We start from the raw sequence: 113,222 nt of genomic DNA, 5'->3' as shown, positions 1-113,222 counted from the left end.
GGAGACGTGCAGGTCGAAGGCGGTGACCGGGTAGCGGGCCAGCCGGATGATCCGGTCGATGTTGCCGCCGGCAGAGGCGATGGTGCGTGTCACGGACGCCAGCGCGGCCGCCTTCAGCGGCAGCCCGAGCACGGTGACCCGGGCGCGGTCGGCGGGCTCGCGCGGGGTGTCGCCGACGCCCTCCTCGATCTCGACGGTCATGTCGAGGGCGTGGGCGGTCTCCTCGATCGCGTGCTTGAGCGCGTCGATGCTCGCCGCGTCGGCCGGTGCGGTCACCAGCAGCCCGAGCACGAGCCGCGCCCGCAGCACGATCTGCTCGAGGTCGACGACGTCGACCCCAGCCAGCGCGAGCGTCGCCAAGGTGGCCGAGGTCAGGCCGGGACGGTCGTTTCCGGCGAGGGTGATCAGCAGGGTGTCGGGACGCCGCTCCAGCGCGTCGAATTCCTCGGTCATCGCTGCAAAGGATAGTGGAGCCGGTGCCGGTGTCTCAGTCCGGCGGCCACACCTCGGGCGATCCGGCCGCGGTGAGCGCCCTCCGGGCCGCGCGGTCGAGCCCAACGAGCGCCTCGCGCCGCCGAAGCATCTCCGCGGCCGACACGGCGCCGCCGTCGTCCTCCAGCGCCACCGCGACGATCTCCCGAGCCTGTACGCCGCGGGCGGCAAGCTCCACGCACCGCATCGGCACCCCAGGCGCTCCTGCCAGCGCGGGCCGGTGACGCAGGTTCATCAACCGGTCGGCGACCTCGGGCCGCCAGCGGGCGACGTCGAGCTCGGCGAGCGCCGTCGCGGACTCGCTGAGCTCGAGCCGGAGAGCCCGGTCGGCCTCGCCGACGTCGGGGAGCTGACGACGCTGGGCGGCGTACGCCTGCCACTCGAGGACCGCGCCGACCCGGACCGGCACGAGTCCGGCGCCGGCATCGCTCACCACGGCCTCGCCGGCCTCGAGGGCGGCATCGTTGAAGGCCTTCGGCCCACCCAGCCCTACCGGGTCACCCTCGGCCGGGAACGCCACTCCGAGGGCGGTCGCCCCCTCCGTACGCAGCCGGCCCAGCCCGCTCACCAAGGTGTCCGCGACCCCCTCGGTCCCGCCGAGCCCGAGCGCCGCGAGCCCGCTGACCGTGTGGGTCGCGTCGGGCCCGATCACCGCGTCCAGCACCAGGTCGGTGACCGCCTCGCCCCGCAGCCAGGCCGTCACCCACCACGCCAGACGCAGCCCCTCCGGGGTCGTCACGACGGGCTCAGAATCCTCGACACTCACAGCCGCCCACCCTAAGGGGCCCTATCCCCAAGGCCGACGACCCCTGCCGATAGATTTGCCGCCATGGCAGCCGTGCTGGAGTTCACCGACGTCACCGTACGCCGCGGGGGCAACGCCCTTCTCGACTCTGTGAGCTGGGTGGTCGAAGAGGATGAGCGCTGGGTGGTCCTGGGCCACAACGGCGCCGGCAAGACCACGCTGCTCCAGGCCGCCGCGGCCCAGCTCCACCCGACGTCGGGCGTCGTGAAGATCCTCGGCGAGCAGATCGGCCGCATCGACGTCTTCGAGCTGCGCCCGCGCATCGGCCTCACCTCCGCCGCGCTCGCCGACCGGATCCCGCGCCGCGAGCTGGTCCGCGACGTCGTGGTGAGTGCCTCCTACGGCGTGGTGGGACGCTGGCGCGAGCACTACGACGACCTCGACCACGACCGTGCCCAGGAGCTGCTGATCGAGGTCGGTATCAAGCACCTCGGGGAGCGGCGGTTCGGCACCCTCTCCGAGGGCGAGCGCAAGCGCGTCCAGCTCGCCCGGGCCCTGATGGTCGACCCCGAGATGCTGCTCCTCGACGAGCCCGCGGCCGGTCTCGACCTGGGCGGACGCGAGGATCTCGTCTCCACGCTGTCCACGCTCGCCTACGACCCCGACAGCCCGGCCACCGTGCTTGTCTCGCACCACGTCGAGGAGATCCCGCCCGGCTTCAGCCACGTCCTGATGATGCGGGCCGGCCGGATCACCGCCCAGGGGCTCCTCCAGGACACCCTGACCGCGGCCAACCTCTCCAAGACCTTCGGCATGCCGCTCGAGCTCGAGGAGAACGAGGGCCGCTACTGGGCCAAGCGCCGCGCCCGCCACACCCGGTAGGCCGAACGTTAAGAAGTCGGTACCCAAACCTCCCCACAGGGTGTGGCCCGTGTGGGTAGGGTGACGCCATGGACTGGCAGGACTGGGATTGGGCTCTTTGGACGGGACTCGGAGCGCTGCTCGTCGTCGGCGAGCTCTTCAGCCTGGACCTGATCCTGCTGATGCTCGCCACCGGTGCCTTCGCGGGCGCACTGACCGGTGCGTTCACCGACAGCTTCGTGCTCCAGGCGATCGTCGCGCTGGCGGTCTCGGTCTCCATGCTCGCGGTCGTACGACCCGGGCTGGCCAAACGGCTCCACAACGGCCCGGAGATCCAGATCGGCGCGGAGAAGATGATCGGCGCCCAGGCCGTCTCGACCGTCGAGATCAGCGCCCACAAACCTGGGCAGCTCAAGTTCGGCGGCGAGATCTGGACGGCCCAGCCCTACGACGAGACCCTCGTGATCGCGCCCGGCACGCCGGTCGAGGTCCTCGAGATCAGAGGAGCGACCGCGTACGTCCATCCTCTCCCGGAGCTCGGGACCCTGTAGCTCTCGGGCAATTGACGCAACTGAACTAGACAAGGACTGAATGGCAATGGGTGGCATCATCCTGGCCCTACTGGTCATCTTGGCGGTGCTGGTTATCACCACACTGGCCAAGACGATCAAGATCATCCCGCAGGCGCGGGTCGGCATCGTGGAGCGCTTCGGCAAGTTCCAGTCGAAGCGAGACCCCGGTCTGAACGCGGTGATCCCGTTCGTCGACAAGGTGCGCTACATGATCGACATGCGTGAGCAGGTCGTCGCGTTCGCGCCGCAGCCGGTGATCACCGAGGACAACCTGACCGTCTCGATCGACACGGTCATCTACTTCCAGGTCAACGACCCGGTCGCCGCGACGTACGAGATCGCCAACTACATCCAGGCCGTCGAGCAGCTCACCATGACCACCCTGCGCAACATCGTCGGTGGCATGACCCTCGAGGAGACGCTGACCAGCCGCGAGCAGATCAACACCGGCCTCTCGATCGTGCTCGACGAGGCCACCGGCCGCTGGGGCATCAAGGTCAAGCGCGTCGAGATCAAGTCGATCGACCCGCCCATGTCCATCAAGGACGCGATGGAGAAGCAGATGCGCGCCGACCGTGACAAGCGCGCGGCGATCCTCACCGCCGAGGGTCAGCGCCAGTCCGCGATCCTCTCGGCGGAGGGAAACAAGCAGTCCGCCATCCTCAACGCCGAGGGTCAGCGTGAGTCGCAGATCCTCTCGGCGCAGGGCGACCGTGAGGCCGCGATCCTGCGGGCCCAGGGTGAGGGCCAGGCCATCCAGACCGTCTTCCAGGCGATCCACGACGGCCGTCCCGACCAGTCGCTCCTGGCCTACCAGTACCTCCAGATGATGCCGAAGATCGCCGAGGGCGACGCCAACAAGGTGTGGATCGTCCCGAGCGAGATCGGCAAGGCGCTCGAGGGCCTCGGCTCGACGATGAACAGCCTCAAGGGCATCCCCGACGAGGTCGAGGGCCCGGTCAAGCGCGTCGACATGGGCTCGGCCGAGCCGACGATCGACCTCGAGCAGTCCTCCGCGGCCGCCGCCGTCAAGGAGGCGCTCGCCGAGGCCAAGGAGGCGCAGGCCCCCAACCGGCCGAAGCCTCCCGTCGAGCCGACGGAATAGTGTCCGGAGACTGAGTGGATCTTCTCCAAGCCGCCCTCATCCTGCTCGCCGGGGTGGGGGCGGGCACCATCAATGCAGCCGTCGGGTCGGGGACGCTGATCACGTTCCCGACCCTGCTGGCGTTCGGCGTACCTCCGGTGGTCGCCAACGTGTCCAACACGATCGGCTTGGTGCCGGGCTCGTTGGCCGGCGCCTGGGGCTACCGTCGTGAGCTCTCCGGTCAGCGCGCACGGATCCTGCGGTTCGGGGTCGCGGCGCTGATCGGCGGCGCGGTCGGCGGCATCCTGCTGCTGGTGCTGCCGCCGGGAGCGTTCGAGGCGATCGTCCCGGTCCTGATCGGGCTCGGGGTGGTCCTGGTGATCACCGGGCCGCGCATCTCCCGCTGGGTCGCCAAGCGGCACGGCGAGGTGCCCGACGACGGCAGCGAGCGCTGGTGGGTCTGGCCGGCGATCGCCCTGCTCGGCGTCTACGGCGGCTACTTCGGTGCCGCTCAGGGCGTGCTGATGATCGCGATCATCGGGATCGGGGTCGCCGAGTCGCTGCAACGGCTCAACGGGCTCAAGAACGTCCTGGTCGCGATCACCAACGGGATCTCGGGGCTCCTCTTCGCCCTCGTGGCCGACGTCGACTGGACGATCGCGGCGCTGATCGCAGTGGGCGCGACGATCGGAGGCCTGCTCGGCGCGAGGATCGGCCGTCGGCTGCCGCCCAACGTGCTCCGCGGCGTGATCGTCGTCGTCGGCATCACGGCTCTGGTCGCCTTCCTGCTGGGCTGAGCCCGCTGGGGCGGCCCGCGGCTGGGCCGGTCTGATGGGATAGGCCCCATGGAGCTCTACGAGGCGATGCGGACCACCCATGCCGTACGCGACTTCACCGACGACCCGCTGAGCGACGAGGTCCTCGCCAGGATCCTCGACAACGCCCGCTTCGCGCCCTCCGGCGGCAACCGGCAGGGCGCCCACGTCGTGGTCGTACGCAGCCAGGAGACCCGCGAACGGCTGGTCGAGCTGAGCGCGACGGGTGCTCGCAGATACCTCGCGCAGCAGGCGGCGGGGGAGATGCCGTGGAACACCATCCACCCGAGTGCGGTCACCGACGAGCAGATCGCCGCGACCCGGGTCCCGCGCGCGATGACCGAGCCGCTGCTCACCGCGGCGGCGGTGCTCGTCTTCCTCGTCGACCTCGGTGTGGTCGCCTCCATCGACTCCGAGCTCGACCGCGTCGGGGTCGTCTCGGGCGCCTCCGTCTACCCGCTGGTGTGGAACACCCTCCTGGCCGCGCGCGAGGAGGGCTTCGGTGGGGTCATCACCACGATGGCCGTCGCGGAGGAGCCGGCGCTCCTCGATCTTCTCGGCGCCCCCGAGGGCTACGCCGTCGCGGCGGTCGTCCCGCTGGGGAAGCCGGTCAGGCAGCTCACCAGGCTCAGCCGGCAGCCGGTCGAGGAGTTCGTCACCCTGGAGACGTACGCAGGGACGCCACTGACAGACGACTGATGGCGGGGTCCCGAGGGACCCCGCCATCAGTTTCAGACCTCGAGGATCAGCCCTTGTCGGCCGGACCCTCACCAGGCTCGGACACCGAGGTGGACCCGGTGTCGTTGCTGTGGTCGTCCTCGACGACCGCGAACGCGAAGTCGTCGCCGTGCTCGGTGACACCGGTGATGACGGCCTGCTCGACCGCGTCCGCGGCGTACTGTCCACGGACGATCAACGGATCGGTCTGCAGGTCCTTCTGCAGCGAGACCGCGAGTCCGACCATGATCACCGTGAACGGCAGCGCCGCCACGATCGTGATCGTCTGCAGGCCGGAGAGCGCGTCCGCGCCACCGGCGATCAGCCCCAGGATGGCCACGACACCGGTGGCGACACCCCAGAAGATGACGGTGGCCCGCTTGGGCTCCTCCACGCCACGCTCGGAGAGCGTGCCCATCACGATCGAGGCCGCGTCGGCACCGGAGACGAAGAAGATCGCCACCAGGACCATGACCAGGACGCTCATCACCGTCGCCAGCGGGAACTGGTCGAGGGTGGTGAACAGCTGAGACTCCACCCCGCCGAGACCGGCGATGTCGACCGCACCGTCACGCTGCAGGTCGATGGCGGTGCCACCCAGGATGGCGAACCAGATGACGCTGACCGCACTGGGGACCAGGAGCACGCCGGCGACGAACTGCCGGATGGTGCGACCACGCGAGATCCGCGCGATGAACATGCCGACGAACGGCGTCCACGAGATCCACCAGGCCCAGTAGAAGATGGTCCAGGAACCGAGCCACGCGGAGGTCTCCGCGCCGCCGACACCGGTGCGGGCCGACATCTGGGCGAGGTCACCGATGTAGGTGCCGAGCGAGGTCGGGATCAGGTCGAGGATGAAGACCGTCGGGCCGACCACGAACAGGAACACCGCAAGGAACAGGGCCAGCACCATGTTGATGTTGGAGAGCCACTGGATGCCCTTGGCCACACCCGAGACCGCGGAGATCACGAAGCAGATCGTCAGGACGACGATGATGCCGATCAGGACGTTGTTGCCGACCTCGCCGAGCCCGGCCACGATCTGCAGGCCGCTCTCGATCTGGATCGCGCCCGTGCCGAGCGAGGTGGCGGAACCGAACAGTGTCGCGAAGATGGCGAAGATGTCGATCGCCTTGCCCGCCGGTCCTTCGACGGTCTTCTTGCCGAGCAGCGGCGTGAAGGCCGAGGAGATCAGGCTGACGCGACCCTTGCGGTAGGCGCCGTAGCCGATCGCAAGACCCACGACCGCGTAGATCGCCCACGGGTGCAACGTCCAGTGGAACATGGTGGTCGCCATGGCCGTCTGGATGGCCTCCGGGTTGCCCGCTTCGCCGGTGCCCGGTGGTGGGGTGACGAAGTGCGAGATCGGCTCGCTGACGCCGTAGAACATCAGTCCGATGCCCATACCGGCGCTGAACATCATCGCGATCCAGGAAGCCGTCTTGAATTCCGGCTTCTCGTCGTCGCGGCCCAAGGGTATGTTGCCGTACTTGCTGACGGCGAGCCAGATGATGTAGATGACGAAACCGCTGGCAGTCAGGACAAAGAACCAGCCGGCCTTGTCCAGCACCCAGCCAAGGGCGTTGTTGGCTACCGAGCTCAATCCGTCGGTATTGATGAAGCCCCAAGCCATGAACGCGATGGCGATGGCGGCGGCAATACCGAAGACGACCCAGTCGATGCCTTTGCGGCGGTCCTGTTCGCTCGAGATCGGCAGGTCCAGCGCGGGGTGGGGGACCACGTCGCCTGTGGGGGACTTGATGAGGCCGGTGGGATTGCGATGTTCGGAATGTTTCGGACTGTCTGTCTTCTTATCAGAAGTCACACTGTTGTCCTTCCGGTTGGGATCGGGACCACAGCACCCTAACGCCCACCGGCTTTGTCTTTCGTCCACCGGGGGTCAACGGCCAGGCGATTGACAACATCAAATGGCCTGACTGTGTCGGGCCATTTGATGAGTTGTTCTGGGTTTGGGCGGGAAGAATATCTAGACGCCGTACGCCGCCAGCCAGCGCTCGATCTCCGCGTATGCCTGTTTGCGGACATCGGGGCGAGACAGGATCACATCGTGTTTCGCGCCGGGGACCGCGACGTAGGTGACGTGCCTGCCGATGGCGGTCGACCAGCGGCGGATCTGGCGTACGTCGAGGACGATGTCGGTGGAGTGGACGATGTCGCCCATCGCCTTGGGCTTGCTGGAACGGTCGGAGGAAAGCACCAGCACGGGCGCCTTCACGTCCAGGCCCCGGTGGAGCCTGGCGTGGCCGTCGCGGATCGCCTTGAGCCAGCCGAGCCGGATCGGGTAGGAACCGACCGGCTTGAGCCCGAGGTCGAACTCCCACTCGCCGTCGTGGTCGACGTGGAGCGACATCGTGTAGTAGCCGCTCACGTCACGACCCAGCTCACGCATCGGGACCCGGTGGCCGATCCGGCGCACCACCGGCGTCGCCAGCTCCCGCAGCAGGAACGAGCCCTGCAGGTCGAGCCACGGGGAGTTGAGCACCATCCCGGCCAGGGCGTCGGGCTGGCGGTCATGAGCCCACAGCGAGACCGTCAGCCCGCCGGTGGAGTGAGCGCTGAGCATGATGTGGGAGTGGCCGTCGCGCTCGGTGATGCGCTCCCAGGCGGCGTCGATCTCGTCGAAGTACTCGGAGAGATCACCGATGTACGTCCCCGACTGGTGCTCGAGGAGCGAGCGACCGTACTTGCGCAGGTCCAGGGCGTAGAAGTCGTAGCCGCGTGCGGTCCACCACTCGGCGTACTCCTTCTGGAAGAAGTAGTCGGAGAAGCCGTGGACGTAGAGGACCGCGCCCTTCGCGTCGCCGTCGGCGTCCCGCTTGACCAGCGTGGCCACGACCGTGCCCTCGAAGTCGTCCGAGAGTTCGATGGTCTCCACGGTGTAGGGCTCACCGAGTACGTCGATCGTCATGACCGCATCTTCTCACCAGAACCCAGGCGTGCGCTCGCGACGTCCGTCGACGCCCGAAGTGTGGGGAGTCCCACGTCTGGGATGGTCGAGGTCCGGGCGTGCGAGCGGGCACAATGGTTGGTGACACGAGACGACATCTGCTGCCGTCATCGGCGGGTCGTCTTCTCGGGCTACGGCGTTCTTGAGGTTCGTTCAAGTCCCGGAGATGGCGCCTGCCACCATGAGCCCACCTCAGAGAGGACCTCCACGCTCCGATGGAGTACACCGAGCTGTCCGCGTACGACGTACCCCCGGGCGAGGTGACCGCGTGGATCCCCACCGCGGAGCCGAGCGCCTGGGTCGACGACGACCGCCGACTGTCCCACAACCACGAGCTGCACCTCGACACGGCTGAGGCGGGCTCTTGGATCGGGTCTATCATGCGGCTGGCAGGGCCGCTCGACCACACGGCGCTGACGCTCGCGCTGCGGGCCTGGCTCGGACGCCACGAGGCGCTGCGTGGGACGGTCGAGGAGACCCCCACCGGCCGCCGGCGCCGTGCGGTCGCACCTGCGGACGTGTCGATGAGCGCCACCTCCCTGGGCTGGTTCGACGCCGCGGGCGCCAGGTCCTGCGTCGCGGACCTCCTCGCCGACCACATCGACCCGTCGGCCTGGCCCCACGTCGTGTTCGCGACGGTGGCCGACACCAACGGCTTCACCCTCGTCTTCGGTGCCGACCACGGGGTCATGGACGCCTACTCCCAGCTGCTCTGGTTCGAGGAGATCGCCACGCTCTACGAGCGGGCACGGGCCGGTGAGCCGTTCGCCGAGCTGGCTGTGGCCACGACCGGCAGCCACATCGACCACTCCGCCGCCGAGCGGGTCACGGGCGAGGCGATGTCGCTGGAGAGCGAGTCGGTGCGGGTCTGGCGCGACTGGCTGACGACTCCGGACGGCACGCTGCGGTTCGCCGACTTCCCGGTCGAGGGCATCACCGACGTACCCGCCTCGGCGGCGCCGCTGCCACAGGCCGGCCTGTCGCAGTGGCTCGGCGACCCCCGTCAGGCACGGGTCCTGGGCGAGCTGTGCAAGAGCGCTGGGGTCTCGTTCCAGGCCGGGATGATGGGCGCGATGGCGTACGTCCTGCGGGCTCAGCACGGCGTCGAGCGGATGCGTTTCGTGGCGCCCATGCACACCCGCTACACCACGGAGCACGCCGCCGCCGTCGGCTGGTACGTCGGCCTGGTCCCGGTCACCCTCGACATCACCGGCGCCGAGACGCTGCCCGAGGTAGCAGGCCGTGTCCAGGCCGCGCTCGCGGAGACGAAGCCGCTGGTCCGCCAACCGTTCGCGCGGGTTGCGGACCTGCTCGGGGTCGAGGACGCCCCGCACTTCGTCGTCACCTTCGTCGACACCCGCTTCACCGCCGGCGCCGAGCGTTGGCACGACTGGGACGCCCGTACGCTGCGGGCCCCCGCCCGCGCCGACGACGAGGTCTACCTGTGGCTCGTGCGTGACCCGGACGGTCTCAACGTCGCGACGCGCTACCCGGCGGCCGTCGCCGCGGAGCGGGCAGTGCGTGGCCTCATCAGCGGGATGAGCGCGCTCATCGACGAGATCGCGCAGGTCGAGACGTCCGAGCTAGAGGGGACGGCATGAGGGCCGGCCGAGGTCAGCGCGAGTAGAGCTGCCGGATGACGTCCTCGATGTCAGGCTCGTGGATGGAGAGGTCGGCGACGTCGTACGCAGCGGTGATCTGGGCGACCAGCGGCGCCGCGGAGGCGCCGGCGGGGAAGGCCAGCCATTGGCGGGGGCCCTCGATCTTCACGACCCGGGCGCCCTCGATGGCGATGGGGGAGGCCTCGTCGACGAGGTCGACGACGAGGGTGCGGGACGACCCGCCGGTCGCGCGTAGCGACGAGAGCGGGCCGTCGAAGACGGCGGTACCGTGGTCGATCACGATCACCCGGTCGCACAGCGCCTCGATGTCCTGGAGGTCATGGGTGGTGAGCATCAAGGTCGTGCGCCGCTCGTGGTTGAGGGCCCGCAGGAACTCCCGCAGGCGCCCCTTGGAGACCACGTCGAGGCCGATCGTCGGCTCGTCGAGGTAGAGGATCTCGGGGTCGTGGAGCAGCGCCGCGGCGATGTCGCCGCGCATCCGCTGGCCGAGGCTCAGCTGTCGCACGGGAGTGTCCATCAGGTCGCCGAGGTCGAGCAGCGCGACGTGGTCCTCCAGGTTGCGGCGGAAGGTCTGGTCCGGGATCCGGTAGATCCGTCGCAGCAGCTCGAAGGAGTCGTGCAGCGGCAGGTCCCACCACAGCGACGTACGCTGCCCGAAGACCACCCCGATCCGCCGGGCCAGCTCGCGGCGCTGGCGAGAGGGCTCCAGGCCGGCGACGAGCGCAGACCCGCCGGAGGGCACCAGGATCCCGGTGAGCATCTTGATGGTGGTCGACTTTCCCGCCCCGTTGGGGCCGATGTAGCCGACCATCTCGCCCGCCTCGATGTCGAACGAGAGGTCGTGCACGGCGTGCTTCACCACTGACGTACGTCTGAAAGCACCCGCACGCTTGCGGATCGTGAACTCGCGAGAAAGGTCCCGCACCTCGATCAGAGACACATCAGCTCCCGGTGGATCGGTAACGACGGAGCCCCTGACGCCACACGAGCGTGGTGACACCGACCAGCACCAGCGCGGCCAGGGGCGAGGCGAAGCGGAACCAGTCCGGGGAGCCGAACGGATCGGTGCGGCCGAGCAGGAACAGGCACGGGTACCAGTTCACGAACGCCAGCGGCAGCAGGTAGGTCAAGGACCTGACGACCTCACGCGGGAAGATCGTCATCGGATACTGCATGATCGTGTTGCCACCGTAGGTGAAGGCGCTGGCGACCTCCGAGGCGTCCGTGGTCCAGAACTGGATCGTCGAGAAGATCACGAACACGCAGAAGTAGATGACCACGCCCGAGACGAGCGCGAGCACGAGCACGGCCAGCCGCTGCGGGCTCCACTCCACGATCGGTGCCGCCCACGCGAACACTGCGAGACCCTGCGCGATCTGGCCGAGCCGGCGCAGCTCGAACCGGTCGGCGCACAGCTGCACCAGCACCGGGACCGGCTTGGTCATCATCGCGTCGAGGTCTCCGCTGCGTACGTATCGACCGATCTTCTCCACGCTTCCGACCAGCATGTCGGCGATGCGGAACGCGATCGAGGTGAGCCCGTAGAGCAGCGCGATCTCGCGCAGCGTGAAGCCGCCGTAGGTGTCGACGTGGGTGAACATCAGCCAGATCGCCACGAAGTCGAGGAACGTGATGAGCACGCCGCCGACCAGCATCGTCCAGAACGAGACCGGATAGGCCATCGCCGCTCGGATCCACAGCAGCGCGATGAGCCAGTAGGAGCGAACCGCATGAGCGACGTACGCCGCAGGCGTGTCGGCATCAACCACCCTGGACCACCACCTTGCGCGTCGCCGCGCGCAGCACGAGCGCGCACGTCGCCAGGAGCACGACCGCCCACAGCACCTGCAGCCCGATCGCGGCGATCATGTCGAGCCCGGTGTGACGGCCCAGCCAGATGTCGGCCGGGGTCTGGATGTAGGAGGCGAACGGCAGCGCGAGCGCGACCTGGCGCAGACCGTCGGGGAAGAGGTTGAGGGGAAGGGTCAGCCCGCTGAAGAAGGTGGCCAGCACGCTCAGCAGCACCCGCGGCCCGGTCGCGTCCAGGAGCCAGAAGGCGCTGGCGGCGAAGAGGAACCGGACGGCGAAGCTGACCACCACGGCGAGGACGACGCTGACCAGGAACCCGGCCGCGCCGACGACCGAGGGCGTGACGAGCCCGAACAGCAGCGCGCCGACGATCGCCGGCGCCACCCCTCGGGTCGCGAAGTGGTAGAGCCCGCGGCCGAGGTCGGCGGCGAGATACCAGCCGAGGACGCTGACGGGGCGGTAGAGGTCGACGGCGATGTCACCGGTGCGGATCCGCTCGGCGAGGTCGTCGGTCGAGCCACCGCTCCACAGTGCGACGGTCATCAGCAGCGCCTGCCCGATCCAGACGAAGGTGACCGCCTGGTCGGCCTCGTAGCCGCCGGCCGAAGGGTTCTGCTCCCACAGCGCCAGATAGGCGAAGCTGAGGATGATCCCGAAGACCGAGTTGGTGAAGATCCCGGCGAGCGTGGCTGCGGTGTAGGTGGAGTAGCGGCGGAAGGACCGGGTCGCGATCGCGGCGTACAGGCTGATCTGTGGATGCAGCGGCCCGGACACCTGACGTACGTTGGCACACGGGGTCCCGCGTACGCCAAGGGGTTTCCTGGAATAACGTTGATTGAGCAACTGTTTGCCGAGTAGTTCGGATTTCAACTACCGTGGACCGGGACAGTCTCGGGTCACGAAAGGGGCAGGGGAACATGGGTATGCAGTTCGGCATCTTCACCGTCGGCGACGTGACGACGGACCCGACGACCGGCAGGACCCCGACGGAGCACGAGCGGATCAAGGCGACCGTCGCGATCGCCAAGCACGCCGAGGAGGTGGGCCTGGACGTCTTCGCGACCGGTGAGCACCACAACCCGCCGTTCATCGCCTCCAACCCGACCGCGACGCTGGCCTACATCGGCGCGCAGACCGAGCGCATCATCCTGAGCACGGCGACCACGCTGATCACCACCACCGACCCGGTACTGATCGCGGAGGACTACGCCAAGATCCAGCACCTGACCGACGGCCGCGTCGACCTGATGATGGGCCGCGGCAACACCGGCCCGGTCTATCCCTGGTTCGGCAAGGACATCCGCCAGGGCATCAACCTGGCGATCGAGAACTATGCCCTGCTGCGTCGGCTGTGGAGCGAGGACGTCGTCGACTGGTCGGGCCGTTTCCGTACGCCGCTGCAGGGCTACACCTCGACGCCGCGGCCCCTGGACGGCGTGGCGCCGTTCGTCTGGCACGGTTCGATCCGCTCGCCGGAGATCGCCGAGCAGGCTGCGTACTATGGCGACGGCTTCTTCCACAACCACATCTTCTGGCCGGCATCGCACACCAAGCAGATGGTGCAGCTCTACCGCCAGCGCTTCGAGCACTACGGCCACGGCACCGCCGACCAGGCGATCGTGGGTCTGGGCGGGCAGTTCTTCATGCGGCCCAGCTCCCAGGACGCGGTCAACGAGTTCCGGCCCTACTTCGACAACGCGCCGGTCTACGGTCACGGCCCTTCGCTGGAGGACTTCTCCGAGGCCACGCCGCTGACCGTCGGTTCGCCGCAGCAGGTCATCGAGCGGACGCTCTCGTTCCGTGAGTACGTCGGTGACTACCAGCGTCAGCTCTTCCTGCTGGACCACGCCGGGCTGCCGCTGAAGACGGTGCTGGAGCAGCTCGACCTCTACGGCGAGATCCTGCCGACCCTGCGCGCGGAGTTCGAGAAGCTGCGTAAGCCCGGTGTCCCGGACGCCCCGACCCACGCCTCCCTGGTGGAGAAGGCCGGCGGCTCGAAGGACTCTACCGTGTACGCCGAGGGCGACTCCGCCACCGGCTCGTCCGACCGCACCGACCTTGGTCTCGGGGCGGACGACCCCGAGGTCGCCAAGGTTCTCGAGGGGGAGCTGTGACCCGGATCGTGGTGGTCTCCGCGGGGCTCTCGGTCCCGTCCTCGACCAAGCTGCTCGCCGACATGCTCGGCGAGGCGACGACCCGGGCCGTGCAGGCCCGTGGCGCCGAGGTCGAGGTCGAGCACGTCGAGCTGCGAGGCCTGGCGCACGAGCTGACCGACAACCTGCTGACAGGGTTCGCCAAGCCGGCGCTCCAGGCGGCCATCGACCAAGTGCGCCGCGCCGACGGCGTCATCGCGGTGACCCCGGTCTTCTCCGCGTCGTATTCGGGCCTGTTCAAGACGTTCTTCGACGTGCTCGAGCAGGGCGTTCTCGACGGCAAGCCGGTGCTGGTCGCCGCGACGGCTGGCACGGTCCGGCACTCGCTGGTGCTCGAGCATGCGCTGCGGCCGCTTTTCGCCTACCTGCACGCTGTGGTCGTGCCGACCGGCGTGTTCGCCGCGACGGAGGACTTCGCCGGGGGCCCGGAGCTCGCGAAGCGGGTCGACCGCGCTGCCGCCGAGCTGGCCGCTCTGCTCGCAGTGTCGGATGGCGCGCCCGCTCCGGCGCCCCACCGGACGCTGGTGGAGGACGAGTTCGCCAGTCCGACCTCGTTCGAGACGCTGCTCAAGCGCGCCTCGGAGGGGCCGCCGCAGTTCTGACGGGGTTCTGCCGGGAATCTGACGGGCTTCTGACGGGCTTCTGGGGGCCGCCGATGCGAACACGGCCGCTAGATCCCGGGGGTTTGCGGTGGCATGCGACAGAATGCGTCTCGACCGCTACCCCGAACCGCGAGCGGAGCCGTTGTGCACAGCTATGAGCCGAGCGTCGTCGTTGCCGACGAGTCGCCTCTCCTTCGTGCTGGACTCACGGCCCTGCTTGCGCGCGGTGGTTACCAGGTGGTCGCCGACGCCGCGGACGCAGAGGGGCTCATCCAGGCGGCGACCGACACGCTGCCGACTCTGGTGGTGACCGACGCGCGGCTGGGCGCGGGTCTGGCCGACGAGGGCATCCGCGCCGCGCTCCGGCTGCACGAGAAGGTGCCGGAGATGGGCATCGTCGTGCTCGGGGACTCGGTCGACACGGCCTACGCCGCCTCGGTCTTCGCCAGCATCGGCACCGGCGGTCTCGGCTACCTGCGCAAGTCGCGCGTACGCACCGTCCCGCACTTCTTCGACGTCGTCGGCCGGGTGGCGTCGGGCGAGGTCGTCGTCGACCCCGAGGTCATCTCGCGGATGGTCGAGGCGTCGCCCGACGCCGATGCCGAGGCGATGGCGAGGCTGACGATGCGGCAGAGCGAGGTGCTGGGCCTGATCCACGCCGGGTTCCCCGAGCGGTCGATCATCAGCAGGCTCTTCAGCGGACGACGGCAGTTCGAGCAGTGTCTGAGCGAGATGTTCCTCGCCTTCGGGCTCTCTCTCGACGTCGAGCATCGACGTACGCCGACGCCGCTGACCCATCTCGCCTGAGAGGTGCTGAGTGGGGTGGGGCCCGGGGTGACCCGGGCCCCACGCGCGTCTCAGTGCTGGTAGGTGCCGACCAGGACGGCGCGGGCCAGCGCCTTGAAGGCCAGGTTGAAGGAGACGACCGCCGGGGTGACCTCGTCGTTCACGCCCAGCGTCTCCTCGCCGACGGCGTGGACCACGAAGTAGTAGCGGTGGACCTGGTCGCCGGCGGGAGGTGCGGCGCCGCCGAACTCCTTGGTGCCGAAGTCGGAGGCGACGTGGAACGCCTTGCCCGGAAGCTCGGCGCTGCCGGCACCGGCGCCGGCGGGGAGCTCGGTCACGTCGGCGGGGACGTCGACCAGCGCCCAGTGCCAGAACCCGCTGGGCGTGGGCGCATCGGGGTCGAAGCAGGTGATGACGTACGACTTCGTCCCCTCCGGCGCTCCGCTCCAGCTGAGCTGTGGAGAGGTGTTGCCGCCGTCGTGGACCTGGTCCTGCTTCAGCGGCTGTCCATCCGTCACGTCACCGCTGGTCAGCGTGAAGGAGGGGAGGGCGGGCATGAGCGAGTAGGGATCCGGCTTCACCGGGCGATCGAGTGCCATGCCCACCAACGTAGTCCGCGAATCGACCCGTTGTCAGGCCGCACCCCGGTGTTGGGCGAGGATGTACCCATGAGTTCAGAGCACGTCGTTCCCTACCCCGCCGGCCTCATCCTCGAGGGGCGGAGGGTGGTCGTCGTCGGTGGCGGCCGGGTCGCACAGCGACGGGTGCCTGCCCTGATCGCCGCGGGGGCGCGGGTCGAGGTCGTCTCGCCGTCACTGACGCCCGCGCTGGAAGGCCTGCTCGGGTCAGGGGAGATCACCTGGCACCAGGCCCGGTTCTCGGCCGAGGTGCTCGACGACGCGTGGTACGTCATCGCCGCGGCCCAGCATGCCGACGTCAACGAGGCGGTCTCGGCCGCGGCCGAGGAGCGTCGGATCTTCTGCGTACGCTCCGACGACGGCACGCAGGCCACCGCCTGGACCCCGGCGACCGGCCACGACGGCGACCTGACCGTCGCCGTGCTCGCCAACCGTGACCCGCGGCGCTCCGCGGGCGTACGCGACCGGATCCTCGACGGGCTGCGCTCCGGTGACCTGATCGCTCCGCACGAGCGCCAGCGCGTGCCCGGAGTGACCCTGATCGGTGGCGGCCCGGGTGACCCCGGGCTGATCTCGGTCGCCGGCCGCAAAGCCCTGATGGAGGCCGACATCGTCGTCGCCGACCGGCTGGCGCCGCGGGAGCTGCTCTCCGAGCTGCCCGCCGACGTCGAGCTGGTCGACGTCGCCAAGCTCCCCCGCGGCCGCTCGGCCCAGCAGGAGGAGATCAACCGGATCATCGTCGAGGCAGCCAGGGCGGGGAAGGCGGTCGCGCGCTTCAAGGGCGGCGACAACTTCATCTTCGGCCGTGGCTTCGAGGAGGTCCTCGCCTGCCGTGAGGCCGGTGTCCCGGTGCACGTCATCCCCGGCCTGACCTCGCCGGTGACGGTGCCCGGCGTCGCCGGGATCCCGGTGACCCACCGCGGCGTCGCGCACGAGTTCACCGTCATCTCCGGCCACGTCCCGCCCAACGACCCCACCTCGCTGACCAACTGGCCTGCCGTCGCCGGCCTGGGTGGCACCCTCGTCCTCCTCATGGCCGTCCAGAACGCCCCTGCGATCGCGACCGCCCTGCTCGACGGCGGCCGCGACCCAGGCACCCCCGTCGCGGTCATCTGCGACGGCACGATGCCCACGGAGCGTACGGTCCTGGCGACCCTCGAGACCCTCGAGAAGGTCCTGGTCGACGAGAACGTCCAGCCCCCGGCGATCATCGTCATCGGTGAAGTGGTCCGCGTCGCCCACCCGGACTCGTTCTAGGCGCCTGATGGTTGAGCTGATCGAGATCTCCGACCCCGCCGATCCGCGGCTCGCCGACTACCGCGACCTGCGCGACGTCGAGCTGCGCAAGTCCCTCGAGACCTCGGAGGGGCTGTTCCTGGCCGAGGGGGAGAAGGTCGTACGTCGCGCGGTGGCCGGCGGCTTCGAGCCGCGGTCGTTTCTGATGGCGCCGAAGTGGCTCGACGGTCTCTCCGACGTGCTCGCCACGACCGATGCGCCGTGCTACGTGATGAGCGAGAAGGCCGCCGAGGAGGTGACTGGGTTCCATGTTCATCGGGGCGCGCTGGCGTCGCTGAAGCGGCGGCCGCTGCCGTCGGTCGAATCGGTGCTCGAGGGCGCCCGCTCGGTCCTGGTGCTCGAGGACATCGTCGACCACACCAACGTCGGCGCGATCTTCCGATCGGGCGCGGCGCTCGGGTTCGACGCGGTGCTGCTCGCTCCCCGCTGCGCCGACCCGCTCTACCGGCGCTCGATCAAGGTCGCGATGGGCGCCGTCTTCGCGCTGCCGTGGACCCGCCTGCCGGACTGGTACGAAGCGCTCCCGACCCTCTCCGCCGCCGGCTTCACCACCGTCGCCCTCACCCTGGCCGACGACGCCGTCGACATCGAGAAGGCCGTCGAAGGCGTCGACAAGGTCGCCCTCGTCATGGGCTCCGAGGGCCACGGCATCTCCCCGCGCTGGCAGCAGGCCTCCGACCGCCGCGCCATCATCCCGATGTCCGCCGGCATCGACTCCCTCAACGTAGCCGCCGCCACCGCCGTCGCCTGCTACGTCACCGCCCGCCGCTAGCGTCGAGGCGTCACGTACGTCGGCCGAGTGGGCACAGATGTGCCAACTCGGCCGACCGGAGCGACCTCTCGGCTAGAGCTCCCACCAGACGGTGGTGTCGCCGGGGAGGTCGGCGGAGCCGTCGGTGAGGGGGAGGGGGCCGGAGGAGGAGAGGAGTACGCGGCCGGGGGCGGTGATGCGTACGCGCTCCTTGGTGGTGTTGACCGTGCAGGCGAAGCCGTCGCGCTCGAACCAGAGGACTCCGGCGGGGGCCCCGTCGCGCCAGGTCACCGCGTCGCCGGCGCCGAGGCCGGGGACGTCGCGGCGGATGGCGATGGCGGAGCGGTAGAGCTCGAGGGTGGAACCCTCGACGCCGGTCTGGGCCTCGACGCTCAGATCCCCCCACTCCGCGGGCTGCGGTAGCCACGAGTCACCGTCGCCGAAGCCGTACGACGAACCCGACCGGGTCCACGGCAGCGGCACGCGGCAGCCGTCGCGGAAGCCGTCCTGGCCGCTGGCGCGGTGGAAGGACGGGTCTTGGCGGACCTCGTCGGGCAGGTCGGTGACGTCGGGGAGACCGAGCTCCTCGCCCTGGTAGGCGTACGCCGAGCCCGGAAGCGCCAGCATGAGCAGCGTCGCCGCGCGGGCCCGCCGCAGACCGAGCTCGCGGTCACCCGGCGTACGGATCTGGGTGCCGGAACCCGGCGGGTTGGCGAACCGCGTGGCGTGACGGGTGACGTCGTGGTTGGACAGCACCCAGGTCGCCGGGGCGCCGACCGGCCGCATCGCGTCCAGGGAGCTGTCGATGACCTTGCGCAGTGCCGAGGCGTCCCAGGCGGTGTCGAGGTACTCGAAGTTGAAGGCCTGGTGCAGCTCGTCGGGGCGTACGTAGTTGGCCGACCGCGCCACCGTGGGTGTCCACGCCTCGGCGACGAAGATCCGGTCCGGGTAGTCCGCCAGCACCCGCCGCCAGGTGCGGTAGATCTCGTGGACGCCGTCCTGGTCGAAGAACGGCATCACGTCGTTGCCGAGCAGGTGGAGCTGGTCAGCGTGGCCGATGGAGGGCAGGCCCTCGGCCTTGACCAGGCCGTGGGCGACGTCGATGCGGAAGCCGTCGATGCCGAGGTCGAGCCAGAACCGCAGGATGTCGAGGAACTCGGCGGCGACCTCGGGGGAGTTCCAGTTGAAGTCGGGCTGCTCGGGGGCGAAGAGGTGGAGATACCAGTCGCCGTCCGGCACCCGGGTCCAGGCGGGTCCACCGAAGATCGAGTCCCAGTCGTTGGGCGGCTCCTCGCCGTTCTCACCGCGCCCGGGGAGGAAGTGGTAGCGCGACCGCATCGGCGACCCCGGCCCCTCGGCCAGCGCCTGCTGGAACCAGACGTGCTGGTCGGAGGAGTGGTTGGGGACGATGTCGGCGATGATCTTCAACCCGAGCTCGTGCGCCGAGGTGATCAGCGCGCGAGCGTCGTCCAGCGTCCCGTAGCGCGGGTCGACCGCACGGTAGTCGGACACGTCGTAGCCACCGTCGGCCTGCGGCGAGGCATAGAACGGGCTCAGCCAGACGGCATCCACCCCCAGGTCGCGGAGGTAGGGGAGCCGGGACCGGATCCCGGGAAGGTCACCGGTGCCGTCGCCGTCGCTGTCGGCGAAGCTGCGGGGGTAGACCTGGTAGATGACGGCGTCACGCCACCATTCGGTGCTCAGGGAGGAGCTGTTCATGTTCGTGGGGCCTTTCAGCCTTTGACGCCGCCGGCGGTCAGACCGGTGACGACGTGTCGTTGGACGAGGTAGAAGAAGATGGTCACGGGGATGGCGATGAGGACCGCGGTGGCAGCCATCAGGTTCCACTGCGCGTCATGCTCGCTGATGAAGCTCTGCAGCCCGACCGCGAAGGTGTACTTCGAGTCGTCGAGCAGGAACGTCGAGGCGAAGGCGACCTCGGCGAAGGCGGTGATGAAAGCGTAGAACGCGGCCACAGCGAGGCCCGGGCGAGCCAGCGGCAGGATCAGTCGCCAGAACGTACCGAACGGGGTGAGCCCGTCCATCATGCCGGCCTCGTCGAGCTCGATCGGGATGGTGTCGAAGTAGCCCTTCAGCAGCCAGGAGCAGTAGGGGACGATGGTGGTGCAGTTGACCAGGATCAGACCGAAGTGGGAGTCGACCAGGCCGAGCCGGGAGAAGATCTCGTACATCGGCACGATCAGCACCGCGATCGGGAACGCCTGCGTCAGCAGCAGGACCCACATCAGCGTCCGGTTGCCGGGGAACCGCATCCGGGAGACCGCGTAGCCGGTCGTCGCCGCCGACATCACCCCGAACAGGGTCGTGCCGCCCGCGACCACCATCGTCGACCACAGCCAGTCGAAGAAGGCGGTGTTGGTGAGCACGAACCAGTAGTTGTCGAGCGTCGCCTTCGCGGCGATACCGCCGGGGTGGAGGTAGTCGTCCTTGTCCGGTCCCAGGGACAGGTAGAGGAGCCAGAAGATCGGGAACAGCGCGATCATCGACGCCACCGAGAGCGTCACGTGCGTGCCCACCCGGGCGACCGGGCCGAGTTCGCCGCGTCGCCGCTGAGGCTTTCGGGGCGCGCTGGTGCTAGGCGAGCTGGTCATTGCGTTTCAACCACCGGTAGTAGAAGGACGTGAAGACGATCAGGATCGCGAGCAGCAGGACGCCGTACGCCGCCGACATGGCGAAGTCGCGAGGCTGCTGCCCGAAGCCGAGTCGATAGGCCCAGGTGACCAGGATCTGCGCGTCCGGCGCGGTGTTGCCGAAGAGCAGGAAGATGATCGCGAACTGGTTGAAGGTCCAGATCACCCCGAGCAGGACGACGGTCGAGCTCACCGAGGAGAGCCCCGGCAGCGTGACGTGGCGGAACCGCTGCCAGGCGCTGGCGCCGTCGATCTCGGCGGCCTCGTAGAGGTTCTCGTCGATTGACTGCAGCCCGCCGAGCAGGGAGAGCATCATGAACGGCACGCCGCACCAGGTGTTGACCATGATCGCGGCCGTACGCTGCCAGGTCGGGTCCTCGAGCCAGCTCGGCTCGGCTAGGCCGATCGTGCCGAGCATCGTGTTGATGACCCCCGCGTCGGCCAGCATGATCCGCCAGGCGAAGACGGTGACGAACGTCGGCACCGCCCACGGCAGGATCAGCAGCAGTCGGTACGCCACGCGTCCGCGCAGCCTCTGGTTGAGCAGCATCGCCAGCCCGAGCCCGATCACGTAGTGCAGCACGACACAGGTGACGGTCCAGACGATCGTCCAGACGAAGTGGGACCAGAAGCGGTCGTACGCCGCCGGGCCCCACAGGATCTCGGCGTAGTTGTCCAGACCGATGAACTTGTACGTCGCGTCGATCGTGTTGACGCCGATGGTGCGTGCCGAGTTGAGGCTGTTGGCGTCGGTCAGGGTCAGGTAGAAGCCGCGGGCGAGCGGGTAGCCGACGAGCACGCCGAGGACGATCACGACGGGCGCGACCATCGCGTAGGCGTACCAGTAGCGGAGGTAGGAGTCCCGCATGCGCTGGAAGGGGCCGGGCGCCCGCCGCCGAGACCGCGGGGTCTCGGCGGCGGGCGCTGGTGCTGTCAGAGTCATCGGACGACTTGGTCTTTCTGGCTCACTCGAACTGGTTCACTTCGAGAACGCGGGCAGCAGGTCGGCGAACGCCGTGTCCAGCGTGGTCAGACCCTTGTCGAGGGTCTCGGCGCCGGAGGCGACCTTCGGGAGCTCCTGGTCCATCGGACCCCACAGAGAGGAGTACTCGGGCAGCTCCGGTCGCGGCTGGGCGGCGGGAAGCACGGTCTGGAAGCCCGCGATGCCCGGGTCGGCCTTGACCTCGTCGGTGTAGGCGTCGTCGCGGGTCGGGAGCGTGGAGTTCTTCAGCGCGATCTGGGCCTGGGTCTCGGCCGAGGTCATGAACTTCACGAACTTCGCCGAGGCCTCCTGGTGGGCCTCGTCGGAACCGGCGTAGATCGACAGGTTGTGACCGCCGGTCGGGGCGCCGGCCTCACCGGTCGAGCCGGCCGGGACGGTCGCGATGCCGAGGTTGTTCTTGTCGGCGAACGCCGAGCCCTTGTAGAAGTTCGTGATCTCCCAGGGCCCCTGGATGATCGCGGCGACCTTGCCGTTGACGAAGGCGTCCTGGATGTGGGCGTACGCGTCGGCGGTGGTGTCCGCCTTGTGCAGGCCCTCGCCGTCGAAGAGGCCCTGCCAGGTGGTCAGGCCCTTCTTGGCCTCCGGCGAGGAGATGGTGATCTTCTTGGCCTCGGCGTCGACCGTGTCGGTGCCCTCGCCGTAGAGGAACGGCTGCGCGTAGTAGGCGGAGGTGGAGCCCCAGTAGCCGTCGACACCGGTCTTGGACTTGATCGTGGCGGCGGCGGACTTGAGGTCGTCCCAGGTCTTGGGAGCCTCGGTGATGCCGGCCTTCTCGAAGAGCGCCTTGTTGTAGACCAGCGCGAGGGTGTCGGTGACGAACGGGACGCCGTAGGTCTTGCCGTCGAACTCGGCCTGCTTGATCAGGTTGGGCTGGAAGGCGTCCTTCTCCTCCAGCGCCTCGGTGTCGTCGAGGGGAGCGAGGAAGCCCTTCTGCGCGAACGCCGGGGTCCACCCGACCTCGGCACGCAGGACGTCGGGCGCGCCGCTGGCGCCGGCCGCGGTGTCGAACTTGTTCTGCGCCTGGTCGAACGGCACGTTGACATACTTGACCTTGATGTCCTTGTTGGCCTTCTCGAACTCCTTGACGAGAGCCTGGTACGTCGGGCCCTCGTTGGTCGCGTTCGAGGTGTCCCACCAGGTGATGGTGACCGGACCGTCGCTGCTGTCGCCGCTGCTACCGCCACATGCCGATGCCGCCAGGGCGAGCGATGCCGCCACTGCGGTGGCCACGATGCCACGTCGCATGAGTTCTCCTTCGAAGATGGGGCCAGGCGAGGAAGCCGCCCGGGGTGTGACGAAGGTAACCCCGCGTCGGGGAGAAATGTAAGAGGCTTTCAGCAAAAGTTGCAAACTTGCTGCAACTTCTTGCAGGACGTGTGGGTAGAGGGCATGATGTGACCGTGCCCATAACACCAGCCTCCGCCCGTCTTGCCGATATCGCGGCCCATGCGGGCGTGAGCGAGGCCACGGTCAGCCGCGTGCTCAACGGCAAGCCAGGCGTCGCCGCGGCGACGCGCGAGGCGGTGCTGGCGGCGATCGACGTCCACGGGTACGAGCGTCCCGTCAAGCTGCGTCAGCGCAGCGAGGGCCTCGTCGGGCTGATCACGCCCGAGCTCGACAACCCGATCTTCCCGGCGCTCGCGCAGGTCATCGCCCAGGGGCTGACCCGGCAGGGCTACACCCCGGTGCTCGCGACGCAGACCCCCGGCGGCTCGACCGAGGACGAGCTCACCGAGATGCTCGTCGACCGCGGTGTCACCGGGATCATCTTCGTCTCCGGTCTGCACGCGGACACCACCGCCGACATGACGCGCTACGACAAGCTGCGCGCCCAGGGGGTCCCATACGTCCTTCTCGACGGATACACCCCCGACATCAAGGCGCCGTTCATCTCTCCCGACGATCGCGAGGCGATGCAGCTCGCGGTCACGCATCTGGCCACGCTCGGGCACACCAAGATCGGCCTGGCGGTCGGCCCCGGCCGCTTCGTGCCGGTCCAGCGCAAGATCGAGGGCTTCGTGGCGACCATGGCCGACCGCTTCGGCCTGAGCGCCGAGGAGGTCGAGAAGGGCTACATCCGGCACTCGCTGTTCACCCTCGAAGGCGGCCAGGCCGCGGCCTCCGAGCTCCTCGACGACGGCTTCACCGCGATCGTCTGCGCCAGCGACATGATGGCGCTGGGCGCGATCCGAGCCGCCCGCTCGTGCGGCCTGCGGGTCCCCGAGGACGTCTCCGTCGTCGGCTACGACGACTCCCAGCTCATCGCCTTCACCGACCCGCCGCTGACCACCGTCCGCAAGCCCGTCCATGCGATGGGCCAAGCCGCCGTCCGCGCCATCCTCGACGAGATCGCCGGCACCGGCGCCCCTCACTCGGAGTTCGTCTTCCACCCCGAGCTGGTGGTCAGAGGCTCCACTGCGTCCGGCCCCCGCGTAACCCCCTGACCTCCGCCGAGAGGTCAGAATCTGGCGCCGAGAGGTCAGTTTCTGACGGCGAAGGGTCGGTTCTCGGCGGTCGGTACCGACCTGCCGGCGTCTGAGCAGCGAATCACCAGCGGCGATTGGTCATCGCCGGTTTGAGCGCGGTGCGGACCTCGCGCAGCCAGGCGTCGAGCCTGTCGGCAGTGAAGTCGCCGCGGCGTACGACGATCACTGTCCATCCGTGGTCGCGCAACCATTGACGCCGCTCCATGTCGTGCCTGCGTTGGTCGGCCGTGAGGTCGTGTGCGTCGACACCGTCGTACTCGACGCACACACGAGCGTGTTCGTATGCGAAGTCGAGCCGGTAGGTTGGCATCTCGTCGATCTCGATCCAGAGCTGTGGCTCAGGCAGCGGCAACCCCGCGTCGCGGATCGCGAGGAACGTCCACGCCTCCCGGGCAGACTCGATCCGTGGATCGACGAGCGGCGCAAGCTCCTTGAGCTGTCGGACGCCTCGACGACCTCGGTAACGCGGCAGCATCTGCGCGAGGTCGGCCGCCACCAGGCCGTGCTCCCGGGCCAGCGCGCACATTGCTGCGAATGCATCCCGGCGATGAAGGTTGCATCCGAGATCACAGGCCGTGCGGACGGGGGTGGTCACCGTGACCCTGCCTACTCTCATGATGTCGGTCGGGGTCAGGTCCCTGGTGTGACCTTCGAGTCCCGTACGTCTCGAGCGGGTGTGCCCGCGCAGTGCACACGTCTCCAGGTCCACGTCGAGATCGAGCTCGGCGTAGGTGAGGGCGTTGACCCCGTGGATGATGGCGGCGGTGCGGTCGATCACGACGTGATGGGCCGTGACGACGCGGGCGACCGCGGCTGCCCGCGTCTGCGGGGTGTCAGGTGTGCTCGCGGGGACGAATGCGCCTCGCACGATCCGGCGCACGAGGCCGTCGTCGATCAGTCGGTAGACGTCGTCTGCGCTGAGGCCGAGCTCAGCGGCGTCGGCGAGGTTGAAAGGTCCGGGAGGAATCGTGAGGACGGTCATGACGCCAGCCTCGAGGCGAGGGCCGACAGTCTCGATCGTGAAACCTGTGCCTGGGGATAACTGCATCTCGAGCGGCTCTTGTGGACAGCAAACGGGCCGGCCCGGCCAGATGTGCCACTCGAGTTCGAGGATCGACCTCTCGCGGTCTAGAACTGACTCTTCGGCGTCAGAAACTGACGTTTCGGCGTCAGGAAGTGACCGCTCGGGGAGTGGGGGTGGGCGGCTGGCAGGATGGGCGCGTGACGATTGTGGCTGCTGCTGATGGGTCGGCGCTCGGGAACCCGGGCCCCGCGGGGTGGGGTTGGTATGTGGACGAGTCCACCTGGGCGTGCGGCGGATGGCCGCACGGGACGAACAACCAGGGCGAGCTGACCGCGGTCCTCGACCTGCTGCGGCAGACGGCTCACACCGGCGAGCCGCTGCTGGTCTACTGCGACTCCAAGTACGTCATCAACTCGGTCACCAAGTGGATGGCCGGCTGGAAGCGCAAAGGCTGGAAGAAGGCCGACGGCAAGCCCGTCCTCAACGTCGAGATCATGAAGGACCTCGACGCTGCGATGCAGGGCCGCAGCGTCCGGTTCGAGTGGGTCAAGGGGCACTCCGGGCATCCGCTCAACGAGGCGGCCGACAAGCTCGCCAACGGTGCCGCGCTGGCCTACCAGGACGGGCGTACGCCGAACCCCGGTCCAGGGTTCGCGGGAGCCGTCGAGGCGCCTGCCGTCGCCCCGCAGGTCGCTCGGCCCGCGCCGGAGCCGGACGATCTGCTCGGCCTGCTGAGCGCGGAGCCGACGGCGACCGAGACGCCCGCGGCGTACTCCTTCTCGGCCGAGCAGGGTCGAATCGACCCCGACTGGGTCCACCGGATGCTCGCGCAGTCCTACTGGGCGAGCGATCGGACCCGGGAGGTCCAGGACGCGGCCAACAAGGCCTCGCGCTGCTACGGCGTCTACGACGCGGCGGGAAACCAGGTCGCCTTCGGTCGCGTGGTCAGCGACTTCGCGGCCTTCGCATGGCTGTGCGACGTGATCGTCGATCCCGGCGTCCGCGGCCGAGGGGTCGGGAAGCTGTTGATGTCGGGCATCGTCGCCGACCTCGAGCCCTACCGCATCGGTCGCACCCTGCTTGCCACCGAGGACGCTCATGAGCTGTATGCGAAGTACGGCTGGGAGCCGTTGCCTGCGCCTGAGCGGTGGATGGTCCGGCAGGGCTGAGGCCATCCCTGACCGGGGACGACCTGACGCCCGAGCTTCGACCTGGCCTCACTCGATGTAGCCGGTCTCCGGATCCACCCGCGCCAGGAACGCCCGGATTCCCTCGTCCAGCTCGGCCTCGGACTGCTGGCCACCTCCGCTCGCGCGGCTGCTGAACCCGTAGTCCGGGTTGGGGCCGGAGAGCCAGTCGAAGTGGTATTGGCCGGGGAGGTCCGGGTCTTGGCTGATGCGGAAGGTCTCGCCGTCGACCACGCGCTCGATGGGCTGCTCGGCGCTCATGACACGGCTCCTGCGATCTCGGCGGGTCGCCGGCGGCGGCCGACGGCGACGACACCCCAGGCAACGAGGGTGAACGCGGCGGCGATGCCGACGACGTACGCGATCACGACTCCGTAGCCGCCCTGCAGGTGGTGGTTGAGGAACGGGTAGGGATACCACCACGGGTCGCCGGTCAGGGGGCTGACGACGTATTCGCCACGGATCAGGGTGTAGGCGGCCCACAGGATCGGGAACGCGATGATGGTCCCGATGGTCGGCCAGGGCAGGCGGCGCCGCGGGGGAGCGATGAAGAGGTCGACGAGCAGGAACAGCGGGCCGATCAGGTGCAGGACCTCGTTGGCCCACGGCACCGCGGAGGGCACGAGGCCGCGTAGCAGCAGGTTGTAGACCAGGCCGGTGATGGCCATGAACGTCGTCGCTGCTGCCGCCAGCACCGCGATCCAACGCGGCTCCTCGCGGCCTCGGGCCAGAGCCCAGATCCCGCCGGCGACCAGGGCCGCCACGGCGGCGAGGTTCGACTCGATGGTGAAGTAGCTGAAGAAGTTCACCACCACCGTCGCCGTGCTGGAGCCCTCGGCGGGCGTGATGCTCAACGCCCCGCGGAGCTCGGCGGCCACCGCCGCGAGGATCAGCGCGGCCATGACGAGCCGCAGGATCGACCACGTCCTTGTCACGGACCCACCGTAGTCGCCGAGGTCAGCTGAACCGGCCGTTCTCGACGTGGACGTACGTGTCGATGCCCAGACGGGCGAGGAAGGCGTCGTCATGGCTGACCACGATGAGCGCGCCGCGGTAGGCCTCGAGTGCGGCGACGACCTGCTCGACGGTGGTGATGTCGAGATTGTTGGTCGGCTCGTCGAGCAGGAGCAGCTGGTTGGGCGGATCGGCCAGGAGCACGGTGACCAGCGCGACTCGGAAACGCTCGCCGCCGGAGACGTCACCGACTCTCCGCCGCACGACGTCGCCTCGGAAACCGAACCCGGCCAGCGTCGCGCGGACCTCCTCCGGCTCCGCTTCGGGCTGGGCGCGGCGTACGGTCTCGAGGATCGTGAGGTCGTCGTCGAGGTGGTCCAGTCGTTGGGGCAGGTAGCCGATCCGGTCGGTGAGCGCGGTCGCGTAGGGCTCCTGGGTGACCGCACGTGGACGGATCAGGGTCTCGACGAGCCTGGTCTTGCCGACGCCGTTGCGCCCGGTGATCGCGAGCCGCTCGGGGCCCTGGACGACGATGGTGCGTCCGCCGGCGTCGTGCAGCTCGGCCACCCGTCGACCCGCGGGCAACCCGGGAGAGGGCAGCTCGATCTTGACCTGAGGATCGCGGCGTAGGCGCTCGGCCGTCCGGTCGCGGAGCTCGCGCGCCCGGTCGACCTTTCCGTCGAGCTCGCCCCGGAGCTTGCCGGCCGAGACCTCGGCCTCGCGGGCTCGCGCCTTCATGATGGTCTTCGGACGGCGCTTGTTCTCATAGTCGGTGCGGGCATAGCGCTGCCGCCGGGCGAGCTTCGTCTGCGCCTCGACCCGCTGTCGCTTCTCCGTACGCAGCTTCTGCTCCGCCGTCGTCAGCGCCTGCTCCGCCGCGGCCTGCTCGCGCTCGACGTGCGCGCGGAACGCGGAGTAGGGACCGCCGTAGACCGTCAGCGACCCCTCGCGCAGCTCAGCGGTCTCGTCCATCAGGTCGAGCAGCTCCAGGTCGTGGCTGGCCACCACCAGCGTGCCCCGCCAGCTCGCGACCATGTCGTAGAACCGGTGCCGCGCTTCGCGGTCGAGGTTGTTGGTCGGCTCGTCGAGCAGCGCGATCTCGGCCCCCGAGAGGCTGATCCCGCCCAGCGCCGTCGCGACGGTCTCGCCCCCGGACAATGTCGCGACCCGGCGGTCGAGATCGAGGTCGGGAAGGCCGTTGGACGCCAGCGCTGCCCGAGCCCGCTCCTCGACGCCCCAGTCGTCGGCGAGCGCGTCGAAGTGACGCGGATCGGGATCCCCGGACTCGATCGCCCGCAGTGCGTCCAGGCGATGACGTACGCCGAGCAGGTCGGCCACCGTGGCATAGGTGTGCAGGGTGATCTGCTGGGGCAGGTAGCGGACCTGGCCCCTGGCCGAGACCGAGCCCGCGGTGGGCTTCAGCTCACCTGCGACGACCTTGAGCAGGGTCGACTTGCCCGCGCCGTTGGTGCCGACCAGGCCGGTGCGTCCGGGGTTGAAGGCCGCGTCGAGGCCGTCCAGCGCAGTGGCGCCGTCGGGCCAGAGAAGGGTGAGGCCGTCGACGACGACGGCCGGGTTCTGCGTACTCATCGAGCTCCTGGATGTGTCAGCGGGACGCTGACATCGGAGCCGAGAGGCGATCGACGACGTCAGCGCACGAGGGCGGTGAGGGGCTCGCGGATCAGCACGATGAGTTCCTATCGGTGGGTGATGGTGCGTGAACAGTCTCCTGTACGCCTCGGGGTGGCCGCAACGGGTTTATCCGTCCCGCCGCGACCACCCGGTTCGGGCATCAGCTCCAGAGGTCGACGAGCCGCCCGGCGAGGCGCCTGCCCTGGTCGTGGCCCGCTCTCGCGGCTGGTGCGCGGGTCGCCAGATTCATCATGTTGTCGCCGAACGCCGCGAGCGAGTCGGTGTCCGGAAGGACCGTCTCGACCGTGCTGTCGCCCGAGCGGAGCTCGTCGACCTGGGTGGCGAGATCGCTCCGCCATGCCGCGGGATGCCGGGTCCTGCCGCCCAAGGGCGAGAGCACGAGCACCCGTTCGTACCCGCCCGCCAGGTCGGCGTTCTCGCTGGAGCGCCGGTAGCCGCCGTCGATGTAGTGCCTCTCGCCGATCCGGTACGCCGGGCCGCCGGCGCAGCTGGCAGCGACCGCGTCGACCAGGTCGACGCCGCTGTCCCGGTCGAACCCCACCGGCTCGCCAGTGTCCGCATCGACCGCGGTGAGGAGCGTGCCCCGGTCCGGCCAGCGCACGCCGGAGAGGCGGGCGCGAACCGTGTCGCGCCACCGGGCGTTGCCCTCATCGCCCGCGGCCTCGGCCAGCTCGAGCGCGTACGCACCGGCCCGCCGGCGCATGTCGGCAAGGTCTGAGGAGTCGGCGATGATGGTGTTGGTCCGCTCCAGATGGTTCATCCACACGGCCGCCCGGCCATCGGGGCGTGCCGGCTCGCTCCGGCTGGGTGGTGCCGCGTCGAGGATGGCGGTGAGCAGGTCGGTGGGGCTCGCGCCGGCGATCTGCGCTGCGGCCGTCGCTCCGGCCGAGGTGCCGATGACCAGATCGGCCTCGGTCACATCCAGTCCGCCGTCGTTCAGTCCGGCGATCACGCCGATCAACCAGGCGTTGCCGGCCGATCCGCCACCGCCGAGGACGAGCGCGCGTGAGGGTCGTGAGTCAGGTGTAGCGTTCATGGGAGTGCCTTTCGGGTTCGAGTCGGCGCTCCCGTCGGCGATCAGCGCAGTCGCCGGACCGTGGACTGCAGGGGAGCACCCGCTGTGGACGCTGTGTGCACGGGACTCACCTCCTGTCGAAAGATCACGATCGCCGCGACGCTAGCACGGGTCGAGCGTCTAACGTGTCGCATGCAGCACGTCCGCGAGCATCCAGGAGCGCACCATGACATCCAGCCGCGTCGGCGTGGTCGGTGGCGGGATCGTCGGACTGGCGGTGGCCCGCGAGATCCTGCGGCGTCGACCTGAGGACACCGTCGTGGTGTTCGAGAAGGAGAGCAGGCTCGGCGCCCATCAGACGGGGCACAACTCCGGCGTCGTCCACGCGGGGATCTACTACAAACCCGGCAGCCTCAAGGCCCGGCTCTGCGCGCGCGGGCGTGACCTGCTGAAGGAGTTCGCCGCCGAGCACCGGATCCCGTTCGAGGAGTGCGGCAAGCTCGTCGTCGCGGTCGGCGAGGCCGAGATGGGGCGCTTCGACGCGTTGGAGAAGACGGCCAACGACAACGCCGTCCCCGGCCTGAGGCGAGTCGGCCGCGAGGAGATCGAGGAGATCGAGCCGTACGCGGTGGGGCTGGCCGCCTTGCACTCACCGAGGACCGCCATCATCGACTACGTCGCGGTGGCCGAGACGCTCGGCCGGACGATCACCGAAGCCGGGGGAGAGGTACGCCTCGGCGAGGAGGTCACCGGCATCCAGCGCACGACCGGCGGGATCGACGTCGAGACGACCTCCGGGCGGACCCAGGTCGACCACCTGGTCGTCTGCGGAGGCCTGGAGTCCGACCGGCTCGGTGAGCTCGCCGGCGGCCCCGAAGCGCCCAGGATCATTCCGTTCCGCGGCGAGTACATGCAGGTCAGCGTCGAGAAGCAGGACCTCGTCAGGGGCATGGTCTATCCGGTCCCCGACCCGCGCTATCCCTTCCTCGGCGTGCATTTCACCCGTCGGGTGGGCGGCGGTCTCGAGGTCGGCCCCAACGCGTTCCTGGCGCTGAGCCGGCAGCGCTACGGGCGCACCTCCGTGACGCCGCGCGACCTTGCCGACACGCTGACCTGGCCAGGCTTCTGGCGGTTCGGCGCCGAGCACTGGCGCACCGGTCTGACCGAGCTCCGCGGCGTACTCTCCAAGCGCGCCTACATGCGAGGCGCCCAGCGCTACGTGCCCGCGATCGGGGCCGACGACGTCGTCAGGGCCGGCCTGGGCCTGCGCGCCCAGGCGATCGAGCGCGACGGTTCGCTGGTCGACGACTTCGTCATCCACCACCGCGACGGCGTCACCTCGGTTCGCAACGCGCCGAGCCCGGCCGCGACCTCCAGCCTCGCGATCGCCGAGTACGTCGCGGACCGTGCCTTCGGCTAGACCTCCGCGGGCCACTCAGGCGGGAACTCCTTGGCGAGCCGGTCGTGCTCCTTGGTGAGCTTCTTGCGCGCCTTGGCGGAGATACGGTCGCCGAAGACGGTGCCGTTGGTGTGGTCGGTCTCGTGCTGCAGGCACCTGGCCAGCAGCCCGTCGCCTTCGAAATGGACCGGCTGGCCGTCGAGCCCGAGGCCGTCCACGGCGGCCCAGTCCGGGCGGCCGCAATCGACGAACGCGCCCGGGAAGGAGAGGCAGCCCTCCAGATCCACGTCCAGGTGGCGGTCATCGCCCTCCGGCAGGGTCAGGACCGGGTTGCAGACGACGCCGACGGTGCGCTGGCCGGAGGCGTCGGGGCAGTCGAAGACGAAGATCGCGACGTCCTCGCCGATCTGGTCGGCGGCCAGCCCCACGCCCTCGGCGGCGTACATCGTGGCGACCATGTCGGCCGCCAGCGCGGCCAGCGCGCCGTCGAAGACCTCGACCTGCTTCTTGGCCCGGTGCATCACCGGGGTGCCCCAGCGAGTCATCGGCCGCACGGTCCCGCCTTCGGGCAGGGGGCCGTGGGGCGCGAGCGGGGCTGTGCCTTCGTGAGGAGCGGATTCGAGGGAGGAGTCGGCCATGTCCCAACTCTATAAAGCACTCGTACGCAGTTTGTTACCGCCATCACCCGGCCGAGGTGTAGACCACGTTGTAACTCCCAGTTACAGTTCTACTCATGAGTATCCTCCAAGGCCTACGTGGCGGGGTCGCGCACGGCGTCCCGTCCGGCGAGTCGCGTGATCCGATCGGATTCGCCGTGGCCGGTCTGCGCAAGCTCTCGCAGAGTCCTGTGCTCGACCGGCTCGGTGTCCGCAAGCAGACCGAGCAGGCCGTCTTCACGGTGACCCGCAGCGGGTTCAAGACGATGGCGGCGACCAGTCGTGCGTTCAAGAAGAAGGGCAAGCCGGGCGCCCCGGGCGTCCGTGTACCCAACGCCATCCCCAAGGGCATCTTCGACCTGACCCCGACCGAGGACGAGCAGATGCTCGTCGACGTCGTCACCGAGTTCGCCGCGGAGGTCGTCCGGCCCGCAGCGGCCGAGGCCGACGAGGCCTGCGCCGCACCCGACGACCTGCTCAAGTCGAGCCTCGAGATCGGGCTGCCGATCCTGGGCGTCCCCGAAGAGCTCGGCGGCATCTCCGAGACCCGTTCCGCGGTCGCCGGCACCCTGGTCGCCGAGGCGCTCGCCAAGGGTGACCTCGGCCTGGCGGTCGCCGCGCTCGCGCCCGGCTCGGTCGCGACCGCGCTCGGCCTGTGGGGCACCGACGCGCAGCAGCAGACCTACCTCCCGGCGTTCACGGAGGGCAACGTTCCGGCTGCGGCGTTCGCGCTCAACGAGGACAAGATCCTCTTCGACGTGCTCACCCCGGCGACCACCGCGACCAAGACCGCCGACGGCTACACGATCAACGGCGCCAAGTCGCTGGTCGCCCGCGGTGCCGAGGCCGAGCTCTTCGTCGTGGGCGCTTCACTCGGCGGCAAGCCGACCCTGTTCCTGGTCGAGTCCTCGACCGAGGGGCTGACCATCGAGTCCGAGCCGGCGATGGGTGTGCGGGCCGCCTCGCTCACCAAGCTGACCCTGACCGACGTGAAGGTCCCCGCCGACGCGGTCCTCGGTGAGACCGACGGTTCGACCTACACCGAGGCCGTGCGGCTCTCGCGCCTCGCCTGGTGCGCGCTGTCCATCGGGGTCGGGCAGGCCGTCCTCGACTACGTGACGCCCTACGTCAAGACCCGCGAGGCCTTCGGCGAGCCGATCGCCCACCGTCAGTCGGTGGCGTTCATGGTCGCCAACATCGCCATCGAGCTGCAGGCGATGCGCCTGGTCACCTATAAGGCCGCGTCCCGCGTTGCCCAGGGGATCGACGCGACCCGCGAGATCGCGCTGGCTCGCAAGCTGTGCGCCGACAAGGGCATGCAGATCGGCCTCGACGGCGTCCAGCTGCTCGGTGGCCACGGCTTCGTCAAGGAGCACCCGGTCGAGCGGTGGTACCGCGACCTGCGTGCCGTCGGAATCATGGAAGGCACGGTGCTGGTCTGATGGCCATCAATCTGGAAGACCCCAAGAAGCTCAAGCCGCTGCGCGAGCAGGTCCACCAGGTCGCGATGAACATGCTGCGACCGATCTCGCGCAAGTACGACAAGGCCGAGCACGAATACCCCACCGAGCTCGACATGCTCGCCGCCATGGCCGACGGGCTCTCCGAGTCCGGGCAGGGCGAGGGCGCGGGCGCCACCGGCGTACGCCGTGACTCGAAGCCCGACGACGGCTCGGTCAGGAACGGCGCCAACATGTCCTCGGTCCTCTCCGTCAACGAGATGTGCTGGGGTGATGTCGGGCTCACGCTGGCCATGCCCCGCCAGGGCCTCGGCAACTCCGCCATCGCGAGCGTCGCCAACGACGAGCAGCACGAGCGCTTCGACGGCGTATGGGCTGCGATGGCGATCACCGAGCCGGGCACCGGCTCGGACTCGGCCAACATCAAGACCACCGCCACGCTCGACGGCGACCACTATGTGCTCAACGGCGAGAAGATCTTCGTCACCTCCGGTGATCGCGCCGACGCGGTCGTGGTGTGGGCGACCCTCGACAAGGAGCTCGGCAAGGCGGCGATCAAGTCGTTCGTGGTCGAGAAGGGCACGCCGGGGATGAAGGTCGAGCGTCTCGAGCACAAGCTCGGGATCAAGGCGTCCGACACCGCCACCATCACCTTCACCGACTGCCGGGTGCCGGCCGAGAACCTTCTCGGGAGCCCTGAGGTCAACGTCAAGGAGGGCTTCGCCGGCGCGATGGCCACCTTCGACAACACCCGGCCGCTGGTGGCCTCGATGGCCGTCGGCTGCGCCCGGGCCGCGCTCGACTACACCCGCGACCTGCTCGAGAAGGCAGGCGTCGAGATCGACTACGACCGACCGGCTCACCTGCAGTCGGCGGCCGCGGCCAAGTTCATCCAGATGGAGTCGGACTACGAGGGTGCGTACCTCCTCATGCTCCAGGCCGCCTGGATGGCCGACAACCGCCAGCCGAACTCCAAGGAAGCATCGATGGCCAAGGCCAAGGCCGGCCGGATGGGCTCGGACGTGACCCTGTCCTGCGTCGAGCTGGCCGGCACCATCGGCTACTCCGAGGGTGAACTGCTGGAGAAGTGGGCACGCGACTCGAAGATCCTCGACATCTTCGAGGGCACCCAGCAGATCCAGCAGCTGATCGTGGCGCGTCGGGTCCTCGGCCTCTCCTCCGCGGAGCTGAAGTGACCCCATAGGCTCGGCGGCCATGAGGACTCTTGTGGTGTCAGCGACGAAGGCCGAGGCGGTCCACGTCCCTTCCGGGCTCGAGGTGTTGATCACCGGGATCGGGAAGGTGGCGGCCGCCTCGGCCGTCTCGCGTGCGCTGGCAGCAGGCCGAAGCATCCAGCAGGTCGTCAACATCGGCTCTTGCGGCGCGCTACGCGACGGGCACACCGGCGTCTTCGAGGTCGGCACGGTCATCAATCACGACTTCTCGGCCGCCGCCATCCGGGCCCTCGGCTACGACGTGGTGGACTCCCTGCAGGTCGGCGACTCCGACATCGTCTGCGCCACCGGCGACCTCTTCGTCACCGACACGGTCGTACGAGCCGAGCTCGCCGAGCGAGCTCACCTGGTGGACATGGAGGCGTTCGCGATCGCCTGGGCGGCCCGCGAGGCCGGCGTGCCGGTACGCATCGTCAAGCATGTCTCCGACAATGCGGACGAGACCGCCCTCGAGTGGGCCGACGTCGTCGACGGCTCCGCTCGCGACCTGGGGCAGTGGCTCGCCGCGAACCTGATGTGACGTGCGCCCCTGTCCGGGCGCGTCGCAACGACCCGATGCAACGCCTACTCATCAGTAGCATCACAATCCAGATGTGGACGCATTGCAATCGGGAGCAGCCGAGCTGCTCCGGTCCCGCCTCAGCGGGGACGGTCGAAACGTTGGCGACGAGGCGACCCTGGCCCTCGTGATCGAGGGCGGCGGGATGCGGGGGATGCTGTCGGCGACGATGGCCGCGGTGCTCGCCGACCGGGGCCTGCTGGATGCGGTCGACCTGGTGGTCGGCACCTCCGCCGGTGCGGCGAACGCGACCGCGGTGGCCGCCGGCACGATCGGTGCCTTCAGCGAGTCGTACGCCTCGGTGTTCGCCTCACCCGAGTACATCGGCGCGGGGCGGATGCTGCGCCGCAGGTCGATGGTGGACACCCGAGGGATCACCGCCCGATCGGCGGAGCTGTTCGAGTGGTCGCTGGCGCTGCGGGAGGGCGCGCCCCGGCTGGCGGCGGTCGCCACCGACGTGGTGACGGCGAAGTCCGTCCCGCTCACCGACTTCACCGGTCCCACCGACCTGGCCGACTCGGTGATCGCCTCCAGCCAGCTGCCCCTCGCAGGCGGGCTCCCGGTCACCGTACGCGGCCGCCGCTGGCTCGACGGCGGGCTGGTCGAACCGGTGCCGGTCGCCTCCGCGGCCGCGCTCGGGGCGACGCACGCGATCGTGCTGGCGACCCGGCCGTTCGGGGCCGCGCCGCTCTACGGGCGCGCCGACCGGGTGATCGAGCGTTACCTGCGCCGGCTCAACCCAGACCTCGGCGACCTCTACCGGAGCCGCCCGGACCGCTACCGCAGCGCGGTCGCGGAGATGAGGGCCGGAAGCCTTGCCGGCGTACACACGCTGACGTTCGCCCCGGACGCGGCCGACCCGATTCCCGGCCGCACCGAGACCGACGTCGATCTGCTCCGCGCGGCGCGCGACGCTGCGGCCGCCACCGCGACCCGGATGCTGGCCGAGGTAGGCCTGGCCTGAGCCGCCGTCAGTCGTCGAGGTCGGACAGGTCGAGCACGAACCGATAGCTCACGTCGCCCCTGCCGAGCCGTTCGAGAGCCTCGTCGACGCGGCTGGAGGGGAGGACCTCCACCTCCGCGACGATGCCGTGTTTCGCGGCGAAGGCAAGCAGCTCGGCGGTGGCGGGCAGGCCGCCGCTGCCCGCCGAGGTGAGCCGCTTGCGGCCGATGAGCAGGTCGGTCATGGCGACATCGACGGTGCCGAGATGGCCGAGCTGGCACAGCGTTCCGTCCATGGCGACCGTGCGGAGGTAGGGCGCGAGGTCGTGCGGTGCGGAGATCGTGTCGAGGACGACGTCGAAGCTGTCGCGCGCGGCTGCCATTGCCTCCTCGTCGGTCGAGACCAGTAAGCGATGGGCGCCGAGCTTCTCCGCGCCGGCGGCCTTGTCGGGCGTACGGCTGATCACGGTCGTGTCGGCGCCGAGCGCGACGGCGAGCTTGACGGCCAGGTGGCCGAGACCGCCGAGTCCTGCGACGGCGACTCGGGTCGAAGGTCCGACGCCGAGGGCCCGCAGCGGCTCCCAGACCGTGATGCCGGCGCAGAGCAGCGGTGCGGCCGCGGCCGGGTCGAGGCCCTGGGGGAGCGCGTGCACGAAGCGGTCGCGCAGGACGTACTCGCGGGCGTAGCCGCCGAGGGTGCGGCTGCCGCCGTGGCGGTCGGTGCCGTCGTAGGTGAGCGTAGGGAAGTCGTGGCAGAAGTTCTCCTGGCCGGCCAGGCACATCGCGCAGATGCCGCAGGAGTCGACGATGTTGCCGACCGCGACCGGGTCGCCGACGGCGTATGCGGTCACGGTCGGGCCGACCTCGGTGACCGTGCCGGTGAACTCGTGTCCGGGCACGAGCGGAGGTTGCCCGGCTCCGCCGTGCGCGTGGATCGCGTGCAGGTCGGAGTGGCACACGCCGCAGAAGTCGACGCGCACGGCGACGTCGTCGGAGCGCAGGTCACGACGCTGGATCGGGGCGCGGCGCAGCGGGGTGGCGGGGCCGTCGGCGTGCCAGGCGAGGGTCGTCCTCATGTGGGCTCCTATAAACAGACTAGTTGGTTTGTTTTAGCGTAGGCGAGATCGGCCGAAGTCACAAACAGAACGGTTGGTCTGGCATGATCGACCCATGAGCGACGCGACGACGAGAGCAGCGGGACCGTCGACGGCGCGGGGGATCGCCACCCGTGCGCGGATCATCGAGGCTGCGACCACGGAGTTCGCGCAGTACGGTCTCGCCGGGGCCCGGATCGACCGGATCGTCGCCGCGGCCCGCACCAACAAGGCCCAGCTCTACGCCTACTTCAAGGACAAGGACGGCCTCTTCGACGCGATCTTCGTCGACTCACTGGAGCGGATCACCGAGATGGTGCCGATCCGGGACGGCGACCTCGCCGACTGGGCGGTCCGGCTCTACGACGACTACCTCGCCAACCCCGAGCTGATCCGTCTCGCGACCTGGGTACGCCTCGAGCGCCGCCCCGCCGGCACACTGGCCGAGGAGGCGGAGCCGCTCGAGGACGTGAAGGTGCGGGCGATCAAGGAGGCCCAGGCCGCCGGCCGGGTTCGGGCTGCCGACGCCTACGACCTGAAGGCGCTGGTCATCGGCATGTCGATGACCTGGTCGCCGGTGAGCAACGTCTACGCCGCCACCGCCGACGAGCCGGACGAGGTGCATGAGCGCCGGCGTACGCTCCTGCGGGAGTCGGTCGCCCGGGTGGCGGCGCCGGGCTGAGATCAGACGGTGGCGTAGCTCGCGCCGGCGGACGGATCGGCGATCAGGTGTCCCGGGGCGCCATAGCCGGCCTCGGCGAAGGCCTTGTCGATGGCCCTGCTGACCGACTCCACAGCCGAGGCGGGAAGGATCGAGACGATCGATCCGCCGAAGCCGCCGCCGGTCATCCGGGCGCCGTCGGCACCGGCTTCGACCGCGGTCGCCACGGCCAGGTCGAGCTCGGGGACGGAGATCTCGAAGTCGTCGCGCATGGAGGCGTGCGAGGCGGCGAAGAGCTCACCGATCGCGGCCCAGTCACCGGCTCCCAGCGCAGTCACGGTCGGCTCGACGCGGGCGATCTCGGTGACGATGTGGCGGGCCCGGCGGCGGACGACGTCGTCGCCCAGCGACTCGACCCGGTCCAGCGTGGCCGCGCGCAGCGAGCTCAGGCCGAGGTCGGCGGCGGCCTTCTCGCACTGGGCGCGGCGGGAGGCGTAGCCGCCGTCGGTCAGCTGGTGCTTGACCCGGGTGTCGGTGACCAGGATGGTGCGCTCGCCGAGGGCGAGCGGGACGTTGCGGTGCTCGCCGGAGTCGAAGTCGATCAGCAGGGCGCCGCCCGCCTGGGCGAAGACCGCGACCGACTGGTCCATCCCGCCCGTCGGCGCGTTCGCGACCTCGGTCTCGGCGCGGATCCCGGCAGCGACGACGGCCCGCTGCAGGTCCTCGTCCAGAACCCGACCGGCGACGCCGAGCGCCGCCGCCGCGGTGGCGCACTCGACCGACGCCGAGGACGACAGGCCCGCACCGAGCGGGACCGAGGACTCCAGGTGCATGTCCAGCCCGCTCGTGAGAAGGCCGGCCTCTCGCAGCGTCCACAGCACCCCCGCGACGTACGCCGCCCAGCCTTCGATCTGCGGTCCGAGGTCGTCGATGTGGCCGGTGAACGCCTCGGGCTCCTGGGCCGAGGCGATCCGGATGACGCCGTCGGTGCGCGGCGCGGCCGCGGCGTAGGTGGCGTGGGGGAGCGCCACCGGCAGCACCAGCCCGGCGTTGTAGTCGGTGTGCTCGCCGATCAGGTTGACCCGGCCCGGCGCCCTCCCGACGACCGTGGCCTCGGTGCCGAAGTTCGTACGCAGCGCCTCGGTCGCGCGGGTGGTGAGGTCGGTCGGTTCGAGCATGCGTCAAAGTCTGCCGCGTGAGCGCGACAGACTTCGACTTGGGGCTCAGTAGACGGCGATCACGCGGACGGTCGCGGTCCGGTCGGCGGTGCTGAGATTGCGGAGCACGCCGACCACGACCACGTTGTCACGGTGCTTCAGCTCGTCGAAGTCCTCCTGCTTCCCGCGACTGCCGACGTGCATGGTGATGGTGAGCCCGTGGCTCTCCTGCACCAGCGTCCCGGTGTTGTCGGGCCCGTCGGCGGCGGGCGGCGGCACCGCGAGGATCGCCTGCCGCACGTCCTTTCCGGCGACGGTGAACTGGAGGAACTGGTCATCGGACGCGGTCTGGGCGACCAGCGCGGCCACCCGGTCGAGCTCGTCGTCGGGCTCGTGCAGCAGGCCCCGCTGCTGCAACTCGGCCAGCACATCGCCGATCAGGGTCTCGCGGGTGGGCCGAGCCTCCTCGGCGTACTTCCTGGCGACGTCGCGCACGTACTTGGTGACCGCCTTGACCGGCGGCACGTCGAGCCCGGCCTCGGCGCTGCCGGACGAGCTTCTGACGACCTCGCGGAGGACGTTGCCGACCTCGCCGCGGAAGAGCTGTGCGTGCAGCATCGCGATGCGGGTCTCGGAGAGGAAGTAGTAGGTGTGGATCGGCCGGCCTTCGATCCCGCGAGGTGGTGGCTCGGTTGCGAGCTTCTCGGGGCGGTGGGCAATGGCTGCGGTGCCGGCGCCGACGGTGAGCGCGCCGACCGCGCCGGCCGCCCAGCCCCATGCGCTCGTCGCCACGGCTGCGCCGGCCAAGGGAAGGGACGCGAGCGCTCCGGCGGTGGTCCAGCCGGAGTTGATGATCCTGGAGAGCGTCGACGCGGGCTTACTGGTAGTCACGGATCTCCTGGAAGATCTTGCGTAGGTCGGCGGCGTCCTTGGCGACCACGTCACGGCCGCCGGTGTGCTCGGCGAAGCTCACCAGCTGCTCGAGACTCGGGTCGGCCGAGGTGGCCGCATCGCCGACGAGCACCACGTAGAGCGGCACCCCGAGATCGCGGTAGGCCGACTCGTACTTCTTGCTGAGCTGGGCATAGGACTGCCCGCCGTTCTGCTCACCGTCGGTCATCAGCACGACCGAGGTGGTGACGCCTTCTTCGGACGAGGCCTTGATGGCGCCGTACGCCGCGTCGATGGCGTCGTAGTAGGCGGTGCCGCCGTGGCCGGTCAGGTCGCCGACGCGGTCGATGAGGTCGTTGAGCGCCGGGTCCCGCTCCGGCTGGTCCTCGACGACGACGTCCCCGAGCGGCGCGGCCTCGTCGGCGTAGGTGTAGACCGCGAGCCGCTCGCCCTTGCGGAAGCGTTTGAACTGGCCGCTGATCGAGGTGTCGTCGCCGGCCAGCCCCTCGAAGGCCCGGCGCAGCTGGTTCATCTTGATCTCGTCCATCGATGCGGAGGTGTCGAGGAGGTAGGTCGTCCGGGTCTTGGGTGCGAACTCGTCGAAGTAGGTGAAGATCAGCTCGTCGATCGTGCCGAGGTCGTCGGGGAGCGGGAGCGCCTTGACCTCGTTGTTGGGCACGCCCGCGGACGGATCCACGCTCGTCAGACCTGGGCGGCGGCCGCTGATGGAGCTCAGCTCCTCCTGCACCTCTGCCGTACGCAGCCACGCGACCGCCGTCTCGTAGGCCTTCTGCTTCTCGGGGTCGACGAGGGTGAGCGGGTAGGTCGCCTCGGTGGTGCCGTCGCTGGGGTAGACGATGTCGAGATCCTCGACCTGCTTCGAGAGCGCCAGCAGCTCCGACTCGTAGTTGAAGATCGCGTCGTAGGCCGTCGGGTTCTCGCGAAACTTGTCCGAGAGCCATCCCGAGCTGGCCGCGCGGCCGAGCTGGCCGCTGAAGAGCTGGCGTACGTCGTCCTGGACCACGCCGACGTCTTCGCTCTGCAGCGGTGGATCGGCGTCGAAGGCGGTGGCCACTCCGGCGAGCGTGGACAGGCCGGAGTTGGAGGAGGCGGGGCTGGTCATCAGGAACCCGAGCTCGCCGTCGGCGGCGCGCCGGGCGATCTCCTCCCACGAGACCTCGGCGTCGTCGGTCCAGCCCAGCCGGGCAGCGACCCCGTGGTGCACGCCCAGCGCCACCGGCGAGCGCATGATCGGGTCGGAGGAGGTCAGCTCGTCGGTGCCCTTCGCTGCCAGCGCGAGGCGCAGGTAGTCGTCGGAGGCGAACCAGGCAGCGTCGTAGCGGTCTCGGTCGGCGACGATGGCGTCGGCGGCCTCGAGCGTGCCGATGAACTCCGGCTCGAGGAGGACGTTGGTCTCCTCCCGGAGCCGCTCCACGAGCGCACCGGGCTTGCAGCGGACCGGGGTGCCGGTCGACTCCTCGGCCTGGCTGGTGCCGCCGGCGCACAGGACGTCGTCGAGCTCGGAGCCGGCCGCGACCTTCAGCGTCACCGTGTCCGGCAGCCTGCCAGGTCCGGAGCCGTCCGGGAGCACGTTGGCGACCAGGAACCACCCCAGCAGCACCAGTCCCAGACCGCCTGCGACGACGGTCGTCCACCCCGTGCGGTTCACCTGAGAAGCCTGCCTTCTGTCTTGATCGGGCAGAGTCTAGGGACGAGCACCAGCCGCGCTGGGTGGAATGAGGCTGGCCGGTCCAGATGTCGCCGGGCGTTCATCTGGCATTTGCCGGGGTCGGGCCCTCAGCCGCGGGAGGAGTTCCGCGAGCGGCCGCGGACGATGCCGATGAAGGTCTGCACCCGCTCGTCGTCGTTGTCGATCAGCCAGGCGAGGCCGACGGTCGTGGGCTCGATGCCGACTACGGGCCGGAAGACGGCGTCCTTGCGGTGGAACAGCCGGGCGATCGACAGCGGCACGATCGCCACCCCGGTGCCGGCGGCGACCGTCTCGACGGCGTCCTTCTCGGTCATCGACGGCCACGCCAGCTGCTCGGCGCTCGGCGTCCAGCCGCCGCGCTCGGGGATGACCAGCTGCTCCTCGGCGAGGTCATCGAGGGTGACCTCCTCGAGCAGGGAGAGCAGGTGCTCGTGGCCCATCACGGCGACCGGCTGCTCCTCGTAGAGCGGGATGCAGTGCAGGCCCTCGCGGTCCACAGGGAGACGTACGAGGCACATGTCGAGCTCGCCGGCACGCAGCAGCCGCTCCTGATCCTCCTCGGCGACCGGGACGAGCTCGAGTCGCTCGCGGCTGCGGTCACGCCAGATCCTGGCCCACTTGTCGGGGGTGGCTCCGGTGACGAAGCCGACGGTGAATGTCACTACCGCATCATCCCATCATCAGGCCCAACGATCGGCGCTGAGTCCCGTGATGAAGAACGCAGCGTTCTCCTGCTGCGAGAAGTTTCTATCGAGTGACAGTTTTGCTAGTGTCGAAGACGTCAGCCGAGACTGGCTGCCGGACGAGGGAGCCGTACCCGGAGGCGCGACAAGACGGCCGTCTGGAGTTGGTCATGTCTTGGATTTTTCTTGTTGGATCAGGCGTCCTCGAGGCTGTGTGGGCGCTCGCCCTGGGTCGTACCGAGGGCTTCTCGCGGTTGGTCCCGTCGGTGGTCTTCGGCGTCGCTCTCGTTGGCAGCCTGGCAGGGCTCGCACTGGCCATGCGCACGCTGCCGATCGGCACAGCGTACGCGGTCTGGGTGGGCATCGGCGCGGCGCTCACCGTCGGCTACTCGATGGCCACCGGAGCCGAGTCGATCAGCGCCGTACGCGTCATGCTGATCGTCGCTCTCGTCGGCTGTGTCATCGGCCTCAAGGTCACTCACTGAGAGTTCGTGCCCGGACACGTGGCCTGACGCTTGACTCTTTCGATATGAGTGCGAAACTTGCGCTCTCCCATCTTATCTATCGTACGACAGAAAAAGGCGATGCCACGGTGTCACAGATCTCGCCGCGTCCGGGTCGCGGCCGCCCACGGCTGCTCCCGGGCAAGGTTGCGGCGAACCCTCGAGATCAGATCCTCGCTGCCGCCGCGGAGCTCTTCGTGGGCCGCGGCTATGCCGGCACCACCACCCGCGAGATCGCGGACGGTGCCGGGCTGAGGCAGGCGTCGATCTACTACCACTTCGGCAGCAAGGAGGAGATCCTCGCTGTGCTGCTGGAGCGCTCGGTCCAGGAGCGGGTCGAGCAGGCCGGGAAGATCGAGGCCGAGCTGGGGTCCGTGACTCCCGAGGTGGGCCTGTACGCCCTCGCCGTCAGCGACATGAGCGGCCTGGTCGCGATGCCCCACAACATCGGCATGCTCTACCGCCTCCCCGACGTCATCGCCTCACCCGTCTACGACCGCTACGACCATCTCCGCGGTGACCTCGTCGCCGGCTACGGACGGGTGGCGCAGCGGGCGGCGGGGGAGCGGATCTCTGCGAGCAGCGGCGAGCCGGGGCTCGGTGAGCTCCTCGTGCAGATGGTCGAGAGCGTCGTCAGCCTCCGTCGGGAGGACCGGGTCGGCAGCACGACCGTCGCGACGATCGCCTCGGCCTGCCTGCGGCTGTGCGGGATCGCCGAGGACGCGATCGAGCAGGCACGCGGGGCGGCCCTCACGGCGCTGGCGCGGGCTTAGATCTGCTCCTAGTGCATCCCCGGCTCGTGGGCCAGATGAGTCTCGGGCTCGAGCTGGAAGGTGGAGTGCTCGACGTCGAAGTGTCCGGTCAGACAGGCCTGGACCCGGTCGAGGACCTTCGGTGCGCTGCCGTCGTCGAAGCACTCCGGGCGCAGGGTCAGGTGCGCCGAGACCGCGGGTAGACCCGAGGTGACGGTCCAGGCATGCAGGTCGTGCACCTCGAGCACATCGTCGACCTCGAGCAGATGCCGGCGCAGGTCCTCGACGTCGACCTCCGCCGGCGCACCCTCGAGCAGGATCCGGCCGCTGTCGCGCAGCAGTCGGACACCGGCGTACGTCATCAGGGCGACCACCACGAGCGAGGCCATCGGATCGGCGCGGGTCCAGCCGGTGAGCAGGATGACGATCGCGGCGACGAGGGTGCCGATGAAGCCGTAGAGGTCGGAGAGCACGTGCTGGTAGGCGCCCTCGATGTTGAGCGAGGTGCGGTTGGCGCGCGCCATCAGGGCGGCCGCCACGATGTTGACGCCACAGCCGACGACCGCGACGACGAACATCGGCAGGCCTTCGGCGTCGGGCGGGTCGATCAGCCGCCTGACCGCCTCGACCCCCACGACCGCGGCGAAGACGAGCAGGGTGATCCCGTTGAGTGCGGCGGAGAGGATCTCGGCGCGCTTCCAGCCGTAGGTCCACTGCCCGTGCGCGGGTCGCGAGGCCAGCCGCATCGCCCACAGCGCTGCCGCGATCGCACCGATGTCGGTGAGCATGTGGCCGGCGTCGGCCAGCAGCGCGAGCGAGTTCGCGAGGATCGCGACCGTCACCTCGCCGATCAGGAACACACCCAGGAGCGTCATCGCGGCGATCAGGTAGCGCCGGTCGGCCGCCGGTGAGATGTGTTCGTGATCGTGGCCCATGTCAAGTGATCCTAGGCCGGAAATCAGGTTCTCGGCCGCGCCGTCCCATGGCAGGGTGGCCGCATGTCGCTCGCCGAGAACTTCCTGTCGCTGCACCTGCCAGGCACACCGCTGCTGATGCCCAACGCCTGGGACGCGGGCTCTGCCAAGGTCCTGGCCTCGCTGGGCTTCCAGGCCCTGGCCACGACCAGCAGCGGGTACGCCGCGACCCTCGGGCGGCTCGACGGCGAGGTCAGCCGGGACGAGGTGATCGCGCACGCGGCCGCGCTGGTCGAGGCGGTCCAGGTGCCGGTCTCGGCCGACCTGGAGGCCGGTTTCGCGGCCACCACGGCCGAGGTCGAGGAGACCTTCCGGCGTGCCGCGGCCACCGGTCTGGCGGGCGGTTCGATCGAGGACTACGCCGGAGTCGAGGAGGACACGATCTACTCCCGCGAGGAGGCCGCCGAGCGGGTCGCCGCGGCGGCCGCTGCGGCAGGCGACGGCTTCGTCCTCACCGCCCGCGCCGAGAACCACATCCGCGGCCGTGACGATCTCGACGACACCATCGCCCGTCTGCAGGCCTACCAGGAGGCGGGTGCCGACGTCCTCTTCGCGCCGGGGGTCGTCGCCGTCGAGGACATACGCCGCCTGGTGGGCGCCGTCGACCGCCCGGTCAACGTCCTGCTGCTCCCGGGCGGCCCGTCGGTCCCGGAGCTGGCCGAGGCGGGCGCGGCCCGCATCTCGGTGGGCGGCGCGTTCGCCTTCGCCGCCCTCGGCGCCGTCAAGCGCGCCGCCGAGGAGCTGCTCGGCGGCGGGACGACCGGTTACACGGAGCTGGCGGCCGAGGGTGCCAAGGCATTTCGCAGCGCTGGTTGACTGGGGGCGTGACCGATGAGCTGAAGGTCGTGCGCGCAGGGTTCGCGCCGATCAAGGGGACCAGGCATCTGGCCCACGACCGGCTGGTGCTCGATGACCTGGGAGTCGTCGGGGACCGCGGGTTCGCGCTGGTGTCGGTCGACACCAGCGCGCCGAGTAGGGGGCGGGTGCTGCGGACCGTGCAGCATCCCTCGCTGGTCGCGGTGCGGGCAGAGGTGGCCGGGGGCGGCCTCGAGATCGAGCTGCCGGGCGGCGAGACCGTCTCGGCCGAGCCGGTCGTGACCGGAGAGAGCATCATCTGCGACTACTGGGGCCGCGAGGTCGAGCTCGAGCTGCTCGACGGAGCCCACTCGGAGCTGTTCTCGCGGTGGCTCGGCCGGCCGGTGCGGCTGGCCCGTGCCCGCCGAGGTGACGTCGTCTTCGCCGGTGCGGTGTCGATGGTGACCACGGCGTCGCTGGCCGACCTCGCCCGACGGGTCGGCGACGAAGCCGCCCTCGCGGCGGCGCGGTTCCGGCCGAACCTGGTCGTCGAGACCGAGGAGCCCTATGCCGAGGACACCTGGCTCGGCCGGGAGGTCCAGGTCGGGGTGGCGAGACTCCGGATCGGCGTGCCCATCCCGCGGTGCGCCGTGATCGACATCCACCCGGAGACGGGGGAGCGGGACGTACGCCTGCTGAAGACGCTCGCCTCCCACCGGCCGCTCAACCGGGCCGGCGAGCCGGCGTTCGGGGTCTTCGCCGAGGTGGTCGCACCCGGGGTGGTGGGCTGAGCCGGGCCCCGGCGGGCAACGCGCAGGGAGCCGCGCAGGGAGCCGCGCCGGTGCGGATTCAGGTGGGCCTGCGTACGCTCCGGAATGTGGATATGCAAACGCTGTTGTCGCGCGACTCCGTCAAGGTCGCCCTCGTCGTCAACGCCGGCTCACGCCGTGGAGAGGACGCGCTGGCCTCGTCGGAGAAGATGCTCCGCGATGCGGGGATCGAGGACGTGCGCGCCTACGCAGTCCACTCGGGGGAGGAGCTGGAGAGCACGCTGGACGAGGTGGCCGCCGACCAGCCCGACCTGCTCGTCATCGGCGGCGGTGACGGCTCGGTGAGCGCCGCGGCGGCTCGGATCGCCGGGACCGACGTCGTGCTCGCCGTGCTGCCGCTCGGCACCGCCAACGACTTCGCCCGCACGCTCGAGCTGGACCAGGATCCGGAGACCGCGATCCAGCAGGTGCTCGAGGGAAAGATCATCAACGTCGACATCGGCAAGGCCAACGGCCACACCTATCTCAACGTCGCCTCCTTCGGTCTCTCCGTCGCGGTGACCGATGCCCTGGACCCTCGGCTGAAGAAGCTGATCGGGCCGGCGGCCTATCCGGTCGCCACGCTGCAGGCGTACCGTCATCACCGGCCGTTCACCGCCCGGCTGGAGTTCCCCGACGGTGACCACGACACGGTGGAGCTCGACGACCTGCTCCAGGTCGCGGTCGGCAACGGCCGCCACTACGGCGGCGGCAACACGGTCTCGCCCACGGCCTCGGTGGACGACGACCTGCTCGACGTCTACGCGATCGTCCGCGGCCGCATGCGCGACCACGTCTCCATCGCGCGGCTGCTGAAGAGCGGCCACTTCATCGAGCACGACCAGGTGCACCACGTGACCACCACGGCGGTGCGGATCACCACCGACGAGCCGATGCCGGTCAACCTCGACGGGGAGATCCTCACCGAGACGCCGACCGACTTCACCCTCGAGAGCAACGCGCTCCATGTCGCGGTGCCGATCCGCAGCCGTGCCGGCCGCCTCGACGGTCCGCCGCCGGACGTCCAGGACCAGGAGAGCTAAGGGCGACCGGCTCGGGGCACGTCGACCCGGATGGCCAGCAGCCGCGCCTCGGTGTTGGCCTTGCGCGGCTCCTCGAAGAAGTCGGGCGCGGCACAGGCGTACAGCGTCTTCCCGTCGCTGCCGCCCAGCATGCAGGCGAAGACGCCACCGCCCGGCTCGATCTGCTCGAGGATCTCGCCGCCCTCGGCGACCCTGACCAGCCGGCCGAAGACCGCGTCGGCGGTCCACACCGCGCCCTCTGCGTCCAGGCAGCAGCCGTCGGGTGCCAGGACGGCATCGCCCATCGCCTCCCCGAACGCGGTGTGGGTGGTGAGCTCGCCGAACTTCGCCCACATACGCCGGTTGGTCAGCGACCCGTCCGCGGCGATGTCGAAGGCACTGATCCGGTTGCCGCAGGTCTCGTCGACGATGAGCGTGCCGTCGTCGGTGATCACGCTGCCGTTGGGGAACCACAGGTCGTCGGCGACCTCGGCCACGGTCCCGTCCGGGTCGACCCGAAGCAGCACCGTCGAGGCCACGTCGGCGCCCGCCATGATGTCGAAGCCGAAGTTTCCGACGTACGCCCTGCCCTGATCGTCGACCACCATGTCGTTGAGGTGGTGGTCGACGTGGCCGCTGAGGTCGGCATGGGTGACCAGCGAGCCGTCGCTCTCGCGGCGCAGGATCCGGCGGTCGCGCATCGAGACGACGAGGAGATGGCCGTCGGGGAGCCAGCCCAGCCCGGACGGCTGCCCCGGCACCTCCGCCTCGACCCGGAGGTCCGACCCGTCCTCCCGCGCCGAGTAGACCTTGTAGGAGTAGAAGTCCACGAACCAGATCCGGTCCTGGTGCCACCTCGGGCACTCCAGGTAGTGCAGGTCCTCCACAACGGTGCTGATCTCTCGGGCCACGACGAACGCTCCTCTGGTCGACTGCCCCCATCATGCCGAGAAGTCACCCCCGTCGGGCGAGAAGTCACGTACGTCGGCCGAGAAGTCACTTACGTCGGGCGAGCTGGCACCGAGGTGGCATCTCGGCCGACCGGAGTGACGTCTCGGCCGACGGGGGTGACGTCTCGGCTACTCCTCCAGGCGCCAGGCGGCCTTGAGGGAGAGCTGGCCGCCGGTCTGGAGCAGGGCGCGGCTGTAGAGACGCTCGGCGAGGCGTACGAGGGCAACGCCGAAGGCGATGAGCAGGGCCAGGGCGATGATCGGCTCCCACCAGGCGGCGGTGCCGTCGACCAGCCGCATCGGCATCAGCACCGCGGAGAGCGGCGGGATGTAGGAGCCGATCCGCTCGCCGACGCCGTCGAGGTAGAGGGCGCCGAAGAACATCACCATGAGCAGCATCGTGATCGGGGTGGAGGAGGACTGCAGGTCCTCGGTGCGCGAGGCGAGCGCGCCCGCGACCGCCCACAGGGTGGAGAGCACCACGAAGCCGACCAGGAAGAAGACGACGAACCACCCGATCGCCCCCGACAGGGCCGGCAGCGCGAAGCTGAAGTCGGTCAGGCTCAGTCCGACCAGTCCGACGGCCACGTAGATGAGCATCTGCCCGACGGCGATGACGGCGTTGCCGATGATCTTGCCGGCCAGCAGCTGGCGCAGCGGCACGGCCGCGGCGATCATCTCCACGATCCTCGACTGCTTCTCCTCCACGACGCTGTTGGCCAGTGTCATCCCGAACATGATCGAGGCGAAGTAGAAGACGATGGCGAGGGCGTACCCGACCACCCAGCGGATCGCACTCAGCTCGCTGTCGCCCTCGATCTGGTCGAGCGCGACCGCCGAGCCCTTGGTCAGCTCGGCCGCGCTGGTGCCAGCCGCTTCGGCGTTCCCGGTGAGGACGATCGCCTCGACCGCCTGTTCGACCACGCCGCGCAGCTCGGAGTCGGCCTCCGCGAGCGTGAGCAGAGTCCAACCGTCCGCGTCCGGATGCAGGTACGCGTCGATCTGCTCCTCCTCGAGCGCGTGCTCGGCGGCGTCCGCGTCGTCGACGGCGACGGGCTCGATGTGCACCTTCTCATCGATCTCGGTCGACCGTTCGGCGATGTTCTCGACCATGGCCTGTGACGTCGTCGAGGAGTAGGCGACCTCGTACGTCTTCTCCCGACTCTCGCTCCACGCGGCGAAGCCGAGCGCGCCCACGATCACGGCGAGCATGATCACGGTGCCGATGATGGTCGACTTGTCCGTGACGCGGACGGCGATCTCGCGGCGCGCGACGATCTGCCAGACAGGTTGCGTCCTCATGCGGTGACCTCCCGGTAGATCTCGGACAGGCGGGGTACGACGCGGTGGAAGTCGAGCACGCTCCCGCGGGCGGTGGCCTCGGCGAGCAGCTTCTGCTCGGCGCCGTCGGAGACGATCTCGATCTCGGCCTCGGGACCGGAGACGTCGCGGACGTGGAGGCCCGGTACGTCGCGTACCCAGCCGGCGTCGCCGCCGAGCACGAGCCGGTAGCGCAGCGCGGCCTCGGCACGCAGCTCCTCGCCCGTCCCCTGAGCGACCACCCGGCCGCGGGCCATGACCACGAGGCGGTCGCACAGCCGGTCAACCAGGTCGAGCTGGTGGGAGGAGAAGACGACGGGTACGCCGTCGCGAGCGTGCTCGCGCAGCAGGTCGGCCATCGCGTCGATGGCGTCGGGATCGAGCCCCGAGAACGGCTCGTCGAGGACCAGCGCCATCGGAGCCGGGACGAGCGCGGCGATGATCTGGACGCGCTGCTGGTTGCCGAGGGACAGCTTCTCCAGCGGGTCCTTCGTGCGCCCGCCGAGACCGAACCGCTCCAGCAGCACGGTGATCTCCCGGCGCGCGTCGGCGGCGCTCATGCCGCGGAGCCTGGCCAGGTAGACCAGCTGCTCCAGGATCGGCTGCTTCGGGTAGAGGCCGCGCTCCTCGGGCATGTAGCCGAACCGGCGCCGGTCCTCACGGGTCACCTCGTGCCCCTGCCAGGAGACCGTGCCGGCGTGAGCGGCCAGCACCCCCATGATCATCCGCATGGTGGTGGTCTTCCCGGCACCGTTGCCGCCCACGAACCCGGTGAGCCCACCGGACGGGACCGGGAAGGACACGTCGTCGACGGCGACCATGTCGCCGAAGCGGCGGGTCAGCCCGCTGACCTCGAGCATCGATTCTCCTCTGTGTGTCGGAAACGTTCGAGACTCACGCTATTTCAGTGCCGCGCCGGGCGGATCCGTCGTGAGGATGACCCCGCTCTCAGCCGTTGGGCTCAGCTGTTGGGCGGGCCTGCGGGCAGCAGCCCGTGACGGTGGATGAAGACCACCGTCTGAACCCGGTCGCGCAGCTGCAGCTTGGCCAGGCAGGCCGACACGTGCGTCTTCACGGTCGCCTCGGTCAGGAACAACCGGCGGGCGATCTCGTTGTTGCTCAGCCCCTCGCCGATGAGCAGGAGCACCTCTCGCTCGCGGGCGGTGAGCAGGTCGAGCTCTCTGGGTGGCTTCGGTCTCGCCGCCGCCGGGGCGTTGTCGCTGTTCACCCGGCCGATCACCCGCATCGTGACCTCCGGGGCCAGCAGCGCGTGACCGTCGGCGGCCGCGCGCACGGCCTCGGCCAGCGAGTCGGGGTCGGCGTTCTTGAGCAGGAAGCCGCTGGCGCCGGCCGCGAGCGCGTCGAAGAGATAGTCGTCGCGGTCGAAGGTGGTCAGGATGATCACCTTGGCCTGCCCCTCGGTGACCACCGTACGCGTCGCCTCGATGCCGTCGGTGCCGGGCATCTGCACGTCCATCAGCACCACGTCGGGCTGCAGCTCGCGTGCCTTGGCGATCGCGTCCGCGCCGTCGGAGGCCTCGCCGACCACCGAGATGTCATCCTCCAACGAGAGGATGAGACGGAACCCGGAGCGCACCAGCTGCTGGTCGTCGGCGAGCAGCACGCGGATCATCGTGCCGCCCCTGCCGAGAGGACGTGGGAGTCGAGCGGGAACCTCACCCTCACCCGGTAACCCTGCACGGCCCTTGGTCCGATGTCGACCTCCGCCTTCCGGATGGCCGCCCGCTCGCGGACACCCAGCAGGCCCAGGCCGCTGCCCGAGGTGCCGTGCCGGGGCCGGCCGTTGTCGGTGATCTCGACCTCGGCGTACGGCGCCGCCGCCGAACGGTCGACGCGGAGGACGACCTGGGCGCGGTCGGCGGTGGAGTGGCGGCGGACGTTGGCGAGCGCCTCCTGGACGATGCGGTAGACCGAGTGCGCCAGCGGCGTGGGCAGCTCGTCGACCGGTCCGACGGCCTCGTAGTCGACCCGCAGCCCGTCCTCCCTGATCTCGTCCAGGAGCGCCGGCAGGTCCTCGAGGCGCGGTTCGGGGCGGCGTACTTCCGCCGAGTTCTCGGTTTCCTCGTCGCCGACCGGGTCGCGCAGGGTGCCGGGCAGCGACCGCATCTGGGTGACCGCCTCGCGCGCGGAGGTCTCGACGTTGCCGAGCGCCTCGGCGGCACCCTCGATGTCGTCGGGACGGCCGCGCTCGAGGAGCTTGCGCCCGGCGGCGGCCTGGACACCGACGACCGCGACGTGGTGGGCGACGACGTCGTGCAGCTCGCGGGCGATGCGCAGTCGCTCGTCGATCACGGCGCGCCGCTGGAGCTGTCCGGACTGGGCCGCGATGGTCGCGGCCTGCTGGGCGAGCTCGGCCTTCTGCCGTGCACCGCGCCAGGCGACCTGGCCGCCGACGATCGCACCGGCGAAGTAGAGCAGGTTGATGACGGTGGTGAGCAGCACGTACGCGGCCACCGGGCCGATCAGCGAGGAGCCTTCCGCGTCGGCGGTCGCCTCCCGGAACTCGTCGATGCCGCTGCCGACCGCGAACTGCCAGGCGAGCCAGGCGAACATGAACAGGGTGATCAGCCCCATCACGACGACCATGTCCCGCCGGCGCCGTGCCCAGGCCGCGCCGGCGAAGAAGGCCACGAAGTAGATGATCTGCATGGGCAGCAGACCCATCACCATGGGGAGCCACACTCCGGTGACGAACATGTGGAGACCGGCCAGGAGCGCGACCGTGAGCGGGAAGCGCCGCCGGAAGACCAGCAGCGCTGCGCCGACGAACACCGCTGCCCACTCGACCCAGGTCGGGGCATCGCTGGAGTCGAGCGTCCCGACCCCTCGGATCAGCTCCAGGGTGATCAGGCTGGCGGCGAGCACGCTCACCCCGACCAGCCAGTCGCCGGCCGAGATGGAACCCTCCCGCTCCCAGTCGTCGTCGGTCGCGAAGAAGGTCGCCAGCCGGCCGGAGGAGCCGGCGTCGTCGTGCACAGTCACCCGGCCAACCCTAGTTCCAGGGACGGGCGCCGTCCTCAGTCGGAAGTCGGAGTCACGGGGCCGGTCAGTCGACGGTCAGCAGGTCGCGTACGACATGGCCTGCCGAGTCCACCCCGGAGCTGCCGCCCTCGACGAGCGCGGCGACGGCGATGCGGTCGTCGTACGCCGTGAACCAGCCGTTGGTGTGGTCGCCCTCCTCCGCGGTGCCGGTCTTGGCGCCGACGCCGGGGAGATCGCCGACACGCGGCGCAGCCGAGCCGTGGGAGGCCGCGGCCGCCATCATGGTCCGCAGGTGGCCCGCGGTGCGTGCGGAGATCGGGCGGGGAGCCTTCGCCTGCGGCTGGTTCTTCCTGATGATCGGCTGCTCGAACCCGCCGTTGGCCACCGTCGCGGCGATCGAGGCGATGAACAGCGGGGTGGCGGTGACCTTGCCCTGGCCGATGAACTGGGCAGCCTGATCGCCGCCCTCGACATTCGGCGGGATGGAGGGGTCACGCGTGCCGACACCGCCGCCGATCGACCACGATCCCATGCCGAACACATCGGTCGCCCCGGTGGAGCGCGGAGGCGTCGCCGTCGTTGACCAGGTGGTTGAAGCCGTCCTTGATGAACGCGGTGTTGCACGAGACCGTGAACGCCTCCGCGATGGTGGCGCCCTCGTCGGGGCTGACGCCGGGGTCGTTGCCGAAGGTCTGGCCGTTGGCGAGCACCGAGTCGGGGCACGGGGCGGCGCTGCCGGGGTGCAGCCCCGCGAGGTCGAAGAGCGCGGCGGCGGAGACGATCTTCAGCGTCGATCCCGGCGCCTTGACCGCGTTGATCGCGATGTTGCCGCTGTCTCCGGAGTAGGCGATCGCCAGGATGTGCCCGGTGCGCCAGTCCAGCGCCACGACCCCGGCCGGCTTCCCACCGAGCACCGGGTTCTTGAGCGCCTTCTCGGCGGCCGCCTGGAGGCGGGCGTCGATGGTCGTACGGATCGCCGGAGCCTTCGACGAGGCCAGCACCGCGAGCGTCTTGACCTGGGCTCCGGCGGAGTCGACGATCGCGACGCCGTGGCCGGGCCTGCCGCCGTCGCCGTCGGCGTTGTCCCGGATGGAGCCGGCGATGTCGCCCAGCGACGGGAAGTCCTGGAGGCCCTTCCGCCCGTCGGCGGTGGTCGGCCGGACGGTCATGAACTCGTCCGTGAGCTCACCGGCGACCAGCGACTGGCCGGTCGTGAGCTCGGGGTGCAGCACGGTGTGGTCCCACCGCACCGCCGTGTAGCCGTCCTCGTCCTGGACGACACCGAGCGCGCTCCGGTACGCCCACCGCCCGTCGTTCACGTTCGCCACCACGTCGAAATCGACGGTGGTCGTGCCGCCGGCCGACGAGGATCGGCGCACCGCCAGCCCTTTGAAGGCGATCTTCGTGAGACCGAGGTCGTCGGCGTACGACTGGAGTGTTGCCGTCGCGGAGTCGGGCGCGTCGGTGAGCGCCCCGGCCTCGGCCGGCTCGTCGCGCGCCCAGCCGTCGAGGAACGCCTGCGCGGCTTTCGTCGCCGCGGCGGCCGACGGCGGCTCGCTCGATCTCTCGTCCGGGTCGTAGGTGTTCGTCGTGTCCCGGAAGACGAAGAACCACCCCGCGCCCATGAGGACGAGCAGCGCCAGGCCACCGCAGATGATGGCGGTGTCCGCCCTCCGAGTCATGGGCGGAGAGTAAAGCGATACCCGGCCCCGCATGACCGATACTGCGGACTGTTACCCGGCTGTTCTCATCCCCGCTGTTCGAGCCGGCGTCGTGCGTGACGACGCCGGCTCGAACAGCGGATCACTTGGATCAGCGAGCTCCGGTGGTGCGCTGACGCTTGCGCGAGCGCGAGCCGGGGCGGCTCTTCCGGTTGCCGGTGCCCTCGCCGGCGGGGCGGCGGGGAGGCTGCTGGGCGGCGACCGGGACGAACGGGCCGGGGTGGTTGCGCTCGCCCGGAGCCAGCTCGATGAGGATCGGGTGGTTCGGACCCTCGAGGCGCGTGGTGGTCGGCTTGATCCCAGCGGCTCGGGTCATGGTGCGTACGTCCTTGACCTGGTCGGGCAGCATCAGCGTGACGACGGTGCCGGAGGCGCCGGCGCGGGCCGTACGCCCCGAGCGGTGCAGGTAGGCCTTGTGCTCGGCGGGCGGGTCGGCGTGGACCACGAGGGTGACGTCGTCGACGTGGATCCCGCGGGCGGCGATGTCGGTGGCCACGAGGGTGGTCGCCCGGCCGGAGTGGAAGGCGTCCAGGTTGCGCACGCGGGCGTTCTGGGAGAGGTCGCCGTGGAGCTCGACGGCAGGGATCCCGGCGCGGCCGAGCTGGCGGGCGAGGCCCTTGGCGCCGTGCTTGGTGCGGGTGAAGACGACGGTGCGGCCCGGCGCGGCGGCCAGGTCGGCGAGCACCGGGATGCGGTGCTCGCGGGCGGCGAGGTGGAGGACGTGGTGCTCCATCTCGGCGACCGGCGACTGGGCCGAGTCGGCCTCATGGATGACCGGCTGCTGGAGGAACTGCTTGACCAGCACGTTGACGCCCTTGTCGAGCGTGGCGCTGAACAGGAGGCGCTGGCTGCCCTTGGGCGTCGTCGCCAGCAGCCTGCGCACGGCGGGCAGGAAGCCGAGGTCGGCCATGTGGTCGGCCTCGTCGAGCACGGTGATCTCGATCGAGGACAGGTCGGCGTGACGCTGCGCGATCAGGTCCTCGAGGCGGCCGGGGCAGGCGAGCACGACGTCTGCGCCCTTGCGCAGGCCGACGACCTGCGGGTTCTGGCCGACGCCACCGAAGATGGTCTGCATGCTCAGGCCCGCCTCTGCGGCGAGCGGACGCAGCGCCTCTTCGATCTGGCGGACGAGCTCACGGGTCGGCGCGAGGATGAGGGCACGCGGCTTGCCCGACTTCGCCTTCGGACCGCCGGCGAGGCGGGCGACGAGCGGAAGCAGGAAGGCGTACGTCTTGCCGGACCCGGTCCGTCCACGGCCGAGCACATCGCGGCCGGCGAGGGAGTCAGGCAGCGTCGCGGCCTGGATCGGGGTGGGGGAGGTGATGCCGTGGCGATCGAGGACGGCGGTGAGGTCTGCGGGCACGCCAAGCGCGCTGAAGCTCTGCTGAGACAAGGAGAAGTCAACTTTTCATAAGCGAGGTGTCTCGCCATAGATGAGTTACCGAGTCCAGAGTTCGGCGAGAGCGGCCGGGGGCAAGACCGGAACGGGCCGCTGTTGAAACCGATACTACCGGTAGGTGACCCGTCTACCAGCATCGTGGACGCGTGGGCTCGGTCACGCCCACGGATCGACGAGGATCTTCGCGTGCGTCTCCGGGTCGGCCAGGTCCGAGAACGCCTGTGCGACGCCGTCGAGCCCGACGGTGCCGGTGTGCAGCGGCGAAGGGTCGACCTTCCCGCCGGCGATCAGCTCGAGCGTGCGCGCGAACTCCGCCGGGTCGTAGCCGAAGACGAACCGCAGGTCGATCTCCTTGTGGATCGCGACCGCGGGGCGGATCGTGTCAGGCTGCATGCACACCCCGACCACCACGACGCGCGTGTGCAGCGGCGCTGCGGTCATGATCTGCTCGAGCATCCCCGGCACGCCGACGCACTCGAAGACCACCGGCCCGGTCGGTGACTGCCCGAGGCGATCGGCGTTGAGCAGCACGGTCTCCCAGGGCAGCAGCGGGATGCGGCGTACGACCTGCATCGCGTCGATCCCGAAGCTCAGGTAGTCGGGCAGCGATGTCACCGGCCCGCGCTGCCGGTAGGCGTCCCAGGGCGAGGACTCGCGCGGGTCGACGACCACGTCGGCACCGCACTCGACCGCCAGCGCGCGACGCGCGGGGGAGAGGTCGGAGGCGACGACCGTCTTCACCCCCTGCGCCTTGAGCATCAAGATGACGGCCAGGCCGATCGGGCCACAGCCGATGACCACGGCCGGGCGCCGGGCGGAGACCGCGCCACGGCGTACGGCATGGAGGGCCACGGCGAGGGGCTCGGTGAAGACCGCCAGCTCGGGCTCGACCTCCTCGGGCACCGGGAAGGTGAACGCCTCCTGGACGACGCAGTACTCCGCGAAGCCGCCGGGGGAGTCGACGTCGAAGCCGACCATGTGGATCGCCCCGTCCGTACGCAGCACCGGCAGCGCCGTCACCGAGGTGCCCGGCTTCCAGCGTCCACGTGTCTGGGGTCCGTAGGCCACGACCGAGCCCAGGAGCTCGTGCCCCAGGACGATCTCCTGCTCGGGCGTCATCGCGGTGGTGTAGCCGAGCTCGGTCACGACCTCGTTGAGCTCGTCGCTGTGCTCGCGGACGTGCAGGTCGGAGCCGCAGATCCCGGCGCGGAGCACCTTGATCAGCAGCTGTCCCGGCCCGGGCTCGGGCCGCGGCACCGACCGCACCGAGAGCTCGCCGTCGTGGACCACCGTTGCGCGCATCTGAGTCATCGGCGCTGACGCTACCTCAGCTGGCCCGCAGCGACCCGTCATCAGTGATTCGGTGCAGGTGGGCGGTGAACGAGTGCTGGTGGTCGACGCGCGGCAGTCGTAGCGCGGCGCCGGTGACCAGGTGCAGGGTGACGTCGATGCGTGGGTTGGCCTTGCGCTCGTCGACGACACCGGTGTCGATGCTTGTCACGTCCTCCCAGAGGACGACGTCGGTGTGCCGGGCGTACTCCAGGACCAGGCCACCTTCGTAGAGCCCGAGATCCACCGCGAACGGACGCCGCAGCCCGAGCCAGACCAGCCGGAACCCGAGGATCAGCCCCGCCAGCGCAACCAGACAGCCGGCCAGCACGAGCACAGTCGGCAGTCGAGGCCGAGTGGCGCCCCAGGCGCCGAGCGCGATGAGTGCCGGGCCGAGGACCAGCCCGGTGGCCGCCAGCCACGCCCGTCCATGCGCGGGGTGGGTGCTCAGCCGGATGCCGAGGTCCTCGCTGAGCGCTTCCTCGCCCGGCGTACGCAGCCACGTCCGCCGCGTCGGCAGCACCACCAGTCCGAGCACGGTGAGCGCGATCCCGCCCCAGAGCACCGGTTCGCGGGCCATCCCGAGGATGCGGGCCGGCCACGGGTTGATCGCGTGCTCGCCATAGGCGTCAGAGTCGACGACCCACATCCGGAAGGTCGCCTTCGAGGGGTCGGGGTCGCGGCCGATGTCGCGCAGGGTGCCGTGGATGCTCCCGGTGACCTGCTCGCCGCCGACGCGCCACTGGCCGCGGCAGGAGGTGATCTCGCCGGTGCCGCCGTCGAACTCGCAGCGCTCCACCACGCTCACCTCCGCCCACTGCCCGCTGTTCCAGCGGTCGGCGGCCTGCTGTGCCATGACGGTGGCCGGGAGCAGCATCGCCAGCGCGCCGAGGCCCAGGGTGATGAGCGCGACAGCGATCGACGTGCGCCGATTCAGCCGGATGACCCGGCGAGATGGGGCGATGAGACGGGACTTGGGGCCGGTGGTGGGGAGCACGAGGCCTTTCACATCGAGACTGGAGGGACGTCGCCGAGAGGCATCGGAAGTCTAGTCGCATGCCCCTACGGCATCGCGTCGGACCGAGCCGGATCCAGCGCATACCGGCATGGCTGAGGCGCAGACCAAGTACGTTGGGTCGCATGCGGCTGCTGGCTCCCTACCATCAGGACGACCTCCTTCCGACCCTCTCCGAGGAGCTGCCACCAGACTGGGCCGACGCGATCATCACCGCGGACCTCCCGGCCGGTGCGGACGGGTGGGAGCGGCTGGCGCCGATCTACTCGGCCGTGGCAGAGGGCGTGGCTGGCGCCCAGGTGAGCCCGACGGTGGTGTCTGGGTGCTGCTGCGTCAGTCTCGGCACGCTGGCCGGACTTCAGCGGGCGGGGATCGACCCCGCGGTCGTGTGGATCGACGCGCACGGGGACGTACAGACGATGGAGACCTCTGCGTCCGGCTATCTCGGTGGGATGCCGTTGCGGATGATGGCGGGCTATCGGCCGGACCTGGTCGCAGACGAGATCGGCCTCCGGCCGATCCAGGAGAGTCGACTCGTCCTCGTCGACGCGCGTGACCTCGACGAGCCCGAGGCCGCCTACCTGGAGACCGCGCAGATCCGCCGCACCAGCGTCGTGGAGCTCGACGAGAGTGCCCTTCCCGACGGCCCGCTCCTACTCCACGTCGACCTCGACGTGATCGACCCGGCCGACCTGCCGGGTCTGCGGTTCCCAGTCGACGGCGGCCCGTCAGCGGCTCAGGTCGTGGAGGCCGTACGTAGGGTGCAGGCCACCGGAAGGGTGGCCGCCTTCGACCTCGCGGCGACCTGGGACCCGGCCGCCCCCGATCCGGATGGCCTGCGAAGAAGCCTTGCGGACGAACTGCTCAACCAGGACGCGAGCTGGGCAGGAGCGATCGTCGATCGGCGGTAGCCGCCTGTCGAATCCGTTCCTCCGGAAGTTGCGAACATCTCGATGAGTCTCGCAGGAATCAAGCGCATGGTCGTGGGAGTCCGACAAACCGATCTCGCACGTCTATCCGGGGCCGGGGCTCAACCTGGTCACGCTGGACGGCGAGGAGCGCGGGGTGGTCGCCCCCGACGAGGACGGCAAGGAGCTCTGGCGCGACGAGCGACACCCCTACGACTACATCACCGTCTACGAGGACCAGAAGCTGATCGCAGCGAGCTGGTATGTCGCCATCGCCTCCAGCGAGGGCAGCGACAGCGACAACGGTGATGTCGTGTTCGACTACGACGGCGAGGTCGTCTGGGAGAACACCGATTCAGATGTCAGTCTCCACGGCATTGCCGAGGACGGCGACTACATGGTCCGCACCGGGGACAAGCTGGCGAAGCTCGATCCCACGAGCAAGGAGGAGGACTGGAGCATCACCGGGCAGGAGTTCGCCTACGCCGGCGATGCGACCTTCGTCCTCGACGGCGACCAGCTGACTCGTTTCGCCGAGGACAGCGACGAGCAGGAGTGGAGCACCGAGCTGCCTGCGGGCCATGCCGAAGGTCTGGAACAGGACTATCTGCTCCGCCTTCACGCCAACGACGACCTCGTCCTGGTGGCGTCCGGCAGTCTGTTCGCCTTCGACCAGAAGTCAGGCAAGAGCCTGTGGACCGAGGACACCTCCGGCGACGTGATGAGCGTCGCCGGCGACAGGTACGCAGTCTCACCGCCGTACTCCTACGACGAGACCACGGGTGAGTCGGTGAGCCCGAAGCCGCCCTTCCCGATCTTCGGCAAGGAGGGCGAGGTGGGGAGCCTCGACATCGTCGAAGGAGGCTTCGGGTGGCTGGCGGTCGAGGTTGTCGAGGTTCAGGGGGAGGAGATGACGCTGCAGAGGTCGAGTGGCGGCCTCTACGACATCGAAGGCACCTTGGCCGAGGACGGATACGCCGACGTCGCGCAAATCCTCGACGAGGGTGTTTACACCGTCGAGAATGCGACGATCGGGTACCAGGAATGGGGCAGTGACGAGCCGGAGTGGACGCTCACGCTCGATGATGTCGAGTCCCTGGCGACGGAAGACGACCCCGGCCAGGATGTGGAGGTAGCCGCCGGAGCGGGCGCGATCTTCGTCAATGACGAGCACACCGTCTGGCGCTATGAGTGAGTCGCTCCGGGTGGTGCTCGGCGGTGCTTGATGCACGATGTCCGCCGCCATCTGGATACGATCGGCGTGGCCGAAGACCACCCGAACGATGCCAGGAGAAGCCGTGTCCGAGATCAAGATCGCCGTACTCACCCCCGACGGGCGCGAGGAGCGGACGGTCACTACGGGCACGAAGGCGTGGGAGCTCTTTGCGGACAACCCCGACGTGATCGCTGCGCGGGTCGGCGAGGACCCTTCGACAAGCTCAGGACACCGCCTGAAGGATCTCGCCTACGAGCTGGCTGACGGTGACGATGTCGAAGGCGTCCTGATCGACTCCAAGGATGGCCACGACATCCTGCGTCACTCGACCGCGCACGTGATGGCGCAGGCGGTGCAGGAGCTCTTCCCGGAGGCCAAGCTCGGGATCGGGCCGCCGGTGACCGACGGGTTCTACTACGACTTCGACGTCGAGACCCCGTTCGTGCCCGAGGACCTGGTCAAGATCGAGTCCCGGATGAAGAAGATCATCAAGGCCAACCAGAAGTTCTCCCGCCGGGTCACCACCGACGACGACGCCCGCGTCGAGCTGGCCGACGAGCCCTACAAGCTCGAGCTGATCGGTCTCAAGGGCTCGGCTGCCGACGCCGCCGAAGGCGCCAGCGCCGAGGTCGGCGGCGGCGAGCTGACCATCTACGACAACCTCGACCGCAACGGCGAGATCGCGTGGAAGGACCTCTGCCGCGGACCGCACCTGCCGACCACCAAGCGGATCCCGGCCTTCAAGCTGATGCGCAGCGCAGCGGCGTACTGGCGCGGTGACGAGAAGAACAAGCAGCTCCAGCGCATCTACGGCACCGCCTGGGAGTCCAAGGAGGCGCTCGAGGCCCACCTGACCCGGATCGAGGAGGCCGAGCGCCGCGACCACCGCAAGCTCGGCCGCGAGCTCGATCTGTTCTCCTTCCCGGACGAGATCGGCTCCGGCTTGCCGGTCTTCCACCCCAAGGGCGGGATCATCAAGCGGGAGATGGAGGACTACGTACGCGCCAAGCACATCGAGCACGGCTTCGAGTACGTCGGCACCCCGCACATCGCGCGTGAGCAGCTCTTCCACACCTCGGGCCACCTGCCCTACTACGGCGACGGCATGTTCCCGGCGCTGGACGTGGACGGCCAGGACTACCGCCTCAAGGCGATGAACTGCCCGATGCACAACCTGATCTTCCGCTCGCGCGGGCGGTCCTACCGCGAGCTGCCGCTGCGCCTGTTCGAGTTCGGGTCGGTCTACCGCAACGAGAAGTCGGGCGTCATCCACGGGCTCACCCGGGTGCGCGGCTTCGCCCAGGATGACTCCCACTCCTACTGCACCAAGGAGCAGGCGCCGGCCGAGGTCAAGCACCTGCTCGACTTCATGCTGACCGTGCTCAAGGACTTCGGTCTCGACGACTTCTACCTGGAGATGTCGACCCGCGACGACTCCAACAAGGACAAGTTCGTCGGCAGCGACGAGGACTGGGCCGAGGCGACCAAGATCCTCGAGGACGTCGCGAGCGAGACCGGCCTCGACCTCGTGCCCGACCCGGGCGGCGCGGCGTTCTACGGCCCGAAGATCTCCGTCCAGGCCAAGGACGCGATCGGCCGAACCTGGCAGATGGGCACGGTGCAGTACGACTTCAACCAGCCCGCCGCCGACCGGTTCAACCTGGAGTACCAGGCCGCCGACGGCACCCGCCAGCAGCCGGTGATGATCCACTCGGCGAAGTTTGGTTCGATCGAGCGGTTCCTCGGCGTGCTCGTCGAGCACTACGCCGGCGCCATGCCGCCGTGGCTCGCCCCGGTCCAGGTAGAGATGATCCCGGTTGCGGATGCGTTCAACGACTACGTCTACGACATCGCCGGCAAGCTGAAGAAGGCAGGCGTACGCGTCGAGGTGGACGAGTCGAGCGACCGCTTCCAGAAGAAGATCCGCAACGCCCAGCTCCAGAAGATCCCGTTCATGCTGATCGCCGGTGGCGAGGACGTCGAGAAGGGCGCGGTCTCGTTCCGCTACCGCGACGGCCGCCAGGAGAACGGCATCCCGGTCGACGAGGCCATCGAGCGGATCGTCGCTGCCGTGGAGTCGCACAAGCAAGTCTGACGAGAACATCCCGAGGGCGGTGCGTGAGTTTCACGCACCGCCCTCGTGGCATTTCCGGGCACCCTGGAACGCTGAAAAATAAACGTGACACCAAGTCGCGCGTACTCTTGTTATCGGGACGAGTGTCCGGGTAACGTGTGTCACGTAGTCAGTGGTTCGACGCAGAACTCAACGGTGAAGAAGGAGCGATCATCATGACCGCCGTTCAGGATGAGAAGTCCGCCGGATACGTCCGCCAGGGCAAGCAGGCCTACCTCGACACGCTTCGCACGCTGTCGGAGGCCTCGGTGGAGGTCCACTTCGACCCGTTCAAGGACATCGACTGGGACTCCGCCGAGCTGGAGGTGCGCCCGGACGACGAGCGCTGGATCCTCAACGAAGCCGACGAGATCGGTGCCCACCCGTGGTACAAGGCGCTGTCCAAGGAGCGCCAGATCGAGATCGGGATGTACCGCTGGGCCCAGGTCGCCAAGGTGGGGCTGCAGTTCGAGCAGCTGCTCATCGGCGGCGTGATGAACCACCTGGTCTGGTCGGACAACAACAACCCGGAGTTCCGCTATGCGACTCACGAGGTGACCGAGGAGACCCACCACACCCAGATGTTCCAGGAGTTCGTCAACCGGGTGAACCCCGACGTCGCCGGCGCGCCGACCTACTTCAAGGTCCTGGTGCCGCTGATGGCCTCGGCGGGCGCGTGGTTCCCGGAGGCGTTCTTCACCGGCATCCTGGCCGGTGAGGAGCCGATCGACCACCTGCAGAAGGGCGCGATGCGCTCTGGTGGCAGCCACCCCGCGGCCAACCGGATCATGCAGATCCACATCGCCGAGGAGGCCCGCCACATCGGCTTCGCCCACCAGTACCTCGAGCAGCACGTGCCCGAGCTCGGTCGGGTGAAGAAGACCCTGCTGGCCTACATCTTCCCGGTCATCATGCGACTGCTCTGCGACGTGATCATGGTCCCGAGCAAGCAGGCCCGCTACGACATGGGCATCCCGGACGAGGTCGCCCGCGAGATCTGGTGGAAGTCGGAGGAGTCCGAGAAGCTGCTGCGCGACCTCTTCGGTGACGTCCGCCTCCTGGCCGACAACCTCGGCATCCGCAAGGGTCCGGCCAAGCTGCTGTGGAAGCTGAGCGGCATCGACGGTCGCGCCTCGCGCTTCCGGGCCGAGCCGCGCGCGGCCTCCTACTGATCATCTCCACCGGCCCAGAACGGTAGTCACACGTGCCTCACGTCGTCACCCAGTCGTGCTGTGCAGACGCCTCCTGCGTGGTCGCCTGCCCGGTCAACTGCATCCATCCCGCCCCGGGCGAGCCCGGCTTCGCTGAGGCCGAGATGCTCTATGTCGACGCCAAGAGCTGTGTCGACTGCGGCGCCTGTGTCACGGCCTGCCCGGCCGACGCGATCCTGCCGCACACGACCCTGAGCGCTGCTCAGCAGCCGTTCCTGGCCATCAACGCGGAGTACTTCGACGTCTTCCCGCACAAGGACCGCACCCCGCTCGCTCTGGTCCACCCCCAGCGCCGGCTGACCCGGACCGGACCGTTCCGGGTCGCCGTGGTGGGGGCAGGGCCGGCGGGGATGTACGCCGCGGACGAGCTGCTCAAGCACCCCGAGATCAGCGTCGACGTCTTCGACCGGCTGCCGACGCCGTACGGCCTGGTCCGGGCCGGCGTCGCGCCCGACCACCAGAACACCAAGCAGGTCGAGAAGCTCTTCGCGCAGATCGAGTCGCAGCCGGGATTCCGCTACTTCCTGGGTGTCGAGGTGGGCAAGGACGTCTCCCACGCCGAGCTGACCGCGCGCTACCACGGGGTCGTCTACACCGTCGGCGCGGCGAGCGACCGGGCGCTCGGGATCGACGGCGACGATCTGCCCGGCTCGCTCAGTGCCACCGACTTCGTTGGTTGGTACAACGGCCACCCCGACAAGCAGGATCTGCCGGTCCACCTCGACGCGGAGTCGATCCCGTCGGGGCGGGTCGTCCTGGTCGGCAACGGCAACGTGGCGCTCGACTGTGCCCGGATCCTGGCCGAGGACCCCGAGCGGCTGGCCGGCACCGATGTCGCCGACGGACCGTTGGCGGTGCTGCGCGACAGCGCGGTGCGGGAGGTGGTCGTCCTCGGGCGCAGGGGGCCCGGGGAGGCGGCCTTCACCGTGCCCGAGCTGGTCGGGCTGATGGGGCACACCGGTGTCAACGTCGTCGTGGACACCGGGGACCTTCCGGTCGAGGAGGCGCTCGCCGGCGCGGACACCACCTCACGGCTGCTGCGCGAGCTCGCCGGGCGCGAGCTGCGTCCGGAGCTGCGTACGATCGTGCTTCGCTTCCTCAGCTCGCCGGTGCGCGTGCTGGGCACCGAGCGGGTCACCGGGGTCGAGGTCGGTCGCAACCGCCTCGAGCGCGACGCCGACGGCATCGTCCGCGCCGTCCCCACCGGCGAGACCGAGGTCCTCGAGACCGGGATGCTGCTGCGCGCGGTCGGCTACAAGGGCCTGCCCGTGGCCGACCTTCCCTACGACGCCGCGACCGGCACCGTCCCCAACGAGGGTGGCCGGGTGCTCCCGGGTGTCTATGTGGCCGGCTGGGTCAAGCGTGGCCCGAACGGCTTCATCGGCACCAACAAGTCCGATGCCGAGGAGACCGTCGAGCAGGTCCTCGACGACCTCGACGCCGACCGGATCCCCGCACCGGTCGGTGACGCCGCAGAGATCACCGCGGTCGTACGCGGCCGCCAGCCGGGCATGGTCGACCTGGCCGGCTGGCAGGCGATCGACCGCGAGGAGAAGCGCCGTGGCGCCGAGGCCGGTCGCCCGCGCGTGAAGATCACCGATGTCGAGGAGATGCGGGGCATCGCCGCGAAGTCAAGGAAACCCCGATACTCTCTTGGACGTCGCAAGGAGCGTTGAGACGCTCTCGACGCCGACGCGAGACATGCAGCACGGGAGCAGGGGGAGACGCGGGTGGCCGGGGAGAAGCGTGATGGCCGGCAGGACCGGTGGAGCAAGCACAACGAGCAGCGCCGCCAGCAGATCATCGATGCCGCCATCGCGGTGATCGAGGCCGGTGAGCCCGGAGCCGACGTGCAGGTGCAGCAGATCGCGGTGCGCGCCGGGCTGTCCCGCACGGTCATCTACCGCCACTTCGAGGACCGCGCCGACCTCGACCGGGCCGTGCAGCAGGCGATCCTCGACGGGCTCTGGTCCGACCTGATGCCCGGGATCACGCTCGACGGCACCGTCCCGCAGATCATCGAGCGGATCATCGGCACCTACGTCCGCTGGGCCCGGGCCCACCCCGCGCTCCACCTCGCCGCAGACCACGACATCGACGGTGGCGACGAAGGTCCCTTCCAGCAGGGGATGGAGCAGCTCGCCGGCCGGATCTCGGCGATCGTCGGCACCGCCGTCATCGCCCTCGGCGGCAAGCCCACAGCTGAGGAGGCCGAGGCTCTCGACCCGCTGATCTACGGCCTGGTCGGCGCGGTCTTCGGTGCCGTACGCCGGTGGCTGACCCGCAGCGGCGAGCGGCTGCCCGCCGAGACCCTGGAGCGGCTCACCGCCCAGTCGATCTGGTACGTCATCGACGGCCACGCGCGCGGCTTCGGGATCGAGCTCGACCCCGACCTGCCCCTCGAGGAACTCCTCACGAAGGACATCCTCACGGTATAGCCTCTCGGGTATCGCCCGGCCGCACGGCCGTTCAGCCCAGGAGAAGACCATGCCTCACATGCGCAGACTCTCGATCGCCGTCACCGCCGGCCTGGCGGCCACCGCCGGGTTCGCCGTCCCGCTGAGCCCGGCGGTGGCTGCGCCGGACAGCGGCTCCTCCGAGGGCACCGCCCGCGTCTTCATGGTCAACCCGATCCAGTCCAGCAACGACCAGAGCCTGACCGACCAGAAGGACGCCGCGAGCGCTGTGCCGGACAGCGCCTATGCCCAGGTGCCGCTGACCCACCTGGACGGCTCGGGTTACCTCCGCGGCGACTACGCGGTCGTCGAGTCGAGCACCGGGGCGCCGGCGCACTCCACCACAAACAGCTACTCCTACAACCGCCAGCAGGACCAGTTCGAGCAGGTCATGGGCTACTTCTGGGTCACCCGTGCGCAGACCTACCTGCACGCCCTCGGCTTCGGCGAGACGCTCCCCGGGGTCCTGAACGAGCCGTTCTCGGTCAAGATCAACCAGTACGGCGGCGACAACTCCTACCAGACCGACAAGCCCTTCCGGATCAGGCTGGGCAAGGGCGGTGTCGACGACGCCGAGGACGCCGAGGTGATCGTCCACGAGTACGGCCACGCCGTCCACGCCGACCAGGTGCCCGGCTATGGCAGCAGCCTCGACGCCGGCGCGATCGGAGAGTCCTTCGGCGACTACCTCGCCGTGACGGTCGGGCTCGACGCCGCCTCGGAGTACGGCTGGCCGGTCGCTGCCGACCCGTCCTGCCCGATGGACTGGGACTCGGCCTCCTACACCGACGCCCCGCACTGCATCCGCAGCTTCCACCTCGACCTGACCCTCGAGGACCGACGCAACCAGGTGCACTACGACGGCCAGATCTGGAGCCAGGCGCTGTGGGAGATCCGCGAGGGCTACCAGGACCTCGGCCTCTCCACCCCCGACTGGGACACCACCCTGATCTACTCCCAGTTCTCCTACGCGCCGGACACCAGCTTCCAGGCCGCGGCGGCCGAGACGTACGCGGCCGCGCTCGCTCGCGACGGCCAGGCGGCCGCCGACCTGGTCCGCGAGCGGTTCGCTGCCCGGGGGATCACCTTCTGATCTTCTAGGCCTCGCGCAGGTAGGCGAGGACGGCGGAGACCCGTCGGTCGGTGGTGGGATCGAGCCGGAGCTTGGCGAAGATGTTGCCGACGTGCTTGCGTACGGCGGCCTCGGAGACGAAGAGCGCGGTGGCGATGCTGCCGTTGGTGCGCCCCTCGGCCATCAGGGCCAGGACCTCCCGCTCGCGCTCCGAGAGCACGTCGAGCGGACCGTCGGGCCGTTGCCGGTCGAGGAGGCCACGTACGACCTCGGGGTCGACGACCGTCTCGCCGCCGGCCACCTGGTCCAGGCTGTCGAGGAAGTCCCGGACGTGTCCTACCCGGTCCTTGAGCAGATAGCCGATGCCGCCGCCACCGGCGGTGTCGAGGAGCTCGGCGAGATAGGCGTCGGCGACGTAGGCCGAGAGCACCAGGACGGCCAGGTCACGGTGCCGACGGCGGAGCTCGGCGGCGGCGCGCAGCCCCTCGTCGGTGTGGGTCGGCGGCATCCGGATGTCGGTGATGACCACATCGGGGCGGGTGTGGTCGGTGAAGGCGAGCAGGGCGTCCGCGTCGCCGACCGCGGCGATGACCTCGTGGCCGGCTCGCTCGAGGATGGCGAGAAGGCCCTCGCGCAGCAACGCGGCGTCCTCGGCCAGGACGATCCTCAGGGGAGCGCGATCGGGCACGTCATCCTCACTTCCGTCGGTCCGCCCGGTGGGCTGGTGACCTCCAGGAGGCCGTCCAGGGCGGCCAGGCGGGTGGCCAGACCGGCGAGCCCGCCTCCGGGACGCACGGTGGCGCCGCCGGCTCCATCATCACGTACGACGACCTCCAGCCGGTCAGCAGTGACCTGTCCCTGGACGCGGGCCGAGCGGGCACCGGCATGGCGGACCGCGTTGGTGAGCGCCTCGGCGACCACGAAGTACGCCGCGGCCTCGACCGGCGCGGGCAGTCGGCGATCCACCCGCAGGTCGACCGAGACCGGCAGCCCGGCCGCGCCGGCGAGCTCGCGGACGGCGGCGGTGAGCCCGTGGTCGACCAGCACCCGGGGGTGGATCCCGCGGACGGTGGCGCGAAGCTCTGCCAGCGCCGTCTCCGCCTGGGCGTGGGCCTGCCGGACGAGGTCGAGCCCGGCACCCTCCGGCACCTCCAGCTCAGCCAGGCCGAGCGTCATGGTCAGCGCGACCAGCCGCTGCTGGGCGCCGTCGTGGAGGTCGCGCTCGATCCTGCTGCGCTCGGTCTCGAAGGCGTCGACGAGATCGACGCGGGACCGGCGCAGATCGGCGACGGCCGCGGTCAGCCGGGTCTGGGCCGGCTCGAGCAGAAGCCGCGCCAAACTGGCCTGGGCGGCGGCGAGGAGGGTGGCGGCGTACAGGCCGGCGATCAGCAGCACCAGCCCCGGTGCGACGGCGATCCATGCTTCCGAGGGTGTGGTGAGCTGCCAGGGGCCGAAGGCGACGGGAGCGTCGATCCGGACCAGGACCGGGGCGAGCACGAGCACACCCGGGAGGGTGATGAGGAGGTTGAGCGCGACGGCGTCGACCAGCCACAGCACCGTGGCGACCAGCACGGTGTAGCCGACCTCGGGCCCCGAGATCCGCAGCCGGCGCAGCGCCCGGAACCGGTCGCTCCAGGCGATCCGCTCCGACGGAGCCGCCTTCCCCGAACCGGCCTCGGGCAGGACCAGCCGGAGGCGTACCCGCTCCACGTCGGCAACGAGTGCCGCCAGCAGCGGGATCCCGGCCAGGACCAGCAGGCCGACCAGGACGACCAGGGTGAGCAGTCCGACACCGACCAGCACGAACAGCAGGACGGCGACGACGAGACCGACCAGAGCGCCGGAGGCCAGGTAGGCCAGCGCGCGCCACGGCCAGCTGGAGGCGAGCAGCCGCCAGGGGGAGGAGCGCAGCGCGGCCCACACGTCGGGAGGTCTCATGATCCTCGAGCCTAGGCACTCTTGACCCCGCGGTGGGGTAGCGCACGCGCTACCTCACCGTGGCGTCTGCGCCCGTGCGCGCGGCGCGCACGAGACGTTTGCTGGAGAACATGACCGCCACCTTCCCGGACGCCGTCCACGCGCCCCGACCGCCCGGCCCGCCCGTCGTCGTTCTCGACGACGTCACCCGCACCTACCGGTCCCGCTCCGGAACGGTCCACGCCCTGCGGGGCGTCAGCCATGCCTTCGCCGCCGGGACTTTCACCGCGATCATGGGGCCGTCGGGATCCGGGAAGTCCACGCTGATGCAGATCGCCGCCGGCCTCGACCGGCCCACCGCGGGCCGCGTCCGGGTCGTCGGCGCCGATCTGGCCGGGCTGAACCGGACGACCCTGACGAAGCTGCGCCGAGAGGTGATGGGCTTCGTGTTCCAGCAGTACAACCTGCTCGAGGCCCTCACCGCCTACGACAACGTCGCTCTTCCCGCCCGTCTCGCCGGCCGGCGTGTGGAGCGCGCCCAGGTGATCGGAGCGCTCGAGCGGGTCGGTCTGCACGGGCTCGCCCGGAGGCGGCCACCGGAGCTCTCCGGTGGCCAGCAGCAGCGCGTCGCTATCGCGCGTGCGCTGCACACCCGGCCCGCGGTGCTCTTCGCCGACGAGCCCACCGGCGCGCTGGACCGTCATGCCGGACGAGACGTGCTCGAGCTGTTGCGGGACCTCGTCGACGCGCCGGGGACGCACGGACCGGCACAGACGGTCGTGATGGTCACCCACGACCCGCTCGCCGCCTCGTACGCAGACAGCGTGCTGTTCCTCGCCGACGGCGTGGTCGTCGGGCAGATGGAGCGCAGCGACGCCGCCCGGATCGCCGCCCGCATGGCCGAGCTCGAGCCCGTGCGATGAGTGAGCGTCAGCGAGCGACCGTTGGCCCGAGCATCGTCTCGCTGGCCGCGCACAGCCTGAAGACCTTGCGCCAGTCCTGGCCCCCGTACGCCGGGGCCGCCGTCGCACTCGCCGGTGGCATCGCCCTGATCACTCTGGCCACCAACATGCTGGGAGCGCTCGGCACTGCCACCGAGGGGCTGGATCCGCAGACCCGGACGCAGATCGACGATCTCGGGTCGCTGTTCGGCATCATGGCCGGCATCTCGCTCTTCCTGGCGCTCTTCGTGGTCTCCTCGACCTTCGGATTCGTGGTGGCCACCCGGCGCCGCGAGCTCGGCCTGCTTCGCCTGCTCGGCGCCACCCCGCGCCAGGTGCGGACTCTGCTGCTCGGAGAGGCGCTCGCGGTCGCGGCCGTCGGGACGGCCGCCGGCTGCCTGCTCGGCACCGCCGTCACGGTGCCGGTGCTGCACGTCCTGCACCGGGCCGGGGTCACTCCGGTCCTGCTCGCGATGCCGAGTCAGAGCACCGGTTGGGCGATCGCCGCCTCCTGCGGCGTCGGCGTCGCCCTGGTCGGGGCCTGGCGCGCGGGCGTCCGCGCCGGACGTACGCAGCCGGTCGAGGCGCTGCGCGAGGCGGTCCTCGAGCGACGACACCCCAGCGTGGTCCAGGCTCTGGTCGGTCTCACCGCAGCCGGCGCGCTGCTCGCGACCGCCGTGCTCGCGCCCCAGATGCCGCTGCTGTTCGCCCTGCTCGTGGGCATGTTCCTGCCGATCGTCGCTGTGATCGGTGCCAACGCGGTGGGCGGCCTGCTCTACACCGAGCTCGCTGCGTACGCCGGTGCCACGGTGGCAGGACGAGACCCGGCGGCGCACCTGGCCCGCGACCTCGCCCGCACCAGCAGCCGGATGACCGCCGCGGTGGCGGCGCCGGTGGTGGCGATCATGGCGGTGGCCGGCTCGATGGTGCTCGCGGTCGGTGCGACCGCAGACTGGAGCGAGGGTGCCGACCGGGCCGCCCTCAGGTCGGAGCTGGTCGTCGAGCAGGCGGAACGCCCCGAGCGGATCCAGGATCTCCCCGGGGTGGGCGTGAGCGACGTACGCCGCACGGCGCAGGTCGGGTTCGGGGGCGGCCCCGAGGACGTCGAGGTCGTCGATGTCGCCAGTGCGGCAGCCACGAGGAGCCTGAAGGCGACCCAGGGGAGTCTCGACGATCTGCACGGCCGGGCGATGGCGGTCACCGCCTCCTACGTCACCGACCTCGGCGGCCGGATCGGCCAGACCCGCCGAATGCGTATCGACGGCCGGGTCGTCAAGGTGCGCCTGGTCGCGGTCGTTCCCGACGCCCCGAACCTGTGGAGCGACATCATCGTGCCCGACGACCTGCGACGCATCGACCGGGTGGCCCGCGACACCGGCACGGTCTTCGTGCGCACCGACGCCGGTGCGGACGTCGCCGGGACCGCACGGTCGATCCGGGAGACCGGTGCCGAGGTGAGCACCGGTGAGGAGTGGGTCGGCGCGGTCTCGGCCGAGGCGAGGGAGATGAACACGGTCGTGCTGTGGGTGATGCTCGGCCCGGCCGGGGTCTACGCCGCGATCGCGGCCGTCAACGCGGTCCTGATCGGGGCAAGCCAGCGCCGCCGTCAGACCGCCACCGCCCGGCTCGTCGGTGCCACCCCCGCCCAGGTGCGCCGGACCGCGCTGTGGGAGACGGCGTTCACCGGCGCCGGAGCCCTGCTGGTCGGAGGCGCGGTCACCGCCTTCACCGGCTGGCTGATGCGACAGGCGGTCGTACGCGACGTGCCCGGCGCACCGTTGACGTTTCCCTGGCAGGCCCTCTCCGGGATCACGGCGGCCTGCCTGGTCGTGCTGCTCGCGGCCGCCGTCGCCGGGGCGTACACCCTGCGGGGCGAGGAAGCGCCCGAGTGATCTCTGGGACCTCGAGCGGATCACCTCGCGCGCCGCGGCGTGGCTGATCAGGCGAGATCGCCAGTCACGCGCGCGAGGTCTCCTCGTTGATCTCTCGCCTGCGAGCGACGCGGGCGATGAGGAACAGGATCGATCCCACGATCACGTAACCGCCGCCGATCATCCACGTCAGCGCGCTCTGCTGGGTGAGCAGCGCGACGCTGGCGACGAGAGCGAGGATCGAGACGATCCGCGGCGCCTTGAAGTATTCGTGCGCGACGACGTCCTTCTTGAGCACGAGCGCCGAGATGTTCGCCGAGATGAACACCAGCACGAGCAGCAGCACCGTGGTGTCGGCCAAGGTGCCGACGTCACCGATGAAGCTCATCGCGATCGTCGCTGCACCGACCACCAGGATCGCCACCCACGGCGTGCGCCTCGTCGGTGCCACCTGGCCGAACATGCGGGGCAGCAGGTTCGCCTCCGCGAGGCCGTAGGTGGCGCGACTGGCCATCACCATGAACAGCAGCGCGCCGTTGCCAATGGCGACCAGGGCGATGAGCGAGAACAACCAGGGTGGGAAGTCGAGGCCGGAGGCAGTGATCACCTCGAGGAGCGGAGCCTCGGAGCTGGCCAGCTGGTCGGTGGGTACCACGATGGAGGCGCCGATCGCGATGGAGAGGTAGACGACGCCCGCAGTGAGGATCGCGCCGAACAGCGCGCGGGGATAGGCGCGGCTGGGGTGCTTCACCTCCTCGGCCATGTTGGCCGCGGCCTCGAAGCCGAGGAACGAGAAGAACGCGGTGACAGTCGCCGCGAATGCGCCCTCCAGCGGCGAGATCCCCTCGGCGTACGTGGTCAGCCTCGACACATCGCCGTCTCCGCTGCCGAAGACGAGCGCGGCCACCACGATGATGATGATCAGGCCGGTCATCTCGATCAGCGTCGCGGCGACGTTGGCGATCATCGACTCCCGCACGCCGCGGAGGTTGATCGCCACCAGCAGCCCGATGAAGATCAGAGTGACCGGCACCGGTGGGAGCTCGATCAGCGCTTGGAGATAGTCGCCGGCGAAGGCGTTGGCCAGCGCCGCCGCGGTGGTGATCCCCGAGGACAACATCAGGAAGCCGATCAGGAACGTGACGTAATCCTTGTTGAAGGCTCGTTCCGCATACCTGGCCGCGCCGCCGGCGTGCGGGTACTTCGTGATCAGCTCGGCGTACGTGCCGGCCGTCAGGAGCGCCAGGACCAGGGCCAGGATCAGCGGCATCCAGATGGCGCCGCCGACATCCTGGGCCATGCTGCCGACCAGGGTGTAGATTCCCGCTCCGAGCGTGTCGCCCACGATGAAGAAGAACAGCAGCCACGTGGTGATGCCGCGGGCGAGCTTGGTCTTCGGTTCGTCGGATTCCTTCAATGTCTCCCCCATCTCTGCACTGTGCCACACGAACCGCCTCGAGAAGCGCCATCGGCGCGCACCCCGGCTCGTTGGTCGATCGACCTTAAGTAGGCTTCTGTGCGTGACGGAGATGGACGGCGTACTCACCCAGGACGGCATCGGCGAGGGCGACGGTTTGGAGCGGCTGTGGACGCCCTACCGGATGGCCTACATCCGCGGGGAGAACAAGCCCACCGACCCCTCGGAGACGAAGTGCCCGTTCTGCCGGGTGCCCACGCTCGATGACGCCGACGGTCTGGTCGTCCACCGCGGCGAGAGCTGCTTCGTGGTGCTCAACCTCTACCCGTACGCCCCAGGTCACATGATGGTGTGCCCCTACCGCCACGTCGCCGGCTACGTCGAGACCACCGACGAGGAGGCCGCCGAGATGGCGGTGCTGACCAAGCAGGCCGTACGCACCCTCGCCGGGGTCTCGCGGGCCGAGGGTTTCAACATCGGCATGAACCAGGGCACCGCCGGTGGCGCCGGCATCGCCGCTCACCTGCACCAGCACATCGTCCCCCGCTGGGTGGGTGACCAGAACTTCATGCCGATCATCGGCCGCACCAAGACCCTCCCACAGCTGCTGACCGACACCCGCGACCTGCTCGCGCAGGCGTGGGCGTCGGCCTAGCCGGCCGGCTGCCTCAGACGATCGCCCAGGCCACGGCGGCGGCCGCGAACCCGACGATCGAGAGCACGGTCTCCAGCACCGTCCAGGTCGCGAGGGTCTGCTTCACGGTGAGGTTGAAGTAGCGCGAGACGATCCAGAAGCCGCCGTCGTTGACGTGGCTGAGGATGATCGAGCCGGCGGCGATCGCGACGGCGATCACGGCGAGCTCGGGCTGTGTGTAGCCGGAGCCGAGGGTCGGGGCGATGATGCCGCCGGTGGTCACGATCGCCACGGTCGCCGAGCCCTGGGCGATCCGGAGAGCGCAGGAGATGACGTAGGCGAGCAGCAGGATCGGCAGCCCGGCGTCGGAGAGCACCTCGGCGAGGGCCGCGCCCACGCCGGTCGCAGAGATCACGGTGCCGAAGAAGGCGCCGGCGCCGACGACGAGCAGGATCATGCCGACCGGGCGCAGCGAGGCACCGGTGAACTCGGAGATCTCCTCGAGACTCATCCCGCGCCGGGTGCCCAGCAGCCAGAAGGCGAGGAGCACCGCGATGGTGAGCGCGACCGCCGGGTTGCCGAGGAAGGTGAGCAGACTGAGCAGGCGGCCCGGGTCGAGCAGCATCGTGCCGAATGTCGCGCCGAGGATCAGGATCAGTGGCACCGCGATGATCGTGAGGACGAGGGCGAGCGAGACCGGGGTCTTGGGCGTCGGGTCGCGCTCGGCCTCGGTCTCGGCGGCCAGGAACTCCGCGGGCACCGAGACCTGGACGCGAGGGGCGATCCACATGGGGAAGAGGACCCCCGCCGCGGCGAACGCGGGCAGACCGCAGAGCAGTCCCATGATGATCAGCCAGCCGAGGTCGACGCCGAGGAGGCCGCCCAGGGCCGTGGGGCCGGGGTGGGGCGGCAGGAAGGCGTGCGTCATCGACAGGCCCGCGAGGACCGGGAGGGCGTAGAGGACGAGCGACTTGCCGCCGCGGTGCGCGGCGACGTAGACCAGCGGCGCGAGGACGAAGATGCCGATGTCGAAGAAGACCGGGATGCCGAAGATGAGCCCGACCAGGCCCATCGCGACCGGGGTGCCGCGCTCTCCGAAGAGACCGATCAGCTTCGAGGCGAGCACGTCGGCGCCGCCGGACCGCTCGAGCAGCGACCCGAGCACGGTGCCGAGGCCGATGATGAGCGCGATGTGGCCCAGCACCCCGCCGAAGCCGGTCTCGATGAGCGACTCCTTCGAGGAGAGGGCGGTGCCCACCATCTGCTCGACGGAGAGACCGGCCACGACGGCCAGGCCGATGCCGCTGATGAAGAGCGCGATGAACGGCTCGAGCTTCACCTTGATGATCAAGAAGAGGAGCACGGCGATCGCGACTGCGCAGAGCAGCAGCAGGCCGGTGGTGCTTGTCTGGAGCCAATGCATGGCTGGTTCTCCCAAGGGATCGGGGTGGGGGACGGGTCGGGGACGGACTCAGCGCAGAGCTGCGCGGAACCGGGCGGCGTTGGTGGTGATCTGGTCCCACCGCGCCTCGTCGACGTCGGCGGGCCTGACCACCGACGTCCCGGCAGTCACGGCGAGGGCGCCGGCCTGCAGGAACTCCGCGGCGTTGTCGGCGTCGACTCCGCCCGAAGGGATGAGGGCGACCTCGGGGAACGGGCCCCGGAGGTCGGAGAGATGGCGCGGGCCCAGGGCGCGCGCGGGGAAGATCTTCACGGCGTCGGCGCCCAGCGAGGTCGCGGTGAGGACCTCGGTCGGGGTGAGGGCGCCGAGGATGACGGCCGCCCCCGCGGCGTGGCCGGTGGCGACGATCTCCGCCGCCTCCGGCGGCAGACCGGGCGTCACCAGGAACCGGGCACCGGCAGCGACGGCGGCGTGGGCCTGGTCGGCGGTCAGCACCGTCCCGGCGCCGATGACGATGTCGTCGCCGGCCTCGGCGCTGACCTGTGCCAGGAGGTCGGTGAGACCTGGCGTCGTGTAGGTCAGCTCGACGGTTCGGATGCCCCCGGCGGCCAGCGCGCGGCAGAGCGCGACGGGGTCGTCGAGACGGTTGGCGCGTACGACCACCAGGGCCTGGTCGGCGCGGAGCGTGTCGATCACCAGGTCGGCCATCGGACTGTGGTTCATCGGACTGTGGTTCATCGGACTCGGGTTCCTTCGTCGGTGTGGCGCAGCGCCCGTCCGGGCAGCGCGTCGGTGCGGTGGCCGTCCTCGATGACGGCGGTGCCGTTGACCAGGACCCAGTCGATGCCACGCGCCTGCTGCCGCGGCTCCTCGAACGTGGCGGTGTCCTGGACGGTGTCGGGGTCGAAGAGCACCAGGTCGGCGGCGTACCCCTCCCGGACGAGACCGCGCTCGTGGAGCCGTAGCCGGGACGCCGGTCGGCCGGTGAGGTGATGGACGCAGTCGACGAGGTCGAGCACGCCGAGCTCGCGGACGTAGCGGGCCAGGTAGTGGGGGAACGTGCCCCACGCGCGCGGGTGCGGGCGCTCGCCGACGAGGATCGCGTCGCTGCCGCCGCAGTGGGTGCGGTGCCGCATGATCGTCTGCACGTTCTCCTCGTGGCCGACGTGCTGGAGGATCGTCGTGGCCATCCGGTCGCGGACGAGCAGGTCGAAGAAGACCTCGGTGGCCGCCTGGCCGGACTCCTCGGCGATCTCGGCGACGGTGCGGCCGACGTGACGGGACAGGTCGGGGTTGCGTACGCCGCTGATCTGGATCGTGCGCCAGTCGGTCACGCAGCCGTGGCAGCCGTCGGTGCCGACGTGATCGAGCTCGTAGGCGATCCGGGCGCGGTCGCCGGGGTCGGCGATCCGAGCGAGAAGGGCGTCCGGGCCGCCGGAGGTCGACCAGCTGGGCAGCACGGCGCTGAGCGTGGTGGCGCCCGGGAGGTAGGGGTAGGTGTCGAGCGTGATGTCGACGCCGTCGGCCAGGCCGGTGTCGATGAGCTCGATGAGCTCACCCGCTCGCCCGCGGTTCGGCTCGAAGTTCATGGTCGCGTGGGTGAGGTGGAGGGCGCACCCGGAGGTCCGGGCGACGGCGATCATCTCGGCGTACGCCTCCAGCGCACCGGCACCGTAGGAGCGGTGGTGGGGGCTGTAGTAGCCGCCGGCCTCGGCGACGACCCGGCACAGCGTGGCCAGCTCCTCGTCGTCGGCGAACATGCTCGGCGGATAGGTCAGGCCGCTGCTCATCCCCACCGCACCCTCCTCGAGCCCCACCCGGAGCAGCCGGGCCATCTCGGTGATCTCGGCGGCGGTCGCGGGCCGGTCGTCCGGCCCGACGACCATCAGCCGCAGCGTCCCCTGCGGGACGAGGTACGCCGCGTTGCACGCGATCCCTCTGTCGAGCCGGTCCAGGTAGCCGGCGACGGTGTCCCAGTCGAAGTCGAAGTCGTCCGGTTCGCCGTTCCAGCCGGCGATCTGTCGGCGCAGGTGAGCGCGGGTGGCGGGGTCGGCGGGCGCGAAGGAGAGTCCGTCCTGCCCGACGACCTCGAGCGTGACTCCCTGGCTCACCTTGGCGGTGTGGTCGGGCTCGACCAGGATCTGCAGGTCCGAGTGGGCGTGCATGTCGATGAACCCCGGGGTCAGCGCCCGTCCGGCGGCGTCGACGGTGCGGCGCGCGGCGGGTGGCGGCGCATCGGTGTGGATGCCGGTGATCCGCCCGGCGTCGATGCTGACGTGGGCGTGGAAGGCCGGGGCGCCGGTGCCGTCGATGACGGTCGCGTCGCGGATGAGCAGGTCGGTCATGGTGGCTCCTGGGTGGTCTCAGAACCAGGTCCGGACGAGGTCGACGACGACCGGGTCGTCGGCGTCGGCGTCGTCGAGGACCGGGATGAGGCTCCACTTGTCGAAGGCTGTGCACGGGTGCGAGAGGCCGAGACGGAGCTCGTCGCCGATCACGACGGGCGCCTCGGTGGCGGGGTCCCAGCGGAGGAAGCCGTGCTGGTCGTTGAGCGCGGTCACGGTCGCGCCGGTGATCGGCGCCGGTGGGGCGCCGGCCGTGCGGGCGCGCACGAGCTGGACCTCGGGAAGGCCCTCGTCGAAGGGCAGGTCGCGCTTGCCCGCGTCGAAGAGCGCGAGTCCGGGCTCGGGCTGGGAGGAGACCCGCACCCACCCGTGGAGGGCGCTGCGCAGGCCGGGTCCGGTGGTGCGTGGGGCGCTGCCGAGGGGAGAGATGCCGCGGTAGAAGCCGTCGTCGTGGGTGATGTAGGCGCCGCTGCGGAGCACCACGCGGGCCTCGTCACCTGCCACGAGCGGGGCGAGCCCGTCGGCGACCTGCTCGAAGTAGGCGCTGCCGCCGGCGCTGACCACAGGCGTCCGGTCGGCGGGCAGCAGGCCGGAGATCCGCCGGTGCAGCGAGACCAGGCTGTCGACGTAGGTGTGGACGACCTGGAGGGCGGCCTCGTCGGTGGTGTGCGCCAGGGCACCCTCGTAGCCGGTGACACCGGCGAGCTCCAGATGCGGTGAGGCCGCGACGGCCTCGGCGACGGCCACAGCGGTCGCCTCGTCCCGGGCACCTGTCCGACCGCCGGCCGCGCCACGCTCGACGAGGACGGCGAGCGGGCGGCGTGGCCCGACCGTGTCGGCATGGGCGGCGAGCGCCTCGTGCATGAGAGCCACCGTCCGCGGCGAGTCGGCCCACACCATCACGTCCAGCCCGGCGTCGCCGGCGAGCTGGTCGGAGATCCAGCGCAGCGTGAGCGGGGAGAGGATCGCGTTGGCCACGATCACCCGGGAGACGCCGAAGGCGCGGGCCACGGCGAGCTGGGGGAGGTTGGCCACGGTGATCGCCCACGCGCCGGCGGCCAGCTGCTCGGCCCACAGCTGCGGAGCCATGGTGGTCTTGCCGTGGGGCGCCAGGGCTACGCCGCGCTCGGCGCACCAGGCCGCCAGCACGTCGCGGTTGTGGGTCATCGCGACCCGGGAGAGCGAGAGCACGGGCGTGGGCAGCTGCGAGAGCCGGGGCGCGGCCTCGAGCACCTCGGCGACGGTGTGTCCCCAGAACGAGGGCGGGATCACCTTGTGGCGCCAGTCGACCCGCTCCTCACGCAGCGTCGCGACGGCGGCTGCGTCGATATGGGCTGCCGGGTGATCCATGGCCCGTCCTCCTTCGTTGCACATTATGCAATGGTGATTGCGTAATCCGATTCGTTAGTTGTAGCATCGGCTACACCGGCCGTCAACGGTCGACCCAGAAACCAACAGGGAGGGGTCCCATTCGTGGGCAGCATCGGAGACGTGCGAGTGGTCTGCCTCGGGGAGGCGATGGTCGTGCTGCGTCCGGAGGGCGACCAGTCGCTCGCCGAGGCGCAGACCTTGAGCCGCTCTGTCGGCGGCGCCGAGGCGAACGTCGCCAGAGGTCTGGCCGCACTGGGCGTGCGGGCCGCCTGGGTGTCCCGTCTAGGCGAGGACCCGTTCGGTGACGTGGTGACCGACGACCTGGCCGTCCGCGGCGTGGAGGTCGAGGTCCAACGCGACCCGGATCGGCCGACGGGCCTCTATGTGAAGGAGCCTGCGCCCGGCGGCAGCCGCATGCACTACTACCGCACCGGCTCAGCGGCGGCGGCGATGGACGCCGACCTGCTCGACCGGCCCGGCGTGGCGGCGGCGCTGGCCTCGGCCGAGGTCGTGCACACCTCGGGCATCACCGTCGGCATCCTCGAGGAGGGGTCGGCTCTGGTGGCCCGCCTGCTGGAGCTGCGCGACGAGCTGGGCTTCCGGCTCAGCGTCGACCTCAACTGGCGACCTGCACTGTGGACCGAGCGCAGCATCACACCGCTCCTCGACCTGCTCCGCGCAGCCGACATCGTCCTGCTCGGCGCCGACGAGGCCCGGGCTGCACTCGGTGTGTGCACCCCGGATGAGCTCCGCGAGCTCCTGGGGGAGCGCCCGCGCCTCGTGATCAAGGCCGACTCCCACGCGGCCGGGGAGCACGACCCGGACGGGAGCGCGGCGCATGTCCCCGCTCTTCAGGTCGACATCGTCGAGCCGGTCGGCGCGGGGGACGGGTTCGCGGCGGGCTACCTCGCCGCCCTCGTCGACGGGGTCGGCGCTGTCGGCCGGTTGCGTCAGGGCCATCTGGTCGCCGCGGGTGTGCTGGCCGCGACCGGCGACCACGCGGCACCGCCGGCCGCGGGCGTACGGGCCAGGCTGCTCGACTGCTCCGGTGACGACTGGGCCGCGATCCGGGTCAGCGCCGTCGGCATCGACTCTCCGGTGCTGACCTCCCAGGAGGCCCGGTCGCGATGAGCGAGCGTCAGCGAGCGAACCTTGGGGCTTTCATCGGGCCGTGTCCGTATTCTGGCGCTTGCGCTACGGAGGCGGCCCGATGAGCCAGAGCCTCTCCCGCGCGCTTCAGATCCTCATCGAGCTCGGTGAGGGCGAGCGATCCCTCGACCAGGTGGCGGCGAGCCTCGAGGTCCACAAGACCACCGCGATGCGGCTCCTGCACACCTTGGAGGCCGACCGGTTCGTACGCCGCGACGACCACCAGCGCTACCACCTCGGTTCCCGGCTGTTCGCGCTCGGCACGATGGCCCTGGCCCAGCACGCGATCCGCGACGTGGCCCAGCCGCACCTGGCTCGGCTCGCGGCCGAGACCGGTGGCCAGGCCGTCCACCTCGCTGCGTACGAGAACGGCGCGGCCATCTATCTGGCCAAGGTGGAGAGCACCCATTCCGTCCGGATGTACTCCCGCGTCGGCCTGCCCGCCGCCCTGCACGCGACCGCCGTCGGAAAGGTGCTCGTCGCGGACCTGCCGCCGGGTGAGCGCGACGCCGTGCTCGCGGGCATCGACTTCCGGCCGTTCACCAGCCGCACCATCGCCGATTCGGCGGGCTACCGAGACGTGCTCGCCAGGACGCGCGAGCAGGGCTGGGCCGAGGACGCCGCCGAGCACGAGGACTTCATCAACTGCGTCGGGGCGCCCGTACGCGACGAGGCCGGGCGGGTCATCGCCGCGGTCTCCGTCTCCGTGCCCGACGTCATCCTGCCCCGCGAGGGGGTGCGCGCCCTGGTGCCGCAGCTCCTCGCCGCAACCGAAGCGATCTCCGCCGACTGGGCCGGCCGGAGCTCATGAGAACACTCCGAGAGGAAACCCAACCCATGTCTGACATCCGCATCGCCACCGACCAGGCCCCCGCCCCCGCGCACACCTTCTCCCAGGGCGTCGTCCGCGGCGGCCTGATCCAGGTCTCCGGTCAGGGCCCCGTCGACCCCGCCACCAACGAGTACCTCTTCCCCGGTGACGTGAAGGCCCAGACCGTACGCACCCTGCAGAACGTGGAGGCCATCCTGGCCGCCGCCGGCGCTGGCTTCGAGGACGTGCTGATGCTCCGGGTCTACCTGACGACCCGGGACGACTTCGCCGCGATGAACGAGGCCTACGGCGAGTACATCGGCTCACGGGTCGCCGAGGGCGGCATCCTCCCGTGCCGCACCACCGTGATGACCGGCCTGCCGCGCGAGGAGATGCTCGTCGAGATCGACGCGCTCGCGGTCGCCCGCTAGGCGACGATGCGGGCCAGCTCCTGGCCGAGGTAGGGCGCCAGCGTGCGGGCGTACCGTGCGGTGAGGTGGTTGCCGTCGCGGTAGACGATGACGTTGCCGATGACCGCCGGGCAGACCCGGTCCTCGCAGAACAGGTGGGTCAGGTCGACCAGGTGCGCGTTGGGGTCGAGGGCAACCGCGTCGCGGTGCGGATCCTCGAAGAGGACGTCCGTGCGCGGGCGCCCGCAGGCCTCGCCGGCGGTCTCCGGGGAGTGTCGCTGGATGCAGCCCAGCGTGGTGCGCAGATACGCGGCGCTGTCGGGCTCGAACATCGGGTTGTCGACGAGCGCGATCACCGGGATCTTCTTCGACGGCCGCTGGCTCCAGGCCTCGACCAGGCCGTTGACGGTGGACTCGTAAGGAGTCTCGCCGGCCAGCGGCTGGGTCATCTTGCGGGCCGAGTGGGTCACGATGATCGCGTCGAGGTCCTTCTGCTCGGGTGCGCGCAGGTAGGCCTCGAGCTGTCGGTTCCACTCCGCGCAGGCGGGACGGTTGTCGGCGATGTTCCGCCCCAGCGGCCGGGCGTTCCAGTGGCAGGCGGCGCGCGCGGCGACGTCGATGCGCCAGTTGCGCTGGTCGCCGATCAGGTCGAGCGCGCCGACCGGGGCGACGGCGTGGGAGTCGCCGACCATCAACAGCCGCTTCTCATAGCCCTCGACGGCTCCGTTCGGGCATGCGTTGAACCGCACCGGACGCTCCTCGAACGACCAGCACGGGGCCCGGTTGTCGTCGTCGGTGCCGATGGCGGCGACCGCCGGGATCAGCTCGCCACGCAGGTCGGGGTTGCGGCACGAGCCCCCGGCGGCGCTCGCGGCGAGCGTGGCCGCACCGAGACACTCGGTCGTGTAGGGGTCGGCGGTGGCGAGCCGGGCCGCCGCGGCTATCGCCCTGTCCTCGGAGTGGTCGATCGCGACCAGGCCGCTCCAGCCGGCGCCGACGGCGACCACGAGGGAGACCAGGGTGGCGACCAGGGCCCGCGGGCCGCCGGGCCTGATGACGTACGTCTGGACCTGTCGCGTCACCAGCCGGTTGGTCGCCCAGGCGAGCAGCGTCGAGACGACCAGCACGCCCGCGGCTGAGACGAGGGTGAGCCGCTCGTCGCCGGCGTAGTAGAGCCAGACGATCAGCAGCGGCCAGTGCCACAGGTAGAGCTCGTAGGAGATGTCGGCGACGAACCGCAGCGGACGTGTCTCCAGCAGGCGGCGCGGCCCGCGCGGCGACGGGGTGGAGCCGACCATCACCAGCAGTGCCCCGGCGACCGGCCACAGGGCTGCCGGGCCCGGGAAGCGGTCGGCGCCGTCCATCACGAAACCACAGGTCACGACGAGAGCGAGCCCGGTCCACGCGGCGTACGGCTTGATCTGCTCGGGCAGGCTCAGGCGACGCAGGGCGAGCGCGGCCAGCGCGCCGGCGGCGATCTCCCAGAAGCGGGTGAGGGAGTTGAAGTACGCCGCGGCCTGGTCGGCCCCGGAGACCTTGATCGCGTAGACGAAGGAGATCGTGAACGCGGCCGCGGTCAGCACGAACAGCACGCGGGCGAGGCTGAGCCGGTCGCACAGCGGTCCTCGGGCCACCGCGCGGAGCGCGAGGGCGAGCCCGACGACCACCAGCGGCCACAGCAGGAAGAACTGGCCCTGCACCGCGAGCGACCAGAAGTGCTGCACGGGAGTCGACGACGGCCCGGCCGCGCCGTAGGAGAGCTGGCTGGCGATGAGCTCCCAGTTGAGCGTGTAGGTGGCCGACGCGATGATCTCGCGGGTCGTCTGGGTCCACAGCGTCTGCGGGATGAAGGCGACCATCAGCGCGGCCGTCGCGGCCAGCACGATCAGTGCCGGCGCGGCGAGCCGCGCGAACGTACGTCCGTAGTGCTCGCCCAGCCGCACCCGGCCACGCTCCGCCTTGCCCACCAGTGATCGGGTGGCGAGGAAACCGGAGACGACCAGGAAGACGTCGATCCCGCCCGAGACCCGGCCGTTGCCGAAGAGGTGGAAGGCGACCACGAGGGCCAGCGCGATGCCGCGCAGACCATGGATCTCGCTGATGTGGCCGGCGGACGGGCGGGAAGAGGCCTGCGGCGAGCGGGTCTGCCCAGATTTGGGGCTGTTGGGGTCGATGCCGGCCGGGCTGGTCGGGGGCGTGCGGAGATCCGAGATGGCGGACACGTGATCGCTGTTCTGGTGGACGACGGTGGGCGGGAGCCGTCGCACCGTAACGAGGAGTGGTGACCTGTTGGCGTACGGCAGTTGTCAATCCGCCATCGAGATCTCCTCAGAACCGCTTCATGCAGCCGTTGAAGGAGATAGGTTGCACCCCGACGTGACATAGATCACACCCAGGACTGAGGAGTTCGACGATGAACACGCACAAGATCGGCCGCCTGATGGCGGTCGCGGCGGTCGCGACCCTGTCGACCGCATCGCTCGTGGCATGTGGTGGCTCGGATGATGGTGGCGGCGACGCGGGCGGCTCGGGTGGCACCGACGTCGGCGTGATCCTGCCCGACGCGACCACGTCTCCTCGCTGGGAGGCGCAGGACCGACCCAACCTGGAGAAGGCGTTCACCGACGCCGGCCTCGAGGCCACGATCCAGAACGCGCAAGGTGACACCGCCAAGTTCGGTCAGCTGTGCGACAGCATGATCAACGAGGGGGTCAAGGTCATCATCATCACCAACCTGGACTCCGAGTCGGGTGCGGCCTGCCTGAAGAAGGCCGCCGACGCCGGCGTGACGAGCATCGACTACGACCGGCTGACGCTCAACGGTGGCGCCTCCTACTACGTCTCCTTCGACAACGTGCTGGTCGGTGAGCTGATGGGCAAGGGCCTCGACGAGTGCATCACCGCGGCGGGCAAGAGCGGCGGCAACATCGTCTACGTCAACGGCGCGGCCACCGACAACAACGCGGCGCTGTTCAAGTCGGGCTACGAGAAGGCGCTCGAGGCGAAGATCGCCGACGGCACCTACAGGCTCGTCGGCGACCAGTCGGGGGAGTGGGACGCGACCAAGGCCGGGAAGGTCTTCGACCAGATGTACACCGCCAACGGCGGGAAGATCGACGGCGTGGTCTCGGCCAACGACACCATGGCCGGCGGCATCATCGCGCGGCTGAAGGCCAACAAGGTGGCCGGCAAGATCCCGGTGACCGGCCAGGACGCCTCGGTCGAGGGACTGCAGAACATCCTGCAGGGCTTCCAGTGCGGCACCGTCTACAAGAACACCGCCCTCGAGGCCAAGGCCGCCGCGGACCTCGCGATCGCGCTGATCGAGGACGACAAGGCGGCTGCCGACGCGCTCGCCACCGGCACCGTGGAGGACACCGAGGCCGGCCGGGACGTGCCCTCGGTGCTCGCCGAGCCCGTCTGGGTCACCAAGGAGTCGGTCGTGAGCGTCATCAAGGACGGTCAGGCCGATGCCGCCGAGGTGTGCGCCGGTGCGATCGAGGCCCTGTGCACCGAGAACGGCGTGCCTCAGTGAGTCCACTGCTGGAGCTGCGCGGCGTCGAGAAGTCCTTCGGCGCCGTGCAGGTCCTGCGCGGGGTGGACCTCTCGGTGCGGGCCGGCCGGGTCACCGCGCTCGTCGGCGACAACGGCGCCGGCAAGAGCACGCTGGTCAAGGGGATGGCCGGGATCCATCTCTTCGACACGGGTGACTACCTCTTCGAGGGCGAGCCGGTGAAGGTGACCAGCCCCAAGGACGCCGCCGCGCTCGGGATCGAGGTCGTCTACCAGGACCTCGCGCTGTGCGACAACCTCGACGTCGTCCACAACATGTTCCTCGGCCGGGAGATGAGGCGGCTCCGGCTGGTCGACGAGGACACCATGGAGCAGCGGGCTCGCGAGACGCTCGACGGTCTCTCGGTGCGTACGCTGAAGTCGGTGCGTACGCCGGTGGCCTCCCTCTCCGGCGGCCAGCGCCAGACCGTGGCGATCGCCCGCGCCGTGCTGTGGAACTCCAAGCTGGTGATCCTCGACGAGCCGACCGCCGCGCTCGGCGTGGCGCAGACCGAGCAGGTGCTCCGGCTGGTGCGGCGCCTGGCCGACCGGGGCCTCGGCGTCCTGCTGATCAGCCACAACCTCAACGACGTCTTCGAGGTCGCCGACGACATCGCGGTGTTGTACCTGGGGGCCATGGTCGGCCAGATCGAGGCCGCCTCCACGACCCGTGAGCGGGTCGTGCAGGCGATCACCACCGGTGCGGTTCCCGAGGGAGGGGCGGCATGAGCGAGCGCCAGCGAGCGACAGTAGGCCTCAGGCCGCCACTTCCGTATTCTTCGCCTTCCGCTACGGAGGTGGCGGCATGAGCGCGGATGTCGACGACCGGCCGGTGGCCGATCCGTCCTCGCCGGACCCGATGCCCGACAACTCGCTGGGCGGGATCCTCCGGGCGTACCTGACCAGGTTGAAGGGCGGCGAGGTCGGCTCGCTGCCAGCGGTGCTGGGCCTGATCGCGCTGGTCGTGGTCTTCTCCACGCTGCGACCCGAGCAGTTCACCAACTCGTTCAACTTCGCCAACCTGATCGGTCAGTCGGCGGGGGTGACCGTGCTCGCGATGGGCCTGGTCTTCGTGCTGCTGCTGGGCGAGATCGACCTGTCGGCCGGGTTCGCGGGCGGCGCCTGTGCCGGAGTGCTCGGTGTGTGCCTGACCAGGCAGGAGTGGCCGCTGATCCCGGCTCTGCTGGCGGCGCTGCTCACCGGAGCGGTGATCGGTCTGCTCATCGGGCTGCTGGTGGCCAGGCTCGGGATCCCCTCGTTCGTGGTCACCCTGGCCGCGTTCCTCGGGCTGCAGGGCGTCCTCCTGACGATGATCGGCGAGGGCGGGACGATTCCCTACCGCAACGACTTCATCAACGGCCTCAACAACGCCAACCTGCCGCTCTGGCTCGGCTGGGGGCTCGGCATCATGTGCATCGTGGGCTATGCGGCCTCGACGTACGTCACCGATGCGCGCCGCCGCGCGAAGAACCTCACCGTGCAGCCCATCCTGCTGTGGGTGTTGAAGACGGGGCTGCTGACGGTCGTGGTGCTCGCGGTCGTCGGCTATCTCTCCGTCGAGCGCAGCCGCAACCCGGCGCTGACCTCGCTCAAGGGGGTGCCGGTCTCGCTCGTGGTGATCGTCGGCCTGCTGATCGTGCTTACCTTCATGCTGACCCGCACCGCCTGGGGGAGACACGTCTACGCGGTCGGCGGCAACGCCGAGGCGGCGCGGCGGGCCGGGATCAACGTGTTCCGGGTGCGCCTGTCGTGCTTCATCCTCTGCTCGACCATGGCTGCCGTGGCCGGCATCATGATCGCCAGCCGTACCAACTCGGTGAACCCCAACACGGGTGGCGAGACCACCCTGCTCTACGCCGTCGGCGCCGCCGTCATCGGCGGCACCTCGCTCTTCGGTGGCAAGGGCCGCGTCATCGACGCCGTCATCGGCGGCACCGTCGTGGCGGTGATCGACAACGGGATGGGCCTGCTCGACCAGCCCCAGGGCACCGTCTGGATGGTCACCGGTCTGGTCCTCCTGGTCGCGGCCAGCGTCGACGCCCTCTCCCGGCGAAGAGCATCGGCTACCGGGCACGTGTAGCCCCCTACGCCGAGTCGGCTCGTCATGACGAGCCGACTCGGCGTGGATTCTTGTCAGGACGAGCCGACTCGGCGAGTGCTGCCGCGTACGACCAGCTCGGCGGGCAGTCGCAGGTGGCGCTCGGTCTGCTTGCCCTCGAGCAGCTCGAGCAGGAGCCCGAGGGCGGCCCGGCCCATCTCGTGGAGCGGCTGGGCGACGGTGGTGAGCGGGGGAGTGGCGTCGCGGGACTCGGGTACGTTGTCGAAGCCGACCACCGAGAGGTCCTCGGGGACGCGCAGGCCGAGCGAGCCGGCGACCTCGATGACCTTGATCGCGGAGATGTCGTTGGCGGCGAAGACGGCGGTGGGTCGCTCGCCGACAGGGAGCGAGAGCATCTCGCGGGCCGGTGCCTCGGCGAGCTCGGGGTGGTAGCCGCCCACCCCGATCAGCTCGGGGGAGACGCTCAGGCCGGCGTCGAGGAGGGCCTCCCGGTAGCCCTGCTCACGCAGGCCTGCGGAGCGGAGGTCGGGGCGACCGCCGAGGAAGCCGATGCGCCGGTGACCGAGGCCGACCAGATGGTCGACGGCGAGCCGCGCGCCGGTGACGTTGTCGGCGTCGACGGTCATCGGGCCGTCCGGTCCGGTGTGGGGGTCGATCGCGACGACCGGGATGGTGGTCTCGTCGGTGATGATCATCGAGGGGGTGACCACGATCGCGCCGTCGATCAGCGTGTGGCCGAGACGGGAGAGCGAGCGGCGCTCCCAGCCGGTGTGGTTGTGGGCGCCGGTGCGTCCGGCATGCGCCAGCAGCTCGTAGCCGGTGCCGTCCAGGGCCGCCGAGATGCCCTTGAGGAGCTCGGCGGAGTAGGGCTCGAACTCGGCGACGAGCACGCCGATGACACCGGTGGACTTCCTGCGCAGGCTCGAGGCGATCAGCGATGACTGGTAGCCGAGCTGGTCGATGATCGCGAGCACCTTCTCGCTCGTCGCCTCGCTGACGCCGTAGCGCTCGTTGATCACCTTCGAGACCGTGGCCACCGAGACCCCTGCCTCCCGGGCCACGTCGTTGATCGTCACCCGGCGCGGGCGGGGCTGGTCGAGCGTACTCATGCCGCCGCCTCCGTAGCGCAAGCGCGAGTGTACGGACGCGGCGGCATGAGGCTTGTGGTCACTCGCTGACGCTCGTTCATGGCCTGACAGTAGCCCACTCGGGTCAGGTTCGATAACCATCTACGAAAACGTTATCGACAACGATTGACACGCCTGGCCGGCAACCGCCATGCTCGTCCCGAGAATGTGGCGGCAGTCACATCACCCACACATCCCGAGCTGTGACGAAGAGGTCTCAAGATGCCGAGAAAGACACAAGCGCTCGCCGCGCTGTGCGCCGGATTGATGATTGCCGCCACCGGTTGTGGCGGCTCGGGCGACTCCGGTGGCGACGACGACACCATCACCTGGTGGCACAACTCCAACAACGACCCCGGCAAGGGGTTCTACGAGCAGGTCGCGAAGGACTTCGAGGACGCCAACCCCGGTGTCGACGTCAAGGTCGAGGCCTTCGCCCACGAGGACATGCTGACCAAGCTCGACGCCGCATTCCAGAGCGGAGACGTCCCGGACGTCTACATGGAGCGTGGCGGCGGCGAGCTCGCCGACCACGTCGAGGCCGGTCTCACCCGCGACCTCTCCGAGGACTCCAAGGACATCATCGATGAGATCGGCGGCAGCGCCGCCGGCTGGCAGGTCGACGGCAAGACGTACGCCCTGCCGTTCTCCATGGGCGTGGTCGGGTTCTGGTACAACACCGAGCTCTTCGAGAAGGCCGGGATCACCGCGCCCCCGGCGACCATGGAGGAGCTGTACGCCGCGTTCGACAAGCTCGACGAGGCCGGCGTCGCCCCGGTCTCGCTGGGCGCCGGAGACGGCTGGCCGGCGGCGCACTACTGGTACTACACCGCGCTGCGCGCCTGCTCCCAGGACGTGCTCGAGACTGCGGTCGCCGACCTGGACTTCTCCGACCCGTGCTTCGTCGAGGCGGGCGAGACCGTCGACGAGATCGTCGCCGAGAAGCCGTTCAACAAGGGCTTCCTGTCGACGCCGTCGCAGACCGGCCCGACCTCGGCCAGCGGCCTGCTGGCCACCGGCAAGGTCGCGATGGAGCTGGCCGGTCACTGGGAGCCCGGCGTGATGCAGGGCATCACCGAGGACAAGCAGGGGCTCGGTGACAAGACCGGTTGGTTCCCGTTCCCGGCCGTCGACGGCGGCGAGGGTGACCCGGCCGCCCAGCTCGGTGGCGGCGACGCCTGGGCGGTCTCCGAGGCTGCTCCCGACAAGGCTGTCGACCTCGTCAACCACCTGCTCTCCGACGAGGTCCAGAAGGGCTTCGCCGAGAACGACATGGGCCTGCCGACCATCCCCGCGGCGGGCTCGTCGGTCAAGGACCCGGCACTGGCCGAGCTGCTGAAGGTGCGCGACGAGTCGCCCTTCGTGCAGCTCTACTTCGACACCGCCTTCGGTGAGTCCGTCGGTGGTGCGATGAACGACGAGATCGCGTTGCAGTTCGCGGGCAAGGCCACCCCTGAGGACGTCGTCACGGCGACCCAGGAAGCCGCGGACAAGGAGAAGTGAGCATGGCGCGAAGCACGTTCTCGGGAGGCACGGTCGCCTCGTGAGCTCTGGAGCAGCTACCGGTGCGGTCGCCTCGGGGCGGCCGCACCGGCCTCATGACACCTGGCGCAAGTGGGCGGAGATCGCGTTCTTCGTGACCCCGGCCCTTGCCCTGATGGCCCTGTTCGTCGCCTGGCCGATCCTCACCGCCGCGCGGTTCTCGCTCTACGACTGGAAGGGCCTCGGTCCTCTCGACGACTTCGTCGGGTTCGCGAACTACGCCGAGGTGCTCGCCGACGACGTCTTCCGGGACGCGGTCGCCCACAACATGATCATCGTGGTCGGCTCGATCATCGTGCAGCTTCCCCTCGGCGTGGCCATCGCGCTGCTGCTCAACCGCAAGATGGCGGGGCAGGGCGTGCTGCGTACGCTGATCTTCGTCCCCTACGTCCTGGCCGAGGTCATCGCCGGGGTCATCTGGTTCCAGCTGCTGCAGCCGGAGTACGGCCTGATCGACGCCCTCATGAACGGGATCGGCCTCTCCCCGCCCGGGGAGGGCTGGCTCGGCACCCCCGAGGTCGCCCTGTGGGTGGTGCTCGCGGTGCTGACCTGGAAGTACCTGGGCCTGGCGGTCCTGCTGTTCCTCGCCGGGCTGCAGGGGGTCTCAGAGGAGCTCTACGAGGCGGCGCAGCTCGACGGTGCCGGCTGGTGGCAGACGCAGTGGCGGATCAGCATCCCTCTGCTCGGTCCGACCATCCGCACCTGGTGCTTCCTGTCGATGATCGGCTCCATCCAGTGCTTCGACATGATCTGGGTCCTCACCGGCGGCGGTCCCGCCGACGCGACGACCACGATGGCGACGTACCTGATCGACGAAGGCACCAACCGGCACAACTACGGCATCGCGGGCGCCGCCTCGGTGGTCCTGTTCGCGATCGCGTTCGTGATGGCGCTGGTCTACCAGCTGGTCGTGCTGCGCCGTGACACCAAGGAGGCGGCATGAGCGAGCGCCAGCGAGCGGGCATGAGTGTGACGACGAACCTGGCGCCGCGCGGCAAGCGTGGCGGCAACAACGTGCTCGTCTACCTGATCTCGCTGATCGTCGTCGCGATCACCGTCGGCCCGGTGCTCTACGGCGCGATGGGTGGCTTCCGCACCAACGCCCAGCTGGCCGAGAAGCCGACCGGTCTTCCCGACCCGTGGGTCGGGACGAACTACTCCGGCGTGCTGAGCGGCGGGTCGTTCTGGACCTACGCGGTCAACTCGACCGTGATCGCGGTGATCACCACGGGAGTCGCGGTGGTCTTCGGCGTGATGGCCGCGTACCCGCTCGCGCGCTACCGGTTCAAGGGGCGCGAGGCGCTGTTCATGGTCTTCGTGCTCGGCCTGCTCTTCCCGGCGGCGGTGGCGGTGATCCCGCTGTTCATCCTGGTCACCCGTGACCTCGGGATGGGCAACACCTGGTGGGGAGTGGCGCTGCCCCAGGCGGCGTTCGCACTGCCGCTGACGGTGGTGATCCTCCGGCCGTTCCTGATGGCGCTGCCGCGCGAGCTCGAGGAGGCGGCACTGATCGACGGTGCCTCGCGGATCGGTGTCTTCTGGCGGATCATGCTGCCGCTGTCGATGCCGGGGGTGATCACGGTCGCGGTGCTCGCCTTCGTGACCTCCTGGAACGCCTACATCCTGCCACTGCTGCTGCTTCAGGGTGAGATGCGCACGCTGCCGCTCGGGGTGGCCGACTTCTCCACCGAGCACTCCGCCGACACCGCCGGTGTCCTGGCGTTCACGACGATCGCGATGATCCCGGCGCTGGTGCTGTTCCTGGCCCTGCAGCGCCGGATCGTCTCCGGACTGCAAGGAGCGGTGAAGGGATGACGGACTCCCACAGGCGCGCATGGCCGCAGGTATCCACTCGGGTGCAGGAGCTGCACGCCCGGATGAGGCTCGAGGAGAAGCTGGCGCAGCTCGTCGGCTTCTGGATCGACCACGGCGACGAGGTCGTCGCACCGCTGGCCGGCGAGATGACGGCCGGCGCGCCGACGAGGCTCGCCGAGGTGACCGAGCACGGGATCGGCCACTTCACCCGGGTCTACGGCACCCGGCCGGTCGACCCGTCCGAGCGGGCGCGGTGGCTGTGGGAGGAGCAGCGTCGGCTCCTGCACGAGACCCGGCTCGGCATCCCGGCGCTGGTCCACGAGGAGTGCCTCACCGGGCTGGCCGCCTGGAAGGCCGCCTGCTTCCCGACGCCGCTGGCCTGGGGTGCCGCGTTCGATCCCGACCTCGTCGAGGAGATGGCGTCCCTGATCGGCTCCTCGCTGCGTACGCTGGGGGTGCACCAGGGCCTCGCGCCGGTGCTCGACGTGATCCGTGACCCGCGCTGGGGGCGCACCGAGGAGGCCATCTCCGAGGACCCCTATGTGGTGGGGACGGTCGGGACCGCGTACGTCCGGGGGCTGCAGTCCGCGGGCATCCAGGCCACCTTGAAGCACTTCGTGGGCTACTCCGGATCGCGAGCGGGTCGTAACCACGCCCCGGTCTCCGCCGGACCGCGAGAGCTGGCCGACCTGTTCCTGCCGCCCTTCGAGATGGCCGTCCTGGACGGCGGCGCGAGGTCGGTGATGAACGCCTACAACGACGTCGACGGCGTCCCGATGGCGGCCAACGCCGAGCTGCTCACCGGGCTGCTGCGCGAGGAGTGGGGCTTCGAAGGGACCGTCGTGGCCGACTACTTCTCGGTGGCCTTCCTCGCGCTCATGCACGGCGTCGCGGCGGACCGGGGCCACGCCGCGGCGATGGCGCTGGAGGCCGGGATCGATGTCGAGCTGCCCAGCGGCGACGCGTTCCTCGAGCCGCTGGCCGCGCTGGTCCGCGCTGGCGAGGTGGACGAGACCGTCATCGACCGTGCCGTCCTCCGGGCGTTGGCCGCCAAGGAGGAGGCCGGGCTGCTGGACGAGGAGTTCACCGCCGAGTCGCCGTCCGTGATCGATCTGGACACCCCGGCTCACCGGGACGTCGCCCGTCGTCTGGCCGAGGAGTCGGTGGTCCTGCTGTCCAACGACGGCATTCTCCCGATCGCCGAGACCGCCACCAGGATCGCGATGATCGGTCCCAACGCCGACCGTGCCGAGGCGCTGATGGGGTGCTACTCCTTCCCCAACCACGTCCTCGCCCACCATCCTGACGTCGCGCTCGGCATCGAGGTGCCGACGATCGCCGAGGCGCTGCGGACCGAGGTCCCGGGAGCCGAGGTCGAGGTCGTACGCGGCTGCGAGGTCGAGGGCACCGACACCACGGGGTTCGCGGCGGCCATCGCGGCGGCCGAACGAGCCGAGGTCGCCGTCGTCGTCGCCGGCGACCAGGCGGGTCTGTTCGGCAAGGGCACGGTGGGGGAGGGCAACGACACCGAGTCCCTCGAGCTGCCCGGCGTCCAGCGTGAGCTGTTCGAGGCGGTGGTCGCCACCGGGACCCCGACGGTCCTGGTGCTGGTCACCGGCCGTCCGTACGCCATCGGCTGGGCCCTCGACGGCCGAAGCGGAGCCCGAGGCGATCAGCAGGGCCCCAGCCGTCCTGCGGCGGTGCTGCAGGCGTTCTTCCCGGGGGAGGAGGGCGGACCCGCGATCGCTCGTATCCTCACCGGCGCCGTCAACCCGTCCGGTCGACTGCCGCTGACCCTGCCGCGTTCGGCCGGAGCCCAGCCCTACACCTACCTCCATCCCATCCTCGGCGGCCCTTCCGGGGTGACCTCCGCCGACTCCACCCCGGTGCGGCCGTTCGGCTTCGGCCTGTCCTACACCGCCTTCGGCTACAGCGGACTCTCGGCCGACCGGGCCGTCGAGGCCGGTGGCACGTTCGCGGTCGAGGTGACCGTCACCAACCTCGGTGACGTCGCCGGTGTGGACGTGGTCCAGCTCTACGGTCGCGACCTGCTGGCCTCGGTGGCCCGACCGGTCTCGCAGTTGCTCGGGTATCAGCGGGTCGCGCTGCAGCCGGCCGAGTCGGCGACGGTGCGCTTCGAGGTGCCCACGGCCCGGCTGGCCTTCACCGACCGGGGACTCGTCCGTGTCGTCGAGCCCGGCGAGGTCGAGGTCTGGGTCGCCGCCTCGGCCGGCGAGAAGGTCACCGCCGCGGTCGCAGAGGGCATCGCCGAGCTCTCCGACGTCGAGGTGGCCTCTGGTGCAGGAGACTCGGGCGGGGACAAGGCGCTGGTCACGATCATCGGCGACGTCCATCGCGTCGGCACTGCCGACCGGCGGATCACGACGGCGACGGTCTCGCACTAAGAGCCAGCCCGCTGGTCGAGCCGGGAGGCCGCCTGCGGCCGAGCGTGTCGAGACCAACAGGGTCCTATCGAGCGCTGCAGGGGACTGTGTTGGTCTCGACACGCCTTCGCCTAGTGGCTCCGGCGGCTCGACCACCGATGACGACCGACCCGAGCTCAGCGACTAAGGCCGTTGAGCAGCTTGCCGGGCGAGATGAGCGGCGGGATCGGCGATGACGCCGCGTACGACGGTCCCGGCCGCTCCTCGGACCGCGGCGTCGCTGCCGAGTCCGGAGACCAGCAGCCGGGGCGGTTCGACGGCACCGGTGTGGTGGCCGATCGAGGCCGAGGTCGCCCCGGTGAGCCAGGGCGCGAGCGTGGCGAACGCGCCACCGAGCACGATCGCGGTGGGGTCGAGAAGGGTGATGACCGAGGCGAGCGCGACGCCGAGGTGTCGGCCGGCGCCGGCGACGGCGTCCAGCGCGGCCTGATCGCCGGCCTCGCAGGCCCGGGTCAGGTCGGCCATCGTCGCCATCTGCGCCCGGGCGAGGATCTCCTGCTGTCCGGCCATCCGCTCCAGGCAGCCGTGACCGCCGCAGCCGCACCGCGGTCCGTCGGGAGCCACCACGACATGGCCGAGCTCGCCGGCGCCCGCGTGGGCGCCGCGGAAGACCTCGCCGCCGATCACGATGCCGCCGCCGATACCGATCTCGCCGGAGACGTGCACGAAGTCGCGCAGCGGGGCGCCGTCGTGATCGTGCCCGCCGAACCACATCTCGCCGAGAGCCGCCAGGTTGGCCTCGTTCTCCAGCTCGACGTCGAGCCCGGCGCCCTCACCGACGGCATCGGCGAGGTCGACCCGTGCCCAGCCCAGGTTGGGGGTGCGCACCACGGCGCCCTCGACGGTCAGGCCGGGCACCGCCACACAGGCCCCGGAGAGCGGCAGACGCTGGGAGGCAGCGCTGCGGGCGGCCGTGCGGGCCAGATCGATGAGGTCGGCGATCACCTCGTCGACCTCGCGGCCGCGGTTGTCGCGGCGTAGGACGTGGTGGTAGCGCGGCACACCCGTCAGGTCGGTCACCATGGCGGCCAAGTAGTCGACGTTGATCTCCAGGCCGAGGCCGGCGATGCCTCCCGGAGCGAGGTCGAGCGCCGTCGCGGGCCGGCCACGCTCGGTCGCGGCCGGGGCGCTCTCCTGGATCAGGCCGGCGTCGATCAGATCGGAGACCAACCCGGACACCGACGACTTCGTCAGGCCGGTGCGCGCAGCGACCTGCGCGCGCGAGACCGGGCTGGTGCGGGCGACCTCGCCGAGCACGAGCGCGAGGTTGCTCGCCCGCATCCCGGCATGCTGGGCGGGCTCGGTTCTGACCGTCATGAACGGATTAGAGCAAGTTATGAACTTTAGGTCAAGCGACCCGCTGGAAGCCGTTGCAAGGGTTGACAATGTGACGTCCGTCGCGTTTCATGTTCGTCATATAGTCCGAATCGTGAACTAATGTGAGGAAACAAGGCTATGACGGATTACACCCCCACCGCCGACGACAAGTTCACCTTCGGACTGTGGACCGTGGGCTGGAGCGGACAGGACGTGTTCGGCTCGGCGAGCCGGCCTCACCTCGACGTCGCCCACTCGGTGCGCAAGCTGGCCGAGCTCGGGGCCTACGGCATCACCTTCCACGACAACGACGTCTTCGCGATCGACGCGAGCGACGCCGAGCGCCAGGCGGAGATCGACAAGCTCAAGGCCGCGCTGGACGAGACCGGCCTCAAGGTGCCGATGGCCACCACCAACCTCTTCGGTCACCCGGTCTTCCGCGACGGCAGCTTCACCTCCAACGACCGCGAGGTGCGCCGCTACGCGATCGCCAAGGTCGCGCGCAACATCGACCTCGCCGCGGAGCTCGGCGCGACGACGTACGTCATGTGGGGTGGCCGTGAGGGCGCCGAGTCCCACGCAGCCAAGGACATCGCGGCCGCGCTGGACCGCTATCGCGAGGCGGTCAACCTGCTCGGCGACTACGTGGTCGAGCAGGGCTACGACATCCGGTTCGCCATCGAGCCGAAGCCCAACGAGCCTCGCGGCGACATCCTGCTCCCGACCATCGGCCACGCGCTCGCCTTCATCAGCACCCTCGACCGCCCTGAGATGGTCGGCCTCAACCCCGAGGTCGGTCACGAGGAGATGGCCGGGCTCAACTTCGCCGCCGGTGTCGCCCAGGCGCTGTGGCACGGCAAGCTCTTCCACATCGACCTCAACGGTCAGCACGGCCCGCGCTTCGACCAGGACCTCCGCTTCGGCGCAGGCAACCTGCGCGGTGCGTTCAACCTGGTCGACCTGCTGGAGTCCAAGGGTTACGACGGTCCGCGCCACTTCGACTTCAAGCCGCCGCGCACCGAGGACGAGGACGGCGTGTGGGCATCGGCCGCCGGCTGCATGCGCAACTACCTCGTGCTGCGGGAGCGGGCCAAGGCGTTCCGGGCCGACCCGGAGGTCAAGGCCGCGCTCGAGGCCTCGCAGGTCGAGGAGCTGTCCGTGCCGACCCTGGCCGAGGGCGAGACGCTCGAGGACATCCGCAAGGCGTCCTACGACATCGAGGCGCTCGACCACGGTTATGCGTTCGAGCACCTCGACCAGCTCGCCATGGACCACCTTCTCGGCGTCCGTTAGGTTCGGTCGATGCCGCTCGTCGCCGGGGTCGACTCCTCGACCCAATCGTGCAAGGTCGTAGTCCGTGACGCGGAGACCGGTGCGCTCGTACGCTCCGGCTCCGCGCCGCACCCCGAAGGCACCGAGGTCGATCCCGCGGCCTGGTGGACGGCGTTGTCGTCCTCGGTCGAGGCCGCCGGCGGGCTCGCCGACGTCGCCGCGGTCTCCGTCGGCGGGCAGCAGCACGGGATGGTGTGCCTGGACGAGGCCGGAGAGGTCGTACGCCCCGCGCTGCTGTGGAACGACACCCGCTCGGCCGCTGCGGCCGCCGCGCTCAACACCGAGCTCGGCGCCGCGGCCTGGGCCGAGGCGGTCGGCTTGGTCCAGGTGGCCAGCTTCACCGCCACCAAGCTGCGCTGGCTGGCCGAGCACGAGCCGGAGGCGGCGGCTCGGACCGCGGCGGTGTGCCTGCCTCATGACTGGCTCACCTGGAAGCTCGGCGGCGGCGGAGACCTCGGCGCGCTGCGTACCGACCGGAGCGACGCCAGCGGCACCGGCTACTACTCCGCCGTCACCGGCGAATACCGACGCGACCTCTTGATGCGAGCACTCGGGCGGGACGACGTCGTGCTTCCGGAGGTCCTCGCGCCCTCGGCGTCGGCGGGACGTACGTCGGCCGGTGCCCTGCTCGGGGCGGGCTGCGGCGACAACGCCGGAGCCTCCCTGGGCGTCGGTGCGCGCCCCGGCGACGTGGTCGTCTCCATCGGCACCTCCGGGGTCGCCTGCGCGGTCTCGGAGACACCGACCGCGGACGCGTCGGGCACGGTGGCGGGCTTTGCCGATGCCACCGGTCGCTACCTGCCGCTGGTCGCGACCCTCAACGCCGCGCGGGTCCTCGACGCCACCACCCGGCTGCTCGGGGTGAGCCATGAGCACCTCTCCAAGCTCGCGCTGGAGGCACCGTCAGGCGCTGGCGGCCTGGTCCTCGTCCCCTACCTCGAGGGGGAGCGCACCCCCGACCGGCCCTCGGCTCGGGGCGTGATCCACGGTCTGACGCTGTCCACCGCCGAGCCTGCCCACCTGGCGCGCGCGGCCGTCGAGGGCCTGCTCTGCGGGCTCGCCGACGGCATCGACCCGCTGAAGGCGCAAGGTGTCGCGGTCGACCGCGTGTTCCTCGTCGGCGGCGGTGCCCGGTCCGAGGCCGTACGCCGTCTGGCCCCCGTCGTCTTCGGCCACCCCGTCCTCGTCCCCGAGCCGGGGGAGTACGTCGCCGACGGCGCCGCCCGCCAGGCCGCCTGGGCCCTCACCGGCGGTGACGAGCCGCCGACCTGGGAGCTCGCCGGCACCGAGACGTACGAGGCCGACCCCGACCCCGCAGTCCGCGCCCGCTACGCCGAGGTCCGCGATCTGACCGAAGGAACCTAACCGAGACGTCACGTACGTCGGCCGAGACGTCACGTACGTCGGCCGAGACGTCACGTGCGTCGGCCGAGGCGTCATCCGCTGACCTCTCGGTCGACGGGAGTGACGCTTGGGTCGACGGGGGCGACGCTTGGGTCGACGGGGGCGACGCTTGGGTCGACGGGGGCGACGCTTCGGCCGACGGGGGCGACGCCTCGGCCGACGCAAGTGACGCCTCGGCGGAATGTGAGTGACGTTTCGGCGCGCGGGAGTGACGTCTCGGCGGGATCCGATAGCGTGGCCGCGCCATGTTGGATCACATCAAAGGCTTCGTTCAGGGAGTCGTCCTCGCGCCCATCGTCCGGCTGTTCGTGGCGCTGAAGATCAGCCCCGACGCCGTCACTCTCGTCGGCACCATCGGAGTAGCGGTCGGAGCGCTGGCCTTCTACCCCCGCGGCGAGCTGCTGGCCGGCACCGTCTTCATCACCTGCTTCGTCTTCAGCGACCTGATCGACGGGGCGATGGCACGCGCAGTCGGCCGCACCTCGAAGTTCGGCGCCTTCTGGGACTCCACCCTCGACCGCTTCGGCGATGGGGCGGTCTTCGGTGGTCTGGCGCTCTACTTCGCCGGTCCGGGCGACTCCGACCTCTACCTCGCCCTGACCCTGTGGTGCCTGGTGACGGGAGCGGTCACCTCCTACGCCCGCGCCCGCGCCGAGTCCCTGGGCTTCACGGCCAACGTCGGCATCGCCGAGCGCGCCGACCGGCTCGTCCTGATCCTCGTGATGACCGGCCTCGCCGGCATCTTCTCCCTCGACATGCTCATCTACATCGCGCTGTGGATCCTCGCCGTCGCCTCGACGATCACCGTCGTCCAGCGCATCTGGACCGTCCGCCGCCAGGCCCTCGCCGAAGAGGCGGCTTCGTGACCGCGCCGGCCGAGGCAGACGTACGCCTCGCCGCGGAGCTCGTCCGCGGCGCCGGCTCCCTCGCGGCGAAGATGCGCACCGCGGGGATCGGCGACTCGGTCGAGACCAAGACCTCGGTCTCCGACCTGGTCACCGCCGCCGACAAGGCCGCGGAGAAGGCGATCGTCGACCGGCTCGCGGCCGAGCACCCCGGCGACGGCATCCTGGGGGAGGAGGGCTCCGCTCGCGAGTCGGCCACCGGACGGGTGTGGACCATCGACCCGGTGGACGGCACCTACAACTTCGTCCGCGGCCTCGACTGGTGGTGCTCGGCGCTGGCTCTGACCGACGGTGCCCCGGGAGACGTGAACAGCATCGTCCTGGGGGCGGTCTACTCACCGGCCGAGGACGCCGTCTACGTCGGTGGCCCCGAGCTGCCCACCACCCGTAACGGAATCCGACTCGACGCGATGCCGGACACGCCGCTCTCGCACGCGTGCCTCACCACCTACCTCCACCCGCGCAAGCTGAGCCACCCGTCCGGTGAGGCGTACGTCCGGGTCGCCGCCCGAGCCGCCTCGATCCGGATCCTCGGTTCCGGGTCGATGGACCTCACCGCCATCGCCCAGGGCAAGCTCCACCTCTTCTGCCAGCACTCCGTCCCCGACTGGGACCGCCTCCCCGGGGCGGCCCTCGTCCTCGGCGTCGGCGGCACCACGATCCAGGTCGAGGCCGGGGGAGTGCTCTGGTCCCTCGCCGGCACGCCAACCGCGGTGGCCGAGGCCGCCGAAGCCCTCACCGGCGATCAGTCCACTTCGGGAACAGTGGCCTGACCAGGGCTTTCCGAGGGTGGCGTACGTCGGTTCCCGACCTACGATCGCCACATGGCAACAAGCATGAACGAGACGGGAACCTCGCGGGTCAAGCGCGGGATGGCGGAGATGCTCAAAGGCGGCGTGATCATGGACGTGGTCACCCCCGAGCAGGCGAAGATCGCCGAGGACGCCGGAGCAGTGGCGGTGATGGCGCTGGAGCGCGTCCCCGCCGACATCCGCGCCCAGGGCGGAGTCAGCCGGATGTCCGACCCCGACATGATCGACGGCATCATCGAGGCCGTCTCCATCCCGGTCATGGCCAAGGCCCGCATCGGCCACTTCGCCGAGGCCCGGGTGCTCCAGTCCCTGGGCGTCGACTACATCGACGAGTCCGAGGTGCTGACCCCGGCCGACTATGAGAACCACATCGACAAGTGGGCCTACACGGTGCCGTTCGTGTGCGGCGCGACCAACCTCGGCGAGGCCCTGCGCCGCATCACCGAGGGCGCGGCGATGATCCGCTCCAAGGGCGAGGCCGGCACCGGTGACGTGTCCAACGCGGTCACCCACATGCGTACGATCCGGCGCGAGATCCGCCGCCTCGGCGCCCTGGCCGAGGACGAGCTCTATGTGGCTGCCAAGGAGCTCCAGGCGCCCTACGAGCTCGTCAAGGAGGTCGCCGAGAACGGCAAGCTGCCGGTCGTCCTGTTCACCGCCGGCGGCATCGCGACCCCGGCCGACGCCGCGATGATGATGCAGCTCGGCGCCGAGGGCGTCTTCGTCGGCTCCGGCATCTTCAAGTCCGGCAACCCGGCCCAGCGTGCCGAGGCGATCGTCAAGGCGACCACCTTCCACGACGACCCCGACGTCGTCGCCAAGGTCTCCCGCGGTCTGGGCGAGGCGATGGTCGGGATCAACGTCGACGAGCCGGCCAGGTCGATCCAGTTCGCGGAGCGCGGCTGGTGACCACCACCGGCGTACTCGCCCTCCAGGGTGACGTCCGCGAGCACCTCGCCGCGCTCGACCGCCTGGGGGTGAAGGGAACGTCCGTACGCCGCCGGGAGGAGCTCGACGCCTGCGACGCGCTCGTCATCCCCGGCGGTGAGTCGACGACGATGTGGCGCCTGGCGCGTACGTTCGATCTGCTCGACCCGCTCCGCGAGCGGGTCCGGGGCGGGATGCCGGCGCTCGGCACCTGCGCCGGCATGGTGCTCCTGGCCGACCGGCTGCTCGACGCAGCCGAGGGTCAGGAGACCATCGGCGGGTTGGACATCACCGTCAGGCGCAACGCCTTCGGGCGGCAGACGGAGTCGTTCGAGACCGATCTCGAGGTCACCGGCCTGGCCGAGACCGTCCACGGTGTCTTCATCCGGGCGCCGTGGGTCGAGGAGGTCGGCGCGGGGGTCGAGGTGCTGGCCGGCATCGCGGGACACGCCGTCGCCGTACGTCAGAACCAGCTGATGGCCACGAGCTTTCATCCCGAGGTCAACGCCGACGACCGGCTGCACCGGCTGTTCCTGGACACCTGCTGCTGAGCGTGACGTACCGCACGTAGTTAGAATGGGGTCTCGCTGCCCTGTGACCCGAAAAGACAACGGAGCCGGTGGCGGCTCGACAAGGCTCGAAAGCACAGCGACGACGCGGGGCAAAGGACGGTTTCCAGATGAGCGGCCACTCCAAGTGGGCAACGACCAAGCACAAGAAGGCGGCGATCGACGCCAAGCGCGGCAAGCTCTTCGCCAAGCTCATCAAGACGATCGAGATCGCGGCCAAGACCGGCGGTCCTGATCCGACCGGAAACCCGACCCTCTTCGACGCCATCCAGAAGGCCAAGAAGCAGTCGGTCCCCAACGACAACATCGACCGCGCCGTCAAGCGCGGCGGTGGGCTCGACGGCGGCGGCGTCAGCTACGACACGATCATGTACGAGGTCTACGGCCCCCAGGGCGTCGCGCTCCTCATCGAGTGTCTGACCGACAACCGCAACCGGGCGGCGATGGAGGTGCGCACCGCGGTCACTCGCAACGGCGGCACCATGGCCGACCCGGGCTCGGTCTCGCGGCTCTTCGACCGCAAGGGCGTCGTCGTGGTGGCGAAGGCGCAGGAGAGCAAGTCGGTCTCCGAGGACGACCTTCTCGAGGCCACCCTCGACGCCGGCGCCGAGGACGTCAACGACCTCGGTGAGTCCTTCGAGATCGTCTCCGACCCCTCCGACGTGGTCGCGGTCCGCACCGCTCTGCAGGACGCCGGCATCGACTACGACTCCGCCGAGGTCCAGTTCGTCGCGAGCATGGACATCCCGGTCGCCGACGCCTCCGCCGCCGAGAAGGTCTTCAAGCTCATCGACGCGGTCGACGACCTCGACGACGTTCAGAACGTCTTCTCCAACGCCGACGTCCCCGACGAGGTCATGGAGACCGTCGACGCCTGACGCGCCGCGCTGGTCGAGCCGGATTCGTGAGGAACGAGCGAACCCGTGTCGAGACCAACACGGTCTATCGAGCGCGACAGGGGACCGTGTTGGTCTCGACACGCCTCCGCCCAGGGGCTCCGGCGGCTCGACCAGCGATGCCGGTACGCTACGAACAGACGTTCGATGGAGGTGCTGATGCGGGTGCTTGGGATCGACCCCGGCCTGACCCGGTGCGGGATGGGTGTGGTCGACGGCTCGCTCGGCCGGCCGTTGTCGATGGTGGACGTCGGCGTGCTCCGTACGTCCTCCGACCTTCCCGTCTGGGAGCGACTGGTGAGCATCGAGAAGGGGATCGACGCCTGGATCGAGGAGCACCGGCCCGACGCGGTCGCGATCGAGCGGATCTTCGCGCGCTCGAACGTCTCCACGATCATGGGTACGGCCCAGGCCAGCGGTCTCGCGATGGTCTGCGCCGCCCGGCGTGGGATCCCGGTCGCCCTGCACACGCCGTCCGAGGTCAAGGCCGCCGTCTCCGGCAACGGTCGTGCCGACAAGCAGCAGGTGACCGCGATGGTGACCCGCATCCTGCGGCTCCCGACCCCACCGAAGCCGGCCGACGCCGCCGACGCGCTCGCGCTGGCCATCACCCACCAGTGGCGCGGAGGCGCCCAGAACCGCATCGAAGCCGCGGTCGCCGCGGCCGCAGGGAAGGTCCGCAGATGATCGCGTCCGTACGCGGCAAGGTCGCCGCCGTCAGCCTCTCCACTGCCGTCGTCGAGGTCGGTGGCATCGGCATCGAGCTGCTCTGCACCCCCAACACGCTGGCCACGCTCCGCGCCGGCGAGGAGGCCTATCTGCCGACCAGCCTGGTCGTGCGTGAGGACTCGTTGACGCTGTTCGGGTTCACCGACGCCGACGAGCGCACCCTCTTCGAGCTCCTCCAGACCGCCTCCGGCGTCGGCCCGAAGCTCGCCCAGGCGATGCTCGCGGTGCTCTCGCCCGACGGCATCCGGATCGCCATCGCGGGCGAGGACGCCAAGACCCTCACCAAGGTCCCGGGCATCGGCCAGAAGGGCGCCCAGCGGGTGATCCTGGAGCTCAAGGACCGGATCGGTGCGCCGACGGGCACCGCCTCCGCACCCGCTCCCACCGCCGCGTCGGCGCCGTGGCGCGACCAGGTCGCCGAGGCGCTGATCGGCCTGGGCTACAACGCCAAGGACGCCGACAAGGCCGTCACCGCGATCGAGCCGGAGGCCGGTGACCAGGCCAACATCTCGATTCTCCTGCGTGCAGCGCTCCGCACCCTGTCGAAGGCATAACCGATGCACGAGGACGACCTGCAGGCCAACGAGGAGGACTCCCGCTTTGATGGGTACAGTTCCTCGCTCACCATCGCCGAGGCAGACAGTGACGACCGAGTCGTCGAGGCGGCGCTGCGCCCCAAGAGCCTCGACGAGCTGATCGGCCAGCAGCGGGTCCGCGAGCAGCTCAACCTCGTCCTGGAGGCGGCGCGACAGCGCGAGCGGGCCCCCGACCACGTACTCCTCTCCGGGCCTCCGGGGCTCGGCAAGACCACCCTCGCGATGATCATCGCCGCCGAGATGGCCGCGCCCCTGCGGATCACCTCCGGGCCCGCGATCACGCACGCCGGTGACCTGGCCGCGATCCTGAGCGGGCTCAACGAGGGCGAGGTGCTCTTCGTCGACGAGATCCACCGGATGAGCCGCCCCGCCGAGGAGATGCTCTACATGGCGATGGAGGACTTCCGGGTCGACGTCGTCATCGGCAAGGGCCCGGGCGCGACCGCGATCCCGATCGACCTGCCCCCGTTCACGCTGGTCGGCGCGACCACGCGCGCCGGGCTGCTCCCGGGCCCGCTGCGCGACAGGTTCGGCTTCACCGGCCACCTCGAGCTCTACGACCCGGCAGACCTCGAGCTGATCGTGCGCCGCTCTGCGGGGCTGCTCGACGTCACCGTCGAGGACGACGGCGCCACCGAGATCGCCGGCCGCTCCCGCGGCACCCCGCGGATCGCCAACCGGCTGCTGCGCCGCGTACGCGACTATGCCCAGGTCAAGGCCGACGGCACGGTCACCCAGCAGGTCGCCCAGAAGGCCCTGGACCTCTACGAGGTCGACCCGCTCGGCCTGGACCGCCTCGACCTGGCCGTCCTCGACGCCCTGTGCCGACGCTTCGGCGGGGGACCGGTGGGCATCTCCACCCTTGCCGTCGCGGTGGCTGAGGAGCGCGAGACGGTCGAGGAGGTCGCCGAGCCGTTCCTGGTCCGCTCCGGCTTCCTGGCCCGTACGCCGCGGGGCCGGGTCGCCACCCCGGCCGCCTGGGCACACCTCGGGCTGCCGGTGCCCGCCAACGCCGAGGCCGCGGCCTGGTCGGTGGACACGCTCTGGGATGAGCCCTGAGTCACAGTCTCAACCAGGTCCCTGGTTAGACTTGCACGTCGCCGTGCGACTGCCGGTTGACCCCTGAGACTGTCGGAGCCGAACCCCCGTGGAATTCCTGCCTTTTATCGTCATCATCGTCCTGTTCTACTTCTTGCTGATCAGGCCGCAGCAGAAGCGCGCCAAGCAGGCTCGTGAGCTGCAGCTCAACCTCCAGCCGGGCGACAGGGTGATGCTGACTGCCGGCCTCTTCGGCACCGTGGCCGAGGTCGAGGAGTCCACGGCGAACATCAAGGTCGAGGTCGCTGACGGCGTCGTCGTCCAGGTGGTGCGCCAGGCGGTGGCCCAGAAGGTCGTCGAGGCGCCTGCCGAGGAGGCCGAGGCCGAGGTGGAGGATGCTCCCGAGCAGACCTCTGCCGACGCCGACAACGTCATCGTGGACCTCGACAAGAAGGACTGACCAACACATGGCACGCAAGACCGCGCGCCCCGGCCGGACACTCGTCCTGCTCTTCTTGGCGATCGCGATCATGTTCGGCGGCATCGCCTTCGCCGGCAGCTGGAAGCCCGAGCTGGGCCTCGACCTGCGCGGAGGCACCGAGATCTCGATGACCGCGGAGAACTCCGAGGGCGGATCGGTGCCGAAGGAGAGCCTCGAGGAGGCCAAGGCGATCATCGACCAGCGGGTCAACGGCAGCGGTGTCACCGGTGGCCGGGTGACCACCGAGGGCAACGACGTCATCAAGGTCTCGATCCCAGGCACCGGCAAGGTGCAGCAGGAGACCGCCGAGCGCGTTCGCCAGACCGCGAAGCTCCGCTTCCGTCTGGTCGCCTGCAGCCCGCAGAAGCCCTGTGGCAACGCCGCCGGGTCCGACCCGGGGTCGATGATCCAGGACCCCTCGGCCGGCACCGCCCCCGGCACCTCGCCGCGCGCGCCGTTCGGCGGCGAGACCGTCGAGCCCGCCGCCGACGAGAAGACCTCGGGCAGCCCGAGTGCCTCGCCGAGCGCCAAGCCCGAGTCGGCCGACGACAAGAAGAAGGACGCCAACTCGACGGTCGCTGTCGACGACGCCGTCGAGTTCATGCGCAACCCGCCGGCGGAGTGGGCGACCCGCTACGCCAGCTTCACCTGCCCCGCGCCCGGCTCCGACCCGGTCGAGGACCTCCCCGGCGAGCCGCTGCTGACCTGTGACGACGACGGGATCCCCTACCTGCTGACCCCGGCGGTCATCGAGGGCACCGAGATCAAGGAAGCCTCCTACGGCATCCCGCAGCAGCAGGCCAACTACGTCGTCACCCTGGACTTCAAGTCCGAGGGCAACAAGGCCTTCGCCGAGACCACCGGCGCGATCGCCGGCACCGGCGAGCAGTTCGCGATCACCCTGGACGGCAAGGTCATCTCCGCGCCGACCGCCGACTCGCGGATCAGCGGTGGTGCGCAGATCAGCGGTGACTTCACCCAGGAGTCCGCCGCCGCGCTGGCCAACAACCTCAAGTACGGGTCGCTGCCCCTCGACTTCCCCGAGGACGGCATCCAGACCAAGGTCATCGGCCCGAGCCTGGCCGGCAACCAGCTCACCGCCGGACTCTGGGCCGGCCTGGTGGGCCTCATCCTCGTGGTGATCTTCTCGGTCCTCTACTACCGAGCGATGAGCATCGTGGTGATCGGGTCGCTGGCCGTGGCAGGTGCGCTGACGTACGGCATGATCCTGCTGCTCAGCGAGACCGCCGGTGTCACCCTGGACCTTCCGGGAGTGGCCGGTCTGATCGTCGGTATCGGCATCACCGCCGACTCCTTCATCATCCTCTACGAGAGGATGCGTGACGACATGCGTGAGGGCCGCTCGATGCGGGTGGCCGTCGACACGGCCTGGGTCCGGGCCCGCAACACCTGCCTGGCCTCCGACGGTGTCTCGTTCCTGGCCGCGTTCGTGCTCTACGTCTTCGCGACCAACGAGGTCAAGGGCTTCGCCTTCATGCTCGGTCTGACCACGATCATCGACGTGCTGGTGTTCTTCTGGTTCACCCACCCGATGACCAAGCTCATGGCCAACCTGGGCTTCTTCAACAAGGGCCACGTGCTCTCCGGCATGGACAAGCGTGCCCTCGGCACCGACGGCCAGTCGGTCAACTCCCCGTCCCTCGTCGGAGGCAAAGCCTGATGAGCAAGATCTCTCGCTTCGGCAAGGAGCTCTACACCGGAGAGCGCTCCTTCGACTTCGTCGGCCGCCGCATCCTCTGGTACGTCATCTCCGCGGTCGTCCTGGTCATCGTGACCGGCGGTCTGATGCTCCAGGGCGGTCTCAACCTCGGCATCGACTTCACAGGCGGCACCCGTTACACCGTCACCGTGGCGCAGGCCGACCAGGAGATGGCCGACGAGCTGCGGACCGCCGTCGGTGACACCGAGGTGGCCGCCGCGGACGGTGCCACCGTGCGCACCGCGGGTGGCAAGTCGATCGTCATCGAGACCAAGGCGATCGCCGACGGCTCAGAGGCCGACCAGTCGATCATGGAGGCGATCACCGCCACCGCCGACGTACCCGAAGACGACGTCAGCCGGACCGGCATCGGCCCGTCTTGGGGTGAGCGGGTCGCGACCAAGGCCGGTCTCGCGCTCGGCATCTTCCTCGTCGGTGTGGTCCTGTTCATCTGGATCTACTTCAGGGAATGGAAGATGTCGGTCGCGGCCGTCGTCGCTCTCCTCCACGACGTGCTCCTCACCGTCGGCGTCTACGCGATCATCGGCTTCGAGGTTTCTCCGGCCACGGTCACCGGCTTCCTGACGATCCTCGGATACTCGCTCTACGACACCGTGGTGGTCTTCGACAAGGTCAAGGAGAACACCCGCAACCTCGGCCAGAAGAAGCAGACGTACGCCCAGGCAGCCAACCTGGCCGTCAACCAGACGCTGGTGCGCTCGATCAATACCACGATCGTCGGTCTGCTCCCGGTCGTCGCGATCCTCTACGTCAGCGCCGTCCAGCTCGGCACGTCGTCGCTGAAGGACATCTCGCTGGTCCTCTTCGTCGGTATGGCCGTCGGCACCTACTCCTCGATCTTCATCGCCACCCCGCTGCTGGTGCACCTGAAGTCGGGGGAGAAGGACATCGTCGACGCCGAGAAGCGCGCCGCGGCACGGATGAGGGAGGCCGACAAGTACGCAGCCGTGCCGGTCTTCGACGACGGGATGCCGGTCGCCGCCGACGACGAGCCGGACGAGCTTCGCGAGTCCGAGTCCGAGGACCTTCATGAGGCCGGCGTCACCCGGGGCACCAGCCCCAACACCTCCCCGACCGGTCGAGGCCGCAACGTACCCAACCAGCAGCGCTCGGTCTCCGACAGCGGTGCTGCCGGGCGCCCGCAGCCGAAGCGCGAGTCGAGGTCGAAGCGCAAGTGACTGTCTCTGAGACAGGCGCAGGCGGCCGGTCGCTCGAGGGAGCAACCAAGCGAAGCTTGGACGAGACTCTCGAGCGGCTGGTCACCGACGTGCCCGACTTTCCCGAGCCGGGTGTCGGGTTCAAGGACATCACCCCGCTGTTGGCCGACCCTGCGGGATTCACCCAGGTGGTCGAGGCGCTCGCTGCCCCGGCTCTCGATGCCGACGGCAACGCGACCGTGACCAAGGTGCTCGGCATGGAGTCGCGCGGCTTCATCCTCGGCGCTCCCGCGGCCCTGCACCTCGGGGTCGGGTTCGTCCCCGTGCGCAAGGCCGGCAAGCTTCCACGGGAGACCCACGCGGTCTCCTACTCGCTGGAGTACGGCGAGGCGACGCTGGAGATCCACACCGACGCGATCGAGCCGGGGGAGCGGGTGCTCGTCATCGACGACGTGCTCGCCACCGGTGGCACCGCCGCGGCCACGATCGAGCTGGTCGAGCGCTGCGGCGGCATCGTCGAAGGCGTCTCGGTGCTGCTCGAGCTCGGGTTCCTCGACCCGCGGAGCAAGCTGCCCGACACTCCGGTGCACGCGCTCTTGTCCACGTAGCAACTGTCTCGCTAGCCAACGTCGCCTGTCCGGCCGGTAGACTCGGATCATGGCAGAGGATCGCATCGTTGCGCAGCCTCGGGCGCACAACATCGAGGCCCGGGAGAGCAGTGGCCCCGCGCCCTCGGGCCGCAGCGTACGTGCGCGTCTCGCCCGGATGGGCGGCCGAGCAAACGCGGGCAACCCCGTGCTCGAACCGCTCTTCCGAGCGGTGCGGTCCAACCACCCCAAGGCCGACCTGACGCTGCTGGAGCGCGCCTACATCACCGCGGAGCGCCTTCACGGCACCCAGATGCGCAAGAGCGGTGATCCCTACATCACCCACCCGCTCGCGGTGACCACGATCCTCGCCGAGCTCGGCATGACCGAGCCGACCCTGGTGGCGGCGCTCCTCCACGACACCGTCGAGGACACGCCCTACACGCTCAAGGAGCTCACCCGCGACTTCGGTGAGGAGGTCGCTCACCTCGTCGACGGTGTCACCAAGCTCGACAAGGTCACCTACGGCGACTCGGCGCAGGCCGAGACGATCCGCAAGATGGTCGTGGCGATGTCACGCGACATCCGGGTGCTGGTCATCAAGCTGGCCGACCGCCTGCACAACATGCGTACGCTGCGATACGTCCCGCAGAAGAGCCAGGAGCGCAGCGCGCGCGAGACGCTGGACATCTACGCGCCGCTGGCCCACCGGCTCGGCATGAACACGATCAAGTTCGAGCTCGAGGACCTCGCCTTCGCGACCCTCTACCCGAAGATGTACGACGAGCTGGTCCGGCTGGTCGCCGACCGCAACCCCTCGCGCGAGAAGTTCCTGGCCCAGGTCATCGACCAGGTCGAGCGCGACCTGCACGAGGCGCGGATCAAGGCGACCGTCACCGGGCGACCCAAGCACTACTACTCGATCTACCAGAAGATGATCGTCGGCGGTAAGGACTTCTCCGACATCAACGACCTGGTCGGCATCCGGATCCTGGTCGAGGACGAGCGTGACTGCTACTCCGTCCTCGGCATCCTGCACTCGCGGTGGAACCCCGTCCTGGGGCGCTTCAAGGACTACATCGCGATGCCGAAGTTCAACATGTACCAGTCGCTGCACACCACCGTGATCGGCCCGCAGGGCAAACCGGTGGAGCTGCAGATCCGCACCTTCGCGATGCACCGCCGTGCCGAGTTCGGCGTGGCCGCGCACTGGAAATACAAGGAGGACGGCCGCAACGGTGTCGACACCGACCGGCCGATGGACAACGACATGAGCTGGGTCAAGCAGCTCATGGACTGGCAGTCGGAGGTCAACGACCCCGGCGAGTTCCTGGAGTCGCTGCGCTTCGAGATGAAGCGCACCGAGGTCTACGTCTTCACCCCCAAGGGCGACGTGATCGCGCTGCCCGCCGACGCCACTCCGGTCGACTTCGCCTACGCCGTCCACACCGAGGTCGGCAACAAGACCATCGGCGCCCGGGTCAACGGACGTCTGGTGCCGCTGGAGTCGACCCTGGAGAGCGGCGACGTCGTCGAGGTCTTCACCTCCAAGTCGCCCAACGCCGGCCCGTCGAGGGACTGGGGCTCCTTCGTCAAGTCCAACCGGGCCAAGGCCAAGATCCGGCAGTGGCACACCCGTGAGCGCCGCGACGAGGCCATCGAGAAGGGCCAGGACGCGATCGCCCGGCTCATGCGCAAGGAGGGCCTGCCCCTCAAGCGGCTGATGTCGCGCGAGTCGCTCATGCTGGCCGCCGACCACTTCGACCTTGGCGACGTCGAGTCGCTCTACGCCGCGGTCGGCGAGAGCCACCTCTCCGCCCAAGCGGTCGTACGCCGGGTGATCGAGGACCACGGCGGTGACGACGGTGCCGCCGAGGATCTCGCCGAGGCCGTCAACGTCGGCCGCCGCCGCCACGGCAAGGTCTCCACCACCAGCTCCGACGCCGGGGTCAACGTCAAGGGATCCCCGGACGTCTGGGTCAAGCTCGCCAAGTGCTGCACCCCGGTGCCCGGTGACGAGATCCTCGGGTTCGTCACCAAGGGCGGGGGCGTCTCGGTCCACCGCACCGACTGCACCAACGCGGGCGAGCTCCGCGCCCACCCCGAGCGCCTGCTCGAGGTCGAGTGGGGCTCGACCTCCAACTCCGTCTTCCTGGTCAACATCCAGGTCGAGGCCCTCGACCGGGCCCGGCTCCTGTCCGACATCACGATGGCGCTCTCGGACGCCCACGTGAACATCCTCAGCGCCCAGCTCACCACCACCCGGGACCGCGTCGCCAAGTCCCGCTTCTCCTTCGAGATGGCAGACTCAAAGCACCTGGACACGGTCCTCAAGCAGGTACGCACCGTCCCCGGCGTCTTCGACGCCTATCGCGTCACCCAATGAAAGTGAGCATCTCGTGGATCCTTTCACCTGGTTCCTGATCGCCCTGGGCGTCGTGATCGTCGGCGCCGTCGTCTGGCTGGCGGTGAAAAGGCCATCGCGAGGCATCGACGAGTCTGCGGCGATCCGGAACCGCGGCCAGGCCATGGGCAAGGCCGAGTACCACAACCGCCAGCCACGCGGCGGCCAGGACGGCGGGATCTCCGGCGGCTTCTGAGGGCAGGGCCGGCTCTGTCGTTATAAGGTAAAGCGACGCGTCGACTCGGGCGCCCGAGGAATGGAGCACGGCATGTTCACCTGGATCCTCATCATCGGCGGGGTGCTGCTCTTCCTGGGCCTTGCCTGGACCACGATCGGCATGGCTCCCAAGGGAGTCGACGCCGAGGATGTACGCAACATCAAGCGCGACAACGCGGCCAGAGGCGACTACTACGGCGGCGCCGGCCTGTAGACCAACACCGAGCCGGCTCGTCGTGACGAGCCGGCTCGGCGGGCGATCGGTCAGCTGAAGTCGGCGCTGGCGCGCTTGGCCATGTCCAGGAACTGGCGACGCGACTCGAGGTTCTCCTCGAGCGACTTGATCTTCCGGGCGTCGCCCGAGGCTTGAGCCTTCTCCAGGTCGGACTCGACCTGGGCGATGGCCTCCTCGAGCTTGGAGATCATGTCGTCGGCACGAGCCGACTTCTCGGGGTCGGACTTGCGCCACTGGTCGTCCTCGGCGGACTTGATGGCCTGCTCGACCTTGCGCATCGCGCCCTCGAGCTCCTTGATCCGGTCGCGCGGGACCTTGCCGGCCTCGTCCCAGCGGTCGGCGATGTCGCGGAACGAGCGCTTGACGCTGTCGAGGTCGTCGCCCTTCTCCAGCAGCGGGAGCAGCTCCTGCGCCTCGGCGAGCAGCGCCTCCTTGACCACGGCGTTCTGCGCGAACTCGGCGTCGAGCGCTGCGTTGGTGGCGTCACGGGCACCGAAGAAGACGTCCTGGGCGGCTCGGAACTTCTTCCAGAGCTTGTCGTCGACGTCCTTGGGCGCCGGTCCGGCGGCCTTCCAGTCGCGCATCAGGTCGCGGTAGCGCCCGGCGGTCGGGCCCCAGTCCGTGGAGGTGGAGAGCTGCTCGGCCTCGTCGATGATCCGTTCCTTGATCACCTTGGCGTCCTCGCGCCGGGCGTTGAGCTCGGCGAAGTGGGCCTTGCGCCGACGGGTGTAGGCGGTGCGTGCGGTCGAGAAGCGGCGCCACAGGGCGTCGTCGGACCCGCGGTCGATGCGGGGGAGCGCCTTCCACTGGTCGAGCAGCTCGCGCAGCCGGTTGGCACCGTTGCGCCAGTCGTTGCTCTCGGCCAGCTTCTCGGCCTCGTCCACGAGGGCTTCCTTGGCGACCTTCGCCTCGGCCGCCTTCGCGGCCCGTTCGGCCTTGCGGGCCTCGCGCTGGGTGGCGATGACGGGGGCGAGTGCCTCCAGCCGCGCCACCAGCGAGGCCAGGTCGCCGACGGCGTTGGCCTCGGTCACCTTCTCCACGACGGTCTTCACCGCCACGGTCGCCTCGTCGGGCGACGTCTTGCCCGCATGCACCCGCCGCTCGAGCTGCTCGACCTCGAAGGCGAGCTGGTCGAACCGGTTTGTGAAGAAGGCAAGCGCCTCCTCCGGCGTGCCTTCTGGGTATTGCCCCACGGAACGCTCGCCCTCAGCGGTCTTCACGTAGACCGTTCCGTCTTCCTCGACCCGACCCCACTGCTCGCTGGTCACAATGTCCCTACTCTTCGCATGAGGCGCTAACCTCTTATGAAATCTCCCCCGCCGGACACCGTGCTCGTCACAGTCCCGGTCGGCTCAACTTGCAGGTCCCCATGGTGTCCCGACACACCTCGGGGTGCCCATCGTAGTCAGACGCCACGATGCGGCGCTGCACTGTACCGCTGGATAGGGTGTTTCTCGTGTTGATCGCAGGCTTTCCCGCCGGTCCGTGGGGCACCAACTGCTACGTGGCCGCCACCGGACCGGGCACCGAGTGTGTCGTGATCGACCCCGGGAAGGACGCCGCCGACGGCATCGCGGAGGTCGTCCGGGAGCAGCGTCTCAAGCCGGTCGCCGTGCTCCTCACCCACGGCCACGTCGACCACATGTGGTCCGTGACGCCGGTGAGCAGGACGTACGACTCCACCGCCTGGATCCACCCCAACGACCGCCATCTCCTGGCTGACCCCATGGCAGGCATCTCGCCGGAGTCGGCGCAGATGCTGCTCGGGATGGCAGACATCCAAGGGGGCACCTACGACTTCGTGGAGCCCGACGACGTGCGGGAGCTGAGCGACGGTCAGGCCATCGACCTGGCCGGGATGAGCTTCCTGATCGACCATACGCCCGGGCATACCGAGGGGTCGGTCACCTTCCGGACTCCCTACCCCGACCACGCCGAGGTCAGTGACGTGATGTTCTCCGGCGACCTGCTCTTCGCGGGCAGCATCGGGCGTACGGACCTCCCCGGCGGTGACCACGCCACGATGCTGCAGTCCCTGACCACCAAGGTGCTGCCCCTCGCCGACGACATCGTGGTGCTCCCCGGACACGGCGAACAGACCTCCATCGGGCGCGAGCGCGCCACCAACCCGTTTCTTCAGGACCTGATCACCACACCATGAACAAG

At 69.9% G+C, this 113,222-nt stretch carries 108 protein-coding genes and 1 riboswitch (2 of these 109 cut by a window edge); of the genes, 63 read left to right on the top strand and 45 right to left on the bottom strand.

Going from position 1 to position 113,222, the window contains the following annotated elements:
- Both serB and BJ988_RS12615 read right to left on the bottom strand, forming a co-directional pair.
- Positions 1-453, bottom strand: the beginning of a protein-coding gene (gene serB / locus BJ988_RS12620) for a phosphoserine phosphatase SerB (protein ID WP_179658310.1). Its footprint begins 792 nt before the window's first position; 453 of the gene's 1,245 nt are visible here — the first part of the coding sequence; its start codon is at positions 451-453; the stop codon falls past the left edge of the window.
- A 34-nt stretch (positions 454-487) separates the two neighbouring features.
- On the bottom strand, positions 488-1,231 hold the full coding sequence (locus tag BJ988_RS12615; RefSeq protein WP_179658309.1) for a hypothetical protein: 744 nt from the start codon (positions 1,229-1,231) through the stop codon (positions 488-490).
- Between the two features lie 90 nt (positions 1,232-1,321).
- Between BJ988_RS12615 and BJ988_RS12610 the strand changes: the two genes are divergently transcribed.
- From BJ988_RS12610 to BJ988_RS12590, 5 genes are all read left to right on the top strand, one after another.
- Entirely contained in the window at positions 1,322-2,119 is a 798-nt protein-coding gene (locus tag BJ988_RS12610; protein WP_179658308.1) for an ABC transporter ATP-binding protein, read from the top strand.
- Between the two features lie 68 nt (positions 2,120-2,187).
- Positions 2,188-2,649, top strand: a complete 462-nt coding sequence (locus tag BJ988_RS12605) for an NfeD family protein (protein WP_179658307.1) — start codon at positions 2,188-2,190, stop codon at positions 2,647-2,649.
- A 46-nt stretch (positions 2,650-2,695) separates the two neighbouring features.
- Positions 2,696-3,775, top strand: a complete 1,080-nt coding sequence (locus BJ988_RS12600) for an SPFH domain-containing protein (protein WP_179658306.1) — start codon at positions 2,696-2,698, stop codon at positions 3,773-3,775.
- Positions 3,776-3,789: 14 nt separating this feature from the next.
- On the top strand, positions 3,790-4,551 hold the full coding sequence (locus BJ988_RS12595; RefSeq protein ID WP_179658305.1) for a TSUP family transporter: 762 nt from the start codon (positions 3,790-3,792) through the stop codon (positions 4,549-4,551).
- A 48-nt stretch (positions 4,552-4,599) separates the two neighbouring features.
- Complete coding sequence (locus BJ988_RS12590; RefSeq protein ID WP_179658304.1) at positions 4,600-5,268, top strand: nitroreductase family protein; 669 nt, start codon at positions 4,600-4,602, stop codon at positions 5,266-5,268.
- Between the two features lie 46 nt (positions 5,269-5,314).
- On the opposite strand, the gene BJ988_RS12585 is transcribed toward BJ988_RS12590, so the two are convergent.
- Together BJ988_RS12585 and BJ988_RS12580 are read right to left on the bottom strand one after the other, a co-directional pair.
- The gene (locus tag BJ988_RS12585; RefSeq protein WP_343051591.1) at positions 5,315-7,030 is read right to left on the bottom strand and encodes a BCCT family transporter; all 1,716 of its coding nucleotides are present in this window, start codon (positions 7,028-7,030) and stop codon (positions 5,315-5,317) included.
- Positions 7,031-7,276: 246 nt separating this feature from the next.
- Positions 7,277-8,218 (bottom strand): alpha/beta hydrolase, encoded by a 942-nt coding sequence (locus BJ988_RS12580; protein WP_179658302.1) that lies wholly within the window; start codon positions 8,216-8,218, stop codon positions 7,277-7,279.
- A 254-nt stretch (positions 8,219-8,472) separates the two neighbouring features.
- Between BJ988_RS12580 and BJ988_RS12575 the strand changes: the two genes are divergently transcribed.
- Complete coding sequence (locus BJ988_RS12575; protein ID WP_179658301.1) at positions 8,473-9,858, top strand: condensation domain-containing protein; 1,386 nt, start codon at positions 8,473-8,475, stop codon at positions 9,856-9,858.
- Positions 9,859-9,871: 13 nt separating this feature from the next.
- On the opposite strand, the gene BJ988_RS12570 is transcribed toward BJ988_RS12575, so the two are convergent.
- From BJ988_RS12570 to BJ988_RS12560, 3 genes are read right to left on the bottom strand one after another with little or no spacing between them, the layout of a single operon-like run.
- Positions 9,872-10,819, bottom strand: a complete 948-nt coding sequence (locus tag BJ988_RS12570; protein WP_343051589.1) for an ABC transporter ATP-binding protein — start codon at positions 10,817-10,819, stop codon at positions 9,872-9,874.
- Position 10,820: 1 nt separating this feature from the next.
- Entirely contained in the window at positions 10,821-11,648 is an 828-nt protein-coding gene (locus tag BJ988_RS12565; protein WP_179658300.1) for an ABC-2 family transporter protein, read from the bottom strand.
- Positions 11,641-12,462: an ABC transporter permease gene (locus BJ988_RS12560; protein WP_343051588.1), complete on the bottom strand. Its 822-nt coding sequence runs from the start codon at positions 12,460-12,462 to the stop codon at positions 11,641-11,643. Before BJ988_RS12560 ends, BJ988_RS12565 begins: the two co-directional genes overlap by 8 nt.
- 149 nt (positions 12,463-12,611) lie before the next feature.
- Between BJ988_RS12560 and BJ988_RS12555 the strand changes: the two genes are divergently transcribed.
- The 3 genes from BJ988_RS12555 (at position 12,612) to BJ988_RS12545 (ending at position 15,250) form a co-directional block, all read left to right on the top strand.
- Positions 12,612-13,802 carry an LLM class flavin-dependent oxidoreductase gene (locus BJ988_RS12555; RefSeq protein ID WP_179661471.1) on the top strand — a complete coding sequence of 397 codons (1,191 nt, stop codon included), beginning with the start codon at positions 12,612-12,614 and terminating at the stop codon, positions 13,800-13,802.
- Positions 13,799-14,443: a CE1759 family FMN reductase gene (locus BJ988_RS12550; RefSeq protein WP_179658299.1), complete on the top strand. Its 645-nt coding sequence runs from the start codon at positions 13,799-13,801 to the stop codon at positions 14,441-14,443. Before BJ988_RS12555 ends, BJ988_RS12550 begins: the two co-directional genes overlap by 4 nt.
- Before the next feature lie 144 nt (positions 14,444-14,587).
- On the top strand, positions 14,588-15,250 hold the full coding sequence (locus BJ988_RS12545) for a response regulator (RefSeq protein ID WP_179658298.1): 663 nt from the start codon (positions 14,588-14,590) through the stop codon (positions 15,248-15,250).
- Between the two features lie 50 nt (positions 15,251-15,300).
- Here the strand turns inward: BJ988_RS12545 and BJ988_RS12540 are convergent, their stop codons facing one another.
- Positions 15,301-15,828 carry a YbhB/YbcL family Raf kinase inhibitor-like protein gene (locus tag BJ988_RS12540; protein ID WP_179658297.1) on the bottom strand — a complete coding sequence of 176 codons (528 nt, stop codon included), beginning with the start codon at positions 15,826-15,828 and terminating at the stop codon, positions 15,301-15,303.
- 69 nt (positions 15,829-15,897) lie between these two features.
- Here BJ988_RS12540 and cobA point away from each other — a divergent pair, with 69 nt between their 5' ends.
- Positions 15,898-17,124, top strand: a complete 1,227-nt coding sequence (cobA, locus tag BJ988_RS12535; RefSeq protein WP_179658296.1) for a uroporphyrinogen-III C-methyltransferase — start codon at positions 15,898-15,900, stop codon at positions 17,122-17,124.
- Between the two features lie 7 nt (positions 17,125-17,131).
- Complete coding sequence (locus tag BJ988_RS12530) at positions 17,132-17,935, top strand: TrmH family RNA methyltransferase (RefSeq protein WP_179658295.1); 804 nt, start codon at positions 17,132-17,134, stop codon at positions 17,933-17,935.
- 72 nt (positions 17,936-18,007) lie between these two features.
- On the opposite strand, the gene BJ988_RS12525 is transcribed toward BJ988_RS12530, so the two are convergent.
- Genes BJ988_RS12525 through BJ988_RS12510 form a run of 4 tightly spaced genes read right to left on the bottom strand, consistent with a single transcriptional unit; the run spans position 18,008 to position 22,813 of the window.
- A complete protein-coding gene (locus tag BJ988_RS12525) occupies positions 18,008-19,633 on the bottom strand; it encodes a glycoside hydrolase family 13 protein (protein ID WP_179658294.1) in 1,626 nt (541 codons plus the stop codon).
- 14 nt (positions 19,634-19,647) lie between these two features.
- Positions 19,648-20,526 (bottom strand): sugar ABC transporter permease, encoded by an 879-nt coding sequence (locus BJ988_RS12520; RefSeq protein WP_179658293.1) that lies wholly within the window; start codon positions 20,524-20,526, stop codon positions 19,648-19,650.
- Positions 20,510-21,508, bottom strand: coding sequence for a carbohydrate ABC transporter permease (locus BJ988_RS12515; protein ID WP_179658292.1), 999 nt, complete (start codon positions 21,506-21,508; stop codon positions 20,510-20,512). Before BJ988_RS12515 ends, BJ988_RS12520 begins: the two co-directional genes overlap by 17 nt.
- A gap of 36 nt (positions 21,509-21,544) precedes the next feature.
- The gene (locus BJ988_RS12510; protein ID WP_179658291.1) at positions 21,545-22,813 is read right to left on the bottom strand and encodes an extracellular solute-binding protein; all 1,269 of its coding nucleotides are present in this window, start codon (positions 22,811-22,813) and stop codon (positions 21,545-21,547) included.
- Between the two features lie 155 nt (positions 22,814-22,968).
- On the opposite strand from BJ988_RS12510, the gene BJ988_RS12505 reads away from it, so the two are divergent.
- On the top strand, positions 22,969-24,012 hold the full coding sequence (locus BJ988_RS12505; RefSeq protein ID WP_343051587.1) for a LacI family DNA-binding transcriptional regulator: 1,044 nt from the start codon (positions 22,969-22,971) through the stop codon (positions 24,010-24,012).
- Positions 24,013-24,115: 103 nt separating this feature from the next.
- Here BJ988_RS12505 and BJ988_RS12500 read toward each other — a convergent pair whose 3' ends face one another.
- Positions 24,116-25,036, bottom strand: coding sequence for a type IV toxin-antitoxin system AbiEi family antitoxin domain-containing protein (locus tag BJ988_RS12500; RefSeq protein WP_179658290.1), 921 nt, complete (start codon positions 25,034-25,036; stop codon positions 24,116-24,118).
- A gap of 239 nt (positions 25,037-25,275) precedes the next feature.
- Here BJ988_RS12500 and BJ988_RS31335 point away from each other — a divergent pair, with 239 nt between their 5' ends.
- On the top strand, positions 25,276-26,247 hold the full coding sequence (locus BJ988_RS31335) for a GNAT family N-acetyltransferase (RefSeq protein WP_179658289.1): 972 nt from the start codon (positions 25,276-25,278) through the stop codon (positions 26,245-26,247).
- A gap of 48 nt (positions 26,248-26,295) precedes the next feature.
- On the opposite strand, the gene BJ988_RS12490 is transcribed toward BJ988_RS31335, so the two are convergent.
- The 4 genes from BJ988_RS12490 to BJ988_RS12475 form a co-directional block, all read right to left on the bottom strand.
- The gene (locus BJ988_RS12490; RefSeq protein WP_179658288.1) at positions 26,296-26,526 is read right to left on the bottom strand and encodes a hypothetical protein; all 231 of its coding nucleotides are present in this window, start codon (positions 26,524-26,526) and stop codon (positions 26,296-26,298) included.
- Positions 26,523-27,200, bottom strand: coding sequence for a Pr6Pr family membrane protein (locus BJ988_RS12485; protein ID WP_343051586.1), 678 nt, complete (start codon positions 27,198-27,200; stop codon positions 26,523-26,525). The genes BJ988_RS12490 and BJ988_RS12485 overlap by 4 nt, the downstream gene beginning before the upstream one ends.
- Positions 27,201-27,222: 22 nt before the next feature.
- Positions 27,223-28,809, bottom strand: coding sequence for an ABC-F family ATP-binding cassette domain-containing protein (locus tag BJ988_RS12480; RefSeq protein ID WP_179658287.1), 1,587 nt, complete (start codon positions 28,807-28,809; stop codon positions 27,223-27,225).
- A gap of 202 nt (positions 28,810-29,011) precedes the next feature.
- The gene (locus BJ988_RS12475; RefSeq protein WP_179658286.1) at positions 29,012-29,908 is read right to left on the bottom strand and encodes a patatin-like phospholipase family protein; all 897 of its coding nucleotides are present in this window, start codon (positions 29,906-29,908) and stop codon (positions 29,012-29,014) included.
- A gap of 205 nt (positions 29,909-30,113) precedes the next feature.
- On the opposite strand from BJ988_RS12475, the gene lhgO reads away from it, so the two are divergent.
- Positions 30,114-31,307, top strand: coding sequence for an L-2-hydroxyglutarate oxidase (lhgO, locus tag BJ988_RS12470; protein WP_179658285.1), 1,194 nt, complete (start codon positions 30,114-30,116; stop codon positions 31,305-31,307).
- Here lhgO and def read toward each other — a convergent pair.
- Entirely contained in the window at positions 31,304-31,924 is a 621-nt protein-coding gene (gene def, locus BJ988_RS12465; RefSeq protein WP_179658284.1) for a peptide deformylase, read from the bottom strand. The two genes, lhgO and def, sit on opposite strands and share 4 nt — an antisense overlap.
- Before the next feature lie 95 nt (positions 31,925-32,019).
- On the opposite strand from def, the gene BJ988_RS12460 reads away from it, so the two are divergent.
- The 4 genes from BJ988_RS12460 (at position 32,020) to BJ988_RS12445 (ending at position 36,160) form a co-directional block, all read left to right on the top strand.
- Positions 32,020-33,384 (top strand): acyl-CoA dehydrogenase family protein, encoded by a 1,365-nt coding sequence (locus BJ988_RS12460; RefSeq protein WP_179658283.1) that lies wholly within the window; start codon positions 32,020-32,022, stop codon positions 33,382-33,384.
- The gene (locus tag BJ988_RS12455; protein WP_179658282.1) at positions 33,384-34,598 is read left to right on the top strand and encodes an acyl-CoA dehydrogenase family protein; all 1,215 of its coding nucleotides are present in this window, start codon (positions 33,384-33,386) and stop codon (positions 34,596-34,598) included. The genes BJ988_RS12460 and BJ988_RS12455 overlap by 1 nt, the downstream gene beginning before the upstream one ends.
- 19 nt (positions 34,599-34,617) lie before the next feature.
- Entirely contained in the window at positions 34,618-35,157 is a 540-nt protein-coding gene (locus BJ988_RS12450) for a nucleosidase (RefSeq protein ID WP_179658281.1), read from the top strand.
- 73 nt (positions 35,158-35,230) lie between these two features.
- On the top strand, positions 35,231-36,160 hold the full coding sequence (locus tag BJ988_RS12445) for a patatin-like phospholipase family protein (protein WP_179658280.1): 930 nt from the start codon (positions 35,231-35,233) through the stop codon (positions 36,158-36,160).
- Between the two features lie 7 nt (positions 36,161-36,167).
- Here BJ988_RS12445 and BJ988_RS12440 read toward each other — a convergent pair whose 3' ends face one another.
- Entirely contained in the window at positions 36,168-37,214 is a 1,047-nt protein-coding gene (locus BJ988_RS12440) for an NAD(P)-dependent alcohol dehydrogenase (protein ID WP_179658279.1), read from the bottom strand.
- A 94-nt stretch (positions 37,215-37,308) separates the two neighbouring features.
- On the opposite strand from BJ988_RS12440, the gene BJ988_RS12435 reads away from it, so the two are divergent.
- Positions 37,309-37,914, top strand: a complete 606-nt coding sequence (locus BJ988_RS12435; protein WP_179658278.1) for a TetR/AcrR family transcriptional regulator — start codon at positions 37,309-37,311, stop codon at positions 37,912-37,914.
- Between the two features lie 2 nt (positions 37,915-37,916).
- Here BJ988_RS12435 and galK read toward each other — a convergent pair whose 3' ends face one another.
- The 4 genes from galK to BJ988_RS12415 form a co-directional block, all read right to left on the bottom strand.
- A complete protein-coding gene (gene galK, locus BJ988_RS12430; RefSeq protein WP_179658277.1) occupies positions 37,917-39,071 on the bottom strand; it encodes a galactokinase in 1,155 nt (384 codons plus the stop codon).
- A 45-nt stretch (positions 39,072-39,116) separates the two neighbouring features.
- Positions 39,117-39,941, bottom strand: a complete 825-nt coding sequence (locus tag BJ988_RS12425) for a hypothetical protein (RefSeq protein ID WP_179658276.1) — start codon at positions 39,939-39,941, stop codon at positions 39,117-39,119.
- Positions 39,928-41,610: a VWA domain-containing protein gene (locus tag BJ988_RS12420; protein ID WP_179658275.1), complete on the bottom strand. Its 1,683-nt coding sequence runs from the start codon at positions 41,608-41,610 to the stop codon at positions 39,928-39,930. Before BJ988_RS12420 ends, BJ988_RS12425 begins: the two co-directional genes overlap by 14 nt.
- Before the next feature lie 128 nt (positions 41,611-41,738).
- Complete coding sequence (locus BJ988_RS12415; RefSeq protein ID WP_179658274.1) at positions 41,739-42,314, bottom strand: LysR substrate-binding domain-containing protein; 576 nt, start codon at positions 42,312-42,314, stop codon at positions 41,739-41,741.
- A gap of 113 nt (positions 42,315-42,427) precedes the next feature.
- Positions 42,428-42,494: riboswitch (guanidine-III (ykkC-III) riboswitch) on the top strand.
- An 11-nt stretch (positions 42,495-42,505) separates the two neighbouring features.
- On the opposite strand from BJ988_RS12415, the gene BJ988_RS12410 reads away from it, so the two are divergent.
- Together BJ988_RS12410 and BJ988_RS12405 are read left to right on the top strand one after the other, a co-directional pair.
- Entirely contained in the window at positions 42,506-42,820 is a 315-nt protein-coding gene (locus tag BJ988_RS12410; protein ID WP_179658273.1) for a DMT family transporter, read from the top strand.
- 107 nt (positions 42,821-42,927) lie between these two features.
- Positions 42,928-43,611, top strand: a complete 684-nt coding sequence (locus BJ988_RS12405) for a TetR family transcriptional regulator (RefSeq protein WP_179658272.1) — start codon at positions 42,928-42,930, stop codon at positions 43,609-43,611.
- Positions 43,612-43,619: 8 nt separating this feature from the next.
- On the opposite strand, the gene BJ988_RS12400 is transcribed toward BJ988_RS12405, so the two are convergent.
- The gene (locus BJ988_RS12400; RefSeq protein ID WP_179658271.1) at positions 43,620-44,525 is read right to left on the bottom strand and encodes a cation diffusion facilitator family transporter; all 906 of its coding nucleotides are present in this window, start codon (positions 44,523-44,525) and stop codon (positions 43,620-43,622) included.
- Positions 44,526-44,588: 63 nt separating this feature from the next.
- On the opposite strand from BJ988_RS12400, the gene BJ988_RS12395 reads away from it, so the two are divergent.
- The 3 genes from BJ988_RS12395 to BJ988_RS12385 all read left to right on the top strand — a co-directional run bounded on the left by BJ988_RS12395 (position 44,589) and on the right by BJ988_RS12385 (position 47,211).
- Positions 44,589-45,380, top strand: a complete 792-nt coding sequence (locus BJ988_RS12395; protein WP_179658270.1) for an isocitrate lyase/PEP mutase family protein — start codon at positions 44,589-44,591, stop codon at positions 45,378-45,380.
- A gap of 8 nt (positions 45,381-45,388) precedes the next feature.
- Positions 45,389-46,150: an MOSC domain-containing protein gene (locus BJ988_RS12390; protein ID WP_179658269.1), complete on the top strand. Its 762-nt coding sequence runs from the start codon at positions 45,389-45,391 to the stop codon at positions 46,148-46,150.
- Between the two features lie 92 nt (positions 46,151-46,242).
- A complete protein-coding gene (locus tag BJ988_RS12385; protein WP_179661468.1) occupies positions 46,243-47,211 on the top strand; it encodes a lipid kinase in 969 nt (322 codons plus the stop codon).
- On the opposite strand, the gene BJ988_RS12380 is transcribed toward BJ988_RS12385, so the two are convergent.
- From BJ988_RS12380 to BJ988_RS12340, 10 genes are all read right to left on the bottom strand, one after another.
- Positions 47,208-48,101: an SMP-30/gluconolactonase/LRE family protein gene (locus tag BJ988_RS12380; protein ID WP_179658268.1), complete on the bottom strand. Its 894-nt coding sequence runs from the start codon at positions 48,099-48,101 to the stop codon at positions 47,208-47,210. The two genes, BJ988_RS12385 and BJ988_RS12380, sit on opposite strands and share 4 nt — an antisense overlap.
- A gap of 168 nt (positions 48,102-48,269) precedes the next feature.
- A complete protein-coding gene (locus tag BJ988_RS12375) occupies positions 48,270-49,442 on the bottom strand; it encodes an ABC transporter permease (RefSeq protein ID WP_179658267.1) in 1,173 nt (390 codons plus the stop codon).
- The gene (locus tag BJ988_RS12370) at positions 49,439-50,320 is read right to left on the bottom strand and encodes an ABC transporter ATP-binding protein (protein WP_179658266.1); all 882 of its coding nucleotides are present in this window, start codon (positions 50,318-50,320) and stop codon (positions 49,439-49,441) included. Before BJ988_RS12370 ends, BJ988_RS12375 begins: the two co-directional genes overlap by 4 nt.
- A gap of 101 nt (positions 50,321-50,421) precedes the next feature.
- Positions 50,422-51,093 (bottom strand): response regulator, encoded by a 672-nt coding sequence (locus tag BJ988_RS12365; RefSeq protein ID WP_179658265.1) that lies wholly within the window; start codon positions 51,091-51,093, stop codon positions 50,422-50,424.
- Entirely contained in the window at positions 51,090-52,463 is a 1,374-nt protein-coding gene (locus BJ988_RS12360; RefSeq protein WP_218860811.1) for a histidine kinase, read from the bottom strand. Before BJ988_RS12360 ends, BJ988_RS12365 begins: the two co-directional genes overlap by 4 nt.
- 64 nt (positions 52,464-52,527) lie before the next feature.
- A complete protein-coding gene (locus BJ988_RS30980) occupies positions 52,528-52,995 on the bottom strand; it encodes a penicillin-binding transpeptidase domain-containing protein (RefSeq protein WP_218860809.1) in 468 nt (155 codons plus the stop codon).
- Positions 52,955-54,145, bottom strand: a complete 1,191-nt coding sequence (locus BJ988_RS12355) for an NTF2-like N-terminal transpeptidase domain-containing protein (RefSeq protein WP_218860807.1) — start codon at positions 54,143-54,145, stop codon at positions 52,955-52,957. Before BJ988_RS12355 ends, BJ988_RS30980 begins: the two co-directional genes overlap by 41 nt.
- A 130-nt stretch (positions 54,146-54,275) precedes the next feature.
- The gene (locus tag BJ988_RS12350) at positions 54,276-55,577 is read right to left on the bottom strand and encodes a DEAD/DEAH box helicase (protein WP_179658264.1); all 1,302 of its coding nucleotides are present in this window, start codon (positions 55,575-55,577) and stop codon (positions 54,276-54,278) included.
- 162 nt (positions 55,578-55,739) lie between these two features.
- Positions 55,740-56,894, bottom strand: coding sequence for a zinc-binding dehydrogenase (locus tag BJ988_RS12345; protein WP_246321469.1), 1,155 nt, complete (start codon positions 56,892-56,894; stop codon positions 55,740-55,742).
- Between the two features lie 16 nt (positions 56,895-56,910).
- Entirely contained in the window at positions 56,911-57,921 is a 1,011-nt protein-coding gene (locus tag BJ988_RS12340; RefSeq protein ID WP_179658263.1) for a hypothetical protein, read from the bottom strand.
- 131 nt (positions 57,922-58,052) lie between these two features.
- Between BJ988_RS12340 and BJ988_RS12335 the strand changes: the two genes are divergently transcribed.
- The 7 genes from BJ988_RS12335 (at position 58,053) to BJ988_RS12305 (ending at position 66,924) form a co-directional block, all read left to right on the top strand.
- On the top strand, positions 58,053-58,838 hold the full coding sequence (locus tag BJ988_RS12335; RefSeq protein WP_179658262.1) for an arginase family protein: 786 nt from the start codon (positions 58,053-58,055) through the stop codon (positions 58,836-58,838).
- A 154-nt stretch (positions 58,839-58,992) separates the two neighbouring features.
- Positions 58,993-60,030, top strand: coding sequence for an outer membrane protein assembly factor BamB family protein (locus tag BJ988_RS12330; RefSeq protein WP_179658261.1), 1,038 nt, complete (start codon positions 58,993-58,995; stop codon positions 60,028-60,030).
- A gap of 103 nt (positions 60,031-60,133) precedes the next feature.
- Positions 60,134-62,146, top strand: coding sequence for a threonine--tRNA ligase (gene thrS / locus BJ988_RS12325; protein WP_179658260.1), 2,013 nt, complete (start codon positions 60,134-60,136; stop codon positions 62,144-62,146).
- 194 nt (positions 62,147-62,340) lie between these two features.
- A complete protein-coding gene (locus BJ988_RS12320) occupies positions 62,341-63,336 on the top strand; it encodes an AurF N-oxygenase family protein (protein ID WP_179658259.1) in 996 nt (331 codons plus the stop codon).
- 32 nt (positions 63,337-63,368) lie between these two features.
- On the top strand, positions 63,369-65,051 hold the full coding sequence (locus tag BJ988_RS12315) for an FAD-dependent oxidoreductase (RefSeq protein ID WP_179658258.1): 1,683 nt from the start codon (positions 63,369-63,371) through the stop codon (positions 65,049-65,051).
- Positions 65,052-65,105: 54 nt separating this feature from the next.
- On the top strand, positions 65,106-65,813 hold the full coding sequence (locus BJ988_RS12310) for a TetR family transcriptional regulator (RefSeq protein ID WP_179658257.1): 708 nt from the start codon (positions 65,106-65,108) through the stop codon (positions 65,811-65,813).
- 58 nt (positions 65,814-65,871) lie between these two features.
- Positions 65,872-66,924, top strand: coding sequence for a M36 family metallopeptidase (locus BJ988_RS12305; RefSeq protein ID WP_246321468.1), 1,053 nt, complete (start codon positions 65,872-65,874; stop codon positions 66,922-66,924).
- A 4-nt stretch (positions 66,925-66,928) separates the two neighbouring features.
- Here BJ988_RS12305 and BJ988_RS12300 read toward each other — a convergent pair whose 3' ends face one another.
- Together BJ988_RS12300 and BJ988_RS12295 are read right to left on the bottom strand one after the other, a co-directional pair.
- A complete protein-coding gene (locus BJ988_RS12300) occupies positions 66,929-67,591 on the bottom strand; it encodes a response regulator (RefSeq protein WP_179658255.1) in 663 nt (220 codons plus the stop codon).
- The gene (locus BJ988_RS12295; protein ID WP_179658254.1) at positions 67,570-68,841 is read right to left on the bottom strand and encodes a sensor histidine kinase; all 1,272 of its coding nucleotides are present in this window, start codon (positions 68,839-68,841) and stop codon (positions 67,570-67,572) included. Before BJ988_RS12295 ends, BJ988_RS12300 begins: the two co-directional genes overlap by 22 nt.
- A 110-nt stretch (positions 68,842-68,951) precedes the next feature.
- Between BJ988_RS12295 and BJ988_RS12290 the strand changes: the two genes are divergently transcribed.
- Together BJ988_RS12290 and BJ988_RS12285 are read left to right on the top strand one after the other, a co-directional pair.
- The gene (locus tag BJ988_RS12290) at positions 68,952-69,743 is read left to right on the top strand and encodes an ABC transporter ATP-binding protein (RefSeq protein ID WP_179658253.1); all 792 of its coding nucleotides are present in this window, start codon (positions 68,952-68,954) and stop codon (positions 69,741-69,743) included.
- Positions 69,740-71,653, top strand: coding sequence for an FtsX-like permease family protein (locus BJ988_RS12285; protein WP_179658252.1), 1,914 nt, complete (start codon positions 69,740-69,742; stop codon positions 71,651-71,653). The genes BJ988_RS12290 and BJ988_RS12285 overlap by 4 nt, the downstream gene beginning before the upstream one ends.
- 64 nt (positions 71,654-71,717) lie before the next feature.
- Here BJ988_RS12285 and BJ988_RS12280 read toward each other — a convergent pair whose 3' ends face one another.
- Entirely contained in the window at positions 71,718-73,061 is a 1,344-nt protein-coding gene (locus BJ988_RS12280; protein ID WP_179658251.1) for an APC family permease, read from the bottom strand.
- A gap of 100 nt (positions 73,062-73,161) precedes the next feature.
- On the opposite strand from BJ988_RS12280, the gene BJ988_RS12275 reads away from it, so the two are divergent.
- A complete protein-coding gene (locus tag BJ988_RS12275; RefSeq protein WP_179661465.1) occupies positions 73,162-73,704 on the top strand; it encodes an HIT family protein in 543 nt (180 codons plus the stop codon).
- A gap of 13 nt (positions 73,705-73,717) precedes the next feature.
- On the opposite strand, the gene BJ988_RS12270 is transcribed toward BJ988_RS12275, so the two are convergent.
- Genes BJ988_RS12270 through BJ988_RS12255 form a run of 4 tightly spaced genes read right to left on the bottom strand, consistent with a single transcriptional unit; the run spans position 73,718 to position 78,780 of the window.
- Entirely contained in the window at positions 73,718-75,106 is a 1,389-nt protein-coding gene (locus tag BJ988_RS12270; protein ID WP_179658250.1) for a GntP family permease, read from the bottom strand.
- Positions 75,107-75,154: 48 nt separating this feature from the next.
- Complete coding sequence (locus tag BJ988_RS12265; protein ID WP_246321467.1) at positions 75,155-75,823, bottom strand: bifunctional 4-hydroxy-2-oxoglutarate aldolase/2-dehydro-3-deoxy-phosphogluconate aldolase; 669 nt, start codon at positions 75,821-75,823, stop codon at positions 75,155-75,157.
- A complete protein-coding gene (locus BJ988_RS12260; protein ID WP_179658249.1) occupies positions 75,820-77,430 on the bottom strand; it encodes an N-acyl-D-amino-acid deacylase family protein in 1,611 nt (536 codons plus the stop codon). The genes BJ988_RS12265 and BJ988_RS12260 overlap by 4 nt, the downstream gene beginning before the upstream one ends.
- Before the next feature lie 18 nt (positions 77,431-77,448).
- Positions 77,449-78,780, bottom strand: a complete 1,332-nt coding sequence (locus tag BJ988_RS12255; protein ID WP_179658248.1) for a type III PLP-dependent enzyme domain-containing protein — start codon at positions 78,778-78,780, stop codon at positions 77,449-77,451.
- Between the two features lie 123 nt (positions 78,781-78,903).
- Between BJ988_RS12255 and BJ988_RS12250 the strand changes: the two genes are divergently transcribed.
- From BJ988_RS12250 to BJ988_RS12240, 3 genes are all read left to right on the top strand, one after another.
- Entirely contained in the window at positions 78,904-79,932 is a 1,029-nt protein-coding gene (locus tag BJ988_RS12250) for a sugar kinase (RefSeq protein ID WP_343051584.1), read from the top strand.
- A 79-nt stretch (positions 79,933-80,011) separates the two neighbouring features.
- The gene (locus tag BJ988_RS12245; protein ID WP_179658247.1) at positions 80,012-80,761 is read left to right on the top strand and encodes an IclR family transcriptional regulator; all 750 of its coding nucleotides are present in this window, start codon (positions 80,012-80,014) and stop codon (positions 80,759-80,761) included.
- Positions 80,762-80,787: 26 nt separating this feature from the next.
- Positions 80,788-81,192, top strand: a complete 405-nt coding sequence (locus BJ988_RS12240) for a RidA family protein (RefSeq protein ID WP_179658246.1) — start codon at positions 80,788-80,790, stop codon at positions 81,190-81,192.
- Here the strand turns inward: BJ988_RS12240 and BJ988_RS12235 are convergent.
- Positions 81,189-83,393, bottom strand: a complete 2,205-nt coding sequence (locus BJ988_RS12235; protein WP_179658245.1) for an acyltransferase family protein — start codon at positions 83,391-83,393, stop codon at positions 81,189-81,191. The genes BJ988_RS12240 and BJ988_RS12235 overlap by 4 nt on opposite strands.
- A gap of 191 nt (positions 83,394-83,584) precedes the next feature.
- Between BJ988_RS12235 and BJ988_RS12230 the strand changes: the two genes are divergently transcribed.
- The 3 genes from BJ988_RS12230 (at position 83,585) to BJ988_RS12220 (ending at position 86,803) form a co-directional block, all read left to right on the top strand.
- A complete protein-coding gene (locus BJ988_RS12230) occupies positions 83,585-84,706 on the top strand; it encodes a sugar ABC transporter substrate-binding protein (protein ID WP_179658244.1) in 1,122 nt (373 codons plus the stop codon).
- Positions 84,703-85,452 (top strand): ATP-binding cassette domain-containing protein, encoded by a 750-nt coding sequence (locus BJ988_RS12225; RefSeq protein ID WP_179658243.1) that lies wholly within the window; start codon positions 84,703-84,705, stop codon positions 85,450-85,452. Before BJ988_RS12230 ends, BJ988_RS12225 begins: the two co-directional genes overlap by 4 nt.
- 76 nt (positions 85,453-85,528) lie before the next feature.
- Entirely contained in the window at positions 85,529-86,803 is a 1,275-nt protein-coding gene (locus BJ988_RS12220) for a sugar ABC transporter permease (RefSeq protein WP_179658242.1), read from the top strand.
- A gap of 53 nt (positions 86,804-86,856) precedes the next feature.
- Here BJ988_RS12220 and BJ988_RS12215 read toward each other — a convergent pair whose 3' ends face one another.
- Positions 86,857-87,891 (bottom strand): LacI family DNA-binding transcriptional regulator, encoded by a 1,035-nt coding sequence (locus BJ988_RS12215; RefSeq protein WP_179658241.1) that lies wholly within the window; start codon positions 87,889-87,891, stop codon positions 86,857-86,859.
- A 240-nt stretch (positions 87,892-88,131) separates the two neighbouring features.
- Here BJ988_RS12215 and BJ988_RS12210 point away from each other — a divergent pair, with 240 nt between their 5' ends.
- The 4 genes from BJ988_RS12210 to BJ988_RS12195 are packed head-to-tail and all read left to right on the top strand — an operon-like array spanning position 88,132 to position 93,671.
- Positions 88,132-89,412 (top strand): ABC transporter substrate-binding protein, encoded by a 1,281-nt coding sequence (locus BJ988_RS12210; protein WP_179658240.1) that lies wholly within the window; start codon positions 88,132-88,134, stop codon positions 89,410-89,412.
- Between the two features lie 40 nt (positions 89,413-89,452).
- A complete protein-coding gene (locus BJ988_RS12205; RefSeq protein ID WP_179658239.1) occupies positions 89,453-90,394 on the top strand; it encodes an ABC transporter permease subunit in 942 nt (313 codons plus the stop codon).
- Positions 90,391-91,266, top strand: coding sequence for a carbohydrate ABC transporter permease (locus BJ988_RS12200; RefSeq protein WP_246321466.1), 876 nt, complete (start codon positions 90,391-90,393; stop codon positions 91,264-91,266). Before BJ988_RS12205 ends, BJ988_RS12200 begins: the two co-directional genes overlap by 4 nt.
- Positions 91,263-93,671 (top strand): beta-xylosidase/alpha-l-arabinosidase, encoded by a 2,409-nt coding sequence (locus BJ988_RS12195; protein ID WP_179658238.1) that lies wholly within the window; start codon positions 91,263-91,265, stop codon positions 93,669-93,671. The genes BJ988_RS12200 and BJ988_RS12195 overlap by 4 nt, the downstream gene beginning before the upstream one ends.
- Positions 93,672-93,833: 162 nt before the next feature.
- Here the strand turns inward: BJ988_RS12195 and BJ988_RS12190 are convergent, their stop codons facing one another.
- Positions 93,834-95,027: an ROK family transcriptional regulator gene (locus BJ988_RS12190; protein WP_179658237.1), complete on the bottom strand. Its 1,194-nt coding sequence runs from the start codon at positions 95,025-95,027 to the stop codon at positions 93,834-93,836.
- A 138-nt stretch (positions 95,028-95,165) separates the two neighbouring features.
- Between BJ988_RS12190 and xylA the strand changes: the two genes are divergently transcribed.
- From xylA to BJ988_RS12105, 17 genes are all read left to right on the top strand, one after another.
- Positions 95,166-96,320: a xylose isomerase gene (gene xylA / locus BJ988_RS12185; protein WP_179658236.1), complete on the top strand. Its 1,155-nt coding sequence runs from the start codon at positions 95,166-95,168 to the stop codon at positions 96,318-96,320.
- Positions 96,321-96,329: 9 nt separating this feature from the next.
- The gene (gene xylB / locus BJ988_RS12180) at positions 96,330-97,724 is read left to right on the top strand and encodes a xylulokinase (protein WP_179658235.1); all 1,395 of its coding nucleotides are present in this window, start codon (positions 96,330-96,332) and stop codon (positions 97,722-97,724) included.
- A 284-nt stretch (positions 97,725-98,008) separates the two neighbouring features.
- Positions 98,009-98,629, top strand: a complete 621-nt coding sequence (gene pgsA, locus BJ988_RS12175; RefSeq protein WP_179658234.1) for a phosphatidylinositol phosphate synthase — start codon at positions 98,009-98,011, stop codon at positions 98,627-98,629.
- Positions 98,626-99,441 carry an inositol monophosphatase family protein gene (locus BJ988_RS12170; RefSeq protein ID WP_179658233.1) on the top strand — a complete coding sequence of 272 codons (816 nt, stop codon included), beginning with the start codon at positions 98,626-98,628 and terminating at the stop codon, positions 99,439-99,441. Before pgsA ends, BJ988_RS12170 begins: the two co-directional genes overlap by 4 nt.
- Before the next feature lie 51 nt (positions 99,442-99,492).
- Complete coding sequence (pdxS, locus tag BJ988_RS12165) at positions 99,493-100,389, top strand: pyridoxal 5'-phosphate synthase lyase subunit PdxS (RefSeq protein WP_179658232.1); 897 nt, start codon at positions 99,493-99,495, stop codon at positions 100,387-100,389.
- A complete protein-coding gene (pdxT, locus tag BJ988_RS12160; protein ID WP_179658231.1) occupies positions 100,386-100,958 on the top strand; it encodes a pyridoxal 5'-phosphate synthase glutaminase subunit PdxT in 573 nt (190 codons plus the stop codon). The genes pdxS and pdxT overlap by 4 nt, the downstream gene beginning before the upstream one ends.
- 128 nt (positions 100,959-101,086) lie before the next feature.
- Entirely contained in the window at positions 101,087-101,854 is a 768-nt protein-coding gene (locus tag BJ988_RS12155; protein ID WP_179658230.1) for a YebC/PmpR family DNA-binding transcriptional regulator, read from the top strand.
- A gap of 177 nt (positions 101,855-102,031) precedes the next feature.
- On the top strand, positions 102,032-102,559 hold the full coding sequence (gene ruvC / locus BJ988_RS12150) for a crossover junction endodeoxyribonuclease RuvC (RefSeq protein WP_179658229.1): 528 nt from the start codon (positions 102,032-102,034) through the stop codon (positions 102,557-102,559).
- Entirely contained in the window at positions 102,556-103,155 is a 600-nt protein-coding gene (ruvA, locus tag BJ988_RS12145; protein WP_179658228.1) for a Holliday junction branch migration protein RuvA, read from the top strand. The genes ruvC and ruvA overlap by 4 nt, the downstream gene beginning before the upstream one ends.
- A gap of 3 nt (positions 103,156-103,158) precedes the next feature.
- Entirely contained in the window at positions 103,159-104,256 is a 1,098-nt protein-coding gene (gene ruvB / locus BJ988_RS12140; RefSeq protein ID WP_179658227.1) for a Holliday junction branch migration DNA helicase RuvB, read from the top strand.
- Between the two features lie 88 nt (positions 104,257-104,344).
- Positions 104,345-104,695, top strand: a complete 351-nt coding sequence (gene yajC, locus BJ988_RS12135) for a preprotein translocase subunit YajC (protein ID WP_179658226.1) — start codon at positions 104,345-104,347, stop codon at positions 104,693-104,695.
- Between the two features lie 7 nt (positions 104,696-104,702).
- Positions 104,703-106,397, top strand: a complete 1,695-nt coding sequence (secD, locus tag BJ988_RS12130) for a protein translocase subunit SecD (RefSeq protein WP_179658225.1) — start codon at positions 104,703-104,705, stop codon at positions 106,395-106,397.
- A complete protein-coding gene (secF, locus tag BJ988_RS12125; protein ID WP_179658224.1) occupies positions 106,397-107,635 on the top strand; it encodes a protein translocase subunit SecF in 1,239 nt (412 codons plus the stop codon). Before secD ends, secF begins: the two co-directional genes overlap by 1 nt.
- A gap of 56 nt (positions 107,636-107,691) precedes the next feature.
- A complete protein-coding gene (locus BJ988_RS12120; protein WP_179658223.1) occupies positions 107,692-108,222 on the top strand; it encodes an adenine phosphoribosyltransferase in 531 nt (176 codons plus the stop codon).
- A gap of 49 nt (positions 108,223-108,271) precedes the next feature.
- On the top strand, positions 108,272-110,587 hold the full coding sequence (locus tag BJ988_RS12115) for a RelA/SpoT family protein (protein ID WP_218860803.1): 2,316 nt from the start codon (positions 108,272-108,274) through the stop codon (positions 110,585-110,587).
- Positions 110,588-110,600: 13 nt separating this feature from the next.
- Positions 110,601-110,801 carry a hypothetical protein gene (locus tag BJ988_RS12110; protein WP_179658222.1) on the top strand — a complete coding sequence of 67 codons (201 nt, stop codon included), beginning with the start codon at positions 110,601-110,603 and terminating at the stop codon, positions 110,799-110,801.
- A gap of 72 nt (positions 110,802-110,873) precedes the next feature.
- Positions 110,874-111,035, top strand: a complete 162-nt coding sequence (locus tag BJ988_RS12105) for a hypothetical protein (protein WP_179658221.1) — start codon at positions 110,874-110,876, stop codon at positions 111,033-111,035.
- A gap of 50 nt (positions 111,036-111,085) precedes the next feature.
- Here the strand turns inward: BJ988_RS12105 and BJ988_RS12100 are convergent, their stop codons facing one another.
- On the bottom strand, positions 111,086-112,324 hold the full coding sequence (locus BJ988_RS12100; protein ID WP_179658220.1) for a DUF349 domain-containing protein: 1,239 nt from the start codon (positions 112,322-112,324) through the stop codon (positions 111,086-111,088).
- Between the two features lie 188 nt (positions 112,325-112,512).
- Between BJ988_RS12100 and BJ988_RS12095 the strand changes: the two genes are divergently transcribed.
- Both BJ988_RS12095 and hisS read left to right on the top strand, forming a co-directional pair.
- Positions 112,513-113,217 (top strand): MBL fold metallo-hydrolase, encoded by a 705-nt coding sequence (locus BJ988_RS12095; protein WP_179658219.1) that lies wholly within the window; start codon positions 112,513-112,515, stop codon positions 113,215-113,217.
- On the top strand, positions 113,214-113,222 hold the 5' portion of the coding sequence (hisS, locus tag BJ988_RS12090) for a histidine--tRNA ligase (RefSeq protein ID WP_179658218.1). 1,368 nt of this gene lie beyond the right edge of the window; 9 of the gene's 1,377 nt are visible here — the first part of the coding sequence; the start codon lies at positions 113,214-113,216; its stop codon lies off the right edge, out of view. The genes BJ988_RS12095 and hisS overlap by 4 nt, the downstream gene beginning before the upstream one ends.

The organism is Nocardioides panzhihuensis, from assembly GCF_013408335.1.
In the GTDB taxonomy this organism is placed as follows: domain Bacteria; phylum Actinomycetota; class Actinomycetes; order Propionibacteriales; family Nocardioidaceae; genus Nocardioides; species Nocardioides panzhihuensis.
Note: the sequence above shows the minus strand (reverse complement) of the source record. Positions and strands in the feature narration are given on the sequence as shown.

What these genes read in the sequence shown, in the direction of transcription:
- BJ988_RS12305 (WP_246321468.1), top strand. Translation starts at nt 65,872, where the DNA reads ATGCGCAGACTCTCGATCGCCGTCACCGCCGGCCTGGCGGCCACCGCC.
- BJ988_RS12455 (WP_179658282.1), top strand. Translation starts at nt 33,384, where the DNA reads ATGGCCATCAATCTGGAAGACCCCAAGAAGCTCAAGCCGCTGCGCGAG.
- BJ988_RS30980 (WP_218860809.1), bottom strand. Translation starts at nt 52,995, where the DNA reads ATGGGATCGTGGTCGATCGGCGGCGGTGTCGGCACGCGTGACCCCTCC.
- BJ988_RS12440 (WP_179658279.1), bottom strand. Translation starts at nt 37,214, where the DNA reads ATGAGGACGACCCTCGCCTGGCACGCCGACGGCCCCGCCACCCCGCTG.
- BJ988_RS12230 (WP_179658244.1), top strand. Translation starts at nt 83,585, where the DNA reads ATGAACACGCACAAGATCGGCCGCCTGATGGCGGTCGCGGCGGTCGCG.
- BJ988_RS12220 (WP_179658242.1), top strand. Translation starts at nt 85,529, where the DNA reads ATGAGCGCGGATGTCGACGACCGGCCGGTGGCCGATCCGTCCTCGCCG.
- BJ988_RS12245 (WP_179658247.1), top strand. Translation starts at nt 80,012, where the DNA reads ATGAGCCAGAGCCTCTCCCGCGCGCTTCAGATCCTCATCGAGCTCGGT.
- BJ988_RS12590 (WP_179658304.1), top strand. Translation starts at nt 4,600, where the DNA reads ATGGAGCTCTACGAGGCGATGCGGACCACCCATGCCGTACGCGACTTC.
- BJ988_RS12295 (WP_179658254.1), bottom strand. Translation starts at nt 68,841, where the DNA reads ATGAGACCTCCCGACGTGTGGGCCGCGCTGCGCTCCTCCCCCTGGCGG.
- BJ988_RS12435 (WP_179658278.1), top strand. Translation starts at nt 37,309, where the DNA reads ATGAGCGACGCGACGACGAGAGCAGCGGGACCGTCGACGGCGCGGGGG.
- ruvB (WP_179658227.1), top strand. Translation starts at nt 103,159, where the DNA reads ATGCACGAGGACGACCTGCAGGCCAACGAGGAGGACTCCCGCTTTGAT.
- galK (WP_179658277.1), bottom strand. Translation starts at nt 39,071, where the DNA reads ATGCTCGAACCGACCGACCTCACCACCCGCGCGACCGAGGCGCTGCGT.
- ruvC (WP_179658229.1), top strand. Translation starts at nt 102,032, where the DNA reads ATGCGGGTGCTTGGGATCGACCCCGGCCTGACCCGGTGCGGGATGGGT.
- BJ988_RS12490 (WP_179658288.1), bottom strand. Translation starts at nt 26,526, where the DNA reads ATGAGCGCCGAGCAGCCCATCGAGCGCGTGGTCGACGGCGAGACCTTC.
- BJ988_RS12385 (WP_179661468.1), top strand. Translation starts at nt 46,243, where the DNA reads ATGCAAACGCTGTTGTCGCGCGACTCCGTCAAGGTCGCCCTCGTCGTC.
- BJ988_RS12200 (WP_246321466.1), top strand. Translation starts at nt 90,391, where the DNA reads ATGAGCGAGCGCCAGCGAGCGGGCATGAGTGTGACGACGAACCTGGCG.
- ruvA (WP_179658228.1), top strand. Translation starts at nt 102,556, where the DNA reads ATGATCGCGTCCGTACGCGGCAAGGTCGCCGCCGTCAGCCTCTCCACT.
- BJ988_RS12345 (WP_246321469.1), bottom strand. Translation starts at nt 56,894, where the DNA reads ATGACTCAGATGCGCGCAACGGTGGTCCACGACGGCGAGCTCTCGGTG.
- BJ988_RS12275 (WP_179661465.1), top strand. Translation starts at nt 73,162, where the DNA reads ATGGACGGCGTACTCACCCAGGACGGCATCGGCGAGGGCGACGGTTTG.
- BJ988_RS12290 (WP_179658253.1), top strand. Translation starts at nt 68,952, where the DNA reads ATGACCGCCACCTTCCCGGACGCCGTCCACGCGCCCCGACCGCCCGGC.
- BJ988_RS12265 (WP_246321467.1), bottom strand. Translation starts at nt 75,823, where the DNA reads ATGAACCACAGTCCGATGAACCACAGTCCGATGGCCGACCTGGTGATC.
- BJ988_RS12530 (WP_179658295.1), top strand. Translation starts at nt 17,132, where the DNA reads ATGGTTGAGCTGATCGAGATCTCCGACCCCGCCGATCCGCGGCTCGCC.
- BJ988_RS12500 (WP_179658290.1), bottom strand. Translation starts at nt 25,036, where the DNA reads ATGACCGTCCTCACGATTCCTCCCGGACCTTTCAACCTCGCCGACGCC.
- BJ988_RS12410 (WP_179658273.1), top strand. Translation starts at nt 42,506, where the DNA reads ATGTCTTGGATTTTTCTTGTTGGATCAGGCGTCCTCGAGGCTGTGTGG.
- lhgO (WP_179658285.1), top strand. Translation starts at nt 30,114, where the DNA reads ATGACATCCAGCCGCGTCGGCGTGGTCGGTGGCGGGATCGTCGGACTG.
- xylB (WP_179658235.1), top strand. Translation starts at nt 96,330, where the DNA reads ATGCCGCTCGTCGCCGGGGTCGACTCCTCGACCCAATCGTGCAAGGTC.
- BJ988_RS12515 (WP_179658292.1), bottom strand. Translation starts at nt 21,508, where the DNA reads ATGACTCTGACAGCACCAGCGCCCGCCGCCGAGACCCCGCGGTCTCGG.
- def (WP_179658284.1), bottom strand. Translation starts at nt 31,924, where the DNA reads ATGGCCGACTCCTCCCTCGAATCCGCTCCTCACGAAGGCACAGCCCCG.
- BJ988_RS12210 (WP_179658240.1), top strand. Translation starts at nt 88,132, where the DNA reads ATGCCGAGAAAGACACAAGCGCTCGCCGCGCTGTGCGCCGGATTGATG.
- BJ988_RS12525 (WP_179658294.1), bottom strand. Translation starts at nt 19,633, where the DNA reads ATGAACAGCTCCTCCCTGAGCACCGAATGGTGGCGTGACGCCGTCATC.
- BJ988_RS12285 (WP_179658252.1), top strand. Translation starts at nt 69,740, where the DNA reads ATGAGTGAGCGTCAGCGAGCGACCGTTGGCCCGAGCATCGTCTCGCTG.
- BJ988_RS12400 (WP_179658271.1), bottom strand. Translation starts at nt 44,525, where the DNA reads ATGGGCCACGATCACGAACACATCTCACCGGCGGCCGACCGGCGCTAC.
- BJ988_RS12355 (WP_218860807.1), bottom strand. Translation starts at nt 54,145, where the DNA reads ATGACTCGGAGGGCGGACACCGCCATCATCTGCGGTGGCCTGGCGCTG.
- BJ988_RS12270 (WP_179658250.1), bottom strand. Translation starts at nt 75,106, where the DNA reads ATGCATTGGCTCCAGACAAGCACCACCGGCCTGCTGCTGCTCTGCGCA.
- BJ988_RS12575 (WP_179658301.1), top strand. Translation starts at nt 8,473, where the DNA reads ATGGAGTACACCGAGCTGTCCGCGTACGACGTACCCCCGGGCGAGGTG.
- BJ988_RS12460 (WP_179658283.1), top strand. Translation starts at nt 32,020, where the DNA reads ATGAGTATCCTCCAAGGCCTACGTGGCGGGGTCGCGCACGGCGTCCCG.
- BJ988_RS12105 (WP_179658221.1), top strand. Translation starts at nt 110,874, where the DNA reads ATGTTCACCTGGATCCTCATCATCGGCGGGGTGCTGCTCTTCCTGGGC.
- BJ988_RS12280 (WP_179658251.1), bottom strand. Translation starts at nt 73,061, where the DNA reads ATGGGGGAGACATTGAAGGAATCCGACGAACCGAAGACCAAGCTCGCC.
- pgsA (WP_179658234.1), top strand. Translation starts at nt 98,009, where the DNA reads ATGTTGGATCACATCAAAGGCTTCGTTCAGGGAGTCGTCCTCGCGCCC.
- BJ988_RS12395 (WP_179658270.1), top strand. Translation starts at nt 44,589, where the DNA reads ATGTCGCTCGCCGAGAACTTCCTGTCGCTGCACCTGCCAGGCACACCG.
- BJ988_RS12335 (WP_179658262.1), top strand. Translation starts at nt 58,053, where the DNA reads ATGCGGCTGCTGGCTCCCTACCATCAGGACGACCTCCTTCCGACCCTC.
- secF (WP_179658224.1), top strand. Translation starts at nt 106,397, where the DNA reads ATGAGCAAGATCTCTCGCTTCGGCAAGGAGCTCTACACCGGAGAGCGC.
- BJ988_RS12450 (WP_179658281.1), top strand. Translation starts at nt 34,618, where the DNA reads ATGAGGACTCTTGTGGTGTCAGCGACGAAGGCCGAGGCGGTCCACGTC.
- BJ988_RS12510 (WP_179658291.1), bottom strand. Translation starts at nt 22,813, where the DNA reads ATGCGACGTGGCATCGTGGCCACCGCAGTGGCGGCATCGCTCGCCCTG.
- BJ988_RS12115 (WP_218860803.1), top strand. Translation starts at nt 108,272, where the DNA reads ATGGCAGAGGATCGCATCGTTGCGCAGCCTCGGGCGCACAACATCGAG.
- BJ988_RS12610 (WP_179658308.1), top strand. Translation starts at nt 1,322, where the DNA reads ATGGCAGCCGTGCTGGAGTTCACCGACGTCACCGTACGCCGCGGGGGC.
- BJ988_RS12240 (WP_179658246.1), top strand. Translation starts at nt 80,788, where the DNA reads ATGTCTGACATCCGCATCGCCACCGACCAGGCCCCCGCCCCCGCGCAC.
- BJ988_RS12370 (WP_179658266.1), bottom strand. Translation starts at nt 50,320, where the DNA reads ATGCTCGAGGTCAGCGGGCTGACCCGCCGCTTCGGCGACATGGTCGCC.
- BJ988_RS12475 (WP_179658286.1), bottom strand. Translation starts at nt 29,908, where the DNA reads ATGAACGCTACACCTGACTCACGACCCTCACGCGCGCTCGTCCTCGGC.
- BJ988_RS12580 (WP_179658302.1), bottom strand. Translation starts at nt 8,218, where the DNA reads ATGACGATCGACGTACTCGGTGAGCCCTACACCGTGGAGACCATCGAA.
- BJ988_RS12540 (WP_179658297.1), bottom strand. Translation starts at nt 15,828, where the DNA reads ATGGCACTCGATCGCCCGGTGAAGCCGGATCCCTACTCGCTCATGCCC.
- BJ988_RS12190 (WP_179658237.1), bottom strand. Translation starts at nt 95,027, where the DNA reads ATGACGGTCAGAACCGAGCCCGCCCAGCATGCCGGGATGCGGGCGAGC.
- BJ988_RS12375 (WP_179658267.1), bottom strand. Translation starts at nt 49,442, where the DNA reads ATGAGGACGCAACCTGTCTGGCAGATCGTCGCGCGCCGCGAGATCGCC.
- BJ988_RS12215 (WP_179658241.1), bottom strand. Translation starts at nt 87,891, where the DNA reads ATGAGTACGCTCGACCAGCCCCGCCCGCGCCGGGTGACGATCAACGAC.
- cobA (WP_179658296.1), top strand. Translation starts at nt 15,898, where the DNA reads ATGAGTTCAGAGCACGTCGTTCCCTACCCCGCCGGCCTCATCCTCGAG.
- BJ988_RS12320 (WP_179658259.1), top strand. Translation starts at nt 62,341, where the DNA reads ATGACCGCCGTTCAGGATGAGAAGTCCGCCGGATACGTCCGCCAGGGC.
- BJ988_RS12605 (WP_179658307.1), top strand. Translation starts at nt 2,188, where the DNA reads ATGGACTGGCAGGACTGGGATTGGGCTCTTTGGACGGGACTCGGAGCG.
- BJ988_RS12365 (WP_179658265.1), bottom strand. Translation starts at nt 51,093, where the DNA reads ATGATCCGCGTGCTGCTCGCCGACGACCAGCAGCTGGTGCGCTCCGGG.
- BJ988_RS12600 (WP_179658306.1), top strand. Translation starts at nt 2,696, where the DNA reads ATGGGTGGCATCATCCTGGCCCTACTGGTCATCTTGGCGGTGCTGGTT.
- BJ988_RS12555 (WP_179661471.1), top strand. Translation starts at nt 12,612, where the DNA reads ATGCAGTTCGGCATCTTCACCGTCGGCGACGTGACGACGGACCCGACG.
- BJ988_RS12155 (WP_179658230.1), top strand. Translation starts at nt 101,087, where the DNA reads ATGAGCGGCCACTCCAAGTGGGCAACGACCAAGCACAAGAAGGCGGCG.
- BJ988_RS12520 (WP_179658293.1), bottom strand. Translation starts at nt 20,526, where the DNA reads ATGACCAGCTCGCCTAGCACCAGCGCGCCCCGAAAGCCTCAGCGGCGA.
- BJ988_RS12260 (WP_179658249.1), bottom strand. Translation starts at nt 77,430, where the DNA reads ATGACCGACCTGCTCATCCGCGACGCGACCGTCATCGACGGCACCGGC.
- BJ988_RS12195 (WP_179658238.1), top strand. Translation starts at nt 91,263, where the DNA reads ATGACGGACTCCCACAGGCGCGCATGGCCGCAGGTATCCACTCGGGTG.
- BJ988_RS12480 (WP_179658287.1), bottom strand. Translation starts at nt 28,809, where the DNA reads ATGAGTACGCAGAACCCGGCCGTCGTCGTCGACGGCCTCACCCTTCTC.
- BJ988_RS12255 (WP_179658248.1), bottom strand. Translation starts at nt 78,780, where the DNA reads ATGGATCACCCGGCAGCCCATATCGACGCAGCCGCCGTCGCGACGCTG.
- xylA (WP_179658236.1), top strand. Translation starts at nt 95,166, where the DNA reads ATGACGGATTACACCCCCACCGCCGACGACAAGTTCACCTTCGGACTG.
- secD (WP_179658225.1), top strand. Translation starts at nt 104,703, where the DNA reads ATGGCACGCAAGACCGCGCGCCCCGGCCGGACACTCGTCCTGCTCTTC.
- pdxS (WP_179658232.1), top strand. Translation starts at nt 99,493, where the DNA reads ATGGCAACAAGCATGAACGAGACGGGAACCTCGCGGGTCAAGCGCGGG.